Source organism: Bacillus nitroreducens (assembly GCF_964021195.1).
This window is the reverse complement of the sequence record NZ_CAXHYI020000003.1, coordinates 2,442,034-2,557,376: the sequence shown is the minus strand read 5'-3', so window position 1 is coordinate 2,557,376 and position 115,343 is coordinate 2,442,034. Positions and strand designations below refer to the sequence as shown.

At 37.6% G+C, this 115,343-nt stretch carries 121 protein-coding genes, 3 rRNA genes and 2 riboswitches (2 of these 126 only partly in view); of the genes, 22 read left to right on the top strand and 102 right to left on the bottom strand.

Annotated elements, in window-relative coordinates; translation table 11 throughout:
• The 25 genes from recN to ACWPVE_RS16165 all read right to left on the bottom strand — a co-directional run.
• Positions 1-16: the 5' portion of a DNA repair protein RecN gene (gene recN, locus ACWPVE_RS16285; RefSeq protein ID WP_453995119.1), read on the bottom strand. The gene continues 1,694 nt to the left of window position 1, outside the view; only the first 16 of its 1,710 coding nucleotides appear in the window; its start codon is at positions 14-16; its stop codon lies beyond the left edge, outside the window.
• 98 nt (positions 17-114) lie between these two features.
• Positions 115-564, bottom strand: coding sequence for a transcriptional regulator AhrC/ArgR (ahrC, locus tag ACWPVE_RS16280; protein ID WP_453995117.1), 450 nt, complete (start codon positions 562-564; stop codon positions 115-117).
• Positions 565-927: 363 nt separating this feature from the next.
• Positions 928-1,752, bottom strand: a complete 825-nt coding sequence (locus ACWPVE_RS16275) for a TlyA family RNA methyltransferase (RefSeq protein ID WP_453995115.1) — start codon at positions 1,750-1,752, stop codon at positions 928-930.
• Between the two features lie 2 nt (positions 1,753-1,754).
• Positions 1,755-3,647: a 1-deoxy-D-xylulose-5-phosphate synthase gene (dxs, locus tag ACWPVE_RS16270; protein ID WP_453995113.1), complete on the bottom strand. Its 1,893-nt coding sequence runs from the start codon at positions 3,645-3,647 to the stop codon at positions 1,755-1,757.
• A 54-nt stretch (positions 3,648-3,701) separates the two neighbouring features.
• Complete coding sequence (locus ACWPVE_RS16265) at positions 3,702-4,595, bottom strand: polyprenyl synthetase family protein (RefSeq protein ID WP_453995111.1); 894 nt, start codon at positions 4,593-4,595, stop codon at positions 3,702-3,704.
• Between the two features lie 3 nt (positions 4,596-4,598).
• Complete coding sequence (locus tag ACWPVE_RS16260) at positions 4,599-4,832, bottom strand: exodeoxyribonuclease VII small subunit (RefSeq protein ID WP_453995109.1); 234 nt, start codon at positions 4,830-4,832, stop codon at positions 4,599-4,601.
• Positions 4,833-6,179 carry an exodeoxyribonuclease VII large subunit gene (xseA, locus tag ACWPVE_RS16255; RefSeq protein WP_453995107.1) on the bottom strand — a complete coding sequence of 449 codons (1,347 nt, stop codon included), beginning with the start codon at positions 6,177-6,179 and terminating at the stop codon, positions 4,833-4,835. It abuts the gene before it with no gap.
• A 12-nt stretch (positions 6,180-6,191) separates the two neighbouring features.
• Positions 6,192-7,058, bottom strand: a complete 867-nt coding sequence (folD, locus tag ACWPVE_RS16250) for a bifunctional methylenetetrahydrofolate dehydrogenase/methenyltetrahydrofolate cyclohydrolase FolD (protein ID WP_453995105.1) — start codon at positions 7,056-7,058, stop codon at positions 6,192-6,194.
• A gap of 53 nt (positions 7,059-7,111) precedes the next feature.
• Positions 7,112-7,504, bottom strand: coding sequence for a transcription antitermination factor NusB (nusB, locus tag ACWPVE_RS16245; RefSeq protein ID WP_453995103.1), 393 nt, complete (start codon positions 7,502-7,504; stop codon positions 7,112-7,114).
• Positions 7,505-7,653: 149 nt separating this feature from the next.
• Entirely contained in the window at positions 7,654-8,064 is a 411-nt protein-coding gene (locus ACWPVE_RS16240) for an Asp23/Gls24 family envelope stress response protein (protein WP_453995101.1), read from the bottom strand.
• Positions 8,065-8,192: 128 nt separating this feature from the next.
• The gene (gene accC, locus ACWPVE_RS16235) at positions 8,193-9,542 is read right to left on the bottom strand and encodes an acetyl-CoA carboxylase biotin carboxylase subunit (RefSeq protein WP_453995099.1); all 1,350 of its coding nucleotides are present in this window, start codon (positions 9,540-9,542) and stop codon (positions 8,193-8,195) included.
• A 297-nt stretch (positions 9,543-9,839) separates the two neighbouring features.
• A complete protein-coding gene (gene accB / locus ACWPVE_RS16230; RefSeq protein WP_453995097.1) occupies positions 9,840-10,349 on the bottom strand; it encodes an acetyl-CoA carboxylase biotin carboxyl carrier protein in 510 nt (169 codons plus the stop codon).
• Positions 10,350-10,553: 204 nt separating this feature from the next.
• Positions 10,554-11,168, bottom strand: a complete 615-nt coding sequence (locus tag ACWPVE_RS16225; RefSeq protein WP_453995095.1) for a SpoIIIAH-like family protein — start codon at positions 11,166-11,168, stop codon at positions 10,554-10,556.
• 1 nt (position 11,169) lies between these two features.
• Positions 11,170-11,820, bottom strand: a complete 651-nt coding sequence (gene spoIIIAG / locus ACWPVE_RS16220; RefSeq protein WP_453995093.1) for a stage III sporulation protein AG — start codon at positions 11,818-11,820, stop codon at positions 11,170-11,172.
• A 21-nt stretch (positions 11,821-11,841) separates the two neighbouring features.
• On the bottom strand, positions 11,842-12,483 hold the full coding sequence (spoIIIAF, locus tag ACWPVE_RS16215) for a stage III sporulation protein AF (protein ID WP_453995091.1): 642 nt from the start codon (positions 12,481-12,483) through the stop codon (positions 11,842-11,844).
• A 134-nt stretch (positions 12,484-12,617) separates the two neighbouring features.
• Positions 12,618-13,847: a stage III sporulation protein AE gene (spoIIIAE, locus tag ACWPVE_RS16210; protein ID WP_453995089.1), complete on the bottom strand. Its 1,230-nt coding sequence runs from the start codon at positions 13,845-13,847 to the stop codon at positions 12,618-12,620.
• 4 nt (positions 13,848-13,851) lie between these two features.
• Positions 13,852-14,241 carry a stage III sporulation protein AD gene (gene spoIIIAD / locus ACWPVE_RS16205; RefSeq protein ID WP_453997596.1) on the bottom strand — a complete coding sequence of 130 codons (390 nt, stop codon included), beginning with the start codon at positions 14,239-14,241 and terminating at the stop codon, positions 13,852-13,854.
• Positions 14,242-14,254: 13 nt separating this feature from the next.
• On the bottom strand, positions 14,255-14,461 hold the full coding sequence (spoIIIAC, locus tag ACWPVE_RS16200; RefSeq protein ID WP_010284588.1) for a stage III sporulation protein AC: 207 nt from the start codon (positions 14,459-14,461) through the stop codon (positions 14,255-14,257).
• Positions 14,462-14,476: 15 nt separating this feature from the next.
• Positions 14,477-14,992, bottom strand: a complete 516-nt coding sequence (gene spoIIIAB, locus ACWPVE_RS16195; protein ID WP_453995086.1) for a stage III sporulation protein SpoIIIAB — start codon at positions 14,990-14,992, stop codon at positions 14,477-14,479.
• Positions 14,993-15,916, bottom strand: coding sequence for a stage III sporulation protein AA (gene spoIIIAA / locus ACWPVE_RS16190; RefSeq protein WP_453997594.1), 924 nt, complete (start codon positions 15,914-15,916; stop codon positions 14,993-14,995).
• 80 nt (positions 15,917-15,996) lie between these two features.
• Positions 15,997-16,278: a YqhV family protein gene (locus tag ACWPVE_RS16185; RefSeq protein WP_453995084.1), complete on the bottom strand. Its 282-nt coding sequence runs from the start codon at positions 16,276-16,278 to the stop codon at positions 15,997-15,999.
• 332 nt (positions 16,279-16,610) lie between these two features.
• Complete coding sequence (gene efp, locus ACWPVE_RS16180; RefSeq protein WP_453995082.1) at positions 16,611-17,168, bottom strand: elongation factor P; 558 nt, start codon at positions 17,166-17,168, stop codon at positions 16,611-16,613.
• A 41-nt stretch (positions 17,169-17,209) separates the two neighbouring features.
• Positions 17,210-18,271, bottom strand: a complete 1,062-nt coding sequence (locus tag ACWPVE_RS16175; protein WP_453995080.1) for a M24 family metallopeptidase — start codon at positions 18,269-18,271, stop codon at positions 17,210-17,212.
• Entirely contained in the window at positions 18,272-18,712 is a 441-nt protein-coding gene (gene aroQ / locus ACWPVE_RS16170) for a type II 3-dehydroquinate dehydratase (protein WP_453995077.1), read from the bottom strand.
• Between the two features lie 325 nt (positions 18,713-19,037).
• On the bottom strand, positions 19,038-19,574 hold the full coding sequence (locus ACWPVE_RS16165; protein ID WP_453995075.1) for a YqhR family membrane protein: 537 nt from the start codon (positions 19,572-19,574) through the stop codon (positions 19,038-19,040).
• Between the two features lie 281 nt (positions 19,575-19,855).
• Here ACWPVE_RS16165 and ACWPVE_RS16160 point away from each other — a divergent pair, with 281 nt between their 5' ends.
• Entirely contained in the window at positions 19,856-20,260 is a 405-nt protein-coding gene (locus ACWPVE_RS16160; RefSeq protein WP_453995073.1) for an SA1362 family protein, read from the top strand.
• A gap of 55 nt (positions 20,261-20,315) precedes the next feature.
• Here the strand turns inward: ACWPVE_RS16160 and ACWPVE_RS16155 are convergent, their stop codons facing one another.
• From ACWPVE_RS16155 to ACWPVE_RS16145, 3 genes are all read right to left on the bottom strand, one after another.
• The gene (locus ACWPVE_RS16155; RefSeq protein WP_453995071.1) at positions 20,316-21,200 is read right to left on the bottom strand and encodes a patatin-like phospholipase family protein; all 885 of its coding nucleotides are present in this window, start codon (positions 21,198-21,200) and stop codon (positions 20,316-20,318) included.
• Between the two features lie 130 nt (positions 21,201-21,330).
• Complete coding sequence (locus ACWPVE_RS16150; protein WP_453995069.1) at positions 21,331-23,889, bottom strand: vitamin B12-dependent ribonucleotide reductase; 2,559 nt, start codon at positions 23,887-23,889, stop codon at positions 21,331-21,333.
• A 487-nt stretch (positions 23,890-24,376) separates the two neighbouring features.
• Positions 24,377-25,213, bottom strand: coding sequence for a lipoate--protein ligase family protein (locus ACWPVE_RS16145; protein ID WP_453995067.1), 837 nt, complete (start codon positions 25,211-25,213; stop codon positions 24,377-24,379).
• Between the two features lie 125 nt (positions 25,214-25,338).
• On the opposite strand from ACWPVE_RS16145, the gene ACWPVE_RS16140 reads away from it, so the two are divergent.
• Both ACWPVE_RS16140 and ACWPVE_RS16135 read left to right on the top strand, forming a co-directional pair.
• Positions 25,339-25,740 carry a rhodanese-like domain-containing protein gene (locus tag ACWPVE_RS16140; protein WP_453995065.1) on the top strand — a complete coding sequence of 134 codons (402 nt, stop codon included), beginning with the start codon at positions 25,339-25,341 and terminating at the stop codon, positions 25,738-25,740.
• 54 nt (positions 25,741-25,794) lie between these two features.
• Positions 25,795-26,631, top strand: a complete 837-nt coding sequence (locus ACWPVE_RS16135) for a hypothetical protein (protein ID WP_453995063.1) — start codon at positions 25,795-25,797, stop codon at positions 26,629-26,631.
• A 240-nt stretch (positions 26,632-26,871) separates the two neighbouring features.
• Here the strand turns inward: ACWPVE_RS16135 and rrf are convergent.
• From rrf to gcvT, 6 genes are all read right to left on the bottom strand, one after another.
• Positions 26,872-26,987 (bottom strand): 5S ribosomal RNA (gene rrf, locus ACWPVE_RS16130).
• 95 nt (positions 26,988-27,082) lie between these two features.
• Positions 27,083-30,014: ribosomal RNA gene (locus ACWPVE_RS16125) — 23S ribosomal RNA — on the bottom strand.
• Positions 30,015-30,543: 529 nt separating this feature from the next.
• A 16S ribosomal RNA gene (locus ACWPVE_RS16120) occupies positions 30,544-32,093 on the bottom strand.
• The 16S, 23S and 5S rRNA genes sit together here, the layout of an rRNA operon.
• 315 nt (positions 32,094-32,408) lie before the next feature.
• Entirely contained in the window at positions 32,409-33,869 is a 1,461-nt protein-coding gene (gene gcvPB, locus ACWPVE_RS16115; protein WP_453995061.1) for an aminomethyl-transferring glycine dehydrogenase subunit GcvPB, read from the bottom strand.
• A complete protein-coding gene (gcvPA, locus tag ACWPVE_RS16110) occupies positions 33,862-35,208 on the bottom strand; it encodes an aminomethyl-transferring glycine dehydrogenase subunit GcvPA (protein ID WP_453995059.1) in 1,347 nt (448 codons plus the stop codon). The genes gcvPB and gcvPA overlap by 8 nt, the downstream gene beginning before the upstream one ends.
• A gap of 28 nt (positions 35,209-35,236) precedes the next feature.
• Positions 35,237-36,340: a glycine cleavage system aminomethyltransferase GcvT gene (gene gcvT / locus ACWPVE_RS16105; protein WP_453995057.1), complete on the bottom strand. Its 1,104-nt coding sequence runs from the start codon at positions 36,338-36,340 to the stop codon at positions 35,237-35,239.
• A gap of 368 nt (positions 36,341-36,708) precedes the next feature.
• Positions 36,709-36,801: riboswitch (glycine riboswitch) on the bottom strand.
• 291 nt (positions 36,802-37,092) lie between these two features.
• Here gcvT and ACWPVE_RS16100 point away from each other — a divergent pair.
• The 4 genes from ACWPVE_RS16100 to ACWPVE_RS16085 all read left to right on the top strand — a co-directional run bounded on the left by ACWPVE_RS16100 (position 37,093) and on the right by ACWPVE_RS16085 (position 40,672).
• Positions 37,093-38,784, top strand: coding sequence for a DEAD/DEAH box helicase (locus ACWPVE_RS16100; protein ID WP_453995055.1), 1,692 nt, complete (start codon positions 37,093-37,095; stop codon positions 38,782-38,784).
• Positions 38,762-39,556, top strand: a complete 795-nt coding sequence (locus tag ACWPVE_RS16095) for a YqhG family protein (RefSeq protein WP_453997592.1) — start codon at positions 38,762-38,764, stop codon at positions 39,554-39,556. Before ACWPVE_RS16100 ends, ACWPVE_RS16095 begins: the two co-directional genes overlap by 23 nt.
• Positions 39,557-39,932: 376 nt before the next feature.
• Positions 39,933-40,022: riboswitch (cyclic di-GMP riboswitch) on the top strand.
• Between the two features lie 30 nt (positions 40,023-40,052).
• Entirely contained in the window at positions 40,053-40,181 is a 129-nt protein-coding gene (locus ACWPVE_RS16090) for an anti-repressor SinI family protein (RefSeq protein WP_453995053.1), read from the top strand.
• Positions 40,182-40,345: 164 nt separating this feature from the next.
• Positions 40,346-40,672, top strand: a complete 327-nt coding sequence (locus ACWPVE_RS16085) for a helix-turn-helix domain-containing protein (protein WP_453995051.1) — start codon at positions 40,346-40,348, stop codon at positions 40,670-40,672.
• Between the two features lie 34 nt (positions 40,673-40,706).
• Here ACWPVE_RS16085 and ACWPVE_RS16080 read toward each other — a convergent pair whose 3' ends face one another.
• The 7 genes from ACWPVE_RS16080 to tapA form a co-directional block, all read right to left on the bottom strand.
• Positions 40,707-41,351 (bottom strand): TVP38/TMEM64 family protein, encoded by a 645-nt coding sequence (locus tag ACWPVE_RS16080; protein WP_453995049.1) that lies wholly within the window; start codon positions 41,349-41,351, stop codon positions 40,707-40,709.
• Positions 41,352-41,596: 245 nt separating this feature from the next.
• Positions 41,597-41,890 (bottom strand): DUF5658 family protein, encoded by a 294-nt coding sequence (locus ACWPVE_RS16075; protein WP_453995047.1) that lies wholly within the window; start codon positions 41,888-41,890, stop codon positions 41,597-41,599.
• 100 nt (positions 41,891-41,990) lie between these two features.
• A complete protein-coding gene (locus tag ACWPVE_RS16070; protein ID WP_453995045.1) occupies positions 41,991-42,599 on the bottom strand; it encodes an LPXTG cell wall anchor domain-containing protein in 609 nt (202 codons plus the stop codon).
• An 81-nt stretch (positions 42,600-42,680) separates the two neighbouring features.
• The gene (locus ACWPVE_RS16065; RefSeq protein ID WP_453995043.1) at positions 42,681-43,484 is read right to left on the bottom strand and encodes a TasA family protein; all 804 of its coding nucleotides are present in this window, start codon (positions 43,482-43,484) and stop codon (positions 42,681-42,683) included.
• A gap of 63 nt (positions 43,485-43,547) precedes the next feature.
• Positions 43,548-44,045: a TasA family protein gene (locus ACWPVE_RS16060; RefSeq protein WP_453995041.1), complete on the bottom strand. Its 498-nt coding sequence runs from the start codon at positions 44,043-44,045 to the stop codon at positions 43,548-43,550.
• A gap of 76 nt (positions 44,046-44,121) precedes the next feature.
• Positions 44,122-44,703, bottom strand: a complete 582-nt coding sequence (gene sipW, locus ACWPVE_RS16055; protein WP_453995039.1) for a signal peptidase I SipW — start codon at positions 44,701-44,703, stop codon at positions 44,122-44,124.
• A 19-nt stretch (positions 44,704-44,722) separates the two neighbouring features.
• Entirely contained in the window at positions 44,723-45,502 is a 780-nt protein-coding gene (gene tapA, locus ACWPVE_RS16050) for an amyloid fiber anchoring/assembly protein TapA (RefSeq protein WP_453997590.1), read from the bottom strand.
• A 336-nt stretch (positions 45,503-45,838) separates the two neighbouring features.
• Here tapA and ACWPVE_RS16045 point away from each other — a divergent pair, with 336 nt between their 5' ends.
• Entirely contained in the window at positions 45,839-46,216 is a 378-nt protein-coding gene (locus ACWPVE_RS16045; RefSeq protein WP_453995037.1) for a helix-turn-helix domain-containing protein, read from the top strand.
• A complete protein-coding gene (locus tag ACWPVE_RS16040; RefSeq protein ID WP_453995035.1) occupies positions 46,213-46,356 on the top strand; it encodes an anti-repressor SinI family protein in 144 nt (47 codons plus the stop codon). The genes ACWPVE_RS16045 and ACWPVE_RS16040 overlap by 4 nt, the downstream gene beginning before the upstream one ends.
• A gap of 20 nt (positions 46,357-46,376) precedes the next feature.
• Here ACWPVE_RS16040 and ACWPVE_RS16035 read toward each other — a convergent pair whose 3' ends face one another.
• Positions 46,377-46,985 carry a hypothetical protein gene (locus ACWPVE_RS16035; protein WP_453995033.1) on the bottom strand — a complete coding sequence of 203 codons (609 nt, stop codon included), beginning with the start codon at positions 46,983-46,985 and terminating at the stop codon, positions 46,377-46,379.
• A 96-nt stretch (positions 46,986-47,081) separates the two neighbouring features.
• On the bottom strand, positions 47,082-47,711 hold the full coding sequence (locus ACWPVE_RS16030) for a hypothetical protein (protein ID WP_453995031.1): 630 nt from the start codon (positions 47,709-47,711) through the stop codon (positions 47,082-47,084).
• Between the two features lie 102 nt (positions 47,712-47,813).
• Here ACWPVE_RS16030 and ACWPVE_RS16025 point away from each other — a divergent pair, with 102 nt between their 5' ends.
• Both ACWPVE_RS16025 and ACWPVE_RS16020 read left to right on the top strand, forming a co-directional pair.
• A complete protein-coding gene (locus tag ACWPVE_RS16025) occupies positions 47,814-48,158 on the top strand; it encodes a DUF3889 domain-containing protein (RefSeq protein WP_453995029.1) in 345 nt (114 codons plus the stop codon).
• 60 nt (positions 48,159-48,218) lie between these two features.
• Positions 48,219-48,575 carry a DUF2512 family protein gene (locus ACWPVE_RS16020; RefSeq protein WP_453995027.1) on the top strand — a complete coding sequence of 119 codons (357 nt, stop codon included), beginning with the start codon at positions 48,219-48,221 and terminating at the stop codon, positions 48,573-48,575.
• A gap of 110 nt (positions 48,576-48,685) precedes the next feature.
• Here the strand turns inward: ACWPVE_RS16020 and moaA are convergent, their stop codons facing one another.
• Complete coding sequence (gene moaA, locus ACWPVE_RS16015) at positions 48,686-49,711, bottom strand: GTP 3',8-cyclase MoaA (protein ID WP_453995025.1); 1,026 nt, start codon at positions 49,709-49,711, stop codon at positions 48,686-48,688.
• Between the two features lie 519 nt (positions 49,712-50,230).
• Here moaA and ACWPVE_RS16010 point away from each other — a divergent pair.
• Positions 50,231-50,431, top strand: a complete 201-nt coding sequence (locus ACWPVE_RS16010) for a hypothetical protein (protein ID WP_453995023.1) — start codon at positions 50,231-50,233, stop codon at positions 50,429-50,431.
• A gap of 340 nt (positions 50,432-50,771) precedes the next feature.
• On the opposite strand, the gene ACWPVE_RS16005 is transcribed toward ACWPVE_RS16010, so the two are convergent.
• The 9 genes from ACWPVE_RS16005 to comGA all read right to left on the bottom strand — a co-directional run bounded on the left by ACWPVE_RS16005 (position 50,772) and on the right by comGA (position 55,571).
• Complete coding sequence (locus ACWPVE_RS16005; protein WP_453995021.1) at positions 50,772-50,963, bottom strand: YqzE family protein; 192 nt, start codon at positions 50,961-50,963, stop codon at positions 50,772-50,774.
• Between the two features lie 16 nt (positions 50,964-50,979).
• On the bottom strand, positions 50,980-51,507 hold the full coding sequence (locus tag ACWPVE_RS16000; RefSeq protein WP_453995019.1) for a shikimate kinase: 528 nt from the start codon (positions 51,505-51,507) through the stop codon (positions 50,980-50,982).
• Between the two features lie 69 nt (positions 51,508-51,576).
• On the bottom strand, positions 51,577-51,963 hold the full coding sequence (gene comGG / locus ACWPVE_RS15995) for a competence type IV pilus minor pilin ComGG (protein WP_453995017.1): 387 nt from the start codon (positions 51,961-51,963) through the stop codon (positions 51,577-51,579).
• A complete protein-coding gene (comGF, locus tag ACWPVE_RS15990) occupies positions 51,960-52,433 on the bottom strand; it encodes a competence type IV pilus minor pilin ComGF (protein WP_453995015.1) in 474 nt (157 codons plus the stop codon). Before comGF ends, comGG begins: the two co-directional genes overlap by 4 nt.
• A complete protein-coding gene (locus ACWPVE_RS15985; protein WP_453995013.1) occupies positions 52,387-52,701 on the bottom strand; it encodes a hypothetical protein in 315 nt (104 codons plus the stop codon). The genes comGF and ACWPVE_RS15985 overlap by 47 nt, the downstream gene beginning before the upstream one ends.
• Positions 52,702-52,714: 13 nt before the next feature.
• Positions 52,715-53,164 (bottom strand): competence type IV pilus minor pilin ComGD, encoded by a 450-nt coding sequence (comGD, locus tag ACWPVE_RS15980; RefSeq protein ID WP_453995011.1) that lies wholly within the window; start codon positions 53,162-53,164, stop codon positions 52,715-52,717.
• The gene (comGC, locus tag ACWPVE_RS15975) at positions 53,145-53,459 is read right to left on the bottom strand and encodes a competence type IV pilus major pilin ComGC (protein WP_453995009.1); all 315 of its coding nucleotides are present in this window, start codon (positions 53,457-53,459) and stop codon (positions 53,145-53,147) included. The genes comGD and comGC overlap by 20 nt, the downstream gene beginning before the upstream one ends.
• A 14-nt stretch (positions 53,460-53,473) precedes the next feature.
• Entirely contained in the window at positions 53,474-54,517 is a 1,044-nt protein-coding gene (comGB, locus tag ACWPVE_RS15970; RefSeq protein ID WP_453995007.1) for a competence type IV pilus assembly protein ComGB, read from the bottom strand.
• Positions 54,495-55,571 carry a competence type IV pilus ATPase ComGA gene (gene comGA / locus ACWPVE_RS15965; protein WP_453995005.1) on the bottom strand — a complete coding sequence of 359 codons (1,077 nt, stop codon included), beginning with the start codon at positions 55,569-55,571 and terminating at the stop codon, positions 54,495-54,497. Before comGA ends, comGB begins: the two co-directional genes overlap by 23 nt.
• A gap of 593 nt (positions 55,572-56,164) precedes the next feature.
• Between comGA and ACWPVE_RS15960 the strand changes: the two genes are divergently transcribed.
• Complete coding sequence (locus ACWPVE_RS15960; RefSeq protein ID WP_453995003.1) at positions 56,165-56,857, top strand: helix-turn-helix transcriptional regulator; 693 nt, start codon at positions 56,165-56,167, stop codon at positions 56,855-56,857.
• A 78-nt stretch (positions 56,858-56,935) separates the two neighbouring features.
• A complete protein-coding gene (locus tag ACWPVE_RS15955; protein ID WP_453995001.1) occupies positions 56,936-57,178 on the top strand; it encodes a DUF2626 domain-containing protein in 243 nt (80 codons plus the stop codon).
• A 248-nt stretch (positions 57,179-57,426) separates the two neighbouring features.
• On the opposite strand, the gene ACWPVE_RS15950 is transcribed toward ACWPVE_RS15955, so the two are convergent.
• The gene (locus ACWPVE_RS15950; protein WP_453994999.1) at positions 57,427-58,545 is read right to left on the bottom strand and encodes a class I SAM-dependent methyltransferase; all 1,119 of its coding nucleotides are present in this window, start codon (positions 58,543-58,545) and stop codon (positions 57,427-57,429) included.
• 215 nt (positions 58,546-58,760) lie between these two features.
• The gene (locus ACWPVE_RS15945; RefSeq protein WP_453994997.1) at positions 58,761-59,396 is read right to left on the bottom strand and encodes an MBL fold metallo-hydrolase; all 636 of its coding nucleotides are present in this window, start codon (positions 59,394-59,396) and stop codon (positions 58,761-58,763) included.
• 504 nt (positions 59,397-59,900) lie between these two features.
• Between ACWPVE_RS15945 and ACWPVE_RS15940 the strand changes: the two genes are divergently transcribed.
• Positions 59,901-60,074, top strand: coding sequence for a DUF2759 domain-containing protein (locus ACWPVE_RS15940; RefSeq protein WP_453994995.1), 174 nt, complete (start codon positions 59,901-59,903; stop codon positions 60,072-60,074).
• 47 nt (positions 60,075-60,121) lie between these two features.
• On the opposite strand, the gene ACWPVE_RS15935 is transcribed toward ACWPVE_RS15940, so the two are convergent.
• The 11 genes from ACWPVE_RS15935 to rpmG form a co-directional block, all read right to left on the bottom strand.
• Positions 60,122-61,144, bottom strand: a complete 1,023-nt coding sequence (locus ACWPVE_RS15935; RefSeq protein WP_453994993.1) for a YqgU-like beta propeller domain-containing protein — start codon at positions 61,142-61,144, stop codon at positions 60,122-60,124.
• Between the two features lie 251 nt (positions 61,145-61,395).
• Positions 61,396-62,589 carry a M14 family metallopeptidase gene (locus tag ACWPVE_RS15930; protein WP_453994991.1) on the bottom strand — a complete coding sequence of 398 codons (1,194 nt, stop codon included), beginning with the start codon at positions 62,587-62,589 and terminating at the stop codon, positions 61,396-61,398.
• A 100-nt stretch (positions 62,590-62,689) separates the two neighbouring features.
• Positions 62,690-64,585, bottom strand: coding sequence for an LTA synthase family protein (locus tag ACWPVE_RS15925; RefSeq protein ID WP_453997588.1), 1,896 nt, complete (start codon positions 64,583-64,585; stop codon positions 62,690-62,692).
• A gap of 333 nt (positions 64,586-64,918) precedes the next feature.
• Positions 64,919-65,869: an ROK family glucokinase gene (locus tag ACWPVE_RS15920; protein ID WP_453994989.1), complete on the bottom strand. Its 951-nt coding sequence runs from the start codon at positions 65,867-65,869 to the stop codon at positions 64,919-64,921.
• A gap of 22 nt (positions 65,870-65,891) precedes the next feature.
• Positions 65,892-66,104: a YqgQ family protein gene (locus ACWPVE_RS15915; RefSeq protein WP_453994987.1), complete on the bottom strand. Its 213-nt coding sequence runs from the start codon at positions 66,102-66,104 to the stop codon at positions 65,892-65,894.
• 120 nt (positions 66,105-66,224) lie between these two features.
• Positions 66,225-67,694 (bottom strand): spore germination protein, encoded by a 1,470-nt coding sequence (locus tag ACWPVE_RS15910; protein ID WP_453994985.1) that lies wholly within the window; start codon positions 67,692-67,694, stop codon positions 66,225-66,227.
• 130 nt (positions 67,695-67,824) lie between these two features.
• Complete coding sequence (locus tag ACWPVE_RS15905) at positions 67,825-69,375, bottom strand: rhomboid family intramembrane serine protease (RefSeq protein WP_453994983.1); 1,551 nt, start codon at positions 69,373-69,375, stop codon at positions 67,825-67,827.
• Between the two features lie 122 nt (positions 69,376-69,497).
• Entirely contained in the window at positions 69,498-69,677 is a 180-nt protein-coding gene (locus ACWPVE_RS15900; RefSeq protein WP_453994981.1) for a hypothetical protein, read from the bottom strand.
• 42 nt (positions 69,678-69,719) lie between these two features.
• Positions 69,720-70,514, bottom strand: coding sequence for a DUF92 domain-containing protein (locus ACWPVE_RS15895; protein WP_453994979.1), 795 nt, complete (start codon positions 70,512-70,514; stop codon positions 69,720-69,722).
• Positions 70,507-71,076 (bottom strand): 5-formyltetrahydrofolate cyclo-ligase, encoded by a 570-nt coding sequence (locus tag ACWPVE_RS15890; RefSeq protein ID WP_453994977.1) that lies wholly within the window; start codon positions 71,074-71,076, stop codon positions 70,507-70,509. The genes ACWPVE_RS15895 and ACWPVE_RS15890 overlap by 8 nt, the downstream gene beginning before the upstream one ends.
• Positions 71,077-71,284: 208 nt before the next feature.
• Entirely contained in the window at positions 71,285-71,434 is a 150-nt protein-coding gene (gene rpmG, locus ACWPVE_RS15885) for a 50S ribosomal protein L33 (protein ID WP_116354497.1), read from the bottom strand.
• Positions 71,435-71,628: 194 nt separating this feature from the next.
• Here rpmG and ACWPVE_RS15880 point away from each other — a divergent pair, with 194 nt between their 5' ends.
• Complete coding sequence (locus ACWPVE_RS15880; protein WP_453994974.1) at positions 71,629-71,988, top strand: hypothetical protein; 360 nt, start codon at positions 71,629-71,631, stop codon at positions 71,986-71,988.
• Positions 71,989-72,340: 352 nt separating this feature from the next.
• Here the strand turns inward: ACWPVE_RS15880 and phoU are convergent, their stop codons facing one another.
• From phoU to ACWPVE_RS15835, 9 genes are all read right to left on the bottom strand, one after another.
• Positions 72,341-73,000, bottom strand: coding sequence for a phosphate signaling complex protein PhoU (gene phoU / locus ACWPVE_RS15875; protein WP_453994972.1), 660 nt, complete (start codon positions 72,998-73,000; stop codon positions 72,341-72,343).
• 52 nt (positions 73,001-73,052) lie between these two features.
• Positions 73,053-73,856, bottom strand: a complete 804-nt coding sequence (gene pstB / locus ACWPVE_RS15870; protein WP_453994970.1) for a phosphate ABC transporter ATP-binding protein PstB — start codon at positions 73,854-73,856, stop codon at positions 73,053-73,055.
• 22 nt (positions 73,857-73,878) lie between these two features.
• Positions 73,879-74,763, bottom strand: coding sequence for a phosphate ABC transporter permease PstA (pstA, locus tag ACWPVE_RS15865; RefSeq protein WP_453994968.1), 885 nt, complete (start codon positions 74,761-74,763; stop codon positions 73,879-73,881).
• A gap of 2 nt (positions 74,764-74,765) precedes the next feature.
• Positions 74,766-75,707, bottom strand: a complete 942-nt coding sequence (pstC, locus tag ACWPVE_RS15860; RefSeq protein WP_453994966.1) for a phosphate ABC transporter permease subunit PstC — start codon at positions 75,705-75,707, stop codon at positions 74,766-74,768.
• A 120-nt stretch (positions 75,708-75,827) separates the two neighbouring features.
• The gene (locus ACWPVE_RS15855; protein WP_453994964.1) at positions 75,828-76,814 is read right to left on the bottom strand and encodes a PstS family phosphate ABC transporter substrate-binding protein; all 987 of its coding nucleotides are present in this window, start codon (positions 76,812-76,814) and stop codon (positions 75,828-75,830) included.
• Between the two features lie 201 nt (positions 76,815-77,015).
• Positions 77,016-79,124, bottom strand: coding sequence for a peptidoglycan D,D-transpeptidase FtsI family protein (locus ACWPVE_RS15850; RefSeq protein ID WP_453994962.1), 2,109 nt, complete (start codon positions 79,122-79,124; stop codon positions 77,016-77,018).
• A 150-nt stretch (positions 79,125-79,274) separates the two neighbouring features.
• Positions 79,275-80,561 carry an MFS transporter gene (locus tag ACWPVE_RS15845; RefSeq protein WP_453994960.1) on the bottom strand — a complete coding sequence of 429 codons (1,287 nt, stop codon included), beginning with the start codon at positions 80,559-80,561 and terminating at the stop codon, positions 79,275-79,277.
• A 527-nt stretch (positions 80,562-81,088) separates the two neighbouring features.
• On the bottom strand, positions 81,089-81,697 hold the full coding sequence (locus ACWPVE_RS15840; protein WP_453994958.1) for a superoxide dismutase: 609 nt from the start codon (positions 81,695-81,697) through the stop codon (positions 81,089-81,091).
• Positions 81,698-81,887: 190 nt separating this feature from the next.
• The gene (locus ACWPVE_RS15835) at positions 81,888-82,370 is read right to left on the bottom strand and encodes a DUF456 domain-containing protein (protein WP_453994956.1); all 483 of its coding nucleotides are present in this window, start codon (positions 82,368-82,370) and stop codon (positions 81,888-81,890) included.
• A gap of 148 nt (positions 82,371-82,518) precedes the next feature.
• On the opposite strand from ACWPVE_RS15835, the gene ACWPVE_RS15830 reads away from it, so the two are divergent.
• Positions 82,519-83,871, top strand: a complete 1,353-nt coding sequence (locus ACWPVE_RS15830; protein ID WP_453990053.1) for an IS1182 family transposase — start codon at positions 82,519-82,521, stop codon at positions 83,869-83,871.
• A gap of 145 nt (positions 83,872-84,016) precedes the next feature.
• On the opposite strand, the gene ACWPVE_RS15825 is transcribed toward ACWPVE_RS15830, so the two are convergent.
• Positions 84,017-85,651 carry a Na/Pi cotransporter family protein gene (locus tag ACWPVE_RS15825; protein ID WP_453994954.1) on the bottom strand — a complete coding sequence of 545 codons (1,635 nt, stop codon included), beginning with the start codon at positions 85,649-85,651 and terminating at the stop codon, positions 84,017-84,019.
• 271 nt (positions 85,652-85,922) lie between these two features.
• On the opposite strand from ACWPVE_RS15825, the gene ACWPVE_RS15820 reads away from it, so the two are divergent.
• Both ACWPVE_RS15820 and ispG read left to right on the top strand, forming a co-directional pair.
• Positions 85,923-86,249: a hypothetical protein gene (locus ACWPVE_RS15820; RefSeq protein WP_453994952.1), complete on the top strand. Its 327-nt coding sequence runs from the start codon at positions 85,923-85,925 to the stop codon at positions 86,247-86,249.
• A 139-nt stretch (positions 86,250-86,388) separates the two neighbouring features.
• On the top strand, positions 86,389-87,495 hold the full coding sequence (gene ispG / locus ACWPVE_RS15815) for a flavodoxin-dependent (E)-4-hydroxy-3-methylbut-2-enyl-diphosphate synthase (RefSeq protein WP_453997586.1): 1,107 nt from the start codon (positions 86,389-86,391) through the stop codon (positions 87,493-87,495).
• A gap of 147 nt (positions 87,496-87,642) precedes the next feature.
• Here ispG and ACWPVE_RS15810 read toward each other — a convergent pair whose 3' ends face one another.
• The 4 genes from ACWPVE_RS15810 to ACWPVE_RS15795 form a co-directional block, all read right to left on the bottom strand.
• A complete protein-coding gene (locus ACWPVE_RS15810) occupies positions 87,643-88,023 on the bottom strand; it encodes a DUF4190 domain-containing protein (protein WP_453994950.1) in 381 nt (126 codons plus the stop codon).
• A gap of 126 nt (positions 88,024-88,149) precedes the next feature.
• Complete coding sequence (locus tag ACWPVE_RS15805) at positions 88,150-88,563, bottom strand: Fur family transcriptional regulator (protein ID WP_453994948.1); 414 nt, start codon at positions 88,561-88,563, stop codon at positions 88,150-88,152.
• A complete protein-coding gene (locus ACWPVE_RS15800; protein WP_453994946.1) occupies positions 88,560-89,402 on the bottom strand; it encodes a metal ABC transporter permease in 843 nt (280 codons plus the stop codon). Before ACWPVE_RS15800 ends, ACWPVE_RS15805 begins: the two co-directional genes overlap by 4 nt.
• Before the next feature lie 19 nt (positions 89,403-89,421).
• A complete protein-coding gene (locus tag ACWPVE_RS15795; RefSeq protein WP_453997584.1) occupies positions 89,422-90,171 on the bottom strand; it encodes a metal ABC transporter ATP-binding protein in 750 nt (249 codons plus the stop codon).
• Positions 90,172-90,362: 191 nt separating this feature from the next.
• Here ACWPVE_RS15795 and ACWPVE_RS15790 point away from each other — a divergent pair, with 191 nt between their 5' ends.
• Positions 90,363-90,620 (top strand): DUF2624 domain-containing protein, encoded by a 258-nt coding sequence (locus tag ACWPVE_RS15790; RefSeq protein ID WP_453994943.1) that lies wholly within the window; start codon positions 90,363-90,365, stop codon positions 90,618-90,620.
• Between the two features lie 135 nt (positions 90,621-90,755).
• Here ACWPVE_RS15790 and ACWPVE_RS15785 read toward each other — a convergent pair whose 3' ends face one another.
• Together ACWPVE_RS15785 and ACWPVE_RS15780 are read right to left on the bottom strand one after the other, a co-directional pair.
• Positions 90,756-91,649, bottom strand: a complete 894-nt coding sequence (locus tag ACWPVE_RS15785) for a deoxyribonuclease IV (RefSeq protein WP_453994941.1) — start codon at positions 91,647-91,649, stop codon at positions 90,756-90,758.
• A 335-nt stretch (positions 91,650-91,984) separates the two neighbouring features.
• Positions 91,985-93,292: a DEAD/DEAH box helicase gene (locus ACWPVE_RS15780; RefSeq protein WP_453994939.1), complete on the bottom strand. Its 1,308-nt coding sequence runs from the start codon at positions 93,290-93,292 to the stop codon at positions 91,985-91,987.
• Positions 93,293-93,520: 228 nt separating this feature from the next.
• Between ACWPVE_RS15780 and vrrA the strand changes: the two genes are divergently transcribed.
• Both vrrA and ACWPVE_RS15770 read left to right on the top strand, forming a co-directional pair.
• A complete protein-coding gene (vrrA, locus tag ACWPVE_RS15775; RefSeq protein ID WP_453994937.1) occupies positions 93,521-94,126 on the top strand; it encodes a VrrA/YqfQ family protein in 606 nt (201 codons plus the stop codon).
• Between the two features lie 105 nt (positions 94,127-94,231).
• Positions 94,232-95,179, top strand: coding sequence for a 4-hydroxy-3-methylbut-2-enyl diphosphate reductase (locus ACWPVE_RS15770; RefSeq protein WP_453994935.1), 948 nt, complete (start codon positions 94,232-94,234; stop codon positions 95,177-95,179).
• Positions 95,180-95,221: 42 nt separating this feature from the next.
• Here the strand turns inward: ACWPVE_RS15770 and ACWPVE_RS15765 are convergent, their stop codons facing one another.
• From ACWPVE_RS15765 to ACWPVE_RS15670, 20 genes are all read right to left on the bottom strand, one after another.
• On the bottom strand, positions 95,222-96,349 hold the full coding sequence (locus tag ACWPVE_RS15765; RefSeq protein ID WP_453994933.1) for a Nif3-like dinuclear metal center hexameric protein: 1,128 nt from the start codon (positions 96,347-96,349) through the stop codon (positions 95,222-95,224).
• A complete protein-coding gene (locus tag ACWPVE_RS15760; protein ID WP_453994931.1) occupies positions 96,346-97,050 on the bottom strand; it encodes a tRNA (adenine(22)-N(1))-methyltransferase in 705 nt (234 codons plus the stop codon). The genes ACWPVE_RS15765 and ACWPVE_RS15760 overlap by 4 nt, the downstream gene beginning before the upstream one ends.
• 131 nt (positions 97,051-97,181) lie before the next feature.
• A complete protein-coding gene (gene cccA, locus ACWPVE_RS15755; RefSeq protein WP_453994929.1) occupies positions 97,182-97,532 on the bottom strand; it encodes a cytochrome c550 in 351 nt (116 codons plus the stop codon).
• A gap of 227 nt (positions 97,533-97,759) precedes the next feature.
• On the bottom strand, positions 97,760-98,899 hold the full coding sequence (locus tag ACWPVE_RS15750; protein WP_453994926.1) for an acyl-CoA dehydrogenase family protein: 1,140 nt from the start codon (positions 98,897-98,899) through the stop codon (positions 97,760-97,762).
• A gap of 69 nt (positions 98,900-98,968) precedes the next feature.
• A complete protein-coding gene (locus ACWPVE_RS15745; RefSeq protein ID WP_453994924.1) occupies positions 98,969-99,499 on the bottom strand; it encodes a hypothetical protein in 531 nt (176 codons plus the stop codon).
• Positions 99,500-99,648: 149 nt separating this feature from the next.
• Entirely contained in the window at positions 99,649-100,776 is a 1,128-nt protein-coding gene (gene rpoD / locus ACWPVE_RS15740; protein ID WP_453994922.1) for an RNA polymerase sigma factor RpoD, read from the bottom strand.
• 52 nt (positions 100,777-100,828) lie between these two features.
• Complete coding sequence (gene dnaG / locus ACWPVE_RS15735; RefSeq protein ID WP_453994920.1) at positions 100,829-102,637, bottom strand: DNA primase; 1,809 nt, start codon at positions 102,635-102,637, stop codon at positions 100,829-100,831.
• A 40-nt stretch (positions 102,638-102,677) separates the two neighbouring features.
• Positions 102,678-103,148: a YaiI/YqxD family protein gene (locus ACWPVE_RS15730; protein WP_453997582.1), complete on the bottom strand. Its 471-nt coding sequence runs from the start codon at positions 103,146-103,148 to the stop codon at positions 102,678-102,680.
• Between the two features lie 365 nt (positions 103,149-103,513).
• A complete protein-coding gene (locus tag ACWPVE_RS15725) occupies positions 103,514-104,326 on the bottom strand; it encodes a pyruvate, water dikinase regulatory protein (protein WP_453994918.1) in 813 nt (270 codons plus the stop codon).
• 33 nt (positions 104,327-104,359) lie between these two features.
• The gene (locus tag ACWPVE_RS15720) at positions 104,360-104,998 is read right to left on the bottom strand and encodes a helix-turn-helix transcriptional regulator (protein ID WP_453994916.1); all 639 of its coding nucleotides are present in this window, start codon (positions 104,996-104,998) and stop codon (positions 104,360-104,362) included.
• A gap of 205 nt (positions 104,999-105,203) precedes the next feature.
• Complete coding sequence (gene glyS, locus ACWPVE_RS15715) at positions 105,204-107,282, bottom strand: glycine--tRNA ligase subunit beta (RefSeq protein WP_453994914.1); 2,079 nt, start codon at positions 107,280-107,282, stop codon at positions 105,204-105,206.
• Positions 107,279-108,166 (bottom strand): glycine--tRNA ligase subunit alpha, encoded by an 888-nt coding sequence (gene glyQ / locus ACWPVE_RS15710; protein WP_453994912.1) that lies wholly within the window; start codon positions 108,164-108,166, stop codon positions 107,279-107,281. The genes glyS and glyQ overlap by 4 nt, the downstream gene beginning before the upstream one ends.
• 541 nt (positions 108,167-108,707) lie before the next feature.
• Entirely contained in the window at positions 108,708-109,457 is a 750-nt protein-coding gene (gene recO / locus ACWPVE_RS15705; protein ID WP_453994910.1) for a DNA repair protein RecO, read from the bottom strand.
• Positions 109,458-109,551: 94 nt separating this feature from the next.
• A complete protein-coding gene (locus ACWPVE_RS15700) occupies positions 109,552-109,695 on the bottom strand; it encodes a YqzL family protein (protein WP_453994908.1) in 144 nt (47 codons plus the stop codon).
• Between the two features lie 169 nt (positions 109,696-109,864).
• The gene (gene era / locus ACWPVE_RS15695) at positions 109,865-110,773 is read right to left on the bottom strand and encodes a GTPase Era (RefSeq protein ID WP_453994906.1); all 909 of its coding nucleotides are present in this window, start codon (positions 110,771-110,773) and stop codon (positions 109,865-109,867) included.
• Positions 110,763-111,164, bottom strand: coding sequence for a cytidine deaminase (locus ACWPVE_RS15690; RefSeq protein ID WP_453994904.1), 402 nt, complete (start codon positions 111,162-111,164; stop codon positions 110,763-110,765). Before ACWPVE_RS15690 ends, era begins: the two co-directional genes overlap by 11 nt.
• A 112-nt stretch (positions 111,165-111,276) precedes the next feature.
• Positions 111,277-111,663: a diacylglycerol kinase family protein gene (locus tag ACWPVE_RS15685; protein ID WP_453994902.1), complete on the bottom strand. Its 387-nt coding sequence runs from the start codon at positions 111,661-111,663 to the stop codon at positions 111,277-111,279.
• The gene (gene ybeY, locus ACWPVE_RS15680) at positions 111,647-112,117 is read right to left on the bottom strand and encodes an rRNA maturation RNase YbeY (protein WP_453994900.1); all 471 of its coding nucleotides are present in this window, start codon (positions 112,115-112,117) and stop codon (positions 111,647-111,649) included. The genes ACWPVE_RS15685 and ybeY overlap by 17 nt, the downstream gene beginning before the upstream one ends.
• On the bottom strand, positions 112,114-114,312 hold the full coding sequence (locus ACWPVE_RS15675; RefSeq protein WP_453994898.1) for an HD family phosphohydrolase: 2,199 nt from the start codon (positions 114,310-114,312) through the stop codon (positions 112,114-112,116). The genes ybeY and ACWPVE_RS15675 overlap by 4 nt, the downstream gene beginning before the upstream one ends.
• A 79-nt stretch (positions 114,313-114,391) precedes the next feature.
• Positions 114,392-115,343 carry the 3' portion of a PhoH family protein gene (locus ACWPVE_RS15670; protein WP_453994896.1) on the bottom strand. Its footprint extends 20 nt past the window's final position, so only the last 952 of its 972 coding nucleotides appear in the window; its start codon lies off the right edge, out of view; it ends in the stop codon at positions 114,392-114,394.

Below are 115,343 nucleotides of genomic sequence, written 5' to 3'. Positions count from 1 at the left end.
ATAATTCTGCTAACACCTTTTACACCTCCTAATTCCTCTCTCTCCTCTATTTGTTTAATTAAGACGCGATGACAAGCAACACCATGCTGGCTTTTGTCAAAACGTCTGATTTTTTTAAAGCATTTCTAGGAATCGATTTGAGACAATCTCTGTTTGTTCTGGAGTTTTACAGATAATTAAGATGGTGTCATCCCCACAAATAGTCCCCAAGATTTCTTCCCAGTCTAAATGGTCGATTAAGGCACCGATAGCATTCGCATTCCCTGGCAAGGTTTTCATGACAAGCATGTGTCCTGCTGAATCAATTTTGACAAAAGCATCCATCAATGACCGTTTTAATTTTTGTAGAGGATTAAAACGTTGGTCAGCAGGTAAACTATATTTATAACGGCCATCAACCATGGGTACTTTTACTAAATGCAATTCTTTTATATCTCGAGATACAGTTGCTTGCGTAATGTTGTACCCCTCACTTTTTAAAATATCAACAATTTCATCTTGTGTTTCGATATCATTACTTGTGATAATTTCACGAATTTTAATATGTCTCTGTCCCTTGTTCATCCTGACTTCCTCTCTCTCATAAACGTATTTTTCCCCCAACTCAACGAGCCTACTTATTTTAAAAGTTTAAAAAACTAGGGATGTATATTAGATTCAATTGCCTAAAGAAGACCTACCAAAATAAAAGTTTTAAGAATGCAACATTCTATGGGCTATAGGTACGTCTTTATGACCCACTTCTTATGGACCATTGGCAACAATTAACTGGAGATGCCCTACTGATGGAAGATTCACTTAATTACTTCCTATGTTAGCCGATTCTGACATAATTGTACATTTTTTTCGGGGTTTTTTGGTTTTTTACGCCGGTAGGAGTAATAATGTTTTTCCATGAAGAAAGAGGACAGCACGATGGCTCTCCCCTTATTGCTTCAAGTCTGCATGTGCCCTATTCACAACTTCTTGTTCAGACACTGATGATTTGTTCTCTCCCATTTCGGCAGGTCCATTCCACCGTAAATGGAGTAAAAATTCAATATTTCCTTCTCCGCCAGTGATAGGTGAGTATGATAAATTGATGCAATCATAGCCTTCCTTTAGGGAAAACTCTATGATTTGTGTAAGTACGTTTTCATGTATCTTCGGATCACGCACAATTCCCTTTTTACCCACTTGCTCTTTTCCTGCTTCAAATTGTGGCTTGACGAGTGCCACAACGTCACTATTCGGTACGAGAAGTGTTTTCAAAACAGGTAAAATTAACCTTAAAGAGATGAATGATACATCAATTGTCGCAAACTCTGGCAAACCATTTTGTAGATCTGCTGGCGTCACATAACGAAAATTAGTCCGTTCCATGACCACCACACGTTCGTCTTGTCGTAGTTTCCATGCAAGCTGGTTATACCCGACATCAAGGGCATATGAACGCTTGACTCCATTTTGAAGCGCACAGTCAGTAAAACCACCAGTTGAGGAGCCAACATCAATCATAATTCTATCCTTGATGTTTAAATCAAACTCTTTGATTGCTTTTTCTAGCTTTAAGCCACCTCTACTCACATAGGGGATGACATTTCCCTTTACCGTAAGTGGGATATCAATTTGAACTTTTTCTCCTGGTTTATCTAGTCGTTCCTCGTTTGAATAAACAAGGCCAGCCATAATTGATCGTTTTGCCTTTTCTCTCGTTTCAATTAAGCCTCGTTCAACTAATAATACATCCAGTCTTTCTTTTTTTGTACCCATGACTACACTCTCTTCTGTTTGTTAGGTACGAGCTTATGAATCCGCTCGACCACATTCTCAGCTGTCATGCCTATTTCACGTAGAAGGTCACTCACACTTCCATGTTCAATGAATTGATCTGGAATCCCCATTCGATCAATTCGTGCATCGTGATATTGGTGGTCCCCAGCAAATTCAAGTACTGCACTACCAAATCCACCCATTAAGACGGATTCTTCGATTGTAAGAACAGGAAGGTTTGAACCTAAGATTTGATGCATCATATCATTATCAAGTGGTTTTATAAAACGTGCATTTACCACTCTTACCGAAATATCTTCTTTTTCAAGCATCTCTGCTGCTTCAAGCGCCATTTGGATCGTTGTCCCAAATGTTAGAATGACAGCATCTGAACCTGGCCTTAAGACCTCCCATGTGCCAATCGGAATTACTTTAAGGTCTTCATCCATTTTGACACCTAAACCATTACCTCTTGCATATCTCAAGGCAATCGGTCCATCATCATACTGAATGGCTGTATTAACCATATGCTGACCTTCATTTTCATCCTTAGGCATCATGAGGACCATATTCGGAATATGCCTTAAGAAGGCAATATCATATACACCTTGATGTGTTTCACCGTCTGCTCCTACTAAGCCTGAGCGATCAATTCCAATGAACACATTGAGATTTTGACGGGCAATATCATGCACAACTTGATCATAAGCTCTTTGTAAAAAGGTTGAATAAATAGCAAGAAATGGTTTCATATTTTGTGTAGCAAGTCCAGCTGCCATTGTAGCTGCATGTTGTTCGGCAATTCCAACATCGTACATACGTTCAGGGAATTCCTTGGCAAATTTCTCGAGTTTCGAACCAACAGGCATTGCTGGAGTAATTGCAACAATTCGATTATCCTTTTTTGCTAACTTCCGAACAGTCTCACTCACGACAGCACTCCATGCTGGCGGTGCATTTACAGGTTTGACAAAATCACCCGTTTCAATTTTGTATGGACCTGTCCCATGCCATGTCCCAACCGTGTCTTTTTCAGCAGGCGTATAGCCTTTGCCTTTTTTCGTTATAACATGTACTAATACAGGTCCTTTTGTTTTCTTTGCATATTGAAGAGTTTCAAATAGGTCCTCAAAATTGTGTCCATCAATTGGTCCTAGATACGTAAATCCTAGCTCCTCAAAGAAAACACCAGAAACAAGTAAATATTTAAGACTATCTTTAACACGTTCTGCAGTCGCAGCTAATTTGCCTCCTACAGCTGGGATTTTCTTAAGCAAGTACTCAAGCTCATCTTTTACCCAATTATACTTGCCAGCAGTACGTAATCGTGCAAGCACATGATGAAGAGCTCCTACGTTCGGAGCGATTGACATTTCATTATCATTTAATATGACAATCATATCTTTCTTTTCATGTCCAATATGATTTAGTGCCTCTAAAGCCATACCACCTGTTAAGGCACCATCCCCAATAACGGGAATCACAAAATCCTTAGCTCCTTTAATGTCACGCGCAACCGCCATCCCCATTGCCGCAGAAAGACTCGTTGAGCTATGTCCAGTTTCCCAAACGTCATGCTCACTCTCAACACGTTTCGGAAACCCACATAACCCTTTGTATTGACGCAATGTATCAAATTCACAGGCTCTTCCCGTCAATATTTTATGCACATAAGATTGGTGACCAACGTCCCAAATAATTTTATCTGTAGGGCTGTTAAATTCCTTATGCAAAGCAATAGTTAATTCCACTACTCCAAGGTTAGGGCCAATATGCCCCCCCGTTTTGGATAGCTTTTCTATTAAAAATTGACGGATATCCTGGCTAAGCTTATTTAGTTCATTTATTGACATATTTTTAAGGAACGTCGGGTCTTTAATACTTTGAAGATCCAAAGGGTTCACTCACTTTCTTTACTATTGGTGCATGTATAATATACGTAACGTATACTAATGATCTCTAGATGCGATTAAATTGCACATATAGTCTAGTATATCATGTTTCATATCAACACTATATAAAAACCGTTTTGCTTCGTCTATATGAAAAGTTAATTTTTCCTTTGCACCTTCAAGTGTTAGTAAAGCAGGATATGTATTTTTATGGTTACCTGCGTCACTACCAACTGGCTTCCCAATTACAACCTCTGTGCCTTCGATATCCAAAATATCATCCCTGATTTGAAAGGCCAAACCTAAATGATGTGCAAATTGCGTTAGCTTATCTAGCTGTTCATTTGTAGCATCTGCCAGAATAGCTCCAGCAATTACACTATATGCTAATAATTTTCCAGTTTTATGGCGATGAATATATTCTAATTCATCTAAAGTTAAGGCAGCACCTTCACCTTCCATATCTGCAACTTGTCCACCGACCATCCCTTCAGCTCCAGCAGCCTTTGCTAATTCAGTTACAAGCTTTAGCTTTTTTTCAGGTGTTATCGTATCGCCCATGAATTCAGTGATCACCTGAAAACTATATGTCAGAAGGCCATCGCCCGCCAAAATTGCAATCGCTTCCCCAAATACCTTATGATTGGTAGGCTTCCCCCTACGAAGATCATCATCATCCATACTTGGGAGGTCATCATGAATCAGCGAGTACGTGTGAATCATTTCGATCGCGCATGCCGCCCCCAACCCGATTGATTCATCCTTCCCAAAGGAACGGAGGGTACCTAACAACAATAACGGCCGAATTCGCTTCCCACCTGCTTCAAGGGAATAATTCATGGCATCCTTTATTACTTTCGGTGCAGATAGCTTTGAGATATACATGGGGAGTTGCTCTTCAACCGTATTCTTTTGTATGTTTAAAAATTGCTCTATCTCTGTTGGAACCACTGTCTATTCTTCCTCCTGAATCGTAAACGGTGCAAGTTCTCCGTCTTCCCTTAAAATTTGTTCCATTTGTTTTTCTACATGTTGTAACTTATCATGGCAAAGCTTGGAGAGTTGCATCCCTTCTTGGAAATAAGTGATTGCTTTTTCAAGAGGGACATCCCCTTCTTCAAGTCGCCCAACAATTTGTTCAAGCTTATCCATCGCTTCCTCGAAAGTTAACACCTTTTCTTCACCCATTTACTGACTCTCCTCTATTCCAATTACTTCACAGTCCAGTTGACCGTCCTTAAGTTTTACCTTGATTTGCTTCCCCTGTTCGACCTGCTGTATGCTTTTTACTAAATGTTCTTCCTCATCGTAGACGAGGCTATATCCACGATCCATAATTTTCAACGGACTAAGCGCTTCTAATTTTGATACTGTTGTTGAAAAAACAAATTCTTTTTGTTTTAGAACTTGTGTAAATTCTTTTATAAGCATTTTTGTATGAAGTTCGTACTTTTGTTTCGCTTGGATTAGCTTTTCATGCGGATGATTATGCTCGAGTCCACGCTTGAGTTTTTGATACTCCTCCTGTTTACGAGCGATAGCCATTGTTCCTTCTCGTTCTAATCGGTCTACCAAGCGGTCAAGTTGTTGCTGTTTTTGGTCATATAAGTTCCGTGGAAAACGAAAAGCATAGGATTTTTTCAATGTTTCTAACCGTTTCGAGTCATTGACTAGCTTTTCCTTCATCGAACGTAATAAACGTGTATGCCTCACCAGTAAACGTTCTGATAACTCGGCAATATGAGGAACAGCCATTTCGGCTGCTCCAGTTGGTGTAGGTGCACGAAGGTCTGCAACAAAATCAGCTATCGTCGTATCCGTCTCATGTCCTACCGCAGAAATAATCGGTACCTTTGATTGATGAATAGCCCTAGCAACCATTTCTTCGTTAAATGCCCATAACTCCTCAATGGAACCCCCACCACGACCGACAATTAGCACATCAATTTCTCCGAATTCATTTGCTTGTTCAATCGCTTTTACCACCGATGGTCCCGCATTGGCACCCTGAACTAACGCAGGAAAGACAATGACTCTAGCTATTGGGTATCTACGGCGAATCGTGGTAATAATATCTCGAATGGCAGCACCTGTTGGTGAAGTGACAATCCCAATGGTTTTAGGTATGCTTGGGATTGGTTTTTTATATGCTTGGGAGAACAACCCTTCAGCCTCGAGACGTTTTTTCATCTCTTCATAAGCCAAGTATAAATTCCCAATGCCATCTGGTTGCATTTCTTTTACATAGAGTTGATAGTTTCCATTCGCCTCAAAAACCGTTACTTCACCACGAATCAGTACCTTCATCCCATTTTCGGGTGTGAATTTTAATTCTCGGTTATAGCCAGCAAACATGACAGACTGAATTCGTGCTTGTCCGTCTTTAATTGTAAAATACATATGCCCACGACTGTGAGCTTTAAAATTCGATATTTCTCCCTTCACCCAGATATCTTGAAGATGAGGATCAGCATCGAATTTTCGCTTTATATATTTCGTTAAAGCAGTTACGGTTAAATAACGATTTTGATCCATTCTGACCAATCCTTATTTACCTGAAAGAAGGGCAGCATTTTTTGCAGATTGAACCGTATTATGAAGAAGCATTGTGATTGTCATTGGTCCAACTCCACCTGGTACTGGTGTAATATAGCTTGCTTTTTCTTTCGCCTCATCGAAAATAACGTCACCGACTAGTTTTCCTGTTTCTTCAAGACGATTCACACCAACATCGATTACAACTGCTCCTTCTTTAATATAATCTGCAGGGATAAAATTCGCCTTTCCAACAGCAGCAACTAAAATATCTGCCTGAAGAGTCATCTCTTTTAAATTTTTAGTTCTAGAATGACAATATGTAACTGTCGCATTCTCTTTAAGGAAAAGTTGACCAACTGGCTTACCAACGATGTTGCTTCTTCCCACAACAACCACATGCTTACCTTCAATTGGAATTTGCTTCGATTTAACCATTTCAATCACACCAAATGGTGTACATGGTAAGAAAGCATCTTGCCCTGTCATCATACGTCCAATATTAATTGGGTGGAACCCGTCCACATCTTTTTCTGGTGATATTCTTTCAATCACGGCTGTTTCATTAATAGACTTAGGTAATGGCAATTGAACAAGAATTCCATGAATAGATGGATCCTGATTTAAGCGATCAATTTCACTTAGTAGAAATTCTTCTGTAATTGTGTCAGGATACTCCAGCATTAAGGAATGGATTCCTGTTTCCTTACAAGCTTTATCTTTCCCTTTAACGTATGATCTTGAAGCAGGATCATTCCCTACTAATAACACAGCAAGTCCTGGAACAATCCCTTCTTGTGATAATTGCTTTACTTCTTCTGCAATTTCATTTCGTTTTGTTTGTGCTAATTCTTTTCCACTAATAATTTCAGCTGTCATTTTTCTACTCTCCCTACATTTTACTTATAGATTCAAAACATAAAGGTATAGGTTTACTTTATAATCGTATCTTTTACTTTCGATAGGATCGCATTAACGAAGCGACTAGAACTATCATCACCAAATTCCTTAGCAAGTTCGATGGCCTCATCAATACTAACCTTGACTGGAATTTCCTCTACATATTTCATTTCATAAACAGCTATTCGCAAAATAGAGCGGTCTACATTTGCAAGTCTTTCTAGATTCCATTTTTCAAGGTGTTCTCGGAGGATGGCATCAATGTCCGTTTTGTGTTCAACAACTCCATGTACAAGTTGCTCTAAGAAAGGATCTGATGTTTCTTCTTCAAGCACACTTTCAATCGCTTCTTTTGGGTCACTCTCGCTTACATCAACCTGAAATAACGATTGCAAAGCTTTTTGTCTTGCTGTGCGTCTTTTCATACTTACTAAATCTCCTTTATGTATAGTCCATAACATTTGCATTCCAATAACATGATAATATCATAAATTAATTTTAAAATAAAAACGAACTCTATCAGAAACCAAAAAAAGAAAAAAGTCTGATAGCGTTTGCCATCAGACTCTTTTCCTTACATCTCTTCTTCAACCTCAACTTCTGGCTTTTGAGATTCAAATAAAACACCAACTACATGGATGTTTACTTCGTTTGCATCTAATGCTGTCATATTCAATAAAGCTTGGCGTACGTTGTCTTGAATTTGACGTGCAACATTTGGAATTGAAACACCAAAATTCATTACACAGAACACATCAACAATAATTCCTGTTTCTGTTAATTCAACTTTAACACCTTTTCCGTGATTTTTCTTACCAAGTCTTTCCACGACTCCAGAAGCGAAGTTACCTCTCATTTGAGCTACTCCTTCAACTTCTGAGGCAGCAATACCTGCAATAACTTCGATTACCTCTGGTGCAATTTCAACCTTACCTAAACTATTGTTGCCTTGATTCATTTCTAAAATATTTGTTTCAGCTGACATTACAAGCACCTCCTATAGTTAACATTATTCAGTCTATCACTTCTTTATGTGGTTGCACAAAGCTGCAATTGAATTCGATTCAGATGAGATTTCAACCTCATCTGAATCCATTTTGTCATTTTGATGTATTACTTCATAACCTCATATAATTCAAGAAATTTTGTATTGAAGTCCCCGTCCACGAATTTTTCGTGATTCATTAACTTGTAGTGGAAAGGAATCGTTGTGTGTACACCTTCAATAACAAACTCGCTTAGAGCTCGCTTCATCCTTTCAATAGCTTCCTCCCTAGTCGACCCATACGTAATAAGCTTCGCAATCATTGAATCGTAGTATGGAGGAATTGAATAGCCAGGATAAGCAGCTGAATCCACCCTTACACCAAAGCCACCAGGTGGTAAATACATTTCAATCTTACCTGGGGATGGCATGAAATTCTTCTCAGGATTTTCTGCATTAATTCGGCATTCGATTGACCAACCATTAAAGGTAACATCGCTTTGAGTTAATGATAGTTCAAGACCTGATGCAACACGAATCTGTTCTTTTATTAAATCTACACCTGTCACCATCTCTGTAACTGGATGTTCTACTTGAATTCTTGTATTCATCTCCATGAAATAGAATTCATCATTGATATGGTCATAAATAAACTCGATTGTTCCCGCTCCAGAGTAATTTACAGCCTTTGCAGCTTTCACCGCTGCCTCACCCATTTTTTGTCTTGTTACCTCGTTTAGAGCAGGGGAAGGAGTTTCCTCAACTAGTTTTTGCAAACGACGTTGAATCGAGCAATCCCTCTCTCCTAAATGTATCACATTTCCATGATTATCGGCCATTACTTGAATCTCAACATGACGAAAATCTTGAATATATTTTTCAATATATACTCCAGGGTTTCCAAAAGCAGTTGCTGCTTCTTGCTGTGTAATGTTGATTCCCTTCACAAGATCCTCTTCATTTTTCGCAACACGAATACCTTTCCCGCCTCCACCAGCAGTTGCTTTGATGATAACAGGGTAACCCATATCATTTGCAAGTGCAATGGCTTCGCCTATGTCTTTGATGATTCCTTGAGAACCTGGAACAACGGGTACACCCGCTTGTCTCATCGTCTCACGAGCAACGTCCTTTGTCCCCATTTTATTAATGGCTTCAGGACTTGGGCCAATGAAGGTTAGATTTACTTCACGACATAGCTCTGCAAAATCAGCATTCTCAGCTAAAAATCCGTAACCAGGGTGAATTCCTTCACTCTCTGTTAGTTTTGCAACACTGATGATATTCGTAAAATTTAAATAGCTATCTTTTGAAGAGGTGGGGCCAATACAGTAGGCCTCATCTGCTAATTGAACGTGAAGCGAATCACGGTCTGCCTCAGAGAAAACAGCTACAGTTTCAATTCCAAGCTCTTTACAAGCTCGAATAATCCGAACTGCTATTTCTCCACGGTTTGCTATTAAGATCTTTTTTAACATACGTTCGCTCCTCTTTTAATGTGATGTTCAAAAAGTTTGCCGAATCTGATACATCGAATTTCCACAAAATTTCAATGAGTATACGATGAAGAACTTGGATATGCACGTAGGGCTGCTAATTAAGTAGTGGAATCAATCCTTAGCACAAGATTTACCTGGTAAACTTAAGTAGTTGCCTTGCTCTATTACCCCAAGCTGTTCTTTCTTGAAATCAGAAACACAGGATGTATCAACAAAACCTGAGGACATGCATACTTAATGACGCTGTCCTCTTCAACTTCCTTTTTGAACAAGGCTTTATGCTTTAACTAGGAATAATGGTTGGCCATACTCCACAAGCTGACCATTCTCAACTAATATTTCAACAATTTCACCATTTACTTCAGCTTCAATTTCGTTAAAGAGCTTCATTGCTTCAACGATACAAACCACAGTGTCTGCAGTTACTTTATCACCTTTTTTTACATATGTGTCAGCATCTGGTGATGGAGATGAGTAGAAAGTTCCTACCATTGGTGAAACAATCTTATGTAAGTTTTCATCTACTGCTGGTTCTGTTGCCACAGGCTCTACTGGTTTTGACTGTGGTTGTGCAACTTGTGCAGGTTGCGCAGCTGGCTGAACGACTTCAGTGACAACTGGAGCCGCTTGTGCTGCTTGCACCTTATTCTCAACAACAGTTTGAACTGTGGTTTCTTTATGCTTCTTCATTTTAATTTTTGAACCTTCATTTTCAAATGAAAACTCATCAATATTTGATTCATTAATTAACTTAATAAGCTCACGTAGCTCTTGAATTTTTAACATTCGTTACACTCCTTGGTTTAACTCAAATATATTACAAATGATAATGTCGGTATTTTATTGCTAGTATTAGTACCACATACTAACATGATACGATACTTAAAACTATCTTTTCAATATGTTGTGGATATTTTTTAATAAAAACACATTTTTCTTCAAGGAACAAAAAATAAAAGTACGGCACCAATGCCGTACTTTTACCCCTACTTATTTATCTTTTTCACCAGTTACATCAAATTCTACTGCAACATTTTGAAGGTCACCTAACTCGCTGCGTACAAGACGTAAAATATCATTTGCTGCTTGCTTAGAGCTTTCCTTTGATTTAACTGTAATTTTGATTTTGTCACCTTCTACGCGAACTAAAGCATCCTCGTAGTTATTACCCTTAATTAACATTTCAATAATCTTTTCTTTAGATGCAATATCTTCCAGTTTCTTAATTTCATCATATGCTTTTAACTTTTGGTCAGCTGTAAGATCTGTTGAAGCAGCTTGTTCTTCTAGAGTGCTTCTTAATTTACTACGCTGCTCATCAATTTCAAGTCGTAACGCAGCAAACATTTCGTCACTTGATACAGAAGAAATAACATTGCCATTTTCATCTTCTTCGACAGTTACGCTAGCCCCTTCTTTGTCTTCAGAGGAGTCCTTACTTTCAGTGGATGTCTCCACATTTTCTTGTGTTTTGTCCTTGTCTTCCTCCTGCTCCATTGCAACATTATTATTGTTGTTTTCAGGTGTTGTAATATAATAGACCGATAACACAACAACTAAACTTAACATTGTTAATAACCATACCGTTTGCTTTTTCAATAACATTTTATGAATCCCCCTTCGTTTTCCTTGGTACAACAGCAACTTTATGATTTGGAACATCAAATCCCTTTGTAACAGCTTCAATTACCATTTGTTTTATTTTTGCATTCTCAACACCCTTTGCAACGATTAGAACACTTCGTATCTCTGGCTTTTCAATTTTCAATACGATTGGTGTTTCAGAATCGCCACTACGAATGATGACAACTTGTTCGTCAGTGGTTACATCTTCTACCTGGCGTTTGCCACCGTCCCTATCCTCTTCATTCGTGATTTGGCTTTGGGTTACGGTGTTTTTTTCAAGTATTTTTGTTTCAGTAGCATCTACACTAACCGAAACGATGACATCCTCTATTCCAGCTATTGCTTCCAATGCTTCTTTGAGTTCGTTCTCGTAACGATCCTCGTATTGAGAGATAGCCATTGTTAAGTCATCTTTTTGACTTCCAAATGTCGGCTCATCTTTGCTTGTAGCTTCTAATGATGAAGCCCCTGTCATGACTGTAGGTGATTCATCCCTAGAGAACATGTCACTGATAAACATGAAGGCTATTCCAACTGCTAATAAAAGTAAGAAATAGTGGCTTTTTTTTGTTCCTTTTTTATCTGGTGGGTCATCCTTTGACCCCGAGAACATTCCTTTGATTGTGTTCAAAATCCCTTTCTCCTTATCCATCTACGAATCCTTCCCCCCTTCCACAGTGACTACGATTTGTTCTGGGTCAATTTCCCATCTAGTAGATAATGATTTTGTAAGAGCTTTGACATTGGTTTGATCCACTCTATTAGATACTGGCTCAATCTGTTTGGAGGTATCAATCTCTACTGGTTTTACAACTGGAACACCATCAGGCTCGGCTGTCTCCTTTACTAACACCACCTCGATTGACTGAATATCATCCAAAGAAACAGTCTCCTTTTGGTCAACTGCACTTGAAAGGAATACATTTACTTCCTGAACAGTTAAATCATAATCGTTTTGCACCAACTCCTCTTCCACTTCAGATTCCAATTGGACAGCCATTGTTTCTAAAATATATGCACGTTGTGAGGCTTGTATTTCTTTTTTCTTCAAATCTATTAAATTTTCTAGATTTTCTTCACTTTGAACGGGTTTAAGATTCATATTTAACAAGACTTGGTCCAAATCAGATTTAAAAAGTGAGAACAGTGGAGTAATGATAATCATGATTAACAAAAGCCCCGTTACCATTTTTACGTATTTCCGCATACTTGAGTTTGGCAGTAGCATGTCCACAATGGTTGCTAGTAAAATGAATAAAATAATATTCGTAACCCATTCAGTAATTAAACTCATTGTTCTCACCTCCAAACCGTTTGTCTTGCTGGGATCTTACTCATTTCTCTAAGTCACGCTGGATTTTATAGTAAATTCCTTATTCAACATCCGCATGATGTTTATTGTCCCAGCTGTACCTGCTTAATGTGTTTCTATCTAACCATCAGGGTTAAATTCCCTGCAGCAATGATGACGGTGATGCTTAGGAAAAACATTAAGGACACAATCGCTAATGCAGCAAAAATATAAATCACACTTTTACTGATAATATCGAGACACGCGATAACTGGTCCTCCACCTAGTGGCTGTAATAATGCAGCTGCCAGCTTATAGATAATTGCCAGCGACAGTACTTTGATCGCAGGAAATACAGCAATTAATAGAAGAATGACTACCCCAAAAAGTCCTACCGTATTTTTTAATATGACGGAGGCGCTTATTACGGTATCGGTTGCATCTGTAAACATACGACCAATCACAGGAATAAAATTCCCAGTGATGAATTTTGCAGTCCGGATAGTGACTCCGTCTGCAACTGCAGTTGTCGTCCCCTGCACTGATATAACTCCTAAAAAGATAGTTAAGAAGACTCCGATGATTCCAATACTCGCATTTCGAAGCAGCTGAGCTAGCTGCGTCACCTTGTGCTGTTCACTCAAGGTGCTCACAATACTTAGTAATGCAGACATGAACAACAATGGTAGGACGATATATTGAATGAGTAACCCGCTTGTATTCATCAAGAATAAGATTAATGGATGAAAAAATGCAGCTGATGCTATTCCACCTGATGATGCTACTAAGGCAAGCAATAAAGGTACGAGTGCTAAGATAAAATTGATCATTGACTGGATGGCTTCCTCCGTATACATAATCGCAACACGGAAACTGTTAAGCGCAATAATGATTAACACCATATACACAATTGAGTAGGCCACTTTACTCACTGCACTCTTCTCAAATGAGTTTTGTAATGTTTGCAAAAACATACTAAAAACTGTAAGTAAGATGAGTGTACTGAGTAGCTTTCCATTTGTAAGCAATTCATGGAACACGAATTTAACAAGTCCGAGCATCCATTCCTTCAATGATAGTTCCTTTTCACCACGGATAAACTCGAGTAGACTACCCTTTTGACTATCAGGTAGATATCCACCATATTCCGTTACAATTTCATCCCAAAATTGCTTTATTTCATCGATGCCGAGGGTTTCTAATTGTTCCTCAACCTGTTCGTGAATCTGATCGTCAATTACTTCTTGAGGTGAGGGTGAGGCTTGTACAATTTGTGGTAAAGAAAAAAAGAAAAATAAAACAACAAGGAAAGAAAAAGCTTTGCTTCTGGTCACGCCAACCACCCCCTTGAAACCTTGTGTATCCATCGGTTTAACTTGGTATTAGTCCGATAATGGTTTCTATTAAAACTGTTAATATTGGTATCGCCAGAGCTAATATTAAAATTTTTCCACCGAGTTCGATCTTTGAGGCTATTGACCCTTGACCTGCATCTTTTGTAATTTGAGCACCAAATTCTGCAATGTATGCAATCCCAATGATTTTAAGAATCGTTTCTACATAGACTGTGTTAACATTTGCGTTAATCGCAACCCTCTCAAGCATTCGAATAATATCTGCAATTTCACCAACTAAAAAGAGGAAAATCACACAGCCGATAAACACTATCAGCAAAAAGGCATAGGTTGGTTTTTGTTCTTTTACTATGAGTGCTAGAAAGGTTCCAATTAAACCTAATCCAACGATTTGTATTATCTCAATCGCTCATCCCTCCTTAGCCCTGAAAGAGGAACACGGCTTTAATCTTTTTAAACAAATCCTCAACAATTGTTGCAACCATAAACAGGATATATATGAAGCCCAATAAGGTCACCCATTGGGCATATTCCTTCTTACCCATCTGATCTAGGATTGTATGGAGAAAGGCAACCACAATTCCTACACCGGCGATTTGAAAAATAATATTTACATCCACTCCCATTCGCTTCTTCTCCCCCTAAATCAATAAAATGACTACTAATAATCCAGACAAAAAGCCCAGGCTTTTCACCATTTTTTCATAACGCATTTGTCTCTCTTTTGCATCACTTTCTTCTCGTTCTAGATGGGTAATTGCAAGTAGAATGTGCTTTTGCTGTGAGGTTCTGTCATGCTGTCCAAGCGTTTCACCGAACTGCTGTAGAATTTCTATTTCTCCTTGATGAAATGCAGTAAGCTTGGACACTTCTTTCAAGCTCTCCTCCCAGGCTACCTTTACACTGACATCTCCCGTTTGAAGCTTCTTAGCAAACCCTTCAAAAAAATAGGAAACTGGTTTAGGTATCTGCCTAGAAAGATGATTAGCGACATCAATTAACGGAACATGTCCATACATAATTTCTGCCTCTAGTGATTGTAAGGCGGTTTTAAGCATCCTTAGCTGGCGTGGGCGCTCACTTAAACGACGTGCTGCCTCAAATCCCGCCCATGTTGTTGCAAGTATGATTAAAATTGCTCCTACCATTTTGATCATTCACGTCACGCTCACTTTTGGTAATAAATGCTTTCCATTTGGACCAAGAATATTTCTTATTGTTCCAGGTCCTTTTGTGCGCGAAAGCTCTACGTATCGCTCAATGACTCCTGCTTTAATGACTTTTTCAAGAGATGGTCGCTTCATGAGATCTGAAACCTGATGCCCATGCGCAGTTACAATTAGACTTACCCCAGCATTGACCGCCTCCATAATTGCTTGACTATCTTCTTCTCTACCGATTTCATCTACGATTAACACATCAGGACTCATCGAACGAATCATCATCATCATTCCTTCTGCTTTCGGACACGCATCTAGTACGTCCACTCTCGGACCTAATGTGGCTTGTGGAACTCCTTTCACACATCCAGCAATCTCAGATCGTTCATCGACAATTCCAACCTTCATTGCTGGGATCTGTCTTGTTTCAATACCTGAGCTAATCATCCTCGCAAGATCTCTTAGTAATGTTGTTTTTCCTGTCTGGGGAGGTCCGATGATGATCGTATTTTTCCAGTATGAGTCAAAGAGATATGGCGCTAATGGTGTAGCGACTCCAATTTTTTGTTTGGCAATCCGGATATTGAAGGAAGTCACATCTCTAATCGCTTTTACCCTTCCATTTTCAGTGATGACCTTGCCAGCTAGTCCCACTCGATGACCGCCTTGAATGGTGACATAGCCTCGCTTAAGTTCTTCTTCAAGCGTATAAATCGAGTATTGCCCAAGCTTGTTTAAAAGCTGGATAGCATCTTCACCTGTGACATGATAGTTATGATAGATGGGTCTTCCATTTTCAATAGTTTCGAGTGGCCTTGACACCCTGATTCTGATTTCTTCCATATTTTCTGTACGCTCTGGAGTGTACTTAACTAGTAGACTAGCAATTGATTTTGGTAAAACCTCAATAATTTCTTTCATCATAAGAAACTCCTCGTCTTATCTCTCATAATTCAATGTATGCTGGCTTGGACACTTTATGCCTACTCAATGGCAGATTTCTACTTGAAGATTCCATACAATATGAACGCCACACCAAGTCCTATGAAAAGCAGCTTCGAATACGAGAGTTGATCCGCTAACCCAATTAACCCGATTGACATCGTCGCAATTAATATGAGCGGCCCGACAATCGCAAGCATGGCATTGACTGCGATCGCTTTCTTCACATCATTGAAAGCAAGCATTAAAATGGCTGCAGTAATTTCCAAGCAACCAGATACAATACGTAACCCTGCCATTGTTAAAACCGTTGAATCAAACATCGAAAACATTCTTTTCATCGTTGTCCCCACCTAAATCTTTGTTTTGTACAACCTATGCTTATTTACTCAAATTCAGAAGGGAAACTTTTTATGTTTTGGAAAGTCGTAGGTGGATAGATCGGGGCATTTGAAACGCGTGATTTGACAGATGTGTGTTATTCTTAATCGGTTGTGGGTATTAATGATCACAAATTTATAAATTGAGGCCATTTTGAGGTGTGGTGCCTTATTACAATTCAGATGTAAAACTCTACCTGTGGGATGACGTACTATAAGCCAAAGCACTACTGCAAAAAATGCACAAAAAAAGAACCCACCGAATTGGTGAGTCCCTTACGTTTTTGTATGGGTTATGCACGTGATACATAAGATCCTTCATCTGTGTTGATGATTAATACATCCCCTTCATTGATGAAGAATGGAACTTGAACAACAAGACCAGTTTCAAGTGTAGCAGGCTTTGAACCACCAGAAGCGGTGTCACCTTTGATACCTGGTTCTGTTGCTGTCACTTTTAGCTCAACTGTGTTTGGCAGTTCTACTCCAAGTGTTTCACTTTGGAACATCATAATATGAACTTCCATATTTTCTTTCAAAAATTTTAGTTCATACTCAATCGAAGAAGCTGGTAATTCAATTTGCTCATAAGATTCATTATCCATGAATACATGTGAGTCACCGTTCGCATATAAATATTGCATTTTACGGTTTTCAATTTGCGCTTTCGCTACTTTCTCACCTGCACGGAATGTTTTTTCTTGTACAGCACCTGTACGAAGGTTACGTAATTTAGAACGAACAAATGCTGCTCCTTTTCCTGGCTTAACGTGTTGGAAATCCATGACTCTCCAGATTCCACCGTCTACTTCAATTGTTTGACCTGTACGAAAATCGTTTACTGAAATCATACTTTGTTTCCTCCTAATTCAATTGGCGACAATCCTTATGTCTATAGAATGATTAAATCTTTCTTCGAGAATGTAAGGGATTCGTTGCCATCTTTTCGAACAACAACGTCGTCTTCAATTCTCACGCCACCTAGTCCTGCTATGTAAATTCCTGGCTCACAGGTGACAATCATACCTGGTTCAAGAACAGTGTCAGATCGGAAGGACAATGCAGGTTGTTCATGTACCTCCATCCCAAGACCGTGTCCAGTTGAATGACCAAAGTTTTCACCGTATCCTTTTTCCGTAATATAATCACGAGTTAAGGCATCCGCTTCTTTACCTGTGATACCAGCCTTAATACCAGCCATACCACGAAGTTGAGCTTCTAAAACTACATCATAAATGTGTTTGAGTTCATCACTAGGATTCCCAACTGCGACGGTACGTGTAATATCTGAACAATATCCTTTATAATATGCACCGAAATCTAGTGTAACAAAATCACCTTTTTCAATCACTTTATCACTTGCAACCCCGTGTGGTAATGCAGAGCGATAGCCAGATGCAACGATGATATCGAATGATGATGATGTTGCTCCTTGTTTTCGCATAAAGAATTCTAGCTCTGTTGAAACTTCAATTTCCGTGATTCCAGGGCGAATCACATTTAAGATATGTGTAAAGGCGGCGTCAGCAATCTCCGCTGCTTCCTTTAATATCTTAATCTCTGACTCTGTCTTAATCAAGCGTAACTTTTCAATTGCGCCTGAAACAGGGACAAGTTCTGCTTGTACTTCCTTATCATAAGCAGTGTATGTCGCAAAGGATAGATCCTCTTGCTCGAATCCTAGCTTCTTAATACCCATTTTTTCAGCTTGTTTTGCGACCTCTTCAATGATTAGTCCTGAATGCTGAACAATCTCAAAGTCCTTCACTTGTTCATTTGCTTGTTCAACATATCGAAAATCTGTAATGAACACTGAAGCATTCTTAGAAATAAGGGCAACTCCAGCAGTTCCAGTAAAATTAGTTATGTATCGTCTGTTATAGCTATTCGTTACCAATAATCCATCGATTCCAAAGCCCGAAAAACTTTCACGTAATTTTTCCAATTTACTCATCTAGTTTCCCCCCAAGTGCTCTAACATTGCCAATAGAGCAAGTTTGTAGCCGTAAACACCTAATCCCACAATTTGTCCAATCGTTACAGGAGCAATCACTGAGGTATGTCGAAATTCTTCGCGCGTATGGATATTTGAGATATGTATTTCTACCACAGGTACAGAAACTCCAGCAATTGCATCACGAATGGCGTAACTATAATGTGTGAAGGCAGCTGGGTTCATGACAATACCATCATATTTTCCTTCCGCTTCATGAATGGCATCAATTATCGCTCCTTCATGATTGGATTGGAAACATTCAAGCGTGGCATTATTATTTTGCGCAAACTCAGTCAATTCTTGTTCCACATCAGAAAGTGTAACACTACCATAAATGTGGGGCTCCCTCATCCCAAGTCGATTCAAATTTGGCCCGTTGATCAGGAGTATTTTTTTCATCTGTACAACTCCCTTAAGTAGATTCTCAAAAAGTCGTCTGAAAATGACAGCTCGAAATTCTAGGGACATCACCTTTGTGCATGGTGAACTACTAAGTTTAGAAGCTTATGACTCCAAGCACCATAATCGTAGTAAATTCCCAAGTAAATCAAGTAGTTGGCTTGCTGCAGAAATGGTTTCACCTTGAATTTTCGACGCAATGCATATGCTCACTACGACAAAGTCATATGGACATGCCTTTCGTCCTTTCATACTCCTTTTTGAACTCTCATATAAAATAGAATGTTCAAACAAGAACATTCTATCATATCTCTTCGGTCTTTAACTACTCATTTGTAGTGACAACTTGGCGTTCGCTCCTCATTTCATTTTCTTCAAACGAAATGGAATAGCCAATAAAGACACCATAAAGGATATAAAAGCATATAGTAGTAATAACTGTATTACGTTCTAATTCTGCCACTGTTTTAATATCTGGAAAGATGGGATTAAACACATAAAAGACAATGAGCCACAAGACTAAACCGAATGCAGCACCCACCCAAATGGATTGAAATTTCTTTAATAATGCATAGTATAAAAGTGCAACACCAATTGAAATGATACCAATCACAAAAATTCCAATAAACTGGCCTAACACGCGATTTTTCCAATCACCAAGAATCCATGGCTTAAGAACTAGATTAGGGCTAAGCTCTGTAAAATGAAAAATATACGTGAAGTAGGAAAGCAAACTCCAAAAAATCCCCCCGAACAATCCAATGACAACAACTTTACCCATCAAAGACATCTCACTATCTTTTTTGTTCTGTTCAAGTTCTGGATCTTTCTTCTGTGCATCTACCACATCTAACACCTCCATTTGCTAGTATGTCCCGATTTTTTTCAATCTATTTTGAAAAGATTTATCGAAAAATGTGTAGCATTGGAATTATCTGGGTAGAATAGTAAATGTTGATAAGAATAAAAAACAATTTTCTTATAAATGTCATCGTTATCATAGAGGTTTATTCACATATCTTGTAGAATATAGATAATAAGAAGTATTTTATTTTGAAATTCTTTAACAAATCGATGAAATATGGGAAACAACATAATAAGTTTTTAATACAATATAAGTATAGCTTTCAGGAGGTGCATCTCATGGGTCGTCGTAAATCAAATATAGTCGTAATGATTTTACTAGGATTAGGAGCACTTGGTTTTGTTTATACCCTTTTCACCAACCCCAGTTCCTTACTGGTTCAAGCCGGTATGATTTTCCTATTCGCTGGTATCATCTTTCTACTATATAAATTTGTGATTAGTCGACGAATGGGAGGAAAGGAAAATTCCGCTTATTTACGCGCAGTAAAGCAATCTAAGAAACGCTTTAAAGCAGGAAGTCAGAGAAAATCACAGAGTTTGGGAGTGGGTAGGAAATCTACTCCAAGCGCATCAAAACGATCAACTGTAGCGTCTATTCATAAAAAGCGAAAAACGAATACGACACACCTGACAGTCATTGAAGGAAAAAAGGGAAAAAAGAAGAATCGAGCATTATTTTAACTTTATTCGGCAAAAGGCTGAATGAAGTTTTTTTTGTTGATTCTTCTCATCAAGTTTAATAACCCCAGGTTCTTAAAAAGGCCTCAGTGCGCATTTTTCCAAGTTGAATAAGCTCTAGTTTCTTTTCTTCCGTAACGCCAAATTCAGTTGTCAGATTGCTTTCCACTGGAATAAAAATAATATTCTTTTCATGTCGGCGCGAAATATAACGTGCATCATGTGCATTTTTCATTGTTTCGAAGAGGGCTCCAAACATATCGATAGCATTTCGTACATTATTTTGATGTTGCTGCTGATTGTTACCACTAAGTCTAATTCCAAGTACGGGGCGTTTTTTCATCTTTTTTTCTTCATCAAATAGCCAAATTGGAAAATTTGATAATACCCCACCATCCACGACAATCGTGCTTCCACGAGAATCTTTCAAGCGGACAGGCTCAAAGAAATATGGAAGACTACAACTCATCCGAACAGCTTTTGCAACTGAAAAGGAACCAGGGTGAATCCCATATCTCTCTAAATCATCTGGTAAAACCATAATTCTTCCATTCGTTAAGTCTGATGCAATAATCCTTAATTTCCCTTTAGGCATGTTCTGAAAGGTCACAACACCTTTTTCCCGTAGTTTTTGATAAATCCATTTTTCTAACATATCACCTTTATAAAGACCTAGTCGCCAATAGAGGAGAAGCCACTTTGTTAACGGAGTGTTCAACGGAGTTTTACGTTCATCTAAAAAATCACCGAGGTTTAATTCCTCCATGAGCTTGATAATCTCATTACTTGTGTATCCAACTGAAATTAAAGCTGCGATTAAAGATCCCGCACTAGTACCAGCTAACCTCTTAAAAACGAACCCCTTCGCTTCAATTGCTTGGTATGCACCTATTAGTGCAAACCCTTTGATACCTCCACCTGAAAAAACGCCATCGATTAACATTCGTACCCCTCCCATTAAAACAGAGCCTTATTACATTTTTAAGCGCTATGCTTGGGTTTTAGTACGTATGAATTTTTATCGGATAAAAAAAGAAGGAATCTAGTTTTAAGATTCCTTCTTGAACGGTATATTAAAGACCACATTTAAGTTGTGCGTTACAGTTTGTACATGTGTTACATCCACCAAGGTCTTCAACAGTACCTTGACGACAAACTGGACAAGTGTCGCCTACTTCAGAGCCAATTGTCACATCCGTTTGACGTAAGTCCATTATCGTGTCCATTAGAACCACTCGGTTCTGTGTTTTTTCCTCAGTTGTTTCCTCTGTGTCCTCAAACGTATTTTCTTCAGCTTTTAATGTAAGAACTTGAGAGTCACGGCTTCCATCAACATAAACCGTCCCACCCTTTGCTCCACCTTTATAGAGGCGCTCATATACCGCTTCTACTTGTGATACAGTATACCCTCTCGGTGCATTAACTGTCTTACTAATAGAGCTGTCAATCCAACGCTGAATCACACACTGAACATCCGCATGAGCTTCAGGTGAAAGCTCCATCGCTGAAACAAACCAGTTTGGTAGGTTGTTTGGATCTGTTTCTGGATGTTGGTCTAAATATTCTTGAACGATATCAGCTTTTACTTCGATAAACTTACCTAGGCGTCCACTTCTGAAATAAGAGAATGAGAAGTATGGTTCTAAACCTGTTGAAACACCAACCATCGTTCCTGTGCTACCCGTAGGTGCAACAGTAAGTAAGTGTGAGTTACGAATTCCGTGTTGTTTGATACCTTCTTTTATATCTTCTGGCATTTTTTGCATATATCCAGTATGAATAAATGCTTCTCTAATACGATTTCCATCCTCTGGAGAATTTCCTTCTAAGAATGGGAAGCTTCCTTTTTCTTTTGCAAGCTCAATAGAAGCACGGTAAGCAGTCGTCGCGATTGTTTCAAATACTTTGTCAACTAGCTTATTTCCTTCTTCTGAACCATACTCGGTTTCACAGTAGATTAGCATGTCGTGTAATCCCATTACACCAAGACCGACACGGCGCTCACCTAATGCTTGTTTTTTGTTTTCTTCTAGGAAGTATGGAGTTGCATCAATTACGTTGTCTTGCATTCTTACGCCAACTTCAACTGTTTGCTTAAGCTTTTCAAAGTTCACAGTTTTCGTATCTTTATTCACCATTTCAGCTAAGTTCACAGCTGCAAGGTTACAAACACTGTAAGGTGCGAGAGGCTGCTCACCACACGGATTTGTTGCAACTACTTTTTGACCATAGCTTTGCGCGTTAGTCATGTCGTTAGCATTATCAATGAAGAAAATGCCTGGTTCTGCAGCATAAGTTGCACAAATATTGATTAGGTTCCAAAGTTCCTTAGCTCTAATCTTACGGTACACACGTACTTTATGTCCGAGCTTTTCCCACTCACGTACGTCTCCCACTTTGTGCCACTCTTCATTGTAGATTTTCATTTCTTCTTCATTGTAACTTTCCACATCTGGGAATTTCAGTTCGTACATTTTATCTTCTTCAACAGCTTGCATAAAATCTTTTGTGATACAAACTGAGATATTTGCTCCAGTTAAAAACTCTGGATTATGAACACTATATGTTCCACCCGTTTTTAACTTTTGTTCAGCATCTTTAATAATCTTTTCGCTAAATCCACCATAACCAGGGATGTGTCTGTAATTCACAATACCTTGGTACATTTGAATTTCTTGCTCAGTAAATGGTGTAAATTTTAACTTTTCTTCTGCATATTTTTTAATGGTTGCATCTTCTGTATTTTCAATTAAATAACGAAGAATTCTTGGATTTTGCATCTTCGAAATAATAAATTCAATAATATCTGGGTGATCCGACTGGAGCATAATCATTTGAGCACCACGTCTTGATCCGCCCTGTTCAACAAGATGTGTTAATTTTGCAATGTCATCAAGCCATGAAACGGAACCAGATGACTTACCATTTACACCGCGTGCTAGTGTGTTACGTGGACGTAATGTAGAACCATTTGTTCCTACACCGCCACCACGGCTCATAATTTCCATAACTTGTTTACGGTGCTCAGAAATGCCTTCACGAGAGTCCTGTACATATGGCATTACGTAACAGTTAAAATACGTTACCTCTGTATCCGCACCTGCTCCATAGAGAACACGTCCTGCTGGTATAAAGTTAAGAGACACAAGTTCTTGATAGAACTTCTCAAACCATTCCTGACGTTTTTCCTCCGTTTCCTCAACGGAAGCTAAACCAGTGGCATTTCTCTTTGCAATTTGCTCATAGAAGATCTCCAGTGGTTTCTCGATGACATCAAGCGAACGATTTACAATACCTGTCTCTATCTCTTCAGGTTTGTCCAACACGCCACGGTACTCTTCTTCTACTAGCACCTGTGCAGTTTTCTGTTCCCAATCAATATCAACGATGTAGCCTAAACCACGCGCAGGGAATTTTGGATCTTCCTTGATCGTAAGGACAACAAAGTCACCTTCTGCTAGAGTAATCTTTTCGGTATCTTTGAATGTATACCGATCGAGCATAACTAGCCTTGACACGCCCTTATGAGTAATCTTCATATCCTCCGTTACCGGATGGACTTGAGGAAAAAGGCGTATGTCCTGGTTTAACCTTTCTACATTAATATTCATTTTTTCTAGCACAACAGTCATTCCCACATCTCCCTTTAAAATCTATTAAAACAAAGTTGTTGTATTTTATGTGATAAAAATAAAGTATCATATATCTATATGAAAGACAACACAAATATCAATATATAGTATTAATTTATTTTTCAACACCACTACATATTGATTTTTAGATAAATGAAATCTATTTTGTCAAACGGATAATAGTATAAAATATATAGCAAAACAGAGGAAAAACTAGGTAAACTTCATTTTTTCATCTTTTTTGAAGAATTTTGTCACTTGATTTTCCTTAAAAAAGGCCAAAGCTAATAATATCAAACGCTAGGCAATTTGGCCAAGAAAAAAACGACTAAAAAAAGTCGTTATTTTTACATTAACGGCAGTAACACCACCCAAGCTTATGTAAAATCATAAGGATTTAGGTAGTGAATAACTGCCCGTAAATGCCCGATTGGTTTAACTAAAAATCATTATGGAATGAAAGAAACCCTAATGTTAAAGTTTCACTTTATCTTTTAAAATTCCAAGCATCGTTTTTATATCTTTTTTCTGCGATTTCATGAACATAGTTCAATTCTTCATCTGTTAATTGATAAGGTTCAAGTACAATATCTAGTCCTTCCTCAAACCCCTCTTTAAAAGCTTGTTTAGCTTCATCTATCGTTACTGGCGTCTTCCTTAGAGCATTTATTGCAACTGCCTTATTTTTAAAATTTCGCTGCATTCTTTCTCTTACGCGGTCACTAGAATATTTAAATAGATCAAATAATTTATCTTCATCTATATCTAGTAGTATGGAACCGTGTTGGAGAATAACACCCTTTTGTCTTGTTTGTGCACTTCCTGCTACCTTTCGACCTTCAACAACAAGCTCGTACCATGAAGGTGCATCGAAACAAACAGCTGAACGTGGATTTTTTAAACCTTCTCGTTCCTCAGCCGTTCTTGGAATCGCAAAGTATGCATCCAGTCCCAATTTTCGAAATCCCTGCAGGACCCCTTCTGAAATCACACGATAAGCTTCTGTTACTGTTTGAGGCATCTCAGGATGATCCTCTGAAACAATTACACTATAAGTAAGTTCCTTATCATGTAAAACACCTCTACCACCAGTAGGGCGTCTAACAAAACCTAGTCCGTATTTTTTCACAGCATCTAAATCGATTTCTCTTTCTACTTTTTGAAAATAACCAATTGATAGAGTCGGTGGGTTCCATCCATAAAATCGAACTGTTGGAGGGATTTTACCCTCACTGTTCCAATCCAGCAAAGCTTCATCTAAAGCCATATTAAACTCAGGCGAGCAATGTCCTGAATCGATAAATCTCCATACCTCTTTACCCATAATAAAACCTTCTTTGTTCTATAATAGTCTGCCTTATTTAGTCTATCAAAAGGAGATTGAAATGCAAAATTAAATACTCCAGAGAATTCCTTTGATTCTTTTATGTCACACGAATATAATAGAAAATGAGAGATAGAAAAAGGAGTAGATTGATTTTGGAAATACTTTTAATTGTTTTAGGTGCAATCATCGCATACGGAATATTTACATTCTTCTACCAACGTAAAATTGTAACTGTTTTAACGGAAGAACAGTTCCGTGAAGGATATCGTAAAGCACAATTAATAGACGTCCGTGAACCGAACGAATTTGACGGGGGTCACATTCTAGGAGCACGTAACATACCTTTATCCCAAATGAAACAGCGTTTAACTGAAATCAGACCTGACAAACCAGTCTACCTTTACTGCCAAAATACAGTTCGTAGTGGTCGTGCAGCCCAACTACTTCGTAAAAATGGTTACAAAGACCTCTACCAACTACAAGGTGGATTTAAGAAATGGTCAGGTAAAATAAAGAAAAAATAACCTATTCCGCCATTGGAATAGGTTTTTTCATCAATTAGACCGAGGTGTTTCTATTTGAATTTATTGATCGGATTACATCATACCATCTACCATCCCAGACTCATCATCATTCCACTAATGATACATCTGACTCTAACGATTACCCAAGTTGTGGGAGTTTTTCTAGGCTTCTCTTTGTTTTCCTTTCATCGCTTTGATTTTTATATACCATATTGGATGTTACCATTAGATAATCTATCACTTTTATCAAATATGCCAACTACAAGTAACTGGCCACTCACTTTCGTTGCTACAGTTCTAATTATCTTAATAAAAAGCTATGCACTAAGCATGTACCTTGGTTCGATAAAGTGTTTTCTGGAGGGACCTGATAATACATATTCAATACTTAAAATTGCCCCATACTATTTCAAAAGAATGGTCGTGTTTTCGATCATGCAATTTATTTATAGTAGCATTCTTATTTTTTTGGCTAATCTATACTGGCCACTGGCAGTACTAACAATTCTAATTGTAATCTTTTTCTCACTGACACCATTCTTAATTGTCTTGGAAGATACCACCGTTTTGGATGCTTTAGCAAATTCACCAAAACAGATTATAAAAAACTTCAGGATCATATTTATAATTATTCTAATAGCAGTGTTATTAACATTCTTAATCATCCAAGTACCATTCAACGATAAATTTACAGCTTACTATTTTACATCACTTATATCGAGTTTTATTGGAACAACTTTGATATTTGCTATTATGAATAGTTTACATTTGAGTATTTATCAATTTAGCCTTCCACCTAAGAGAGTAAGAAAGTCACGAATGTTCTTCCCACCACTTTGGATCGTTGCACTATTATTACCATTCTTAGGGGCTTTGTTAGCTAATGTTTAAATAGAACGAAATGAACTACAAACGCAGAAAAAATTTTGAAGGGTTAAAATATGGGCTAGGATATTTGCGGTATACCATTTATCGTGTTGTAGCTTGTTCATATACCGATTAGGCTAAACCATTTTGATTTTACAGATTAGTGACAAAGGGTCCAAATCTAACTCTAACCACAAACTACTTTTCCAAAGATCTTGTTTTTAAATACAAAAAAGATCAACCACATCGGTTGATCTTTTAGGTGCTTAGCGACGTCCTACTCTCACAGGGGCAATGCCCCAACTACCATCGGCGCTGAAGAGCTTAACTTCCGTGTTCGGTATGGGAACGGGTGTGACCTCTTCGCTATCGTCACTAAACTATAAGAAGGATTCATTCCTTCAAAACTAGATAACGCACGCACATTCATTTATGTCTTGCTACGGCTCCTATACAGTCGCCTTCGCAATTCTATTTGGTTAAGTCCTCGATCGATTAGTATCAGTCAGCTGCACATGTCACCATGCTTCCACCTCTGACCTATCAACCTCGTCATCTTCGAGGGATCTTACTAGTTTAACACTATGGGAAATCTCATCTTGAGGGGGGCTTCATGCTTAGATGCTTTCAGCACTTATCCCTTCCACACATAGCTACCCAGCTATGCCCTTGGCAGGACAACTGGTACACCAGCGGTGTGTCCATCCCGGTCCTCTCGTACTAAGGACAGCTCCTCTCAAATTTCCTACGCCCACGACGGATAGGGACCGAACTGTCTCACGACGTTCTGAACCCAGCTCGCGTACCGCTTTAATGGGCGAACAGCCCAACCCTTGGGACCGACTACAGCCCCAGGATGCGATGAGCCGACATCGAGGTGCCAAACCTCCCCGTCGATGTGGACTCTTGGGGGAGATAAGCCTGTTATCCCCGGGGTAGCTTTTATCCGTTGAGCGATGGCCCTTCCATGCGGAACCACCGGATCACTAAGCCCGACTTTCGTCCCTGCTCGACTTGTAGGTCTCGCAGTCAAGCTCCCTTGTGCCTTTACACTCTACGAATGATTTCCAACCATTCTGAGGGAACCTTTGGGCGCCTCCGTTACTCTTTAGGAGGCGACCGCCCCAGTCAAACTGCCCACCTGACACTGTCTCCAAGGCCGATAAGGCCTTCGGGTTAGAATTTCAATACAGCCAGGGTAGTATCCCACCGACGCCTCCACCGAAGCTAGCGCTCCGGCTTCCAAGGCTCCTACCTATCCTGTACAAGCTGTACCAAAATTCAATATCAGGTTGCAGTAAAGCTCCACGGGGTCTTTCCGTCCTGTCGCGGGTAACCTGCATCTTCACAGGTACTATAATTTCACCGAGTCTCTCGTTGAGACAGTGCCCAGATCGTTACACCTTTCGTGCGGGTCAGAACTTACCTGACAAGGAATTTCGCTACCTTAGGACCGTTATAGTTACGGCCGCCGTTTACTGGGGCTTCGATTCAGAGCTTCGCTTGCGCTAACCCCTCCTCTTAACCTTCCAGCACCGGGCAGGTGTCAGCCCCTATACTTCGCCTTGCGGCTTCGCAGAGACCTGTGTTTTTGCTAAACAGTCGCCTGGGCCTATTCACTGCGGCTTTTCAGGGCTATGCACCCTAAAAAGCACCCCTTCTCCCGAAGTTACGGGGTCATTTTGCCGAGTTCCTTAACGAGAGTTCTCTCGATCACCTTAGGATTCTCTCCTCGCCTACCTGTGTCGGTTTGCGGTACGGGCACCATTTACCTCGCTAGAAGCTTTTCTTGGCAGTGTGGAATCAGGAACTTCGGTACTTTATTTCCCTCGCCATCACAGCTCAACCTGACGGTAAGCGGATTTGCCTACTTACCAGTCTAACTGCTTGGACGCACATATCCAACAGTGCGCTTACCCTATCCTCCTGCGTCCCTCCATTGCTCAAACGGTAAAGAGGTGGTACAGGAATATCAACCTGTTGTCCATCGCCTACGCTTTTCAGCCTCGGCTTAGGTCCCGACTAACCCTGAGCGGACGAGCCTTCCTCAGGAAACCTTAGGCATTCGGTGGAGGGGATTCTCACCCCTCTTTCGCTACTCATACCAGCATTCTCACTTCTAAGCGCTCCACCAGTCCTCACGGTCTGACTTCGCTGCGCTTAGAACGCTCTCCTACCATTGTTCGTAAGAACAATCCACAGCTTCGGTGATACGTTTAGCCCCGGTACATTTTCGGCGCAGAGTCACTCGACCAGTGAGCTATTACGCACTCTTTAAATGGTGGCTGCTTCTAAGCCAACATCCTGGTTGTCTAAGCAACTCCACATCCTTTTCCACTTAACGTATACTTTGGGACCTTAGCTGGTGGTCTGGGCTGTTTCCCTCTTGACTACGGATCTTATCACTCGCAGTCTGACTCCCGAGAATCAAGTCTTTGGCATTCGGAGTTTGACTGAATTCGGTAACCCGATGAGGGCCCCTAGTCCAATCAGTGCTCTACCTCCAAGACTCTATACTCGAGGCTAGCCCTAAAGCTATTTCGGAGAGAACCAGCTATCTCCAAGTTCGATTGGAATTTCTCCGCTACCCACACCTCATCCCCGCACTTTTCAACGTACGTGGGTTCGGGCCTCCATTCAGTGTTACCTGAACTTCACCCTGGACATGGGTAGATCACCTGGTTTCGGGTCTACGACCACGTACTCATTCGCCCTATTCAGACTCGCTTTCGCTGCGGCTCCGTCTCTTCGACTTAACCTTGCACGTAATCGTAACTCGCCGGTTCATTCTACAAAAGGCACGCCATCACACATGAATGTGCTTTGACTACTTGTAGGCACACGGTTTCAGGTTCTATTTCACTCCCCTCCCGGGGTGCTTTTCACCTTTCCCTCACGGTACTGGTTCACTATCGGTCACTAGGGAGTATTTAGCCTTGGGAGATGGTCCTCCCAGCTTCCGACGGGATTTCACGTGTCCCGCCGTACTCAGGATCCACTCAAGAGAGAACGAAGTTTCGACTACAGGGTTGTTACCTTCTCTGACGGACCTTTCCAGGTCGCTTCGTCTACTTCGCTCTTTTGTAACTCCGTATAGAGTGTCCTACAACCCCAAGAGGCAAGCCTCTTGGTTTGGGCTATCTTCCGTTTCGCTCGCCGCTACTCAGGAAATCGCGTTTGCTTTCTCTTCCTCTGGGTACTTAGATGTTTCAGTTCCCCAGGTCTACCTTCGCTTACCCTATGAATTCAGGTAAGGATACTGCCCCATTACGAGCAGTGGGTTTCCCCATTCGGAAATCTTCGGATCAATGCTTACTTACAGCTCCCCGAAGCATATCGGTGTTAGTACCGTCCTTCATCGGCTCCTAGTGCCTAGGCATCCACCGTGCGCCCTTTATAACTTAACCTGTCGGCTTCGATAAGCTTCAAATTTCTTCGTCACTGCTCTCGTCAGCATCCTCACGTACCGTTAAATACGCTCTGGTGCTTCCTCCATCAGTTCGTCGAACTTTTCGCTTCTCATGCGCCTATAAGTTTTAAAGAACTTACTTCAATGAATGTTTTGTTACGTTATCTAGTTTTCAAAGAACGAAGTTACTGACATCAATCACATCGTGATTTACATCAGTGAATAGTCTTCATGTAGCTTTGCGCTGAGGAATTAATCATCATTGACTAATCTTGCAGACGCAAGCACAATTGATTTTTGCGAAAGGCAAAAATCGACCTTTGAAAGTACAAAAAGCACTCTCAAAACTGACCACAATACAAAACGTCTTTTTTATGAAGTTCGTAGAACTTCTATTGTCTAGCTACGGTTCCTAGCCTCTCGAGATTGCTTCACTTCTTCTGTCAAAGTCTACTGACTTTTCCTTCAGAAATTCCAGCACTTTTCGAAGCTGAACAGTCACCTTCGCTTTTCGACTTTTTCCTTAGAAAGGAGGTGATCCAGCCGCACCTTCCGATACGGCTACCTTGTTACGACTTCACCCCAATCATCTGTCCCACCTTAGGCGGCTGGCTCCTTACGGTTACCCCACCGACTTCGGGTGTTACAAACTCTCGTGGTGTGACGGGCGGTGTGTACAAGGCCCGGGAACGTATTCACCGCGGCATGCTGATCCGCGATTACTAGCGATTCCGGCTTCATGCAGGCGAGTTGCAGCCTGCAATCCGAACTGAGAATGGTTTTATGGGATTGGCTTAACCTCACGGTTTCGCTGCCCTTTGTACCATCCATTGTAGCACGTGTGTAGCCCAGGTCATAAGGGGCATGATGATTTGACGTCATCCCCACCTTCCTCCGGTTTGTCACCGGCAGTCACCTTAGAGTGCCCAACTGAATGCTGGCAACTAAGATCAAGGGTTGCGCTCGTTGCGGGACTTAACCCAACATCTCACGACACGAGCTGACGACAACCATGCACCACCTGTCACTCTGTCCCCGAAGGGAACGTCCTATCTCTAGGAGTGTCAGAGGATGTCAAGACCTGGTAAGGTTCTTCGCGTTGCTTCGAATTAAACCACATGCTCCACCGCTTGTGCGGGCCCCCGTCAATTCCTTTGAGTTTCAGTCTTGCGACCGTACTCCCCAGGCGGAGTGCTTAATGCGTTGACTTCAGCACTAAAGGGCGGAAACCCTCTAACACTTAGCACTCATCGTTTACGGCGTGGACTACCAGGGTATCTAATCCTGTTCGCTCCCCACGCTTTCGCGCCTCAGCGTCAGTTACAGACCAGAGAGCCGCCTTCGCCACTGGTGTTCCTCCACATCTCTACGCATTTCACCGCTACACGTGGAATTCCGCTCTCCTCTTCTGCACTCAAGTCCCCCAGTTTCCAATGACCCTCCACGGTTGAGCCGTGGGCTTTCACATCAGACTTAAAGGACCGCCTGCGCGCGCTTTACGCCCAATAATTCCGGATAACGCTTGCCACCTACGTATTACCGCGGCTGCTGGCACGTAGTTAGCCGTGGCTTTCTGGTTAGGTACCGTCAAGGTACCGCCCTATTCGAACGATACTTGTTCTTCCCTAACAACAGAGCTTTACGATCCGAAGACCTTCTTCGCTCACGCGGCGTTGCTCCGTCAGACTTTCGTCCATTGCGGAAGATTCCCTACTGCTGCCTCCCGTAGGAGTCTGGGCCGTGTCTCAGTCCCAGTGTGGCCGATCACCCTCTCAGGTCGGCTACGCATCGTTGCCTTGGTGAGCCGTTACCTCACCAACTAGCTAATGCGCCGCGGGCCCATCCGTAAGTGATAGCAAGAAGCCATCTTTTAATATAAGACCATGTGGTCTCATATGTTATCCGGTATTAGCTCCGGTTTCCCGAAGTTATCCCAGTCTTACAGGTAGGTTGCCCACGTGTTACTCACCCGTCCGCCGCTAATCTTCGGGAGCAAGCTCCCTTAGATTCGCTCGACTTGCATGTATTAGGCACGCCGCCAGCGTTCATCCTGAGCCAGGATCAAACTCTCCAATAGAGTATTGATTGCTCAATAATTTAAAAATTGAATTAACATTGACGCTTGTATTGTGTTCAGTTTTCAAAGAACTTTTTTGGCTATCGCTCAAAATCGACTTTAACAATATAACATTTTTGATTCGTTTAAGTCAACAACTATTTTCTAAGTTTTTTTCTCTTTAAAATGTTGTGACTTAATCAATCACGTTATCGTGTTGACTTAACTTATAATATCAGCTCGCCACTTATTTTACAATACTTTTAATCGCGGTAAATTATGGTAACAAAAGAGATTCCTCCTAGTTCGGAAGAATCTCTTCTATAAGAATATCTATTATTGTTTTTGATAACGTAAAACTGGTTTTCTTGCTGCTAGAGTTTCATCCAAACGGCTAACAACTGTTGTATGTGGTGCTTCTTGAACGATTTCTGGATTCTCTTCCGCTTCTTTTGCAATTTGAATCATTGCTTCAATGAATGAATCTAGTGTTTCTTTCGATTCTGTTTCTGTTGGTTCGATCATCATACATTCCTCAACATTTAACGGGAAGTAGATGGTTGGTGGATGGTAACCAAAATCGAGTAATCGTTTTGCAATATCTAATGTACGAACGCCGAGCTTCTTTTGACGTCTACCTGAAATGACAAACTCGTGTTTACAATGTCTATCATATGGCAGGTCAAAATATGGCTCTAGTCGACGCATCATATAGTTTGCATTGATAACTGCGTTTTCAGTTACAGCTTTTAGTCCGTCTGGACCCATTGAACGAATATACGTATATGCACGAACATTGATACCGAAGTTACCATAGAATGGTTTTACGCGTCCGATTGATTGTGGACGATTATAGTCAAAGTGATAACCTTCTTCTGTTTTTATAAGTACTGGTTTAGGTAAGTATGGAATAAGATCAGCCTTCACACCCACTGGTCCTGATCCAGGTCCACCTCCACCATGTGGTCCAGTAAATGTCTTATGAAGGTTTAAGTGAACAACGTCAAATCCCATGTCTCCAGGGCGTGCTTTACTTAAAACCGCGTTCAAGTTTGCTCCGTCATAATAGACTTTACCACCAGCAGAGTGAATGATTTCAGTCATTTCTATAATATCTTCTTCAAACAGTCCAAGTGTATTAGGGTTTGTTAACATCAATGCAGCTGTATCTGGTCCAACTACGCGACGTAAATCCTCTAAATCAACTAAACCATCTTCATTTGATTTTACTGTAATAGTTTCAAAACCTGCGACAGTTGCAGATGCCGGGTTTGTTCCATGAGCAGAGTCAGGAACAATCACTTTTGTACGAGCCGTATCATTATTTGCTTCATGGAATGCACGAATCATCATTAATCCAGTCCATTCACCATGTGCACCTGCTGCTGGTTGAAGGGTTACTTCATCCATTCCTGTAATTTCCTTGAGATGCTCTTGAAGATCATACATAAGCTCCATCGCACCTTGGACAGTAGTTTCATCTTGTAATGGATGGATGTGAGCAAATCCGTTAAAGCGAGCTACATTTTCATTAATCTTCGGATTGTATTTCATCGTACATGAACCTAAAGGATAAAAACCTGAATCTACACCGTGGTTACGATTTGATAATGCTGTATAGTGACGCATAATATCTAATTCAGACACTTCAGGTAACTCTGGCTCCTCTACACGAAGATAGTCACTTGGGATAACTTCATCAAGGTTCACCTCTGGTACATCTAACTCTGGCAAACTATAACCAATTCGACCTGGTTTCGATAATTCAAAAATTAATGGTTGATCTTGCTTATTCATGGCTATCCCCCAATTCTTTTACAAGTGTGTCAATCTCTTCTTTCGAGCGAAGTTCAGTAACTGCCACTAACATATGTCCTTCTAGTTCTGGGTAGTCACGCCCTAAATCATATCCACCAATAATTCCATTTTCTAGTAAACGAGCATTTGCTTCACTTACAGATTTTCCGACTTTTACAACAAATTCATTGAAAAATGGTCCTTCATACGCAATTTCGAAACCATTTGCTTTAAATTGTTGTTTCGCATAATACGCTTTTTGAATGTTTTGTGTCGCAATTTCTTTCACACCTTTTTTACCTAAGGCAGTCATTGCAACAGAGGCTGCCAATGCATTCAAGGCTTGGTTTGAACAAATATTTGATGTCGCTTTGTCGCGGCGAATATGCTGTTCACGAGCTTGAAGTGTCAGAACAAATCCACGTTTTCCTTCTTCATCTACAGTTTGACCCACGAGGCGACCAGGGACTTTACGCATTAATTTTGATGTTACTGCGAAATATCCACAGTGTGGACCACCAAATGCTGCAGGAATCCCAAATGGCTGTGCATCCCCAACTACAATATCTGCACCTAATTTCCCAGGAGGTGTTAGTGCTCCCAACGCTAAAGGATTACTTGATACGACGAACATGCTTTTCCCTGTATGAGCAACTGCCTCAATTTCTTTTAACGGTTCAATTTGACCAAAGAAGTTTGGATATTGAACAATCACACACGACACATCACTATCCATTAAAGATTGGAGTGCTTCCACATCTGTTACACCATTCTTTGTTGGAACTTCTACCACTTCAATATATTGACCCCTTGCATATGTTTCAAGAACATGTCTTGATTCAGGATGAACGGCCTGTGAAACAAGAACTTTTTTATTTTTTGTGTGACCTGAAGCTAACATTGCTGCTTCTGCAAGTGAAGTTCCCCCATCATACATTGAAGAATTCGCTACATCCATTCCTGTTAGTTCACAAATCATCGTTTGGAATTCAAAGATTGCTTGAAGTTCCCCTTGTGAAATCTCTGGTTGGTATGGTGTATATGCTGTATAAAACTCTGAACGAGAAAGAACATGATCCACAATCACTGGCATGTAGTGATCGTACACACCTGCACCTAGGAATGACGCATTATGGCGTAAATCTGCGTTTTTAGCTGCTAATGCAGAAAGTTCTTTCATTAAAGCAGATTCAGATTTTGCTTTCTTAATATTGTATTCACCTTTAAATCGAACACTTTCTGGAATATCACTAAAAAGCTCTTCGACAGTGGAGACGCCGATTGCTTGAAGCATTTCGTTTTTATCTTGTTCCGTCATAGGTAAGTAACGATGTTTCATGAATGTACCCCTTTCCCTTTCAATCCGTTTATTTTTTTGGACGTTTATAGAATGGTGTTGCCACCACTTTTGCTTTTAAACGTTTTTTGCGAACTTGAACTTCAACTTCTGTTCCTAGTTCGGCATGCTCTGATTTGATTAACACTAGACCAATATTCTTTTGAAGTGTAGGAGATTGTGTACCTGTTGTAACTTCACCAACTTGCTCTTCCCCAATATATACTTCATAACCATGGCGGGGAATTCCTTTGTCAATCATTTCGATTCCAACAAGCTTTCGGGAAGCCCCTTCTTCTTTTTGCTGTTTTAATACGGATTTACCAATAAAATCAACTTCTTTATTTGGTTTTACTGCAAATCCGATGCCAGCTTCAATTGGTGTAATATCTGGTGATAGCTCTTGTCCATAAAGTACAAGATTTGCTTCAAAGCGTAATGTGTCACGTGCACCTAATCCACACGGTAAGATTCCCTCAGGTTCACCAGCCTCCAAAATAGCGTTCCAGATGGCAGCTGTGTCTTCAGCCTGGCAGTATACCTCGAAACCATCTTCACCTGTGTAGCCCGTTCTAGATACGAGAGTTTTCTTACCTGCGATTTCAACATCGTCTTGGAATTTAAAATTCTTAATATCACTTAAGTTTGTGTTTGTTAGTTTTTGTAAAACAGCTTCAGCAAGTGGTCCTTGAATCGCAACTTGTCCTATATCATCTGAGATATTCACGACTTCAACCTCACCAAAGATGTGTTCGTTTAGCCAATTAAAATCTTTTTCTGTATTTGATGCATTAACAACAAGTAAATAATGTTCATCGGATTTCTTATAGATAAGTAAGTCATCAACTGTTCCACCATTTTCATAGCACATTGCTGTATATTGCGTAGCACCATTCTTTAAAAGTGAAACATCATTTGTCATCATTTTCTGGAGATAAGCTAAGCTGTCCTTTCCCTTCACTTCAATTTCACCCATGTGCGAAACATCAAAAAGGCCTACTTTTGTGCGAACTGCTTCATGTTCTTCCTTAATACTTGAGAATTGGACAGGGAGATCCCACCCACCAAAATCAATCGTTTTGGCGCCATGCTTTTGATACTCTTCAAATAATGGTGTTTGTTTTAATTCAGACAACCCGATTCCTCCTTCACATTACATCCTTTTATATGTTTTTTGGACTTTATTAAAACCGAAAGATTCTGACAACATAAAAAAGGACAGATAGACTCCACGGTAACGTGAAGTCTCTGTCCTTGCACCTGAAAGTTTACCTAAGATGACGTTTTAAAAAGTCCAGGAAAAAAGCTGTTGGCTTGCTTCTGTAGTGCTCGTGTATTAATTGCATACACTTCGCTCCTTGAAACTTCGCTGCCTCGAACTTCTCGGCTCTTTTTGTCCTTCTTTTTAAACACTATCTTTTTAGGTTTGCCCCGTTGGTGGCCATCAGAAAGATAGCAACATATCGCAGTTACTTTCTAATTAATTGGCTCTCTCCAGAGTTGCGTCCAACAAGAGTCTTTTTGCCTGAGAGATTCACAATTTTCTTGCTTGCTCCTTCGGCGCTACAAAAATGTAGTCTCTCCCCTTGTTATCATTCGCTGTCTTCATATTATTCATTTTTTTGGTAATACTAACGAAACGACTATGGAAAAATTAACAAGTCCAGTCCAAAAAACTTATTTTATATCAAAATAATGTTTCAAGAAACCCTTCTCCCAAGCAGGAAGAAGCGTTTTCTTACTAACTTCATCCTACCATCATATTGCATTTTGGGCAACATTTTATTTTCTTAACATTAATATATTTTTCTGAAAAAATGTTCGGTTTTTGTCAAAACTGAGTTTCTTCTATATATTTATCACTCATAACGAAAGGACTGTATGTATATGAATGTCGATTTTGAATTTGATCGGTCGTGGCAAGGTGACTTTTTGCAAAGAATTGACGAAGACGGTCCTTGGGCAAACTGGGAGTTATATAAACTTGCCTATGAAGTTGAAAAACACCAGTCAATACCTGAGTTCGAAGGCCTTCAGGCTCCAAAACATTTACCACAGTTAACACCACTTCCACATCAACTTGAGGTTGCAAAGCAAGTTGTTGAAAAGATGAACGGAAAAGCCATCTTAGCTGATGAGGTTGGGTTAGGTAAAACAATTGAAGCTGGTCTCATTTTAAAAGAATATATGATTCGTGGACTCGTAAAAAAGGTTTTAATCCTTGTACCTGCCTCCCTTGTTTCACAATGGGCAGCGGAATTAAATCAAAAATTTTATATTCCAGCAGTTCAGCAGAAAAAGAGTTATATGTGGGAGCAATATGATGTGATTGTTTCCTCAATTGATACAGCCAAAAGAAGCCCTCATCGCGAGATTGTGTATGAGCAGGACTATGATCTGGTCATAATTGATGAGGCACACAAGCTTAAAAACAACAAAACAAAAAACTATGAATTTGTTCAAAACTTAAAAAAGAAATTTTGTTTACTCTTAACCGCAACTCCAATTCAAAACCGAATTGAAGAGATTTTTAATCTTGTGTCTCTCTTAAAGCCTGGTCATTTAGGAAATCAAGAAGAGTTTGAGGAATCTTTTGGAAAGAAGAGTCGGTCTATTGAAGATCATGAGCATTTGAAAGAATTAGTTAATAAGGTGATGATTCGAAACCGACGCGACGATACGGGCATCGAGTGGACGAAACGGAAAGTGGAAACAGTACCCATTGAGTTTTCAGAAACGGAGCAAGAATTATATGATTCCATCTCTGCCTATCGGTCAAACCTTTCAGGTTTTGCCTCTAGTATGTTCTCGATTTTAACCTTGCAAAGAGAAGCATGTAGTAGTCGCGAGGCTGTCTATTTTACGTTAAAAAAGATGCTTGAGAAAAAGAATGAAGATGGCTGTGCCGCAGTACCTGAGGATATGGTAATGGAACTGATGAAAAAGGTGGAACAAGTCACTCAAAATTCGAAAGCGGAAAAAGCCGTTGAACTCATCAAACAAATTGATGATAAAGTGATTATTTTTACCGAATATCGAGCGACTCAAATGTACTTACAATGGTTCCTCCAGCAAAATGGAATTTCGTCTGTTCCATTTAGAGGTGGATTCAAACGCGGGAAAAAGGATTGGATGAGGGAATTGTTTAAAGGGAAATTCCAAGTACTTATTGCTACTGAAGCCGGCGGCGAAGGAATTAACCTCCAATTCTGTAATCATATTATCAATTATGACCTCCCTTGGAATCCAATGAGGCTAGAGCAACGAATCGGGCGCATACATCGTCTTGGTCAAGAAAAAGATGTTCACATTTATAACTTTGCGACGAAGAATACAGTGGAAGAACATATCCTGAAATTGTTATATGAAAAAATCAACCTGTTCGAACGTGTCATTGGCCAACTTGATGATATCTTAACAAGACTTGACCTTGGAAATATCGAGGATCACATCCAGGACATTATGCTTCGTTCACGGAGCGAAGGTGAAATGAAAATTAAGATGGAGAATTTAACTTCTATTTTAAGTTTTGAAGAAGGAAACGGCGGTGAACAACATGCAGCAACAGGAAATCGTTAATTTTCTTGAAAAATATTTTGTATCTAACCATTGTGAAATTCTCGAACGACAACCAGGATACATGACAGTTCAATTAACGGTTGATTTAGATAAACTACTGATGAATCGTCCCTTCTATTGGACGTTTGTGGAAAAAACAGGTGGAACACCGAATCCAATGAAACTTACATTAATTACGGATCGGGATGAAACACCTGACAATGTAAAAGGTGACTTCATTCATTTTGGGGCACCCCGCTTGCATCAAATTTTTGAATCGACCAAAAAACTTGCAAGCTATATACGGTTATATCAACAAAGACCAACTGGTGCACTGGGCAACACCCCTCTTTATCCATGGCTTGGGTTAAATGTAAAAATATCGTACAAATGTGACCGTAAACGAGATGTGTTAATGTCACTTGGTTTGCAACTCATCAATGGAATGATTGTCGAGGACTTTCAAGAAAAGCTTGAGAAGTTGCCTCTCACTCCGAAAATTCCTGATCTTACGTATACAATTGCACCACTTGTAAAACCACAAAGTGGAATCAATCGCCTCCAGCAATATGTAAGAGGCTTTGTGGAAACACAAGATCACACCTGGGCTGAGGAAGCGAGACAACGTTGGAACGAAGATTTAAACCTGTTAGATTCTTTTTATGAAGGAATCGATGAAAAACCCGAGAGTTATGAAATTGAAAAAGAAGCGTTAAAAGAGCAATACGAACCGAAAGTAATTGTCGAGATTATCAATGGTGGATTGTTTTATCTTTGTCAAAATACGATGTAATTTAGACCTATCCTCATATTTGGGGGTAGGTTGCATTTTTTTGAGGGTGTTTTATAAGAAATCGTTCGACAATTCCCTTACATTTTTATGGTAATTTTACAAAATGGAACAACCAATTATCATATAAGTTAACTGTATTTATTTTTCAATTAACAAATAATAGGTCTTTTTTCCTGTTATCCGAGTTTATTCTACATAAACATTGTAAAACGGTCATTAATCACCAAATCGAACTGGTTATTTTGTATCTTTTTTAAATATTTTGACGTCGACAGTTTTTTACAAATAACAGATATTTTATGCTTTATACTTCTAAATGTACTACTAAGGTTCTATACATAGATGGATTACATACTAGGATATTCAGCACTGTATGAACAGTCAAAGGCAAACCTACTGAAAAGTAGGGACGCAAAGTCACAGGTCTAAGGTTGGTTATTTGAACTATGACGGCTGGGTTGCCTGGAATACTAATTGTATTTTGGGAGGAAATGAAATGGTAAATGATGTACAAAACAGGAATGAGCAATTAGATCAAGAATGGATCGACCTTATTTTAGAAGCAGTGGAGTTAGGAATAAGCGTCCAAGATATTCAAAATTTCCTCCAAACGAAAACAGCATAACAGACTTAATCGAAACAAATCAAACATCCTTTAGATACTGTGGGTTGAAACCATGGGGAGGACAGTGAACTCGGATGACACCGAGTTCTTTTTATTTTTTGTTCTTATTATAAACCATTTCTTCATTATATGTTATAATGGTAAGAGAAGGAAGGTGAGAAACAATGATTGGTCAACGTATAAAAACATATCGCTTACAAAAACAACTTTCACTATCTGAACTTGCAGATCGTGCTGGAGTTGCCAAATCATACTTAAGCTCAATCGAACGGAATCTCCAATCAAACCCTTCTATCCAGTTTCTTGAAAAAATATCTGCCGTACTAGGCGTAACTGTTAACGAATTACTCCACGAACAATCAGAACCTGACAATGTAGAACTAGATTCTGAATGGACCAAACTCGTGCGCGAGGCCATGAAATCAGGAGTTTCCAAAGAAGAATTTCGATCATTCTTGGAATTTAATAAATGGAAAATGAATAATAAATAAAAAATGCTTCGGCCAATGGCGCCTGAAGCATTTTTTATATTTCAATTTTGGGTTCTATTTCAGATTTAGACATTCTTTTGTATACAATTATTGTATTAATCATTAAAATTACTAAAAAATATGTACCATAGATTGCAACGGACATCCATTTATTATTACTTAGATTCGCGCCAGCAATTGAGAGAATAATAATATTTGGTAATTCCCCTAAAGTGGAGGCTGTTACAAAGATCAAAATGTTAACCATACTTAGTCCACAAACAATATTAACCACTGGAGACGGGATAATCGGAATCAGCCTCGAAAGTAAAATTGCAATAAAGGAGTTTTTTTCAAAAAAAACCTCATACTCTTTTACTTTAGGATATTTTTTAAGTTTATTTTGAGCAGATTCCCTAAATCCATATCTAATCAATAAAAACATAATTATTGTCCCCAACATAGCGCCTATTATAGATATTAATATTCCATATAAAACCCCAAATGCAGCAGCAACTAGGCTTGCTAATACTGGAAATGGAATAACCGGAAAGAATACACAAATAAAAACTAATAGAATACTTACTACTATTGAAGTAATTCCACTCTTTTCAACAAATGGTAGCAATATATCCTTCTGTGTTATACCAACAAGTATAATCAAACATGCCACAACAATTGCAACTATCTTTATTACCATATTTTTCCTTCCTAATAGGACTCTATTTATACATATTTTGAAAACGAAGAATTTTCTTTAACATTATTATATTTTGCTATATTTGTATAGTTACAAATGGGTTGGAGTTTTTCCGCTTCGGTTGTTCTAATACTAGTGATATCCTTATTGCATATAGGGCAAAGCCAAACACCTAACTTGCTGCTACTAATAGATGGCTGAAAGCATTTTGGACAGTTTTTTTTTACATTGGAATTCCTCCAATATTAGATAATTTGGGAAATCCAATAGCCATGGAGGAAAAAGACATATGTATATAACGCAGTGGCTCTATAGGATATTGAGCGTATTAGTTTGTTTACTGGAAATCGAATAATTATGAGTGCAATTAATAATAATGAGAGTATCAGTTTAATTGATAAAAATAAAAATGGGTGTATTTCATAAATGTTATGCATCAACGGGTTAGCTTCCGATATATGGCCGCCAAGAATACCAAAATGAGTGGCAATGGCGTCCAATATATTTAAGATTGCAAGTGATATGAAAAGCTGTTTCATAGTTGATTCCACTCCAAATAAAAAATAAAGCTCAATGCTTTTCATATATAGAAGGTTTATATCTAAGAAAAACCTTGATTTTTTGAACCAAGGTTTGAATTTAATATTTCTTGTTCATTCTTCTTTTGAAGAGAATGAATATAATACCTAAAGTAATGATACTCAATCCAGTAAGGAAATAGTTAAAGTAACTAGTTGCAGTTTTAGGAAGTTCGTTGCTAGTACTTTCTTTTGATTCACTTAATCCATTTGCAACAAAAATAAAAGCAACAGAAGTAGATTTTCTTTTTACCTCATTACTTACCTCACTAGGTATCTCAACAGTAAATAGCAGTTCATCCTTCCTATGACTTAAGAGCTCACCTAAATCAAGTTTACCTAGATTTTTTAATCTACCCTCATAGATATCTATATTCTTTTCAGAAACCTTAATTGATAGTTTATCAAATAAAATCTGATCTCCAACTTCTTTAATTGCACTAAGTGAATAATTAAAGTCAACATTGCCATCATTCAAAACTTGTATGCTTTTTGAAACTTTATCTCCTGGTGCCATATTGTTGAAAGTAATAAAGCTTTTGGCTGGATTTGTAGACAGTGCTATTACATCTGAGGTTGGCATAGCACTTGTTTGATAGATTGGTAAATAAATTGCTGATAATAATCCAATACAGAGAATTCCAAAAACATAAAGTTTAATATATTTCATTAATGCACCTTCTTTTGTTATGAGGTGTAATTTAAGAATAGACCGCTGTGATTGCGGTCTACCCTTAAAGTATAAAATTAGTTATTGTTCTTGTGAGAATACAGTTTTAAATTCATATACTGGTGAAATATCTTTAATGTCATTATTATCAAATGTTTGATTTTTATCGTCTAAGAGCGTTACTGTGAAGCCTAATTCTAATGCTTGACCAGCCGGTAAAACGATTTTAGTTGGTCCAACTCCAGCACTTGAATACATATCTTTTAAACTACCAACATAAACATCGGTAACCGATACATTCACAGGAGTTCCGTCTACATTGACACTATATTTAAAATCAAGTGCAACTTGTCTTATAAAGGCTTCCGCATATTGTATTCCCCTTGCAAGTTCCTTTCGAAAATCGGATCCAAAACCAGTTGCATTTATTTCCCTATTAAAATAGTCACTGGCTGCCTTATTTAAAGCCATATGTGCATTTTCATCTAATGCTACTCCACCCGTTTCATATACCATAACAGAAACTAATGCTTGTTCTGCAAACATTGCAGCTTCATCACCTGAAGCTGATGAAGCAAATATTCTTGTTAACTCACCATCTAAAGAGCCTGTATTTTTTATAAACATAGATCTCGAATGTGAATCAAGAGGTGCCCATAGCCCTGTACCCATTCGACCTGCATCATCGCTATTTACATAAAACATTGGACCAGTAATTGGGACATCATGCCTATGTGAATCCAGTGTTAATGTACCTGCCTTAAAATTATTACCACTATTCGCTTCTGTATCTGTGAATAATGCAAATGATGCTCCACCTACTAATAAACCAACTGTAACCATCCCTGTAGCTGCAATAGTAGCCATTTTTTTCTTACTTAGCATTTATTCCTACCTCCAGATATTTTTTTAAAAAGAACTATTGAAAATTAAGACCAGGATGTACTATTAATTCCAGCTGATTGGTTCAGTTCCGGCATCATTATTTTTTACTTGAACTGCTTGGAAGTTAATTGTTAAATCACCGATTTTACCTTGATATTCATTACCTGCAGCTTCTGGGAATTCAAAAGAAAAATTAAACGTCTTCTCTTGACCAGGTTCGATTTTTAATATTTGGTTATTTTCTTCAACTTTAACAGGATTATCTCCATCAAATAAATCTCCATTTGTATCATAACCTGATACTTGTACCCAAGCTGCTAATGAATCTGTATTTTTAATGGTAACTTCCCAAGTACCTTTATCTCCTGGAGCTAGATTTGAAATATGTTGAATAGCTGAAAATGTTGAATTAACGTCATCAATTGTAACCCCACCTGTAGCAAATGTGTTTCCTTCGTTAACTGCTTCTGCCGTGAACAATGCATAGGATCCACCACCAATAAGTGCTGCCCCTAGTGCTGTTGCAATTACTGCTCCACCAATTTTCTTTTTGATACTCATTCTTCTTCCTCCTTTAATTTGCCTCGTTATGTAGAGGTGGTAAAAATATATATTTGAATTCTCGTTATGAGAATGTTCAAATCTTAGTTTGTTCCGCTGATTTGGTTTCAGAATCTTCCATACCTGCTATCGCTCTCCAAACAGAGACCACTGCATATCCAATTAATAGAACTCCTGGAACGATAATGACTAATACTGTACCGATTTTTGATTTTACAAAGTCTAAAATGTATCCTACAAAAGGCATGGTAAAGTCTGCATATTCGCCTACAACATTATTTGCAGGGATTGGAGATGTATCTTTTGCATCATTGTTATCCCCTTTTGTAATATAGTAAATGGATGAATCTATTTCTTGAACTTCCAATACTCTGTGAGTTATAAAAACATTTGGATCATCAAGGGATCTATAGGTTAAAATATCGCCTTCTTTATATTTCGTTGGATCCTCTGTCGGTGTAATTGCGATTATTGAACCAGTTTTAATTGATGGCTCCATTGAACCCGATAAGACTGTTAACAATTCCTTACCAAAAACCTTTGGTGTCCCTCCTGAAAACTTGGATGATACTAGAAAAAATACCATCAACAGAATTACTGCAATTAATAAAATTGAAACAATATTATTTATCCACTTTTTTAAAGTTCCTGCTTTCATTTTTACTCACCATCTTCTATTAATTTTGACCATCATTCGCACTTGAATTATTATCTTTCTGATTTGAATTAACTTTTACTGCATTTGCCTCATTACTTTCTGTATTCGTCGAACCTTCATCACTTTCAGTAGTCTCTTTATCTTCTGTTTTCTCTACCTCTGTTTGGTTTCCAGGTAAAGATGTGGTTTCTTCCTGCACTTCGTTTTCATTATTAGGTGCTGTGGTTTCTTGATTCTTTTCAGTTTGAGTTGAAGGCGTCTTTTCATTCGGTTCAGATGTTATTTCACAATTTACTTGTATTTCTTTACTCCAAAATTCCCCATTACCAGGATGATCTACATGTTGATACCCCTTAAACATGTAAACACCAGCATTCTCAGGTATGAAAGTTATTTTGACCTCCTCACCAGCAGTTAATGGAGCTGAGTTTCCTTCAAATACAATTTTTCCTTTCTTAGGACTACCCTTTTCTGTATAAAATACTTCATACATTATTTTTTCCTTCATAGTATTCTTTCCATTTTTTATCGTAGCGAATATCTCACTACATGAACCTCCTTGGCCAACAAACCTGAGGGAACTTTTATCCCAATCCCCATGTTTAGAAGGTTCTTGTTTTTCCTCCCACTGTGCCTTAAATTGCGCTTGTGAATTTGTATTATCATTCAAAAATGCATTTGTATCATTAGTCGTAAATGTTGAAATAAGTAAACACAAATATGCGATTGAAAAAGATTTCAAGGCAAAACTTATTTTGAAATTTTTTTTCCTATACTTTCTAGCTCTAGTCCGTCTAATAGAGACCCCCTCCGATCGTTCGTTTTAAATGAATATAATAATTTGTTTTTTATTAAGAACGAAGTAGGAATATTTATTTTTCATATTCCTAATCTTCCTTTTAGATTCCCTATTCCGTTCGTTCTCGTTCTCAGTAACGAACTTGATAGTCTGAGTATAATCCATAAGAACTAATTTTGAAAAATCCCAAAAATAGCCGTTTTTTCTTAATAAAGAACAATTATCGTTCGTTTTCTCGGTATACCTCTTTTTTTCTTACTATTTTGTAATTTTATAAAGAACACTATGTTCCTTATAATGAACATGTTGCTAGTACTTTTTATAAGGAGAAAGAAGATGATTGGATCTAGGATTAAGGAGTTGCGTAAGCAGCGAAATCTTTCTATTACTGAGTTGTCAAGGCGTGCTGGTGTTTCAAAGTCGTATTTAAGTTATATCGAGCGAGATGTACAGAAGAATCCTTCTCTTAAGTTCCTATCAAAGATTGCGGCTACACTTGATACAAGTATTGAATACTTGTTAGGGGAAGATCCGAATCACAATCATGATGTATTGGACGGAGAATGGACTTCTCTTTTACAAAAGGCAATTGATAATGGGTTAAGTAAGGAGGATTTTCGAGAGTTTCAACAGTTTATTCAGTTTCGTAACTGGAAGAACGAACAAGAGGATTCAGAAGATATTTCAACTTTTCATAATGGAGGCAAGAAATGATACTCACTTCGTTTCAAAAACCGTTAGACCAGGAATGGGTTCAACTACTGATAGAGGCAAAAACTATTGGAATTACCCTTCAAGAAATAGAAGCTTTTTTACAAGGCAAGCAATGTACATGGTTGAAAAGCGACCCATAAAAATTGGGTCGCTTTTCTCGTTAATCCCTCTTCTCCACCGCCGACAATACTAACCCCCGCTCATTTTCCTGTGCTTTATAGGTGATATTGTTAAGCGTTGCCGTTCCATTAATTGTTTTATCTTTATCTCGAAGGAGACCAAGTTTATATGTGGTTACACCGATGTCTTCTTCCTTGACCGCTTCCTCTGTGTTTGTTACGGCTACCAATAAGAAGAAGGCAGCGATTGTGTCTTCATATTTGTCTAAGGTTGAGTAGAGATTGTCTGATTCCACGTCTTTTTTCACAATGGATAATCGTACGACCTCATTGGTTGTTTCATTGACGATACCTTCGAGGATCATTCCATCATTGATATCATGTTTAAATTCACCGTTTCTTACATTTAGCTGTTCAATAGGATCTGAGTCCTTCATTTCTGCTTGGGCTTCATTCCAGTTTTTTACGAGGTCTTCTGTTGTAAAGCCTAATGAGCCTAGATTGAAGATTTGTTCGTCTGCTTCTTGAATTTTGGTTGCTTTTGGATCTTCTTTTTTCTCGTTTTCTTTTGCCTTATCGTCTCCCTTACAGCTAACGAGGAAGGCAGTGCTTAATAGAATAATGGCTATAAAAAAAAGGCGTTTCTGCATGATTTTCCTCCTACAAACATCATTTCTCATAATGATAATATGTGCGCTAGGAAGACAATTCATACAACAAACAATAAGCAACCCATAATGGATTGCTTACTCAGCAAATTCTTCATTTTTACTTACTTTCACCTTTACCACATACACTTCGTCACTTGATTGTATGGCTCTCTGGATAATTTCTTCATCAAGACCAATTCCTACACTATTTCCATCATATCTTGCGATTACAGCTAAATTGATTGGCTTCTCCGCTTTAATCTTAAACTCATCGTCCATCCAGGTTGAAGCCATTCCCAATTTTTCAGGATCTACTACCTCCATTGGTAGGGATTCCATTGACGAAAGTGCAACACCGTCAGCAACTGAATAAGTCCATCGTGTATATGTTGTTTCATCCTCTAATTTGAAATTAAGTTTCGAAACAGCCAAAGACATTTCTTCATTCGTAGCAGTAGCACCATTAATGAGATCTTCTTGTTTTTCACCATTTTTGTAGTGCTCAATCCAAAAGTAAATCATTTTCATGTCTTTGTTTTTTATATCAAGATCATACATGAAAAGCTGATCGAAACCGAGTGAGCCAATCAGTTGTGCATTTCTTTCATTTTGCTTGACTGGTTTTAGAACTCCATCAACTTTTTGACCTGTTGTACTTTCAGAACTACATCCAATCAAAGTTAACAAAACGAGTATCCCTAACCATTTTTTTATCATACGTTTCATCAGTATTTCCCCTTTTCCTCTCATGTTACCATAGAAACCTACCATTACTGCATAATTTTTCCGATCGTTGGGAATTTCTAACGTAAAAGAGAGGTGCTGTATGTGTTACGAAAACTATTGATTGGATGTTGCTTAGGTTTATTACTTTCTCCGACCGTCACCTTTGTGAATGACTCATCAGTTGCTGCATCAGAGCAAAAGAAACCTGTTCCCGAATACGCCAAATGGGGAAAACTTGCGATGGAGGAAACAAAAAAGAGATATCCTGCCGCGGATATTATTGATTATTTACATGTTGGGAAACAACAGAAAAACGGCATGTCTGTTGAACGTTTTAAGTTGTGGTTGAAACAGGATAATCGAGAGTTCGGTGTTTTTGTAAATATCACCTTTGAACCAGATACAGAAAGGGTAAAAAATATTACTGTTGTAGAAACAGACCAATAGGATCGTTACATAATCTTATCTTTTTATGTGAAAAATAGACTTAAAGGAGGTGTGTAAGAAATGACGAATTTGATTTTAAAAATTATTGTATTACCTATAGTTGTTGCACTTTGTTCTGGTCTCTTTGATAGTTTTGATCTTGTTGCATGGTATCAACCAATAGGGATTGGGGTAGCCTTAGCCATTATTGGTCACTTAATAGAGAAAATGATGCTTAGAAGAAATACAACGGTGATGACAGATATTGCTGATTTTATTACAGCAGCCATCGTTGTATATGTTCTTACCTTATTTTATGACGGAGCAAGAATTAACCTTTGGGGTGCTATCTTAACTGCTCTTGTCATTACATTAGTGGAGATACCTATTCACCGCTGGTTAGTACGATCTGGAAGAACAGAAAGTTCAACTGCATAATTCTACGCAGAAAGAGGTGCAAAATGCACCTCTTTTTCTATCTACCCCAAGCAAATCGTCTCAAGGTCACATACCAATCATTTCTTAAGTAATAGGTTGCGCTTTTCTACCTATCCACCAATATAAGACATTTCAATTTTCTTACGTTTTTTGGCGGTTTCTTCAGTTCGTTCATCTGAGTATCGATCTCTTCTTGCTCGCCAAATTGCCGAAAGTGATTCATCGATCTCACTTTCTGTTGCACCTGAACGAATTAATCTTCTTAGGTCATGACCTTCTGAGGCAAATAAGCATGTATAAAGCTGACCATTTGCTGAAATTCTTGCCCTCGTACAGCTTGAACAGAAGGATTCCGTTACCGATGAAATGAAGCCGATTTCCACGTCAGTTCCAACGTAACGATATCGTTTTGCCACTTCACCGAAATAATCGGCATCAACAGGCTCCAATGGCATCTCATTGTTAATAAGATCGTGTATTTCTTTTTTAGAAACAACCTCGTCAAAGTTCCAGCCATTTGTCGTACCGACATCCATGAACTCGATAAAACGAAGGGGTATCCCTTTTTCTTTAAAGAATCTTGACATTGGAAGAATCTGTGAATCATTGACTCCTTTTCGAACGACCATGTTCATTTTCACATGAAGACCTGCTTCTTGTGCGGCTTCTATTCCCGCTAATACTGGTTTTATGCCCACAGAGCGACCATTCATTCCTTTAAAAATATCATTGTCTATTGCATCAAGACTTACATTGACACGTTGTAGTCCCGCTTCTTTTAATTGTTTTGCATACTTCGGTAAAAAGATCCCGTTTGTCGTAAGGGCTATATCTTCAATACCTTCTATATGAGTTAAACGCTCCACAAGCTCATGTACATTTTTTCTGACTAACGGCTCACCGCCTGTTATCCGTATCTTTTTCACACCTAGTTTGACAAAACTTCTCGTTAAAGTTTCGATTTCAGAATAGGATAATAATTCATCTTGTTTCAAGAATTGGTAATCATCCCCGAAAATTTCTTTAGGCATACAATATGAGCATCGGAAATTACATTGATCTGTGACAGAAATGCGCAAATCACGTAGAGGTCGATTTAATTGATCAACAATTTTTTTCTTTTCTGTTGTAGTCATTTTATACCTGTCACTCCTACATTTAAATGAACGTTCAAAAGAAGGATAAAGAGGACCCGTAGATAAAAACGCCAAAGCTTCATGTCGTTTCAACGTTAGCACTCCCTGTGCGTCGGGATTAAAAGGTGGTACAGCTATCGTATCAGTACATGAGTTAATAACTCCGAGACCTTGCGCTGTTGAGTAGATAAAACAAGCGTAATGCCCGAATATTTCTTAAGCTACCGAACATCAATTAAAGAAAAACACTATGTTAATTCAGCGCACTTTTTGAACTTCATTTTATTTAAGTACCTATTACTCTATCATACTAACATATCTCTGTGAATAGAAACGAGATACGTTGAAGGCGTGAATAAATTAATTTTCATAAAGTAGACAAATGCCCACTACTTCTTGCTTATGGTTACATATCCATGTTAATGAGGCACGAATAAGGAGCACATTCAAGCCCACACACGGTAAAAACAAATAATCCGTGAAATATAAAAGAGAAATCATAAAATAGGAGGTTTTAAAATGGGACCATATAGAAGACCACCATATGGGTATGGAAGACCGAGACGACCATTTTGGGGTGGGCCGTTTGTAGGCGGCTTAGTAGGCGGACTTGTTGGTAGCACACTCTTAAATCCTTACTTTTACGGTGGAGGATATGGGTATGGAAATCCATATTATCGTCCACCATATTATCCGTATGGCGGCGGTTATTGGTATTAAAACAAAAGCGCAAGCGCCTTGATAGAGGAACATCGACTAACTACTGCCACGTCCTGTGGCAAACGTCGATGTCAGCACTTCCTCGAAAATGCTTTGCATTTTCTTCGTGCGATTCTAATGCTCTCGAAGCCCTCCTTTTCCTGTGTAAGTCCGACAAGCACAAAACGAGCTGGCTAGAAGGTTGTTATTTAACCTTCTTGACGGATTGGTTTGTGACCTCGAGCTTCTCAAAGCAAGCTTTTCGCAAGATACTCACTGAAGCATAATCAATGATGAAAACTGACTAGGGGCTAGGAGCTGGAGCTGTAAGAAATCAAAAGAGAGCCGACAACAAACGTTGTCAGCTCTCTCCTTTTTTGTTCTTTTTGAACATAAGCGTTACAGCGACTGGCAAGATGCCAAACCACCGATTCGATAGTGGCGGCAATTCTTCTTTACGCTGCTTCCTAGTCGCCTTACGAACTTCCTTAGGCTGGTCTATAAACTTCACAAACTGCTGGGTTACAAATTTCACATAATCGTTTGTAGACATATAACACCTACCTTCTTCAAGCTTCAGTGTTATTATTTCCACCTTTATGCAGATGTAACCATGAAAGGATGTCATCAACGACTTCATCTAAATTTTTTTCGGTGGTATCAATCTTATAATGTGCTTCATTGTAGAACGGCATGCGCTCTTGATACAACTTGATTGTATTTTCCTTTTTCTCCACATCAAATAATGGGCGAGTCGGATCATTTTGAACTCGGTCAAAAATCTTCCCGATATCACAATACAAGAAAATCACATATCCATTATCCTTCATCCAGTTACGATTTTCCTCTTGGATCACAATTCCACCACCAGTTGTGATCACCAAATCATTTGCTGGTATTTCCTTTAAATACAGACGTTCATAATTTCGGAATGTTTGCTCCCCATCCTCCGAAAAAATGGTTGCAATCTTTTTACCTACTTTATCCTCAATATAGTGATCGGTATCAATTACTGGTAGGTTCAAAGCTTGTCCTAGTTTTTGTCCAATTGTTGTTTTTCCTGCTCCCATAAACCCTGTTAAATATATAGCTCTCATCTCTTTTGCACTCCTAATCAACGTCCACTAAGCTTTTTAAAAATTATAACAAAAACATTCTAGTTTGTCTTAACGTAATTCAAACCAAGAACCAATTTCTTTTGTTTCATGGTTGTAGATAAATTGTGCCTTGTATTTTCGTTGACTGGTCGTCGTACAAGAAAGTGTAATTTGAGATGTTGTCAGTGTCTGGGCTGTAATTGTATATTCAATGGTGCCAGTTGGATAATTGAAAGTTCTAGTTGAGTCAACACTCTCAACCTCATATTGTAATATCTCCTGAACATCCTCAACCCCAAGTTGCATCAAATTCTCTAAAATAAATAATTCTTCTGTTTCCTTTGAAAAAGCTCTTTCGGTCAAATATGCGTTTACTTGAAACGAAAAAATAAGAAAGAATAAAAAGGAAACGGCAATTGTAACAGGGAGGATAAATCCTTGTTCATTTTTCCTCATACTTCACGAACCTCCACTGTTGTATATGCTGAAATAATCGCTTGATACGTTTTCCCATCCACAGTTAGAACCGAGATCAAAAAGCCATTTGGCCTTGGTTCAAAACGCACACCTGAAATTTGCTGAAGCAGTACCTCATGCCCTTTGAGATTTACCCTTCTTCTTATTTTATCGTTGTATTTTTCAAAGCTTATAGAATCACCTGTCTCATTCGTATAGAAAACAGAACCATTATTCGATATTGTAATGTCCTTTGCCTCGCGGATTTCCATCTTCATTTGTTGAATTAAAATTTGCCATTCCAATTTATTAAACTGGTCACTATTATCCCGAAACACGACACCGAGAAATGGTGTTATAAATGAAAGTATCACAATGAGAATTGAAAAAGTCACCAACATCTCTACAAAGGTAAACCCCTTCTCATTCCTTACCATTTGTATATCCACATCTTTCATACGACTTTCCAAGCTTGTCCTCCCACGTCACACAAAGTTGCCATTTTTGTAACTCCTCATTTAATGATCTTGTAAATTGGTATGTTACCCCTCCCTTTGCAATCGGTTTTAATGATGAGGTTTCCCCATTAAACTCCTCCTGTAATTCTTCAGCTAATAGTTGATTTCCCATATTCAAAAGATCATTATTTTTTCGTTCCGCAATGATGACCATTAAGTGGGGAAGCAAGGTCACACATAGCATAAGCCAAATTGTTACAGATAGAAGCATCTCAACCATCGTAAATCCCCTCTTATCTCTTACTAACATAAAACCTTCCCTTTCCTAGTAAAAACGTAACAATATAGGTGGAATCCTTGTATTTAAACCGAATTTCTCCAGCTCGCTGGATATTTCCACTACTGTTAAAAGCTAAACCCGAACCCAATGTCGTATATTGAATTTGAATTGCAGGGTCAATGCTGCGCATGAAAACAACTGTGTTTCTCGTTCCTCTATTAAGTCGATAAGAAGATTTACCCGCATCGAAGTACATCCTCATCGGTTCACTATGACTGATCGCAAACTGCTGGCTAAAAAATATGTCATTTTGTAATTGCTCAAGAAAATGGTCCATTTTCTTTGATTCATGTAGAGGTCTAAGTTGGAGGAGACTGATCGAAGAAATAATGATAACAATTGATAGAACAAGTAAAGCTTCTATTAAGGTGAAGCCTTTATCATCAACTTTCCTTAGGTGCAACAACTACAACCCCATTTGTAATTGAAATCTGATCTCCATTCGGACACACAGGTGCTTTTTCCAAGTAACCATCACTAACTATGCTTCCTATATCTGAAACTTTTTCTCCCTTTTCCAACTCATAAGCCTGAACCTGAGCTTCAACCATTTTCACAAGCGCATCACAGCCCTTGTCCTTTATAACACTATTATGCTTAGTCACATTTGGGATCGTAATCAACAACAAAATCGAAACAACTAATAACACAATTAACATTTCCACAAGGGTAAATCCCTTTTGATTTTTGACTTTCATCTACCTCTTCCTTTCTATATTCCGTTTAATAGTTGAAACATCGGGACCATGATGGCACCGTACATCAGCATGATAATGATGCCAATGAACGCAAACAATATTGGTTGAACAACGGCTAGTATTCTAGTCATTTTCTCCTCGACTTTTTCCATGACATATTGGCTATAATGTTGGAGCTCGCTTGCTACATTTCCGTTTGATTGGCCATGTGCAATGACCATCGCTAAATCATCCTCGTAAAATTCTCGCACTCGTAGAATGTCTTCAAATCGATTTCCCGCTCGTAAAAGCTGTTTCATTTCCTTTGCTTCCTCTCGGAAAAAAGGCGAGTGATGTTGCTGCTCAAACATAGTTAATGCTTGAAAAATAGACAGACCACCTTTCAACAAGTTACTGAGTTGCACAGAAAAGAAATGTGAATTAAACATAATTGTTATTTTTTTAAAAATAGGAATCTTTAAGAGTAGTTTCATTTTTTCAACTGGAGTACGTTTTTGAAAATGTAGAAAATAATACGCGAGGCAAATGAATAAAAGGGCACCGACAATGAGGAGCACATATCGGTTTAGCTCAGGGAGTCTTAATAAGATTGTAGAGATTAACGTTTGTTTATAACTCATCGAGGTAAATAAGCTTTCAAATTGTGGCAAAAGGATTTTTTCAATCATCGTAAACATGAAACCGACAAACAACAACAGTGCTAGTGGATAACGGATTAGTTTCTTTCCTTTTTCCAGATGTTTAAGCTTTCTCTGTAGCATTGCACTTCCTTCACGTAGAGCAAATGAAACATCTCCATGTTGCTCAGCAAAATAAATATAACCGAGAATATCCTTGTGAAAACCAACCTGACTAAAAGCTGTATATAATGTTTCTCCTTGCTTACAACTTTCGATAATGGCACTAATATCTTTACTATGTTTTTCAGGTAATTGAAATTGTAAAAATTGAGATGCCTGTTCAAAGGAATATCCTTGATCAAGTAAATTACCAATTCTACTAAGGTATAATGCTTGTTCCCTAATGGTCCAATTTTTATTTCTTTTCCTTGTCATCATGGACGACCCATCTTTCCATTGCATCTGGATACAAATAACCGAGGGCAATCCCCTTTTTGATGACATCCTTTAATTTTTCATAGCGATATTCGCACTTTTCGCCTCTTGCTTCTTTCATTACCTCTGTTAAGGCATGTCCATTTAAAAGTTCGTACACCCCTACCCTTCTTACCTTTCGATACTTTTTGCAATGTGGTGTACATTTCCCTTCGCAATAAGGACATTTGAGATCAACCAGCCTTTGAGAGGCGATTGCGATTAAGGTTTGCTCAATTTCCTGCAAAGACACATCAAATTCTAAAAGACGGTAGATTGCTCCCTTGGTATCTCTTGTATGCATAGTAGTGAGAACTAAGTGACCTGTGAGAGCGGCACGTACAGCAATTTTTGCCGTTTCTGAATCCCTTATTTCCCCCACCATGATAATATCGGGATCATGACGCAAAATTGCCTTTAAGCCATGTGCATAGGTAATTCCAGCTTTTTCATTCACCTGAACCTGTAACACATCATCACTTCTTTTTTCAATTGGATCTTCTAATGTAATGATGTTTCGGTTGAATAGCTTCTTAGTGGCGTGCAGCAAGGAATAAAGGGTGGTCGTTTTACCAGATCCTGTTGGCCCTGTAAATATAATTAACCCATGTGAGTGCTTTAATAGCGAGAGTAATTTCGTTGTCATAGTTGGAAATAACGATAAATTGGCAAGAGAATAAGTCGGTGTTTCGGGTAGGATACGTATGACTAGACTTTCGTTGTAAGGTGTAGGTAGTGTAGACAATCGAAGGTTAATGGTTATGCCTTTGAGATTTAAGGTAATCGAACCATTCTGCGGTCTTCTCCTTTCTCCAATATCCATTCCTGCTAGGAATTTATAATGGGAAATCAGGCGTTCACAAACATTCTTTGGAATGGTTTGCTTATTAAATAAATCACTGTCGAGCCGGTATTGAACGATGGCATCATTAATTTTCGGCACAAAATGAATATCAGATGCATTCATTGACCACGCATCTTCAACCAATTGATCACCGAGTTGTTCAATTTCACTCAAATAATTCACTCCTCCTTAGTTGTTGCTCAAAAAATTCGGTGAATATCATGCATCTCTACAAGAACTTCTACGAATAGAAAACACATACTGCGTCCAACATCGTCGTAACCATTCTGTGGAATCTCGTCAGCATACTTTTTGCGTACTTCACGTGTAAACTTATACATTTTATAAATACTAAAAGCTATGCCGCTTTAAAATTTCGATGTACAGGACTTTTTGTTCTTGTCGATGCGATCCTCTTCATCCTCTTTTTTGAACACAGTTTATTTTTTTCTCTTGCAGGTAACATAATTCAACAAAAATCTACAATACCCTTCTTTTTTCCTACATTTATTTGTGAACTTTTTTTGAACTAAAAAAAAATACAACCCTACATACCAGGGTTGCATTTTTAAAGCTCTTATCGATTTATCTATCATTAGGAGGAATCAATACATTATATGTTGATATTGCGATAAGTATGTCAGTATATTTTTATAAATTTTTTGTTTATTTATGAACAATTATCCACAAGTGATATAAATCACATAATGATGATGTTTACGTGTACTATAATTGAGGTATCATTAGGGTCGCAAGGAGTGAATACAGTGGAACAAACACTGAAAATAACAAACGTTTTAGCAGATCCAACACGTTTTTATATTTATCAATATATTATTAAAAAAAATGAAGATGTTACTGTACAAGAAATCGCTGAAGAATTTGAAATTCATCCGAATGTTGCTAGACTGCACTTAACAAAATTAGAAGATGTAAACATGCTCGTTTCTGAAGCAAAGAAAACAGGAAAAGGCGGTCGACCTAGTCGTCTATATCGTTTATCAAACGACCACATCCAAATTAATTTTCCATTTCGCGATTATCAGTTACTTTCTAAAATTGCAATTGAAACCATGGCTACTCTTGGTGATGTAGGAAGAAAAGCGCTTGAGCTCACAGGTAGACGATTTGGTGAAGAATTGGTAAACCACCAAATTCCAGTTTCCATCCATGAACTCACTTTTGAACAAAAACTCGATATTTTAAAAAAGGCCTCAACGGTTGCGGGTTTTTATCCAGATTTAGACCATAATAAAGATAAGACGAAAATCTTCTTAAAGATTAACAATTGCCCTTTTAAAGAAATTGCACAAGAAAATTTTGAAGCCGTTTGTGGCATGCACCATGCGTTTCTAAGAGGAATGTTTGATTTACTATTTGATGATGTCGTGCTGGAGGAATCAGAAAATATCATTTTAGGATGTAATTCTTGCAGTTATCACGCAATTGTCGCAAAGTAAGGTTTACTTTTATGTAATCGTTACATTATAATAATTAAAGTGAGTGTCTATCATTTACAAGGGGGGGAAATTATACATATGGAACGTATGTACCGAGTTTTAGGTTTTTGGACAGGTATCTTTGCAGTAATGTTCTACGTTGGTGGTATGGATGTTCTAGCACTAATTTTCTTTGCACAAACCGGATTTTTCGTCCTTTTAAGCTATTTAAAATTGTCTGAAAGAATGTATATTTACGTGTTTGGCGCATATTTAACCATTTTCTTCTGTGCCTTCTCTTATTGGACAACTTTTATGATGCCACTTGGTGGAGGTCACTAAAAACAAGCGATAAGTAACTTCGCTTTCAGAGTGTAGACAAAGTCAAACTTGACTTTGTCTACACTCATTTTTATAGGAAAAACTAGTAAGATTCACTTTCCTAGACTGTCTTGAAAACGCTTGTCAGACAAGGCGCGCAGCCGATCGAAGGCGCGAATAGAAATTGTCTTCATGAGCGGACGAGTGAAGTTAGCAACGAAATATGCAAGCGTTTGTCAACAGTCTGAAGCGATGGTAACATCGCTTTTTTATATGTTTTTTAAAATTTGCTCCCACTTGATTTTTATGTTTTTTTGCTGAATCACGACATGAAACGCAGAACTCATACCATCACCCATGATGATTGAACGAATTGCACGATTTCGTTTACTATTTTCCGAAAATGGATTGGCATCATAATTCTCCTGCAGGAAAGCAAGGATGCCTGCTGCTAACAAAAATTCATCCTGTCTCATCTTCTTTACAAATTCAAGTCCTTGTTCTAAGCCATATGAAATGAGTGTGTCGAAATGAATATGGGTAGTGAGATCCATTTCACCAGGATGTTCTAGCGGATTTTCAATTAATTGATGCTTATAATATCCTCGCAGACTTCCCTTTCTTTTTGATGGCTCTTTCCATTCTTCCTTGGAATATCCATAATCAACCGTAAATACAGCGACATTCCCAAGAAAGCTACTTAAATCTGTAAGGTAATCAAGCATTTGAAGGGGCACTTCAAATCTCTGGCCATTAACAAGTTTTATTTTGTAAGTAGTTAAATATTGAAAAATCCGTCCATCTGTAAGTGGAGTAAGAATTTCTGTGATTTGATCGTCTTCTTGTAACGTTATTTTTACTTCATGGAGAATATTTTCCTTCATTTCAATCACTCTTACTGGAAACGCATCAAATAATTCATTTGAGAAAAGTATGCCATGAAAGATTGGGAAATCCTTTTTTGCTTCATCAAGACTTTGATACTGGACCACTTGTTTACCGACTGGAAGATGCTCTTTCTGTAGCTGCATATGATACGGACTAGATTCGATGATCAGATAGGTAAGGTTTTGATAGGTATCACTATAGTTATTCTCTAGTTCATCAAGTACTGCTCTTGCAAATCGACCATTCCCCCCACCTATTTCACAGATGAAAGGAGGTATTTTTTCAATTGCAATCAATTTATGAAAAAGGGATGCAAACAGTTTGCCAAAGATCGTAGATATGTTACTGCTCGTGATGAAATCTCCATGTCTACCAATCTTTTCTCCATTCTTCATGTAGTATCCCTTTTTTTCATGGTATAAGACTGTATTCATATATTTTTCATATGTGATTTGTTCGTTTGGAGATGATTGTATCACCTTTTTTAGTATGTTTAGCATATGCTCACCTTCTGCTAATTTTCACCATTGACACAGTGTTTATATTATAATATTGTAAAATTAATAGCTTACAATATCCCTCCCATTATACGGATATATAAGTTTTGGCGAATGCCAAGAAATACGCATTAGGATCGAGATTTCTAGTGCAAAACATCCCCCAGAAAAGGCCTGACTCTCCTGAGTTAGGCCTTTTCTGTTTTAATGAATACATGTTAGAAACCATTTAAAAATGGATTGTAATCCATTTCTGCTTCAATCGTCGTTTCAGGTCCATGCCCAGATAAAACAATTGTATCTTCTGGTAATGTAAGTAATTTTTCATGAATGCTAGTTAGTAATTGGTTGTGACTTCCACCAGGCAAGTCTGTTCTCCCAATACTTCCTTGGAATAGGGCATCACCTGAAAAAACAACTCCCACTTCTTTACTATAATATGAAGCACTTCCTGGTGAATGGCCTGGTGTGTAAAAAAGGTCAAAAGTGAATTCACCTATTGAAAACACTCCTTCTTTCGGGAGGATCGTCGGTTCTACTTTTGATAAAATTTCGTGTCCAGGAATAAAAGATGCTGATCCATTTAAAGCAGGGTCCTTCAACCACTCTTTCTCTTTCTCGTGTATATACACTGGAATATTCCATTGAGCCAGTACATCGTCAATCGCACCAATATGATCGAAATGAGCATGTGTTAACAGTATCGCAACAGGTGTAAGTCCTTGTTGTCTTATGACTGTATTTAATTTTTGACCATCACCACCTGGATCAAAGATAACACAATCTTTTTGAGTATTTGATAGTATGTATGCATTTGTTTGTAGGGGTCCTAACGGAATCCTTTGCCACTTCATAACATTTCCCTCCGTCTTTTTCAATCTAACATCATTGTACACCATCGGTTACATTGAAAAAAGCACTAAGCAGATAGCCCCCTTCTTATTCGCAAAAATAAGCCTGTTTTTTGTAAATGTCTTGAAAGTGTCATTTTTTCCTCCTCGACAAAAACAGATAAAACGATTAGAATATAGAATGAATCTATCTATTTCTTTACATACGGTGCAACTTTCTACAGTAAGGGTTTTCTTTAAACCTATACTAGTAGTTAGTCGAGCCAATCAAGCATTTACATGCTAATGGATGTAAAGCTTCTTCTTCAACTGTCTGAAGTAATGGAAGAGTATCCTACTGCCTGTAAATGCGGGACAAGAATTCTCTGCCTTTCGAACAACATTTCTTGCGACATACACATGAAGATGTTGTAATATTTCATACTTTGGGGAAAATAGTAAGTATGAATGTGTAAAAGTAGAGGCGCACTTTTTATGATCATTGATTATAGCAAGGGGGTAAGTCACATGGGTCTAATGATTATCTTTGCATTAATAGTAATTTTATCTGCGTTTGGAATTATTCGTTCTTTACGCGAAAAGAACCTTCTAGCCTTAGCTTTCTCAACAGGAACCTTTTTAGTAATTGGCTGGTTTACAATCATGACAATCTTAAAAGATGGGTTCCCATCTGCTCACTAATATGTATAAAAGCCATCGGACAATTCTCCGATGGCTTTTCATTTAGGTTAATAAACAATAAAATCATTTATACTTTTGGTCTTCATATCAATTATCTTCTCAAACTGAAATCCGTATAGACACAAGAACCCATTTGGGGAAAAATTAAGCGGCTGGTCATCTACTTTTTCAAGAATAACCTCTTCTGTACCCGTACTCATGTCATAGGAAACAAGTTCGAACTTTTCACCGTACGTATCAAAGGCACCTGTTGAATATGGCTTAAACGAATAAAACTTTTTTTGCCCAACATTATAGTCTGCAAATGGAATATACCATTTGGAGTAGTCACTTAATAGCGGCATCTTAAACTCATGTAGTTTTTGATTTTTTTCAGGATTATAAAATCCAACATTCGCAGATGCTTCCTCACCCTGAATTAATTCATACGTCACTAATAAGTTTTTATATGCTACAAATGAAATAATGTCTTCAAATAAGAGGCCTTCTGTTTTTGTATCCAGATGGTGAGAATATAGCGGTGCAAAAAAATCAAGCTCGTTTTGATCCCATTTTAAATACGATATGGTCTTTGGTCCAAGCCATTGCACAAATGGCTGGAATACTTCATATTTGGTTATTTTTTCGGAGGATATATCAAGTAAATGTGTTTGAAACGACCAATCCTCTAAAAACGATGTAACAAAGACCTGGTCTACCTGATACGGATTCCAACTATAGAACAAATCAAAGGATTGTACTTCCCATTCGAATTGAACCATTCCTTCTTTATCCACAATCGTTACCTTCGCTTTATTTTGAGTATCTGAAGTATGTATTAGAAATAGAGAATGGTCTTCATTTGCTTTCATTGTCAAAACTGGAGCTTCGGTTTCAATAAAGGGCGCTTTTTCACCTGTATATAGATGATATCTATAAATCGTAGAACCATTATTTTCATCAAGTATAAAAAGAATACTTTCATCATCAAACCATTCACCGACCCGATTAAACTGTTCTCCTCGGAGATCAAGTCGTTGTATCTGCTGGTTTCCCTCAATGAATTCCGATGGTATAGGACCTTTTGTCACATTCTTATTCCTACTTTTCGGTGCATCACTTATATCATACAGTTGATGAGAGTTACAAGCAGTTAGAAGAAAAAGAAACATGATAAAGAATATACATTTTCTCACCAACTTGGTAATCACCTCTTTTTTCTCTATAAACACATTACATTTTTCAAATTTATCCCTTAATAGATAATACGATTATGCCTCTTAATAAGTTTCAAAGCAAGCAAAAAAGCTAGCACTTTGACCAGCTTTTTCACACTGAGTTTTCACATATATAATGATGCTAAAAACGCTCCCAGTGTTTCCTGATAGATTTCATCAAATTGAGATAAAGGTAATGGATTTACCCCTTTACCTAATTCAAATGTAAAACCAGGTCGCCTCCATTCTTGTATAAACCAATCCTTGTAACCAGCGTGGCTATCAACAAAACGTACAGCTCGATATCCCGTTACCTTTGAAAACTCGTTTGCTATCGCTTTAGCCTCTGGCGGTTCTAACCCCTCATACCCCCAAAAAATGACTTCACCTTGGGTATGAAAGGCTATTACACAGGCAAAATTAGAGCTCCTTGTAAGTTTTTCGATGGCAATGACTTCGGGCTCCGTTAGTGGTGCATCACCTGGATAATCTCTAGGCGCTGGCGTCTTAGGTTCCTTCCTTTCTTTTTCTATTTCCCAATTCGCAGGGAATTGATTATTTAGATCAACACCCCTAATATTTGCTTTCCAGTCTTTGAAGTCGAATTTTCCGTTATTTATTTTGATAACTTCCTGTCTATAGGGTTCCTGCTGAGGAGGCCCATTTAAAACCAAATCAACACCATCTGGATTTACCATCGGTACAATTGAAAGGATTGTTTGAAAATAGAATGGCTCGATATAAAATCCTCTAATTGGTGTTGAATTTGTGTACGCAAGTAAGAAGTCATTTAAGAGCGTCATAATCACATTCGTTGTGATCCATTCATTCGCATGGAAAGAACCATTCCAATGAACTCTTTTTGCTCCTCTTCCTATTCCTAGTTCCAGTAGGTCTTTTCCAAGCACGCTTTGTCCAATCGATGTTGTTCGTAAAAATGGGTAAATCGATTTTAATTTCTCAATATCCTTCATCATATCCTCAGATTTGTATACCCGCTTTCCATTTACGATTGGTTTAATTACTCTTTCTGGTAATCGTATTGTTTGACCAACCTGAAGAGATTCAGCAATCATACCTGGATTCACTAGTAACAAAGCATCGACTACAAGGGTACGTGATTTTGCTAACTTCCATAATGTATCGCCAGGAACAATTTTATGTTCCGATAAAATAAAACCAGGTATGTCTACAGTTGTTCCAATCTGCAAATTTTGGCTATTTACGTGTGAATTGGAGTCAATTAACAAATGTATGGGGATTGCAAATAATTGACTGTAATACCAGAACGTATCTCCCGGGCGGACCGTAACCTTCACTAAACACCCTCCTCATTCCATCTACTCCTAGTTTATGAATAGAGGTATGTCCTTCATGTCAGTAGAAAAGCCTTGACCAATTTGGCCAAGGCTTCGATTTTTATTCAGCAAATTTCTTAGGGACATGTTCACTATAAGAAGTTCCTTCATAAAAACGGAGAAGGTCCCCATAGATAATTTCATCCGAATAGTCTAATTCTAATCCTGCTTTTTCCATATATGGCTCACATAATTCGAGTTCTGTCTCCTCACCAGTAGCTTTGTCGTAACAAGCATTTTTTGTAAAGACATACTTATCGGTAATAAAGCTACCATCTCGTAGTACCGTGAATGGGAATCGATCCTTCGCAAATAAATCATTTCCAAAATGGACATCATTTTTTATATCTATTCCAAGAAGACTTAAAATCGTTGGTTTTAAATCGATTTGACCAGATACTTCGGAAATCACCTGTGGGTCCTTATCTGTTACTCCTGGAATGTGAATAATTAAAGGAACTCTTTGCAATTGAACCGAATCAAATGGTGTGATTTCATCTTTTTCTAAAAATTGAGCCATTGCTTTATTATGGTTCTCAGAAATTCCATAGTGGTCCCCGTAAAGAATGAAAATTGTATTCTCATACATTCCCTCTTCTTTAAGTCGGTCAAAAAAGACCTTAAGTGACTCATCCATATACCGAACAGTTGGGAAGTAACGATTTAGGGTTCTAGAATTAGAATGATATTCATTAACCATTTTGTCTTGTTCTTCAAGCTCAAACGGGAAGTGATTTGTTAACGTAATAAATTTCGAATAGTATGGTTGTGGCTGCGACTTTAGTAAATCAATCGATTGTTCAAAGAAATCGATGTCCTTTAATCCCCATCCAATTGAATTTTCTTCTGTTACTTCATAGCTTTCTATATCAAAGAATTTGTCATACCCTAATGAATCATACATAATATCACGATTCCAGAAGGTTTTATTATTTGCATGTAAAACAGAAGAAAAGTATCCATACTCCTTAACGATTTCGGGCGTTGCTTTATATTCATTGTTAGCATGGGTAAAGAAAACAGCTCCACGCCCTAGTGGATACAAGGAATTCTCTAATAAAAATTCTGAATCAGACGTTTTCCCCTGACCTGTTTGGTGATAAAAATTTTCAAAGTAATAACTTTCATTAATAAAATCATTTAAGAACGGAGTGATTTCTTCTCCATCTATAGTTTCATTAATGACAAAGTTTTGAAGGGACTCCATCGAGATAATGACAACATTTTTACCATGAGCAATACCAAATGTATCACCTGTGTCCTTTTGATTTGCCTTCAAGTAGTTTTCTATTTCGATAAATGAACTGCTATCAGCCAGAGCTCGCTGCGCTGACGACTTTGATTGAAGAACAATGTCATAAATTTGATAGTTGTATGTCCCAATATTTTTCACTAACATTTCACGGTCGAAAGTTCTTGTCAACAGTTGTGGACGCTGTATTTCAGCTAAACCAAGATTTAAAAAGAAAACAAATGCTACCATGATAAAATATGCTCTACGTTCCCGCTTCGTAATGGTTTTAATTTTCGTGAAACTCGGTCTGTATTTATGAATTAAAATAAGAATAACCACATCGATAAACAATAGTGGGTCAGTGAATCTCAGACTTTCTGTGATACTCGTGCCTAAATCCCCCATATTACTTGTTTGAAAGAGAACAGGAAGTGTCAAAAAGTCATTGAAGAATCTATAAAAGACAACATTTGCAAACAAAACAAATGATGATATGAAACTAGCAAATATGATAAATTTGTTTCGACTTTTTTCCTTCATAAAAAAAGAAACACCAAAGAACAACAATAAAAAACTTAATGGGTTTATGAGCAAAATAAACTCCTGCATCAAGTTTTCTATTTTAATATCAAAGCTAGTTTTATAGACAAGATATGTTTTAATCCAAAGCATAGATGCAGCTAAAAAAATAAATTTTGTCTTGGATATAGTTGATGATCTAATCATCAAAAAACCTCCTTGGATTCAGGGACGGCGGAGTAACAAGAAACTATTGTTTCAATACCATTTTTTAGTAATCCGAAAATCTAATCCTAATCTTAATACGTTTTTTCTTAAAAATCAATCATCTAGACATGCGAATTTATAGATCAAAATTGATGTACAATATGTATATACTTATAAGACGTTTAGTTGACTCGAAAGTTTCATAGTTAATAAAAGTAATAATCTTTTAAATTTTCTTACAAATGTGTAAAAAAAGAGATTTCATTATGAAATCTCTTTTATCTATTTGACATTGATCATGTATATTCTTACTTATATGCGACAATTATATTACAACTTTGTTTTCGCAAGATATGCAGCACCTATTACACCTGCATCATTTCCTAATGTTGCAATGGTGATTTCAGCCGCTTCCGCAACCCTCGGAAATGCAAATCGTTGAAATTGTTTACGTAATGGAAGTAGTAATTGGTCGCCAGCTTTTGAGACACCGCCACCAATAACGATTTTTTCAGGGTTTAATCCATTTGCAATATGGCTTAATGCGAGACCGAGATGATAAGTAATATTTTCGATAATTTCTTGAGCAAGTTGGTCACCTTTTCCAGCTGCCTCAAAGACGTCCTTAGAAGTGATGTCACCGTCTACATCACGAAGGATACTTTGTTCGTTTTTGCTATGTATGGCCTCTTTTGCCAAACGGGCAATACCTGTTGCTGATGCAATTGTTTCAATACAGCCAGTCTTGCCACAACCACATAATGCGCCACCTTCTGGAATGGAGGTAATATGACCAATTTCTCCACCAGACCCGCTAATTCCACGAATCACCTCACCGTTGGAAATAATTCCTCCACCTACGCCAGTTCCCAATGTAACACAAAGAAGATCCTTTGCACCTTCTCCTGCACCTTTCCACATTTCACCAATTGCAGCGACATTTGCATCATTATCCGCAACTGCTGGTAAACCTATTTTCTCCTCAAGTTCAGCTCTTAAAGGGAACATTTCCTTTATTCCTATATTAGTTGCTTTATAGAGGATACCTTCCTCGAAATTAATTGGACCTGGTGCTCCCATACCTACTCCACTAAATTGCGCTTTGGTAAGTTGTAGTTCGTTTAATTTTGCATCAATTGCTTCAGCTATGTCAGGGATAATTTTTTTACCTGACTTATCAGTTGGAATTTCCCATTTGGTAACAATCTCACCTTCCTGTGTAATAAATGCAAGTTTGATCGTTGTTCCACCTAAATCAATACCAATTAATAAGTTCTCCATCTGTATTCCATCCCTTTTGTTTTTATTTACTTTTTGTTCTTTTTTCGGTTTCCCATACAATTTCTTGACGCAGTAGTAAAATAGCTGTTTGATAATCCTTTGTTTCAATGAGTTGTGAGCGATGAAGCTCTTCTATCTCTGCTTCCATTAATTCTAGATCGGCGACTCGGTCCCCAACATAAATAATGGTGCCAAATTTTTTTAGGAATTGCTGAATATCATAGATTGTTTTCACATTTTCACCTTCTGAATAGGACAATATATCATTAGCTTATTGAAAAATAATGAAACACGCAAGTCTTTCTAACAAAAGTCCTTAAAATGTAAAAGAGTGCTCACAAAAAGTGAACACTCCTTATTTGTCTGGATCCTTAGGATGCAAGATTTTCGGGCGATTTCTTTTTAACGGAATCGGTGCACGAAATAAGACGTCCTTAAATCCTTTGAGGGAAAATGGAATAAACGGCCATAGATATGGGACATTAAATGATTTCATTCTGGCTAAATAGATAATCCAGAGGGTTATTCCTCCAACAAAGCCTAATACTCCAAATAAACTGGTTGTCAGTAAGAAAAATAGGCGCGCTAGGCGGTTTGCAAGGCTCATCTCATAACTTGGTGTCGAGAAGGTCCCAATTGCAGCGATGGCAAGATACAAGATTACTTCATTTGTAAATAAACCGACTTCAACGGCGACCTGCCCAATTAACATGGCAGCGACAAGTCCCAGTGCAGTAGCAAGAGAGGTCGGGGTATGAATGGCCGCCATTCGCAACAGATCAATTCCAATTTCAATTAGAAAGAACTGCAGAATCAATGGTATACTCCCGTCATCATTTGGGCCAATAAATTTAAGATTGTCTGGTAACAACTCTGGATGAACAGCAAATAGATACCAGAGTGGCAACAAAAACAGCGATGCCCATACACCAATATAACGAACCAATCGCAAATATAGTCCAGCCACTGGATTATTCCGATATTCCTCAGCATGTTGCATATGATGCCAAAAAGATGTAGGTGTAATCAGAACACTTGGCGAACCGTCAACCATGATAATGATATGACCCTCGAAAAGATGTGAAGCAGCTGTATCAGGTCTTTCCGTATATCTTACGACAGGATATGGATTATAATGGCGACCTGAAATAAATTCTTCAATGGTTTTTTCACCCATCGGTAAACCATCCGTATCAATTTTGGCTAAGGCATCTTTCACTTGTTTCACATGTTCAGGGTCCGCAATGTCTTCAATATAACTAACGACAATATCCGTTTTGGAACGTCTTCCCACTTGCATGTATTCCATTCGAAGTGATCGATCCCTGACTCTTCTTCTCGTTAATGCAGTATTAAAGACAATGGTTTCGACAAAACCATCCCTTGCACCTCTAACAACACGTTCTGTGTCAGGTTCTTGTGGTCCTCTAACTGGATAGGTTCTAGCATCAATTAAGATAACCCTATCAATGCCATCAATTACTAATGCCGTTGGACCCGCAAGGACCATGTCGACAGCCTTATCAAGGTCATCTGTGCTTTCAACTTCGACATATGGGATATACGTTTTAATAAGCTTTTCTAATCCATCTATATTTAAAATTTTTTCATCTTGCTTTGCGAGAAATTTTTGTAATAAGTGTAAAATATCATCTTTAATAAGTCCGTCAATTAAAAACATGGACATATCTTTTCCAGCATAACGAACATCTACTTGGATCACATCAAAGCTTTTGTCTACACCAAGAGCTTCTTTTAAATAGTCTTGATTTTCTTTTAGGCTGGTTGAAACGGGATGCTTTGGTTTTTCTTTTTCAATTCCCATGTGAATCACTCCAATCACGTACAAAGACAACTCGTTTTTCGCTAAGGCTACTAATCCATCTTTGACCTAAAATTGGAAAAACATACTTATTCAGGGAAAATAAAGAAAAGCGCCTCGTTGTGAGACACTTTTATAATGGGTTTGTTTCAATTGTATTTAATTCCTTAATAAGTTCTTGATAGTTTTCATTATCCGGATCAACTTTAATTGCTTGTTCTGCTGCATTTCTGGCATTATCAAATTCTTGTAATTGAACATAGACAAGTGCGAGATTATAATGTCCTTCTGAAATATCTGGCGCTCTTTTCGTAACAATTTTTAAATGATCTCGAGCATCCTCCAATTTTCCAAGCTTTATTTCAGCATAAGATAAATAAAAATACACTTCTGGTGCAACTACACCCTTCTCTTCTGCATTTTTTAACATTTCATATGCTTTATTGATTTCATTAGATTCTATGTATTCTTGGGCGGTTTGTACAATAAACCGTGGGTTATCAGCATGAGGTTGACTTACATAACCGATATAGATTAATACCCCAACTGCCCCCACTGTTACCACAAGGCCACCTAATCGTTTTGCGAATTCCTTACGTCTCGGCAAATGAACAATACTCGCTGCCAAAAAGCCGCCAACTAAGCCACCAATATGACCTGAATTATCAATACCTGGAATCACGAAACCAAGGAATAAGTTGATGATAATAATTCCTATGATATTTGGACCCATTGTTCTAAAAAATAATGATGGGTTAGCTGCACCGAAAAACAATAAAGCTCCAAAACATCCAAATATAGCTCCAGAAGCACCAGCGGAGATATTTGCATTAAACACAAAACTTGCAAGGCTGCCCATAAATCCTGCAAATACATATATCCATATAAATCTCCACTTTCCGTACAGACGCTCTACTTCCGTTCCTAAATAATACAACGCAAAGGTGTTCATAAGGAGGTGGATAAACCCAATATGTAAAATCATCGGGCTGAAGAAACGCCACCATTCACCATTTAAGATTCGGAAGTTTTCCTTTGCTCCATATTTTAACAGGGTTGCAGTATTCGTGCTGCCTCCATTAAGTTCTAAAATGGCAAACATAATCAATTGTATCGCGATTAAAATATATGTAAAAAACGGTTTCCCATTTTGAAATACTTGTTTTTCATTCGAAATTCGTTTGTTTGCTTCCGTAATCACATCAAGCTTTAGCTTTTCAATACTTTCAGGCCCCATATGAATTAATTGATCCTCTATTTCAAACTCAGTATGAACAAATTTCGAAACTTCTTCTAATCCAGCCCTTTTATTTTCTGAATCAATTAATATCGTATGTAGTGTAGTCAGACCTTTCGTACCTGCATGCAGTGGGTGTTCTAATCGAAATTTCCAATCATCAACAGGCGGATAGGTCGTGATATAAATTGTAAGTGCATCCAGTTTACGAGCATATAGACGCTTTCTAAGTTGTTCCAATCGGCCTGCAGTTATTTCCATGTCCCTCTGCATCCAATTGCTCCAATCTAAGTCATGGCGTAAGATACGAAGAATTCGTGGCTTGTTTTTCTGTGTTGTTTCAAGCCAGACCTCATTGGTTGATTTTGATAATTGGAGAATTCGGTAACCACCTTTCGATTGTAGTTCCTGAATGACTTTCCAATATAAATAGTCTTGACTGAACACCTAATCCCCCCTCACTGATGTGGTTCATTCTCTTATTATAAACGTATTTTCATCCCTGTTTCCAAATTTCTGTCTTAAATATAGAAAAAACCTGTTGAAAGGACTTCAACAGGTCACAAATACTATCGGAAGGCTTGTTGGATCATTCTGCTACGTAAATATGGGATTTTCATTGACGAACTAATCGCAAAACGACGAATCGCAGGATTACCGAATACGCGATTAAAAATACGATAACGGTACCTGTAGATTGCATAAATCCCACCAACAACTATAGCTATTCGGGTTAATATGCTTAACATGTATATCCCTCCTAGATATACTTTTTGTCTAACCCTTTCATTTTATCCGAGTAAAATTGTTAGGAAATATGTTCCAACTACAGATGCTAACAGGATGGATAGAAAATTTACCACATCATTATTACAAGATCGAAATCCTTTAAAATAGATCGTTTTCTGTCCACAATGGTTATGTTTCTCCGTCTCCATTCCGCAGACGGAGCATTTATAAACCACTTGAACTGTAGCTCCAATGATCGTATCAATTAGATTACCACCAAAACCTATCAAAGTTAGCCCTATGAACATAATGAAAGAAACCTCTGGCCAAACGAAAAATGCTAGCAGGCTGATCAAGAGAGAGCCGGCTGCCGCTGCAAACGTACCTAGTGGGGACACAGCTCCTGATGTCCCTGCATCCACCCGCTTCATTTTTAGTAACAAAATCGGCTTCTTCTTACTCAACGTTCCAATTTCGGATGCCCAAGTATCGGCTGTCGCTGCAGCAATTGAGCCTACAAAAAGAATGAGCCACGTTACGGTATCAGTCCATGCAAACATGAGACTTGCCATTGCTCCAATACCACCATTGGCAAACACTTGAATGATATCTCGCTGCTCTCCTTTTTCCACTTTATTTTTTAAACTGTCTTTATCTTCAACCTTGTATTTACTCCAAAAATTTGAGCTTGCAAAAAACAAACCTAATAGAAGTAAGCCACGATAACCAAAGCCAATCGATACTGCACTTCCAACGATTATCGTCCCAACTGCTCCACTTATTGTTAAAGATTTGCGCTTATTACCCGCTATTGCAACCATAACCGAAGCAAGTATCTGGATAAAAAGATTAATCATGGACTTTAATAACCCTCGTGTTTGTCACGATTTTTTGAACTGGTATATCAAATGGTTCAACTGGTATTTTTTCAACTATCTGCTTTGGAAATGCTAGTGATAGCGTATCTCCTTGATACTCTGCCAAGTATCTATCGTAGTAACCTCCACCATGACCAAGGCGAAATCCATTTGGTTCAAAACTAAGACCTGGAACAAATAATAAGTCTATTTCGGTATGTAAAACTTCTGCTGTTAGTTCTTCAATCGGTTCCTTAAGACCATAATAGACAACCTCTAATTGAGTAAAAGACGTAATTTCACGGAATGTCATTGTTTTCGTTTTTGGATGGCATTTCGGTACCGCCACTCGTTTCTTGAGTTCCCAAGCTTTTTTAATTATATCAGTGGTGTTGACTTCATATTCACCCGAAATAGTAATTCCGATCGTGTTAGCTTGTTTCCACTCGTGTAGTGTAAAGACCCGTTCAGCAACTTCTTGAGACCACTGTTCTAACTGATTTTTATTAATAGACTGTAGCGTGTCCTTCATTTCTTTTCGCAATTCTTGTTTTGTTTTCAAATCGAATCCGCTCCTCTCATTTAATATTTTATTACAAAGTGTAACTTCAATCAGTAGGAACTTCTTCATATTCATTAGATCGCACAATGTTTCTGTCTTAGCTGGCGACGATCCTCAATCATAACCTTTTCATTTCCCCTACCAGTTTCAAGGTGAATAAACCTTATAATATGGTATAAAAAAAACAGCAGGAAGTTGCTTCCTACTGTTACTTTGTTTCACGGTGTAGAGTAACCTTTTTTAGTCTTGGGCTATATTTTTTAAGTTCAAGACGGTCAGGGTTGTTACGCTTATTTTTAGTTGTAATATAATTACGATCACCAGTTTCAGTGCAAGCTAAAGTGATTTTTACACGCATGTTCATTTCCCTCCAAACATATAAAGCTTTAATCAGACCTACATATCATACCATTTAATTTATTAAAATTCCAGTCCTATTTTTTTTGTGCAAAAATTTCTAATTACTATACCAGAATACGGTTCAAAAGCGGTCATTATGTTGTCCCTGATATCAACTTACGATAAGATTAGAAATGGAATGGAGTGAAGAATATGGAGTATGCAATAATTATCTTATTAGCTCTCGCAATCCTTCTTCTTGTCATCTCCTATTATGGAAAAGATCCAGTTAAAATGTTACAAGAAGAAATGGAACAACTTTCGTTATCGGTTATACAAGAAACATATTTGTTAAAGAAAAAAATAAAAGTCCTAGAAGAAGAGCTTCTAACAAATGATATCGACAATGATATGAGACTGCCACAAACAAGTGTGATGGACTTATCAAATTCCACCATCCTGTCATTATATGATAAAGGATTAAGTTACGAGGAAATTGGTAAGAGAGCGAACTTACCAGTTGAAGAAGTACGACTCATCTTAGAACAAGCAAGGAAAATGGGGCTAATTTAATGAATAAATCTTTATTACGAGGTATTGCTATTGGCATTATCTTATCTACGATTGTGTACGGACTTGTTTATTATTTGACTGTAAAGTAAAAAAACAAGCTAATTAAGCTTGAGCTTCAGAATGTAGACAAAGTCAAACTTGACTTTGTCTATACTCATTTTTATAAAAAACACTAGTAAGATTCTCTTTCCCAGACTGTTCTCGTAAATGCTTGTCAGACAAGGCGCGCTCACCGTTCGAAGACGCGAATATTATAGTTGCCTTCATGAGCGGACAAGTGAGGCTAGCAACGAAGTATGCAAGCGTTTATCAACAGTCTGAAACTCAAGCTAATTAAGCTTGAGTTTGTTTTTTATGCATTTAGATCGACATTTTTTCCTTTGACCATATAGATAATGTGTTCAGACATATTTGTAGTATGGTCAGCTACTCGTTCGAGATTTCTGCAAATAAAGGCTAATTGAGTGATTTGATTGAGCGATTCAGGTTTTGTTGGCATTAATTCAAACAATTCATTGATGATTTTTCCATATAGTTCATCCACATTATCGTCATACTTCGCAGTTTGTATCGCTAAGTCAATATCACTATCAATATAGGCTTGAATGACTTTTGTTAACATATCAATGGACATATCCGCCATTTTTGGTAAATCTACGATTGGTTTAATGAGCGGGCTTTCTCCGATATGAAGAACAGATTTAGCAATATTAACGGCTAGGTCTCCAATCCGCTCCACATCATTTGATATTTTAAGTCCAGCGATAATCGCACGAAGATCAGACGCCACTGGTTGTTGTTGCGCGATTAATTGTATAATTAAATTGTTAATCTTTTCTTCTAGCTCGTTAATTTTTTGATCTTCTTCAATGATTTCTTGTGCCATCATGATATTTTGATGTGCAAGTGACTGAACTGATTTTTCAACGGCTGTTTTTGATAAATTCACCATTTCAATGAGTAATTCTTTAAGGCGTTCCAAATCTTTATCTAGTGTCGTGCGAATGGCCATATTTTCCTCTCCTTATTCGTAGTTTAGGGTTGAACTGACGCTCCTTAATCTATTATCCAAAACGACCTGTAATATAGTCTTCAGTACGCTTATCAGATGGATTTGAAAACATTTTATCCGTTTTTGCATATTCAATGATTTCCCCACTAAGGAAAAATGCAGTTCGGTCAGAGATTCTTGCCGCTTGTTGCATATTATGTGTGACGATAATAATACTGAAGTTTTGTTTTAATTCTTGTACTAACTCTTCAATTTTCAAAGTTGAGATTGGGTCAAGTGCAGAAGTTGGCTCATCCATAAGAATCACATCAGGTTCGATGGCAAGACATCTTGCAATACAGATTCTTTGTTGTTGACCACCTGATAGTCCGTATGCATTTTCATGGAGTCTGTCTTTTACCTCATCCCAAATCGCAGCTCCACGTAAACTCTTCTCTACAATTTCATCTAAAATCTTTTTGTTACGTATCCCATGAATTCGAGGTCCATAGGCAATGTTATCGTAGATTGATTTTGGAAAAGGATTAGGCTTTTGGAAAACCATCCCAACCTTAGTTCGAAGCTCTTCTTCTTTATATGCTTTATCAAATATGTTTTTCCCTCGATATAATATTTCTCCTGAAATACGAACGATTGGAACAAGTTCAACCATTCTATTTAATGTTTTAATATAAGTTGATTTTCCACATCCAGATGGTCCAATGATTGCTGTTACTTCATTTTCATAGATTGGAAAATTAATATTTTTTAATGCTTGTTCTTCTCCGTACCATAGGTTTAAATCTTTTGTATCATATACAATTTTTTGATTTGTCGGTTCAATATCTATATTATCTTGAATGATTTGTAAAGACATATTTTATTCCTCCCTAAATCAATTAGAATCTTCTTTGGAACTTATTCCGAATAATAATCGCAATTGAATTCATTAAAAATAAGATCAGTAATAAGACAACAATTGTTGCAGCTGCTAGATTTGCATATTCGGCCACAAGTGCAGAGTCAAGTGTCCAATAATAAATTTGCATTGGTAATACAGTGAACTTATCAAAAATACTATCAGGAAGTGGAATTAACAGAGCTGGAATTCCTAGAACTACTAGTGGAGCTGTTTCTCCGATTGCTCTTGAAAGTGCCAAAATAGCCCCTGTTAGAATCCCTGGTAAAGATGCTGGCAGAACAACATTTTTAATTGTTTGCCATTTTGTTGCCCCCATTCCATATGAAGCTTCTCGTAAATATCCAGGAACGGCACGAATCGCTTCTTGGCTTGCAACTACTACGATTGGAAGAACAAGTAATGACATTGTAAGTCCACCAGCTAAGACAATATTGCCTAATTCAAATCCACGGACAAATACTGTTAACCCTAAGATTCCAAATACAATTGAAGGAACACCTGCAAGATTAGAAATATTTGTTTGAATAAAACGCTGAAGACGCCCTTTTTTTGCATATTCTTCAAGATAAATAGCTGTTCCAACCCCAAGTATAAGTGTGATTGGAGCCACTACGACCATTAACCAAAGGGTTCCAAGAATGGCACCCATGATCCCAGCATTTTCAGCAACTGTTGATAATTTGCTTGTAATAAATTGAAGATCAATCCAACCGAGACTTTGTGAAATGACTCGATAAAATAGGATAACTAAAACGACTAAACTAAATAAAATTGAGATTAGAAAGAGGGACTTTGCTAATTTATTTATCGATAAACGAGTATTAAGCTTCTTTTGTACCTGTGCTGCATTTACATATTTCATTCTTAATATTCCTCCTTAAACTTGCGAGAAATATATTGTGCAAGTAAGTTCATGACTAAGGTAAATACGAATAGTGTAATTGCCACAGCATATAAACTATAGTATAAAGTTGAGCCAGCTGGAGCATCCCCACTATTCACTTCTACAATATAAGAAGTCATTGTTTGCATAGATTGGGTAATATCAAAAGTAAAGTTCTTTGAACTACCACTAGCAAGAGTAACAATCATGGTTTCACCAATTGCTCTGGAAATACCAAGTACAAAAGAAGCGATGATTCCAGACATTGCAGCAGGAATAACAACCTTCCATGTAACTTCAAGTTTAGTCGAGCCTAAACCTAGTGCACCTTCTCTTATCGAGTTTGGCACTGAGCTCATTGCATCTTCTGATAGTGATGCAACCATAGGAATAATCATTATTCCCATTACGATACCTGGACTGAGGATATTGGTCGGTTCAAGACCAGGAATGATAGATTGTAAAAGAGGTGTTACGAACGTTAATGCAAAGAAACCATATACGATCGTCGGTATTCCTGCAAGAATTTCAAGTATTGGTTTTAAAATCTTTCTTACTCGATCTGAGGCATATTCACTTAAATAGATAGCTGACATCAAACCGATAGGAATTGCGACAAACATGGCTATGGTCGATGAAATAATCGTTCCTGTTAGAAGAGGTAATACCCCAAACTCGGCCGATTCGCCAAGGGGCTTTAATACTGTACCAGTAAAGAAGTCTAAAAATGGTACACGTTTGAAAAACTCGAATGTTTCAAACATCAAAGTGAGAACAATACCAATTGTTGTTAAAATAGAGATAATCGCAATTAAAAGTAATCCTTTTGGAATAACTTTTTCAATTACTGAGTTTACACTTTTATTCGTTTTGTTATGAGCAATCATCTCGCGGACGTTATACGCTTTAGAACCTTCCTTCATGATAAACTCCCTTCAATCCTTTTCATTTAATTGAGACCAGAAATTATTGGATTTTCTATCTATCTAAAATCAAGATGAAGATGAGAAGCAAGAATTGCTCTCATCTTCACGTTACGACTCTTATTTTAAAGCTTCTAATTCTTCTACAACTGTTTTTAATTCATCTTCTGGAAGTGGAGCAAATCCAGTTTCAGCCGCTACATCAGCTGCATTTTTCATTGTGTAGATCGCATAGTCTAATACTTGTGGTTTTTCTTTTGCCATATTCACATTTAGGTACGTAAATACCGGTCTAGTGAATGGACCATAGTCTCCATCTTCAGCAATTGTATCTGTATTTGGTTCTACAGGACCGTTACCAAAATCAATTTTTACGATTTTAACTTTGTCAGTATTATTAACTGCATAACCATAACCGAAGAATCCAATCGCATTTTCGTCTTTAGAAACTAAATCTACTAAAGTAGAGTATTCTTGTTGAAGATTTACATCTTCTCTTAAATCTTGCTCATCTAAAATGTTTTCCCAGAAGAATTCATACGTACCATGGTTTTCGTTTGGTCCATAAGCTTTGATTGGCTCAGCTGGGAAACCTTCACGAACATCTGACCAATTTGTTTTACCAGCACTTGCTAAGAAAATATCAATAACTTCTTGTTGTGTTAATTCCTCTGCCCAGTCATTGCTAGGATGTACTACGAATGTTAGTCCATCTAGAGCTACTTTTAATTCTTTTACATCGATACCAAGTTCTTCAGCAGTTGCTGCTTCTTCATCTTTGATTTGACGTGAAGCATCATTGAAATCTGTTCCGCCTTCTTCAACTAAGAACTTTTTGAATCCAGCACTAGTACCAGCGCGGCTAACTTCTACTGATACATTTTCTTGTTCATTTAACATATAGTTTTCAGCCATTTTTGACATGAAAGGATATACAGTACCAGATCCATCAATTACAACACTGCCTTCTAATTCAGCAGTTGCATTTTCGTTTTCGTTTTTTGTCTCTTCATCGCTACCACCAGTACTGCTTTCATTTCCACACGCAGCTAGTACAAGCATGGCGATTGTGATCATTGCTAAACTTAAGAACTTAAAGCGTTTCATTCCTTTATTCCCCCTAAGAGTGAGTTTGTGTTGCTTTGTCTTACATGTTTAAGAATAATCTCATTCTATTAATCTGGTATGAACTGAATGTAAAGGTTTTGTAAATTTATAAAAATGATGAATATACCCGTTTCTTGTCGAAAGCACTCTTCTATTGCACAGAAAAAGCCTAGCGAAGTATCGCTAGGCTTTTCAAGAAATTTATTCAGTTTCTTCTCCTTCTTCTGTTTCCGTTTGTTGCTCAGTGGTTCCATCCTGCTGGTTTTTAGCTTGTGAGATTCTAGATTCTTTTAGTTCAAAATATTTGTCTAAAATTGCAGCTCCAACCTTCTGGTTCATGGAATTTGATGAGTTATTATCATACGCATATGGTATGACGACAGCAAACGCTACCTCTGGATTGTTAAATGGCGCATACCCAACAAGTGTACTATTTACAGCTTTTTTACCATTAATATAGGATTCGGCAGATCCGGTCTTTCCTGCTGGATCATATGGTTTACTAGAAAAAGTTCCACGAGCCGTACCACTTGATCCTTGAAAAACTAATTTAAACCCTTGTTGAACGCGGTCAAAATATTTTTGGTCAATATCAACTTTGTTCATCACTGTTGGTTCAAACGGTTTTTGTACAGGACCTAATTCATTGTCATCCATTGTTGGTTGATGAATTTGTCTGACAATCCTTGGCTGCATTCTGTATCCATCATTTGCAATCGTCGAAACATATTGTGCTAATTGTAAGGTTGTGTACGTATCATATTGGCCAATCGCTAAGTCCATAAGTAAACCTGGTGAAAATTCAGAGCCTGCATAACCTGTAGCTTCTCCTGGTAAATCAATCCCTGTCTTCACACCTAAACCAAATTGACCAAAATAATTTCTTGCTACACGGAATGCATCATAATCAATCGAAATTGGTTGATTATATACATAACGTCCTCCAGCTAAGTCAAGGAACGTCCTAAACATGTATACGTTTGATGACAATTCAAGTGCTCTCAGGTCATTCGTATGACCTAAATTTTTCCAAGAACCCTTTGGTTTGGTTCCTTTAATTTTCACTGGTGTATCGTAATAAGCTGTCCCAATATTAAGGACACCTGTATCATAACCAGTAAGCATGGTAGCACCTTTAATAGAAGAGCCCATTTCATATGCAGCGTTAATGGTACCTAACGCATAATCTTGGAAGCCCATCTTGCCATCCGAGCCTCTTGTATAGACTTTTCCAGCCATGCTTAAAATTTCTCCTGTTTTAGGATTCATCATAACAACAAACGCACGATCTAGATATTGGGTACCTTTCATTTGTTTATGGGCTACTATTTGTTCTTCCAAGATTTGTTCAACCGCTTGTTGAAGTTCCATATCAATTGTCAACACAAGGTCACTACCTCTTTGACCTTCTGAAATGACTTTTGTTTCTTGCACAGCATGTCCCTTGATCACATTTTCCACTTTTGCTTTTTGGCCATGTAATACAGATTCATATTGCTCCTCTAAATAACTTAATCCAACTCGATCATTACGGTTATAGCCACGTGCTAAATAATAATCAAGTTTATCGCTTGGGAGCCCTTCGTCAGTATCAGAGATTCTGCCTAGGATTGACTTTAATGTGTTGTCAAATTTGTAATCTCGAACCCAGTCTGTTGTGGTGTTTACACCAGGTAAATTTTCAAGGTTTTCACTGACAACAGCATATTCCTCTGGCGTTACATTCTCATTCTTAATAATCTGTGGGACAAGTGCGTAACCTTTTGTCATTTCACGGAAGATCGCAGCAACTTCTAGTTCTGCTTCCGTAATTTGGTTAAGTTCTTCTTCGGTTATCCGCTCGATTTGAAGCCTATAAATTTCTTTGTCAGAAATTTCTAATTCCCCGGTTTCCCTTTTCTCTAATTCTTTCTTAACCTTTTCTTCTGCTTCGTCTGGATGCTTTAGCATCCAAAAATCTTTCAAGTCACGCTCTGTCACTTTTTCTGTATCCATCTCTATTAGTTTTGCAAGATCTTCCGCGACTTTCAACACTTCTTCTTGCTTCGTCCCTCTTGCCCTCGTATATGTGATTGCATTTAGAGCTTTGTTGTCAACGATGACATTTCCGTTTTTGTCATAAATCTTACCACGAGGTACAGGAAGGTTTACAATTTCATTTTCTGTCTTTTCAACTTCCTTTTGGTATTTCTCACCATGCACAATTTGAACGACACCTAGACGTAAAATCAATGCAGAGAAAAGTAAAAAGACAATAAAAAATAACATATTTAACCGAAATGGAACATGTGATTTTTTCTTTTTTATCATCGACATCAACTACCTTTATTTTTTAGACCTTTACTAAGTTTATCATAAGACTACATTTTTATGAATGAAAAAGGCACCTTGCGAGGCCAGGTGCCTTTACTAATCATTGTAGTTGATTCTAGCGTTTTTTTCCACGAATAAATATTGGGATTACGCAGTCGAACCACCTTCACCTTCTATAAGCTTACGGTTCGCAGCTGACTTTGATTGTACAGGTTCTCCTGTCTTTGGTATTTCAATCTGCTTAATCGGAAGATAAAGAAGCAAGTGACCCGCTCCAATAATTGCTAAGAGGATTGGGATGCTTTGTTTTTCATCAAAAAACGTGACAGCTATTAAGAACATTATAATAGAAATAATTCTTCCAATATTTAAAAAGATTTCTCTTACTACCACGTATTCAATTCTCATCTCTTTTGCATTCCACCCTTTACCAATCACATCATAGGTCAAGGAGTTATATGGAACCAGCAAAATGGGATAAGCGGCACCAATAATAACACCATAAATAATTAACCTTGTATAGGTTACATCAAAAAGAATCGCAAAGATAGCCAGGTAAACCAATAAACCACCTATAAGTATTGCCTTTTTGCGCATTTTCTTTTTGATTAACCTAGTTGCTAGAAAATAAAACAAAAAGGATACGGCCGAATTGATTAAACCAAATTTCCCTAGAGCTAACTCGCTGCCCGTTGCCACGAAAACAAAGACTGAGATAACAAAGACAAACGTCCCCTCACGAATTCCTTGGAAAAAATGAGCATTTAAAATGTTCTTCCAATTTGAGTTGTTTTTTCGCTCTGCAATGATTCGTCTAAAAACAAAGTCTCCTTCTGCACTTCGTCTTTTCAAAAAGAAGCTAAGCACAACTGCACCTGTAAACAATCCTAGCGATATCCCGAAGATTACTGTATAACCTGTGAAGCTTTCCATTGAAGAAATAATGAGTCCTGCTGCAATTGGACCGATCATACCAGCAAATGAACCCAGTAAACCTAGAAAGCCATTAAAAAAATCACGCGTCTCAGGTTCTGTAATTTCAAACGTTAAGACATTAAAGGCTAACCAATAAAACCCATAGCCTATACCAAGAAGCGCCCCCAACAAAAGTAAAAATTGTGAGGCATTTTCACCTATCAATAGAACTGTGATATAAAAAATAGCTAAGAAGGATACTCCAAGCCTTAGCACAATCACTCTATCGATTTTTTTTGCCCATCTTCCAGCCAGTATAAAGGTTAATGGTTGCAGTACAACAACTGCTAAATTATATAAACCCAAATCCTTAAAATCACCAGACTGTTTCCATAAATAGACGTTTACAAATGTGTTGGATAAAGCAATACTTAACGCATACAAACCACCAATTACGAGTAACAAAATTAAATCTTTGTGTATGGGTACATCACCTAGTACTTTTTTAAAACGAAACATTTGCTGACTCCCCTTTTCTATCTACACTCTTTATTGTGCGATAAAAAAAAGGAGATATACAAAGAAAAGCATAAGGTGCCCGCTTATCGGCGACAAGCACAAGAAAAGCACTGATCGAAGGCGGTTTTTGCCTTCAGAAGTGATTGGCTTGTGACCTCGAGCCGATGGCACCTTATGCTAGACATAATAGAAGAAAAGTGCAAGCGCCTTGAAATCGTACATCTACTAACTACTGCCACGTCCTGTGGCAAACGTAGACGTCAGCACTTCCTGTGCAAGTCCGAAAAGCATAAGAAAAGCTGGCGAGATGGATGTATTTTATCCTTCTTGACAGCTTAGCTAGACCAGAGAGGGGCTAGGCGCTGGAACTAGACAAAAGAAGAAAAGCATAAGGTGCCCGTTCATTGGCGACAAGCACAAGAAAAGCACTGATCGAAGGCGGAGTTTATGGGATATCATTTATTGTTTTCCAGGAGATCTTTCTATACAAAAAGCCAGTGGAGAAATCCACTGGCCTTACTTTCACATTATTTTGCAGAATTGTAACGGTTCGCTACTTCTTCCCAGTTTACTACATTAAAGAATGCAGCAATATAATCAGGACGACGGTTTTGGTAGTTTAGGTAGTAAGCATGCTCCCAAACATCAAGACCAAGGATTGGAGTTTTACCTTCCATTAATGGAGAATCTTGGTTAGGAGTGCTTGTTACTTCTAACTCACCATTGTTTACAACTAACCAAGCCCAACCAGAACCAAAACGAGTTGTAGCTGCTTTTGTAAATTCATCTTTGAATGCTTCGAAGCTTCCAAATTTGCTGTTGATAGCATCTGCTAATTCACCAGCTGGTGCTCCACCACCGTTTGGAGAAAGGATTGTCCAGAATAGGCTGTGGTTTGCATGTCCACCACCATTGTTTCTAACTGCTGTACGAATATCTTCTGGAACAGCATCTAGATTAGAAATTAGTTCTTCTACTGATTTGCTTTCTAGATCAGCTTTCCCTGCAATTGCATTATTTACGTTCGTGATGTATGTGTTATGGTGCTTAGTGTGGTGAATATTCATTGTTTCCTTGTCAATGTGTGGTTCTAATGCATCATAAGCATAAGGTAATTGTGGTAATTCGTATGCCATTTTTATTCCTCCTTGAGTATGTATTAATATAGAAGATTTGAAAACGATTTCGTTTCCAATAATCCTCAATTGTAAGATTACCAAAATTAGTATAACCTTTCAATTGAAAAGCACTACTCATACACAAAATCTTTTAAATATGTAGTACGTACCAGATTTAAAGTTCCCACTTCCCCTAAATTCTATGCAATTAAAAAACAACTATAAAAAAATATATGATCATGATTGCCTGAATCAAACCTATTGCAAGTACACCACTTAAAAATCCTAACAGTGAGCCTAAACCACTTCTTAGAGCATCTTTAAAACTTTTTTTATGGACAAGCAGTTCAGCAACGACTGCCCCCAGGAATGGACCAATAATGATTCCTACAATCGGAATCAAAAACGGACCAACAAGTAGACCTATCGTACTTCCCCAAACCGCAGCCTTGCTCCCTCCATATTTTTTTACTCCAAGTAAGTTGGTTGCATAATCAGCACCTAATAATAATAGTAGAAACAACCCTTCAACCAACCAAAACCAGAAGGATAATGATTCAAAGCCCTGAAAGAAACCATATACTAAAAAGCCTCCAGCAATAAAAAGTACACTTGGTATAATTGGATAAACAAGGCCAACAAATGCGATTACAAACAATACGATTATTATCGACCACATAACAAATCCCACTATCTTTCCTCCTTATTAAAAAAACAAGGCAATTAGCCTTGTCAGGCTGTCGAGAAAGTCTCGACAGCCTTTATTCTTTTGATACACTTTACTAATTCACCGCATTAATATGTTATAATATAGTTAATAAATTAGGGTTGGTGATATTGTGTTAAATACTAGGGAAAATACACAAAATGAAATTGAATTTGTATCAATTGACGAGCTTGTTCCAGATAACCATCTGTTACGAAAAATAGATAAATACATAGATTTTTCTTTTATAATTGAGAGAGTAAAACCTTACTACTCTGAAGATAATGGTCGACCTTCGATCGACCCTCTTGTTCTTTTTAAAATGATGTTTATTGGATATTTTTATGGTATCCGTTCCGAAAGACAACTTGAACAAGAGATAAAACTTAATGTCGCATATCGTTGGTTTTTAGGTCTCAGATTTAAAGATCCTGTACCACATCATTCCACAATAAGCTGGAATCGCCATAAGCGTTTTAAAGATACAGACATCTTCCAAGAAATCTTTGATGAAATTGTTCTTCTTGCAATGAATCACAAAATGGTTGGCGGAAGAGTCTTATTTACGGACTCCACTCATCTCAAAGCTAATGCGAATAAACATAAATTTACAAGGGAAGAAGTTGAAGTAGAAACTCGTGAATATTTAAATGAGTTAAATAAGGCAATTGAAGAAGATCGTGCTGAACATGGAAAAAAGCCTTTAAAGGAAAAGGAGGAGGTGAAAGAAACAAAAGAGATTAGAGTAAGTACCACAGATCCAGAAAGTGGGTTTATGTCGCGAGACAATAAGCAAGAGATGTTCTGTTATTTAGACCATCGGACAACAGATTTGAAGTTTAACATTATAACTGATGCATTCGTAACTCCAGGTAATGTCCATGATTCAATACCATATCTTAGCCGTTTAGATCGTCAAATCTTACGATTTAACTTTAATGTGGAAGCTGTTGCTCTTGACTCTGGATACTTAACTAATCCGATTTGCAAAGGATTATCAGATCGTAAGATCTTTGGAGTTATTGCCCATAGAAGGTATCAACCAACAAAAGGACTCTTTCCAAAATGGAAGTTTAAATATAATAAAGAAAATGACATTTATGTTTGTCCAAATAGCGAGGAACTAACATATCGTTCAACTACAAGAGAAGGTTACCGAGAGTACAAGTCAGATCCCAAGAAATGTTCAACCTGCCCTCTTCTTGAACAATGCACTAGATCCCAGAATAAGCAAAAAGTTGTTACTCGTCATGTTTGGGAAGATCATAAAGATAAGGTGAGGCTAAATCGCCTCTCTCCAGAAGGGAAAATTCTTTATAAGTTTAGAAAAGAAACCGTAGAGCGAAGCTTCGCAGACTCAAAAGAGCTGCATGGGCTTCGCTACTGTAGGTTACGGGGAATTAAAAATGCTAGTGAGCAGGTATTACTTACAGCAGCCTGCCAGAACATGAAAAAGATTGCCAACCACCTAGCCAAGCAAGGCTAGATGGTTGGGAGTGATATTTTCAAGATTTTTGATAAAGAATAATGTCAACTTACAACTACAAAAACCACCGAAAACAAAAAGTGTAGAGAAAAAATACCCCTTTCTCTACACTCTGACAAGGCAATTAGCCTTGTTTTTTAAAATATTATAAATGTCGTTCGCCTAGAACTGCTTCTGCAATATTAACTGCATGGTCTCCAATTCGCTCCAGGTTACTAATTATATCAACAAAGACGATACCTGCTTGACCTGAACACTTTCCTTCATTTAAACGGAGAATATGTTTTTTACGTAAAGAGCGTTCCATTGAGTCAATTTTTTCTTCCTGCTTCACAACGTCTATCGCCATTGTACGATCATTATTTTGTAAAGATTGGACTGCTTCATTAACCGTATACACCGTTAATTTAAACATTTCATTTAAATCTTCCATTGCATCATCTGTCAATTTCACTTTATTTGAAATTTGATAATCGACCAATTCCACAATATTTTCAAAATGGTCTCCAATTCTTTCAATATCTCGAACGGTGTTCACAAGCGTCGAGTGTAAAGTGGATTCTTGTGCTGACAGAGACCTTGATGAAAGCTTAACTAGGTAATCTGTTATTTTTTTATCAAGATTATTGATTGCATCTTCAATTTGCATTGATGAATCTGCAAGTTTTTGTGACTTTTCGTTTAAATAGCTATTCGTTTCCTCTAATCCTTTAACTGCAAATCCGCCCATTCGAACAACTTCTTCTCTTGCTTGTCCCAAAGCAATTGCTGGAGATTGTTCAATAAATACTGGATCAAGATGTTTTGCCTTGTATTCAATTAATGAATCCTCCCCTGGTATTAGCTTTGTTACAATATAGGCTAACACAGCGATGAAAGGAAATTGGATAATCGTGTTTGTCACATTAAATGTTCCGTGCGCAAATGCGATTGTCATTTCTGGGTTTAAATTTAAGGCATTTTGTAAAAAAGCAATAAATTTTGTAAAAGGTACAAGGAAAAGCATAAAAATAATCGTTCCAATAATATTAAACATAACATGTGTTAATGCTGCACGTTTGGCTGCCACAGACGCACCAATGGATGCCAAAATAGCAGTAATCGTTGTTCCAATATTATCACCGAATAATACAGGTATTGCAGCTCTAAGCTCTAACAATCCCTCACCAAATAGTCCTTGTAAGATTCCAATCGTAGCACTTGAACTTTGAACAATTACTGTAAAGACTGTACCGATAACTACCCCTAAAATTGGATTGGTGCTCATACTTACCGTTAAATCATGAAAAGTTTCGAGTGTTCTTAGAGGTTTCATACCGTCCCCCATTAACTCTAAACCTAAGAAGAGAGAACCAAAGCCAAATACAATTTGTCCAAAACTATGTATTCTTTTATTTTTAAAGAAGAACAGTAATATTGCACCTACGGCAATTATTGGAAGTGCATAATCAGAAATATTAATACCTATGATAAATGCAGTAACGGTTGTTCCGATATTTGCCCCCATAATAACACCGATTGCTTGCCTTAGCGTCATAAAACCAGCACTAACTAGTCCAACAACAATAACTGTCGTTCCTGAACTACTTTGGATTAAACCTGTTACAATAATACCTGCGAGAACACCCATAAATGGATTGGTTGTAAACTTATCTAATATATCTCTTAGTTTATCCCCAGCGGATTTCTGCAATCCATCTCCCATGTACTTGATACCAAATAAGAAGATACCAAGTCCACCTATAAACTGAAATATCATACTTTGAACATCTAGTTCCACAATGACAACTCCTATTTTTTGATTTTGTAAGCCAAACCCATATGAAATAGTACCGTAGTCCTTTTTTTATGTAAAGATTTATTAAGCAAATTTACAATTCTGTAACATAAGGATGCTAATTACTCTCTTATAATTCTATTTTTTGCTAGTTATCCAAATTTATGTATTCTAGCTTCTCTACTAAATCCTTCGTTCTTTCTATTAATTTTTGGAATATATAGGTCATCCTAGCATATTCTGTATTAACTAGACGTAACTGGAGGTAACTATTATGAAGCGATTTTTTGCATTCCTAGCAATTGCATTTATTTTATATATTATTTATTACGATGTCAGGATTGGAACTCTACCAACTACAAAAGGAGAGAAGATAGAGGCTGTAGAAGTTATAACTACTACTCAAAACAACCCTTTTTTGGAAGTTGAAGTGAAACCAGGCGACACCTTATTATCTATTGTTGAGGAATTAAACGAAGGGAAGAAAATGTCCTCAATCGAATCTGTGATCAATGATTTTGAAATGTTAAATCCTCAAAGTGAAGCTGCTTTATTACAAATTGGGAAAACCTATAAATTCCCATTATATACAAACGATTAAGGATATATCCTTGTTATTTCTTTGATACAACTGTAAAATAAGCAAAGTAATCAATCTTTAGACTAGATATTTTTCAAATAAAGGATTACTCTAATATAAGAATTATATAAATAATCATAGCTTTAATTTTAAAGGAGCGATATTCGTGAGTGAAATCATCCATCGTACTAAAACACGCCCTGTAAAGGTAGGTAATTTAACGATTGGTGGTAATAATGAAGTCATTATTCAAAGTATGACCACAACCAAAACACATGATGTGGAAGCTACCGTTGCAGAAATAAATCGACTAGAAGAAGCAGGATGTCAAATTGTTCGTGTAGCATGTCCAGATGAGCGTGCAGCAAATGCGATTTCTGAAATCAAAAAAAGAATTTCTATTCCACTTGTTGTAGATATACATTTTGATTATAAATTAGCCCTCAAAGCAATTGAGGGAGGCGCCGATAAAATTCGAATTAACCCTGGTAACATCGGTCGAAAAGAAAAGGTTGAGGCTGTTGTAAAAGCTGCAAAAGAAAAAGGAATTCCAATTCGTATCGGTGTTAATGCAGGATCATTGGAGAAGCGTATTCTTGATAAATATGGATATCCAACAGCAGATGGTATGGTTGAAAGTGCATTACATCACATAAAAATTTTAGAGGACCTAGATTTCCATGATATTATTGTTTCCATGAAGGCCTCTACTGTTACACTAGCAATTGAAGCATATGAAAAAGCAGCAAAAGCTTTCGATTATCCACTGCATTTAGGAATTACGGAGTCTGGTACACTTTTCTCAGGAACCGTTAAAAGTGCAGCTGGTTTAGGTGCCATTCTAAACTTAGGAATCGGAAATACGTTACGTGTTTCACTAAGTGCTGACCCTGTTGAAGAAGTTAAGGTTGCCCGCGAATTGTTAAAATCATTCGGTTTAGTGTCGAATGCTGCAACTTTAGTTTCATGTCCAACATGTGGAAGAATTGAAATTGACCTTATCAAGATTGCAAATGAGGTTGAAGAGTACATCTCCACCATTAAAGCACCGATTAAAGTATCGGTATTAGGCTGTGCAGTTAATGGCCCAGGAGAAGCTAAAGAGGCTGATATAGGTATTGCAGGTGCACGCGGAGAAGGTTTATTGTTCCGTCACGGAAAAACCGTTCGAAAAGTTCCTGAAGAAACCATGGTCGAAGAATTAAAAAAAGAAATTGATAAGTTAGCAGAAGAATATTACGCGAAACAAGCTGCGGAAAAAGCGTAAAACGTACGCCTATCGGCTTTAAAACGAGGAGGGTGCTACCTTCCGATGTGTTTTGCCAGACCAGAGAGCCGATGCGAATGGAGCTAATTAAAAACAAACCCGACACATGACAGTGTCGGGCTTATTTAATTTAGATGAGATTACTTGTTAAAAAAATGGGAGGATAAAGATGCCTACAATGATTGATACAGCACCTATACCGATTGCCCATGCTCCTATACCTGTTGCACCACGTCGGCGTGCGATAAATCCAATGATAATACCTGCCGCTCCCATCAAGACAGGCATTACAAATAAGGAGATAATCGATAACGCAAGAGCTAGCCAGCCAAGACCAGTACCACTCGCTACATTATCATCCGTAGTCTTTCTTACCTCACGGTTTGTGGTTCCATAATTAATTGGAGCTGCAACCTCGGCTGCGGTCTCCTCATTATAGCTAGAGTCAGCATTTGCACCTAAATTGGGATCAACGTATTCAAAATCATCGTCTCGAATCTTTCTCACGTTTGTTTCTTCGTTTGCCATGCTTATCCCTCGCTTTCCTTATGGTAAGGAGCATTTATAGTATAAGTTAAGGAGAGGAGAAATATAATTGTTAATCATTGTCTATAATGCCATTTGAATCACAACGCGACAGTAGGCTCGTAATCCCTATACTCTGCACTCAGGGCAAGAGCCATAAATTTCAAACTTGTGCCCCGTTATATCGTATCCTGCTAAATTTTCATTCATTTTATCCATTGGACATGATTCGATTTCTTTTGTTTTTCCACATTCCATGCAAATAAAGTGATGGTGGTGATGACTTCCGCCACATGTGAAACGAAAATGTTTTTCACCTGATAGCTCCGTCATTTCCAAAATACCTAATTCAACAAATAACGAAAGGTTTCTATAGATTGTGTCAAAGCTCATTCCAGGATAGTTTTCCTTTAATCCATCCAATACTTCTTTTGCGGTTAAATATTTATCAGAAATAGAAAATAGCTCAAGCATTTCCTGTCTTTTATCTGTATGCTTAAATCCCTTATCCTTCATTAACTGCATCGCTTCAGATACATTCATGTCGTTCTTCCTTTCCACCATTTTTTCCACCCTATTGCCCCTAAAAGAATGATGATTGAGAGTAGGACAATCGTTCCTCCTGGAGCTAAATCAAGATAATATGAAAGCACCAATCCAAAAATTACGGCTAATTCACCAAATATAACAGAGAGGATAATCGTTTGTTTAAACCCTTTCGCTATTCGAATACTAGCTGCCACAGGCAGTGTCATGAGTGAAGATACTAATAAAATCCCAACAATTCTCATCGAAGCAGCAATCACTAATGCAACCGTCACAATAAATATGAAATGAATGATTTTCGCATTTATTCCTGAAACAGCAGCATGTTCTTCATCAAATGATAATAGAAATAATTCTTTATACAGAAAAATGACGATTAAAATAACAAAAACTGCTATGCCAAGAATGGTCCATAAATCAGAACGGCTTATTGCACTTACACTGCCGAATAAGTAATTAAATAAATCTGTATTAAAACCATCCGCAAGCGAAATAAAAATAACACCTAACCCAATTCCCCCAGATAGAATGATTGGAATTGCAAGTTCTTGATAGTGTTTATATACCGTTCGTAAGCGTTCAATAAAAAGAGAGCCCACAACTGAAAATGTCATTCCCATATAAATGGGATTAATTGGCTGGGTAAGACCCAATTTTCTTTCAAGTAAGAGACTTGCTGCTATTCCTGCTAATGTTACATGACTCAGAGCATCTGCAATGAGAGAGAGTCTTCTTACAACAATAAAAACACCGAGCAAGGGTGCGATAAATCCTATTAGCAAACCACTTAAGAATGCATTTTGTAAAAATTCATATTGAAATATGTCTGAAAGCATTGTTTCACCTTCCTTTGACCTAATCATGGGTAATTAATTGAAGTGAATGCCCATAAAATTGGGATAAGTCATGGTCTTGAAGGTGTTCAAATTCATCAGCACTTCCATGGAAATGCAAATTTTTATTTAAACATGCCACATGTGATACTTTTTCAGAAACCGTCCCAACATCATGTGTAACTAATATCAATGTAATTCCCTTTTCCTTATTTATGTTTTCAAGCATATCGTAAAAAGCTTGAACTGTTCCTGAATCAACACCAACTGTTGGTTCATCCAATATTAAAAGCTCGGGTTCACTAACTAGTGCACGAGCAATAAAGACACGCTGCTGCTGCCCTCCAGATAATTCACCAATGTTCCGATTTAAAAATTCTTCCATCCCAACAGATCGAAGTGCTTCCTTTACCCTTTTCCTATGCTCAGCCTTAAAAAAGGTAAACAAACCAAGCTTTGCAGTAAGTCCGCTAGAAACAACCTCTTGAACGGTTGCAGGAAAACCTGAATTAAAACTATTTGCCTTTTGAGAAACAAATCCAATTTTGGTCCAGTCTTTAAATTTTGATATTGGTGTGCCAAACAATTCAATGGAGCCTTTTTGCAGTTTAACGAGTCCAAGTATGCTTTTAAGAAGAGTCGTTTTTCCAGAACCATTTGGGCCGACAATGGCTAGAAATGATCCTTTTGGGACGACCATATGAATGTTTTCTAAAACAGTTTGCTCCTCGTACCGAAAGGAAAGATCCTTTATCGTTAAAATTGAATTCACTTGTCTCAAGCTATCACCTTATTTTATTCATTATTTAGATATTATTAAGAATCATTACGATTTATACTTTATGAAGTATACAGGATGAGGTTTGCAAAGTAAAGAATAACTCTCACTCAAAAAATGATTATTTTATGCACAACCCATTTCATAATGAAATAAACTAACGTGAGGAGGGTGACGATTAACAAATGAATATATATCAACAAATCGTAAATCAAAAATTAAAAACCCTAACACCAACCGACCTAATAAAATATGGGAAACAATACGATATACACGTAACAAGAGAACAAGCAACAAGTGTGTTAAAACTAATCCGAAAAAGAACCCATATTAATATCTTCAATCCAGATGAAAAAAATCAATTATTAAGAGAAATTGCTCAATTAACGAGTCCTGAAGTCGCAAGAAAGTTAAATCAATTATTCATCAAATTTACCAGTTAAAAAAAGCTGTCCCAATAGACAGCTTTTTTACTGGTAAAATCAGATCAACCATTCGTAATTGGCCGATTAAGGGGCGACACTGAGTTCATAATCTAACATCTAGGAGGCGAAGCCCCTACTGAAATTTGTTTTATGTTATTGATTCATGATTTTCTCTAGTAAGTCCTCATCAAATGACTGTGAACGAATCATATCAATTTCAAATTTGTATGGGGCCTTTTTATTTTTTTTGTCTTCCCCTACATAAGGTGTTTCTAGAATTTTTGGGATTTCTACAAGGGACGGGTGATGGACAATATAGTTAAGTGCTTTAAAGCCTATTTTTCCGAAACCAATGTTTTCGTGTCGGTCTTTACCTGCCCCTTTTTCATTTTTGCTATCATTAATGTGAAGGACTTTGATTCGGTCAATCCCAATGATCTTATCAAACTGTTCTAGTACCCCATCAAAATCGTTTACTATATCATAACCTGCATCGTGAGTGTGACATGTATCAAAGCAGACAGAAAGCTTCTCATTATGGGTAACTCCATCAATGATCTGGGCAATTTCTTCAAATGATCGTCCACATTCTGATCCCTTTCCTGCCATTGTTTCTAACGCGATCTGGACTTTATGATCTTTTGTCAGAACTTCATTTAAGCCTTCAATAATCTTTTTGATTCCCGCTTCAGCCCCAGCTCCTACATGAGCTCCAGGATGAAGCACAATTTGTTTTGCTCCGAGAGCTTCTGTTCTTTCCATCTCAGAGCGTAAGAAGTTTACACCTAGCTCGAACGTAGCTGGGTTTGAGGTATTACCAATATTAATAATATATGGAGCATGTACTACAATATCATCAATCCCATTTTCCTTCATATGAGCTAGGCCTGCTTCTATATTTAAATCTTCAATTTTTTTTCGTCTTGTATTTTGTGGTGCTCCTGTATAAATCATAAATGTATTAGCACCATATGACACTGCTTCCTCACTAGCAGCAAGAAGCATTTTTTTACCACTCATTGAAACATGTGAACCTATTTTCAGCATGCATTAACACTCCTATCCCTTTAAGAGGGGTAATCAAAAAGCCTGGTGAATCCGAAACATCCATTTTCTGCTAGTCACTCTCCCGAGAACATCCGTAAATAATTGTTTTCGACCACTTGTTTCTATACGTAGTTTATCACTCAACCCAAGGTAAAGAGATACTACTCAAACCGTTCACTTCGGTACTCAAAGCTCCATACCTTGAAATTTCGCCGCTTTAGAAAGTGCTAGTGTCAACAAAACAAGAGCCGTCCGTCTTGCAGAAACGGTTCACTTCATCTTACTTTTTGAACACCCATTTAATCATTCATAGGACATTCTATCATAACTACAGCTTATTTTCTTTTTAGACGCCTTTGTCGTTTTTTGAAATCTTCTAATTCCTTATTCATTTTCTTCTTGTAGCCTGGCTTGACTTTTTTCGGCTTTTTGACTTTACTTTGTGCCATTTTATCAATTTCATCGACTTGTTTCTTTCGAGCTTTACGCTTGTTTCGTTCTCCTATTTCGATAAATTCTCCTTTTTCAAGGTCCATATTCACAAACGTAACACCCATTTTTTCTAATCGTGCTAATGCATCTTCATCTGAAGTTTCATAAATGGTTGCTGCTATTCCTGAATAGCCCGCTCTCGCAGTTCTACCAACACGATGGATATAAAAATCAAGATCACTTGGTAGTTCATAATTAATGACATGACTAACTCCTTCAATGTCAATTCCTCTTGCGGCTAAATCGGTTGCTACTACATATTGAAACTCGAGCGCATTTATCTGCTTCATAACCTTTTTACGCTCTCGTGGAGGAAGGTCCCCGTGAATCCTCCCAACCTTCATTCCTTTTTCAATGAGACTATCCGCCACTTCGTCGGCCATTTTCTTTGTATTTGTAAAAATGATCGCTAAGTATGGATTATAGACTTCTAGCATTGATTTCAAAAGATTGATCTTATTTCGATGGCGTAATGGAACAAGGACGTGCTCAACCTTAGCAGCCGTTGCTTGTTCTGGTGCAACATGGGTATACCTAGGGTTTTCCATATATTTTTTCAGAAATGGTTTTAGCTTTTCAGGAATTGTTGCTGAAAACACTAAGATTTGCAGGTTTTCTGGCATTCTTGCTGCGATCTGGTCAACATCCTCTATAAACCCCATATCAAGCATTAGGTCTGCTTCATCAACAACAATTTGATCAGCAGTATATACTTGTAAAGCTTGTTCTTTAACTAAGTCATTAATTCTTCCTGGAGTCCCAACAACGATATGTGGTTGTGATTTAAGCTTTTCAATCATACGTACTTTATCTGTTCCACCAACGAATAATTTTGCTGTTATCGGATTTTCATCGCTGAATTTAATGATTTTACCGATTTCTTGATGGATCTGCGTTGCGAGTTCACGTGTTGGAGCTGTTATGACAGCTTGTACCTCTTGTTTGCTCGGGTCAATTCTATTAATGATTGGTAATAAATAAGCATATGTTTTTCCTGTACCCGTTTGAGATTGACCAATCGCACTCTCACCTCGCTGAATACTAGGAATTAATCGTTCCTGTATTTCAGTCGGTTTTGTAAATTTAATTTCTCGTAAAGCCTCTAGGATAAACGGTTGAAACTGAAAACGTTCAAAATTTTGTATTGTCATTACGATCCCTCATTTATTTAAATGGTTTTATTATGTAAGGTTAGATTCAACTTGGTTTTTTATTCGAATTACCCAACAACTTATTATAATAGAAAGCTTGTAAAAACACCAATCAGCCCATTCTCCCGATTTGGTAAACATTTATTTACCATATCGCATATTCTATAAACAAGGTTTTATCACTAATTTCTACTTATCTTATGCACGAATGAAAGGAGGATAAGTAAAATGCTTTATCCAAGACATCCAATGAATCAAATGAGACCAATGAGGCCACCTGTTAACTTTGGCAACCATTATGGCTTTCAACCTCCTAGAATGCAAGGTGGGATGCCTAGAATGCAAGGAGGTATACCTAGGATGCAAGGCGTTATGCCTGGAATGCAAGGAAGGCCTGGTGGTTTAGGTGGACTTCTTAAGAGATTAATCCCTGGAATGGGAAATACGAATCCTATGCAAGGAATGGGAGGTATGCCTGGTTTCTTAAATTCCACAGGAATGCAGGGAATGAACTCAGGGACCCTAAAAAACTTAGCCAATCCTTCCAACCTTAGTGCAATTATGGGAAATGTACAAAAGACATTAAAAATGGCAGAATCAGTCGTTCCTATGGTTCAACAATATGGGCCATTAATGAAGAACATCCCCTCAATGATAAAAATGTATAATGCGATTAAAAACGCAGACTTTGATGAGAGTGAAGAAAACGAAAAAGAAGAAGATGAAACAATTTCCCTTTCTGAAGTAACTCCAGATGGTGAAGATGTTGAAAAGATCGACGAGAAAGCAAAAACAAGTGGTACGGGAAAATCAGTACCAAAGCTTTACATTTAAAAGACTTTGTAATATCATCCATACTCAGATATAATAAATACGAGATTACGAGAGTACCTGATATGGTATGAGCTATCCGATTTATTACCTGAGGAGGAGAACTGAATGGAAGTAATCAAAATTGCACCACGTGGATATTGCTACGGCGTTGTAGATGCAATGGTGATTGCGAAAAACGCCGCTTTAGATAAAACATTACCAAGACCAATCTACATTCTAGGAATGATTGTTCACAATAAACATGTAACAGATGCCTTTGAGGAAGAAGGAATTATTACACTTGATGGACCTAATCGTTTGGAAATCCTTAATCAGGTAAAAGAAGGTACAGTTATTTTTACAGCACATGGTGTATCACCCGAAGTGAAACGCTTAGCGAAGGAAAGAGGTCTTGTTACATTAGATGCAACTTGCCCTGACGTAACTAGAACACATGATTTAATCAAGGAAAAAACAGCAGAAGGATATCACATCATTTATATTGGTAAAAAAGGCCATCCAGAGCCTGAGGGTGCAATCGGTGTGGCACCTGGTTTCGTTCATCTTGTTCAAACAGTTGAAGATGTTGAAAATCTTGAGCTAGATAGCGAAAAATTAGTTGTAACAAACCAAACAACAATGAGTCAATGGGATGTCCTTCACGTTATGGAAAAGGTAAAAGAAAAATTCCCACATACTGAGGTTCATAAAGAAATTTGCTTAGCTACCCAAGTTCGTCAAGAAGCAGTTGCCGAACAAGCCAAAGCCGCAGATCTAACAATTGTAGTTGGAGATCCAAAAAGCAATAACTCAAACCGTCTTGCACAGGTTTCTGAGGAAATTGCTGGTACTACAGCCTATCGTGTAGCGGATGTAAGTGACATTAAACTTGAATGGCTTCAAGGAGTAGAAAAAGTAGCCGTAACAGCTGGCGCTTCCACTCCAACACCGATAACAAAAGAAGTCATTAACTTCTTAGAGCAATACGACCCAGAAAATAAGGAAACATGGAAACGAGTTCGTAAAGTTCCACTACAGAAAGTATTACCTAAGGTAAAAGTCCCTAAACAATAATAGAAAGGTACTCCAGCAAAAAATGGGAGTACCTTTTTTATATTATAGAAATGTAAATGGATCTGTATTTAATTTTGAAGGAATAACTTTAACGTCGAACTTCTTTTCCTGGTAAAGCTCTGTAAGAGTCTCAGCTACTCCTTTTTTCATTATTTGCTCGATGTGGTGGCCTGGGTCAACAATATTAAGTCCCATCATCATTGCATCATGTGCAACATGGTAGTACATATCACCCGTAACATATACATCAGCTCCAGCTCTTTTAGCATGTGAGATAAATTTATTGCCATCGCCACCAAGTACGGCAACTTTTTTTACTTTGTCTGTAAGTGAACCTACGACACGAAGTCCATCTATGCCCAGTTTTTCTTTCACATGCTGTGAAAACTGCTCTAATGTCATTTCATGTTCAAGATACCCAACACGACCAAGCCCAAGTTGCTGCCCTTCATTTTCTAAAGGATAAATATCATATGCAACTTCTTCATAAGGATGAGCCTTAAGCATTGCAGTGACAATCTTTTTTTGGAGACTACTTGGAAAAACCGTTTCAATTTTGATTTCATCGACTTCTTCCAACTTGCCAACTTCCCCAATATGCGGATTCGTCCCCTCTTGGGGTAAAAACGTGCCTATTCCAGGTGTATTATATGTACAATGGCTATAATTCCCAATAAATCCTGCTCCAGCATTACCTAAAGCAGTACGAACGTTATCAGCAGACTCTCTAGGAACAAATACGGCCAATTTTTTCAGTTTTTCTTCGTATGTCGGGACAAGTAATTCACAATTGGTTAATTCTAGCGCATTCGCTAATAAATCATTTACTCCACCCACTGCCACATCTAAATTTGTATGTGCTGCATAAACCGCAATATGATGTGAGATACATTTTTCAATGATTCTTCCAGTAGGTGTATCTGTTTGGATTGTTCTTAATGGACGGAAAATGAATGGGTGATGAGCAATAATTAAATCCACTTCATTTGAAATTGCTTCATCTACAACATTTTCTACTACATCAAGAGCCACCATAATCTTTTTTATTGGTTTGTTTAAAGTCCCAATTTGAAGACCAATTCTTTCGCGGTCTCCTTCAACAGCTAAATGCTTTGGTGAAAATTGTTCAAAAACTTGGATAACTTCATATCCGTTAGGTATTTTGCTCAATTCAATACCTCCTTTACTATATTAATCTTCCTTAGTAATTCTTCTTTACGCGAACGATTTTCATCCGTATCTCCTGCTGATTCAAGTTGTGCTAAAATATGTTCCCAATGTTTTAATTCATTAGCCCATTTTTTCTTGAATACTGAATTTTTTTCTTTTACTAGAAATGGACCGAGTAATAATTCTTTTTCCTTATGTACGTAGGGCTTTAATGGTTCTCCCTTCTCAGCAACTAAGACTTCATATATTTTTTTATCTTCTTCTAAAATTTCTTCTGCGATAAGTTCCCAACCATTTTCAATAAGCCATTCCCTTACAGTTGAAGCCCCAATATTCGGCTGGAGGATTAGTCGTTGAACACCAGCTAGTTTATCCGTCCCATTGCTAAGGATAGAACGGATAAGAGTTCCTCCCATTCCTGCAATTGTGATACAAGTTACCTCATTTGGTTCAATAACTTCTAATCCGTCCCCTTTACGAGCTTCTAATTTGGAGTCTAGTTTGTTTTTAGAAATTTGATTCTTAGCTGATTGTAAAGGTCCTTCTGCTACCTCTCCTGCAATACCTCCTTCTATCATTCCATTTAGGTATGCATAACAAGGTAAATAAGCATGATCAGAGCCAATATCTGCTAAAATAGAGCCTCTTGGAATGTAGGATGCAACTGTTTCAAGTCGCTTTGATAACTTTTCTTCATTCATATTAACACCACATTTATATTAAATTCGATTGATTTCATTCATTATACTAAAAGAGCTACAAAACTTCCATCGAGGTCAAGAATAGACAGAAAAAAACCCTTTACATTTTTCGCAAAGGGTTTCATTTTAATTTATTTTTGTTCAACCAACCAGTTAGCAAGCTCTTCAAGCTGAGCTGGATCTTGTACTAATCCTGGTGGCATTGAACCTTTACCATTTGTTACGATATCTTGAATTTCTTCAACAGAAAGTGCAGTGCCTTTCAATTGCGGGCCAGCACCACCACTTAAATCTGCACCATGACATGCTGAACATTTACCTTGGTAAATCTCTTCAGGGGTAGCTGATGCTGTTTCTGGAGCCTCTTCACCTGCATTTGCCATTTCTTCCATGTTACCTAGTCCCACAAAGCCAAGTAGGAACATAAGACCAATACCGAAAACTGCAATCAACGCAAATGGTATCAATGGATTCTTTTTCATTTTCTGACCTCCCTTACCCTATGTACATCAAAAGTGTTGATATAATTATTATTCTATACAAACACTCTCTATTTTACTTGAAAAGTGTTAGAAGTTAAAGCCCCAATTGTACAAGAACTCAATTAACGCAATTTTGTAAAAAGTTTTACCTTAAATTTGTCATAAAATTGTCATAAAAACAACTAAAAACTCCTTGCCATTAACAAGGAGTTTATTAATAAGGGGGACTAGCACCCTATTGACCTAGCTATGACCATCCGTTGAATTTCAGATGTTCCTTCTCCAATTTCAAGAAGTTTTGCATCACGCATCATTCTTTCAACATGATATTCTTTCATATAGCCATATCCTCCATGAATCTGGACAGCCTGGTTGGTAACCTCCATACAAATCTCGGATGCATATAGTTTAGCCATTGAAGCCTCTTTAGAAAATTGGCGGCCCTGATCCTTCAACCATGCAGCTTTGTACACCATTGTTCGTGCTAGTTCAATTTTCATTGCCATATCAGCTAATTTAAATTGAATTGCTTGGAAGTTTGAAATCGATCTACCAAATTGCTTACGCTCTTTAGCGTAAGCTAGAGCCTTTTCATATGCAGCTTGAGCAATACCTACTGCCATTGCCCCAATTCCGATTCTACCGCCATCTAAGGTGATCAGAAACTGTCTAAATCCTTCTCCTCGTTTGCCAAGAATATTTTCTTCTGGGACTCGAACATCTTCTAAAACTAATTCTGTGGTATTTGAAGCATTAAGACCCATTTTTTCATAATTATCGATTATGGTAAATCCTTCTGCATCTGTCGGTACGATAATCGCACTGATTTCTTTTTTGCCACCACTACGACCTGTTATGGCAGTTAAGGCTAAATGCTTTGCATAGCTTGCATTTGTAATAAAACATTTATTTCCATTTATAACAAACTCATCATTTTCAAGAACAGCCTCCGTTTGTGTTCCTCCTGCATCCGAACCAGCATTCGGCTCCGTTAAACCAAACGCACCAAGAGACTCACCTGTACATATAGGGGTTAAATATTTTTGTTTTTGTTCCTTTGTACCAAATAAATGAAGGGGTGCACCACCAAGTGAAATATGTGCTGAATATGTAATTCCAGTTGATCCACATGCACGACTTAATTCTTCAACCACTATAGCAAAGCTGATTGTATCTGCACCTGCTCCACCGTACTCTTCTGGAAACGGTAAACCCATCATTCCTAAATCACTTAGCTTTTGAAAAATTTCCTTAGGAAAACGTTTATCTTTATCTCGTTGTTCAGCACCTGGAGCAACTTCTTCCTCGGAAAATTCCTTAATGGTCTTTTGAATTAATTTTTGCTCGGTTGATAAATCAAAATTCATTTTTTACCCCTCCCGTTGTATACGCTTTCAAACTCTATTATAAAGGGAGTTACTAAATTTTTAAACAGTTTAAAAATTTAGTAAAATAATGCATGTAGTGATAATCCCGAGAATCCCAGTGATTAAAAAAGTTTTCTTCTTAGAAAAAACTCCAAAAATAATCCAACCAACACAATTCAAAAAAATAATGGCTGACACATAAATTGCTTGCCCCTTAAATAAAATCTCACATACCTTCACTGATAAAAGTAAAATAAAAAGAGCTAACACGATGGAGCCAATATGTAGGATTAGTGGATTTTTTCTATTCAAAACAAGCCCTAAAATGCAGACAATTATAAAAATAATGTGGATTACCATTTGCAATATAGTCGATATTTCAGTAAAATAAGTGACAAGTAATAAAAATGGTAAAATGAAACCAATTGCGAGTAACAATAAAAACGATTTCTTCGTCGATGAAGCAAGTTTATTTGGTTTAACTCCCTCCCCTTCTGTATATAAGGAGATGAGGAAATTACAATAGGCTTCTGGCAATAATTTATTTTCACGCCAATATAGGATTTCGTTCACAATGATTGTTTTTCTATCTTGATTCATGAAAGCGTTCACCTTTTTTAAACATTTATAAAAAGCTTAAAATACACGTTAAATGGAAACGTCTTTGAGACGCCTCAACGTGTGAGCTAAAAAAAATAGTTTACTCCAATTTTATGAAGTAAACTACGAAAAGTAAATAAAAATATTATTTATTCTAAGAAATCCTTTAGCCTCTTACTGCGGCTAGGATGACGGAGTTTACGTAGTGCTTTCGCCTCAATTTGACGAATACGTTCACGGGTAACGCCAAATACCTTACCAACTTCTTCAAGAGTGCGAGTACGTCCATCATCTAAACCAAAACGAAGACGTAATACATTTTCTTCTCGATCAGTTAACGTATCTAGAACATCTTCGAGCTGTTCTTTAAGTAACTCATATGCAGCGTGTTCGGATGGTGAAGTTGCATCCTGGTCTTCGATAAAATCACCAAGATGTGAGTCATCCTCTTCACCAATAGGTGTTTCCAATGATACCGGTTCTTGTGCAATTTTTAAGATTTCTCTTACCTTTTCAGGTGTTAAATCCATGTCTTCAGCGATTTCTTCAGGTGTTGGTTCACGCCCAAGATCCTGTAATAACTGACGTTGTACACGAATTAATTTATTTATTGTTTCCACCATATGAACTGGGATACGAATGGTTCTTGCTTGGTCTGCGATTGCACGTGTAATAGCCTGACGAATCCACCATGTTGCATACGTACTAAATTTGAAACCTTTACGATAATCAAATTTCTCAACAGCCTTAATAAGTCCCATATTTCCTTCTTGTATTAAATCTAGGAAAAGCATACCACGACCAACGTAACGTTTTGCAATACTTACGACGAGTCGTAAATTGGCTTCAGCAAGTCGGCGTTTGGCCTCTTCATCACCTTGTTCAATTCTTTCAGCCAATTGAATTTCATCATCTGCAGAAAGTAAGTCAACACGGCCAATTTCCTTTAAATACATACGAACTGGGTCATTAATCTTTACACCTGGAGGAACACTTAAGTCGTTCAGATCAAATTCTTCTTCCTTGGATAATTCTTGGATATTTGGATCACCCTCATTATCAGGGACGTCATCTTCTTCACCTTCACCGATTAATTCAATCCCCTGCTCACCAAGGAACTCATAGTATTCATCAAGATGATCTGATTCTACTTCAAAACCAGACATACGCTCAGCGATTTCTTCATAGGTTAAAACTCCGCGTTTTTTACCTAACTCTGTTAATTTTTCTTTAACCTGTTCTAATGTTAATTCAACTTCTTTAGACTTTTCAGCCATTTGTTCCCCTCCTTCCAAACTAATACGACATAGAGGTTAGTAAACCTATTAATTAATGTAGTGCTTTTTTCATTTGAATAATTTCTTTCGCAATCGTAGCCGCCTTCAAATAATCCTTACTTCGTTCTGCATCAAGCTGCTCAGATTCTTTTTCTTTTATCATTGACATTTTTTTGTGATTCAACACCTGTTTCATGTAATCAGATAGAACAGAATCTGTTACTTCATCTTCAATAGACATCATTGCGATATCAGTCACAATACGTTTTAAATTTTCATCATGAATTCTTGTTAGAAACGTACTGATATCTGGTTCATACCCTTCTTCATAAAACGCATATAAGTAAGTTAAGATTGCTCGATGTTCTTCAATATTAAAATCAGCCTGAAGCTCATCCTGTACCTTTTCAGCAATTTCCCGATCTCTAAGCATATAAGCAATTAAATATCGTTCTGCATTATGATAGGCTTTTAGTAAATGTTTTTTTACAGTAGGTTTTGCTTTCGTATTATTTCTATTCCCAGAGAAATTATCCCTTTTTTTCCGTTCTGTTTTATAATACTGAAGCTGCTGTTGTTTTAAAGCATCAAGTGAAATTGAAAATTCACTTGAAAGCTGGCGCAAATAATGGTCTCTTTCTACAGCCTTTTCTAAAGAGGAAATTTCCTTTATAACTTCTTCGATATAACGGATGCGATCTCCTTCATCCTGAAGATTTTTTCCCCTTCGTAAGTATTGCATTTTAAATGCCATTAATGTAAGACTTGCCCCTATTACATCATTTTTAAACTTCTCAGCGCCATATTTTTTAATGTAGTCATCAGGGTCCATGCCATTTGGCATTGTAGCAACTCTCACATAACAGCCTGCATTGGCAAGCATGGAGGAGGCTCGTAAAGCAGCATCCAATCCCGCATTATCAGAGTCGTAACAGATAATAACAGACTCCACATTTCTTCTAATCATTTTCACATGTTCATCCGTTAAGGATGTACCCATTGTACCAATTGAATTAGGAAGATCTGCAGTATCAGCAGCAATCACATCTGCAAAACCTTCAAATAGAACGACTTGTTGATTTTTTCGAATGGAAAGTCTTGCTTGATGAAAATTATATAGAGTTTTACTCTTATTAAAAATAATTGATTCAGGACTGTTTAAATATTTCGGCTCCTGCCCTTTCTCAAGTACCCTGCCAGAAAATGCAATTGTTTTGCCTTGATGATCCCAAATTGGAAACATAATGCGGTTTCGAAATCTATCAAAGAAAGTTCCGGTATCCTCCTTTTTTACGAGTAATCCGGCCCGTTCCATCAACTCTAACCCAAAACCTCTTTTTTGAAGGAATTTTGTAGCAAAATCCCAAGAATCTAATGCATAGCCAATCTCAAACTTTTCGATTACTTCTTTTGTGAAGCCTCGATTAGTTAAATAGTCTAGTGCGTGCTCGCCTTCTTTTGTATTAAGTAATAGGTGATGGTAGAATTTCTTTAATAATTCGTGTGCTTCCTGCATTTTTTCCGCATCAGTGTTTTTATCAGTTCTTACTACTGTTTGTTTAAAATCTGATAAATCTATGTTCACCTTATTTGCTAGGTTAGCCGCTGCCTCTGAGAATGAATATCCTTCCAAGTCCATTAAAAAAGAAAATACATTTCCACCTGCTCCACACCCAAAACAATGAAAAATTTGCTTATCAGGTGATACAGAGAATGAAGGGGTATTTTCACCATGAAATGGACATAAGCCAAAATAATTTCTACCTTGCTTCTTCAATTGAACATATTCACTAATAACATCAACAATGTCAACAGATGAACGAATTTTTTCGATTGTTTCTTCGGGAATTCGATATCCCATTTTTAACATCCCCAAGTACTAATATATTCGATGCTCGGAGTTAAAATCCTGCAAGATTCGACAAACTTTCTTTAAAAATTTTAATAAAATGCTGTCTGTCATCATCAGTAAAAGGTTTTGGTCCTTTTGCATAGTTCCCGCTTCGCCTTTCCTTGGCAGATAAAAAGCGCATATGGAGGATTTGCTCCATGTCCTCTTCTTTAAACACTTTGCAACGGGGTGATATAGAAATTACGCCTCGATTTACTAAAATACTTGCTAGGCCAGTATCCTGGGTAATGACGATGTCATTTTTTTTTGCGTGATTCATTATATAAAGATCTGCCGCCTCTTTTTCTTCATCTACATACACCCATTTACCACCCATTGGATTTGACATAACATGGGCATATGATGCTACAAACACAACATTGATATTATATGTACCTGCTATGGAAAGTATTTCTTCCTTGACTGGACATGCATCAGCATCAACAAATATTTTATTCTTTTTTTCGTCATATTTCTCTATTCTACATCACTCCAAAGAATCCTTCTTTTTGAGCTAAAAGTTTTGATTATTAATCAAGAATCTGTGTGAAGACCTTATCTTTAGGTGAGGGATAAGAACTGTCATGTTCCCGCCTTTTTACAAGATAAATATTGAATCAAGAATTATATGTCGAAAAATAATTCACCCATTTACACAACTTACCCTTGACAACCTTCAATACTTAGTTTATTCTATCCAATCGAACTCTAAACCTAAAAATATGTATTTTTATCACAATTTTTAATTATAATATAAAACTCTCTAAAGTTCCATTAAAAAAACATATCTTTATTAGATATGTTTTCATATGTTTACTCAGTATTTATGAGTATGTATGATGAAGACTAGTTTGTTGTTCGTTTATTGATTCGATTAAGGATGATATTTGCGGTTTCTTCAACAGCTTTATTGGAAACATCTATAACTTCACAACCAATTTTTGTCACGATAGACTCAAAGTGATCAAGTTCTTCTTTAATTCGGTTGATATTTGCATAAATTGCTTGGTCATCTAGACCTAATGATTTTAATCTTTCTCTTCTAATATGATTTAATTTCTCTGGACTAATTTCCAATCCAAAGCATTTATTCGGTGATACTTTAAAAAGTTCTTCTGGTGGGTCTACTTCAGGAACGATCGGTACGTTTGCAACTTTGTATCGTTTGTGTGCAAGATATTGAGATAAAGGTGTTTTTGAAGTTCTTGAAACACCTATTAGGATGATGTCTGCACGTAGAATACCTCTTGGATCTCGACCATCATCGTATTTAACAGCAAATTCAATTGCCTCGATTTTTTTAAAATAATCTTCATCCAGTTTTCTTACTAGACCTGCTTCATATCTAGGGCTACTTTCATATATACCAGACATCTTTTCAATGAGTGGGCCGAGAATATCATTTACAATAACCCCTTCACGAGTTGCTTCTTGCACGAGAAAATCTCTTAATTCAGGTACAACCAAGGTAAAAGCAATAATGGCATTATTAAGTTTCGCAAGTGCAACGACTTCTGATAGTGTAGCTGTGTCTTCAACATATGGAATGCGTTTAATCTCAGTGTGCGAACCATTAAATTGACTTACAGCTGCTTTTACAACTAATTCTGCTGTTTCCCCAACCGAGTCTGATACTACGTATACGATACGATTAACCATCTGTTTTCCCATCTCCTTACGATTCAGTCTGCCTTAGAGGATTTCATCGCCACCAAGAGCGACTAAGGCTTTTGTCATATTTGTCTTAGTGATTCTCCCAATAACTTCAATACCCTTTTCCGTTTGCTTAACAACAGGCAATGCGTCAATTTGCTTTTCAATCAATTTATGAGCTACATCTAGTAAAAGCTCATCTTTTTCACACGTTGTAATATTAGGCATGCGTGTCATAATGATTGTAACGGGAATAGATTTTAAGTCTTGATTTCCAAGGCTTGCACGCAGTAAATCTTTTCTTGATAAGACACCGACTAATAGAGAAGATTTATCCACTACAAAAAGTGTACCAACATCTTCTAAAAACATCGTTACGATTGCATCATAAACGGAAATACTCTCATTTATTACAACCGGAATGGATTGATAATCCCTTACTTTGATTTTTTTTATCTTATCCGCAAGTAATTGCTGGCCAGTCTTTCCCGTGTAGAAATAACCGACACGTGGCCTAGCTTCAAGATATCCAGCCATTGTTAGAATTGCAAGATCGGGTCTAAGGGTTGCTCTTGTTAATTTTAAACGATCTGCAATCGCTTCCCCAGTAATCGGACCATTGTCCTTTACAATTTGCACAATTTGTTCTTGGCGCTTGTTTAGTTCTATTGTACTCACCACCATTCCTAAAATCTATAATTTTCATAAACCCATATATCGCAAAATGTTTTAATAAGGTTATACTAATTAAAATTATTATATACTATTTAATTCATTTCCGCACAGATTATAAAAAGACTAGGAGCAAAAATACTCCTAGTTTTTTCATGTTAAGATATAAGCGCTACTCTGGTCCATGCTTGTCTCCCAGTGAAATTAATTTTTACTTTACAAGTATCGCATTCATATCTCCGATTTGAGAAATCATAGTTGCTAATTGTACCATTTGTGCAAGTCGGTTTCTTTTTATAGCTTCATCATCCGCCATAACCATTGTATTATCGAAATAATTATCAATATATTCTCTCAATGAAGCAAGCAATCGAAATGCTTCTGCTACGTCATGCTGCTTCATACTTTCGTTGAGCTTAGGCTCAAGTTCTGTAACCTTTTCAAATAGGTATTTTTCCTCATCAGACTCGAATAGGCTCGGATCAACTTCAGCTTTGTTCCCTTTTTTCGCGATATTTAATACCCTACTTAATGACTCGATCGTTGGTTTAAAATCTTCCTTATCTTTATTATCTTCAAGTACTTCTGCCTTCTTGATAATAAGACCAACATTTCCAATGTTCGAACCGAGAACCGCATCAATAATATCATAACGGATGTTTCTACTGTTTAGTTCATGCTTAATTCGTAATTTAAAGAATTGAACAAGTTCTTTTTCAATTTCTTGTTTTCCTAGCTTCGCAATATTTGGTTCAACAAATAATTGTAAGACGAAATCAAATACCTCTTCCAGGCTAATGTCCCAGCCTTTATCAAGCAAGATTTGAACAACACCTGATGCCATGCGGCGTAGCGCATATGGATCCTGTGATCCTGTAGGTATAATCCCAATTGAGAAACATCCGACAATCGTATCAAGCTTGTCTGCAAGACTAATAATAGCCCCAATTGTTGATGCTGGACTTTCGTCATCAGCATGTCTAGGCATATAATGCTCATTGATCGCAACAGCAACTTGTTTGTCTTCACCACTTAAACGTGCATAACGTTCACCCATTACTCCTTGGAGTTCAGGGAATTCATAAACCATGTTTGTCACTAGGTCAAATTTGCAAATTTCAGCAGCTCTACTTGCTTTTTCTTTGGTTTCGCTATCGATACCAAGTAGGTCAGAAAGGTGATTCGTGATTTGTTGAATCCTTCTAATCTTGTCACCAATGGAGCCGATTTCTTCATGATAAATCACTTTATCAAGCTTTTGTACAAGGTGGTCAATGTTTAATTTTTGGTCTTCCTTATAGAAGAAATCTGCATCTGATAAACGCGCACGAAGTACCTTTTCGTTACCTCTTGCAACTGTATCAAGATGATTATGGTCACCATTACGTATCGCTACAAAATAAGGCAGGAGAGCTCCATTTTTATCTTTGACTGGGAAATAACGTTGATGCTCTCTCATACTAGTGATCAACACTTCTTCTGGTAACGTTAGAAATTCTTTTTCGTATTTTCCAAAGAATGCTGTTGGATATTCAACTAGATTCGTTACCTCTTCAAGTAAACTAGCATCAATTGGCACTTCCCAGTTGTTATCATCCTCAAGAATTTTAATTTGGTTGACAATTGCTTCTTTACGCTCAAGATAATCAGCAATGACATGCTCAGACATAAGAACTTTTTCATAATCCTTTGGAGAAGAAATCTCGACCTGATTCCCTAAGAAACGATGTCCCCATGTTTTGTTACTTGAAGCTACATTTGTGATTGTTAGGGGGATAATCTCTTCCCCAAATAGTGCTACTATCCATTGAATTGGTCGAACATAGCGAAGCTCTTTATTACCCCAACGCATGTTTTTAGGGAAGGATAAATGCGTTATAACATCTTCAAGTTCACCTAAAATTTCTTTTGTTTCTTGACCTTTAATAAATTTATTAATATGAGCATATTCTACACCATTTATTTCTTTAAAAAAGATATCTTCTACAGAGGCACCTTGTCCTCTTGTAAAGCCAATTGCAGCTTTTGTCCAATTACCGTCTTCATCTAAGGCGATTTTTTTTGCTGGACCTTTTGCTTCTAGCTCTACATCCTTTTGTTTTTCATCAACTTCATGAACAAGAACCGCTAATCTTCGTGGTGAGGAAAAACGTTCTACCTGCTCAAATGAGATATTATGTTCCAACAACCAGTTTGAAACCTTATCAGATAGCTGATTCATTGCATCTGTTACAAACCTTGCTGGCATCTCCTCTAATCCTATTTCAATCAATAAATCTCGTTTACTCATGATAGATCGTCTCCTTTTGCCTTCAGCATTGGGAAGCCTAGTTTTTCCCGCTCCTCATAAAACGTTTTGGCTACTTTACGAGCCAGATTACGCACCCTGCCAATATAACCTGTTCGTTCTGTAACGGAGATGGCTCCCCGAGCATCTAATTGATTGAAAGTATGTGAACATTTTAGAACATAGTCATAAGCTGGATGAACAAGGCCTTCGTCCATTTGACGATGTGCTTCCTTTTCATAAATACTAAATAAATTAAACAGCATTTCTGTATCAGATGTCTCAAATGTATATTTTGAATGTTCATATTCAGGCTGGTGGAAGATATCACGAACTGTAAAGCCCTTTGTCCACTCAAGATCAAATACATTTTCTTTATCCTGAATGTAGGAAGCTAATCGTTCAATTCCATATGTGATTTCAACAGAAACTGGTTTACACTCAATACCACCAACTTGTTGGAAATAGGTAAATTGAGTTACCTCCATTCCGTCAAGCCATACTTCCCAACCTAGACCTGCTGCTCCTAGTGTTGGGGCCTCCCAGTTATCCTCAACAAAGCGAATATCATGCTCTAACGGATTGATTCCTAATGCTTTTAACGAATCAAGATAAAGCTCCTGAATATTATCAGGTGATGGCTTCATGATAACTTGAAATTGATGGTGTTGATAAAGACGATTTGGGTTTTCACCGTAACGCCCATCTACTGGTCTTCTTGAAGGCTCTACATATGCCACATTCCATGGCTCAGGGCCCAGACTTCTTAAGAATGTGTAGGGGCTCATTGTACCTGCACCTTTTTCAACATCATATGCCTGCATTAGAATACATCCCTGATCTGACCAATGCTTTTGTAAGGTTAATATCATTTCTTGTATGTTCATTAAACTAGCACCTCCAAAAATTATAACGCGGAAGCGCCTTGTTTTAGCCCCGACAATCATAAGATGATACGGCTAAAGACGAGTTCTTTGACCTTCTTGACGGATTAGCTTATGACGTCGATGGGCTAGGCGCTGCAGCTGGAATTTAAAAAACGAGTAGAACAAAAACTAAAAAAACTCCCCTCCTCTATGCCTAATTGTAGACATAGGGACGAGAGTTTACCCGCGGTTCCACCCTATTTGCAAAGTGCCCAATTATAGGGTCTTTGCCTCTTTCATGTAATACACTCTGGAACGCCTTCCTTACCTATTCATACCCTAGCTCACACCGTCCTAGGTTCGCTTTTATGAATAAAGAGGATGTTTAAAAAAGGGAGAAAATATGACACATATAATTCCTTAGTCCTTTTTATCTCTTCTTAAACACACTCTATAATAAGTACTACTTTCCTTCACCGTGCGCTATATAAACTATGTTCTAATTGAACTTAATTTTAATTGCACTATAATCCAAAAATACAACGGTGTCAAGAGGCGACACTCATGATGGTCGGAAATTTTCAAGTTGATCTAAAAAACGCTTCGATTTTAGATACAATCCTGAATATTCCTCGTAATACATATTGATTACCATCTTTAATTCCTTTTTTGTATCATCTTTAACAGCAATTTTTCCTAACCGGTTTAAATCGAAATAATAAAACAAGCGCAATAGTCGTATTGTAGCTTGTGAGACTTTTAGATGATAGGGCTCTTTTTCATAACAGCGATGACAAAGAAGACCACCCTCTCTAATTGAAAAGGCAAATTCACCCTCTGTATTTTTACATATCGAACATTCATCAAGTCTTGGATACAGCCCGAGTAATGGAAGCATTTTAAGCTCGTAAATATTCAAGAGAATATCTGGATCATATCCTTCATTTAGGTAATTCAATGTTTGATAAAGCAGCTCGAAAAGAAATGGATTGGCTCTTTTTTCTTCTGTACACTTATCAGTTAACTCAATTACATAAGACGCGTAAGCGGTTAGGAATATATCCTCTTTAATAGATCGAAAAGTTGAAATGGTATCGCCCTGCTGTAACACACCTAAACCAGACGACTTTTGAACTAAAAATTGTCCATATGTAAAGACTTGGGTAATGGCAGCTAGGCGACTACTTGGTTTTTTAGCGCCTCTTGCCATTACCCCAATTTTTCCCGATTCACGGGTATACAAAGTAACGATTTTATTTGTTTCACCATAATCACTTGTTCTTATGATAATACCTTCGCATTTTTGTAGCACATTTTGTCACCATCCATTGGCAACAAGGCAACCAATTACCATTGTTACGAATATAATACGTTCTTAAAAAAGTCTAGAACACTTTTTAGGATGGTCAAGTAATCGGAAAATCTATTTCTGCTAGCTCCTCATTTTGTGAATCGGGTCTCTCGGTCTTCTCTTGTTCCATTTCCTTAAAAAGAAGATACGTATCAACATTACCTGTTTGACTAAACACTTTCCAGGTAAAATCTAACATAGTAACCCCACCTTTTTTGTAATTTTAACTAGCAAAGATGACTCCAATTATCATTCACTTGTAAGAATATCTTGACCGAAAATCCTAAAAAACATGTTACATAAATTTTGCTAATCCATGAATTTTTATGAATCAAATCCAAAAGCGAGGTTTTCCCGCTTTTAGATCATTAATATTCGTCTTCTCTAAACCCAAAATCGCGTAGCTGGGACATTTTATTGCGCCAGTCTTTTTGGACTTTTACCCAAAGTTCGAGAAAGACCTTTGATCCTAGCAAGGCTTCAATATCTGCCCTTGCCCGTTTTCCAACTTCCTTAAGCATGCTCCCTTGTTTTCCTATGATAATTCCCTTTTGAGAATTTCGTTCAACTATGATTGTGGCACCTACGTAGACCGTATTGCCACCTTCTCTTCTTTCCAAAGAGTCCATGACTACCGCAATGGAATGAGGAATTTCTTCCCTTGTTAAGTGTAGAACTTTTTCTCGTATTAACTCAGTAATAATAAATCGCTCAGGATGATCCGTCACTTGGTCTGCAGGGTAGTATTGTGGTCCCTCTGGTAAATATATTTTAATCTGGTCAACTAATCTGTTTGTATTCGTTCCTTGCAGTGCCGAAATTGGAACAATCTCCTTAAATGGATAAAGCTCCTTGTACTGTTCGATTAATTCTAGTAATCGATCAGGGTGTATTTGGTCTATCTTATTAACGACTAGAAAAACTGGTGTCTCTATATTTTTAAGTCGTTCGATAATAAACTCATCGCCACGTCCATATCCTTCTTCGGCATTGATCATAAATAATACTAAATCGACTTCCCTAAGTGTATTTTGAGCAACCTTCATCATAAAATCACCAAGCTTATGCTTTGGTTTATGAATCCCTGGTGTATCTATAAAAATAATTTGTGAATGCTCTTCTGTATAAACCCCTTGCACCTTATTGCGTGTAGTTTGTGGTTTATCACTCATAATTGCAATTTTTTGACCAACAACATGATTTAAAAATGTCGATTTTCCAACATTCGGTCTTCCAATAATTGAAACAAAGCCAGACTTATATCCTTTATTTTCCATGTAAATCCTCCGTTGTAAATGCCCCAGGTAATAACGCTTCGATTGTTAATTCTTGTACATCACCTTTAAGATTTGATAAATAGATAACTGTATCCGTTCCACAGAGCTCTGAAATGACTTGACGACACGATCCACATGGAGGCACAGGCCGATCAGAATCTGCCACGACTGCAATGGCTGCAAATTCCTTATCTCCTTCTGAAACAGCTTTAAAAAGCGCTGTTCTTTCAGCACAATTGGTAACACTGTATGCAGCATTTTCAATATTACATCCGTGATATACCTTACCATCTTTGGTTAATAGGGCAGCTCCAACTTTATAGTTCGAATACGGAACGTAAGCTCGTTCTCTTGCTTTTTTCGCTTCGTTGATTAGTTCCTCTTTTTTCAATTTCTTCTTCCTTTCTGCATATCCTAGTACGGAAGTGTATTTTTATTTTACCTAAAATCACTCGTAAATTCATGGGTTTGATTCATTTGTTACATAATTATAAGAATTTTCTTTATATCAATCCCTTTAAATAAGGTAGAAAAATAATCAAACCTACTATAACAGATAAAATTGCATATATTAATACAGCCCCAGCTGCAATGTCTTTTGCTTTTTTAGCCAATGGATGATACTCACTCGTGACTAAATCCACAACTTTCTCAATGGCAGTATTCACTAATTCAATTGAAAACATCCCGCCAACTACAAGGAGAATTATTAACCATTCTACCTTTGTGATTTGAAAAAAGAAACCAGAGCTCACGACCAAAACAGAAACGATAACATGAATACGAAAATTCCGTTCTGAAAAAAATGCACCTCGCAATCCCATAAATGCATACGAAAAACTTTTAATAAATCGTGACCATTCACCCATTTGTTTATCTTTCAAGTCCATAGGCCTCTAGAATTTTATTTTGTCTTGTAAACATTTTTTCCTCATCCTCTTTTGTCATATGGTCATACCCCAGTAAATGGAGAAAACCATGGACAGCAAGAAAGCCTAATTCCCTAGCGAAGGAATGACCATACTCCTCCGCTTGTTCCCTTGCTCTTGGAATTGAAATGATAATATCTCCAAGTAACTTGGGAATATCGTCACCAATGATGGCCATTTCCCCTTCGCCCATTTCTTCCATCGCAAAGGATATAACATCTGTTGGTTGATCTTTATCACGATACTCTCTATTTATTTCTTGTATCCGTTCATTGTCTACAAAGGTAACTGAAACCTCTGAACCTTCCTTCACATCTTCTGTTTCAGCAGCTAATAATAAAAGCTCCTTTACCATTGTCTGTTCTTCTTCTTTAATTTCTCCAATTTCATCATTAAAATCAATTTCTAGTTTCAAGCTTCTTTCACCTTCTGTTTAGTTGTCTCAGCAGGATATTCAATTCTTGAATGGAAGATCCCTTTTAGTGATTCACAAAGTGTTTTTGCAACAGTATCTAGCTCTTTTAGTGTGATATCACATTCATCAAATTGCCCATCCTGCAAGCGATCTACAATTATACTATTGACAAGTGACTCGATTTTTTGTGGGGTCGGGTTTGATAGGGACCTCACCGCAGCCTCAACACTATCTGCAATTCCTATCACTGCTGCTTCCTTTGTTTGTGCCTTAGGTCCCTCATATCTAAAATCAGATTCTAATATTTCACGGTCACTTTGTTGCTTCGCTTTATGGTAAAAATATTTTAATAATGTGGTTCCATGATGCTGCTCCGCTATGTCCACAATTTCTTTTGGCATCTTATATTTCCTCAAGTAGTCCGCACCATCTGTAGCATGTGCTGTAATGATTGTTTTGCTTAATTGTGGTGCAATTTTATCGTGAGGATTTTCAATATTCATCTGATTCTCAATAAAGAAATGCGGGCGTTTCGTCTTTCCAATGTCATGATAGTAAGAAGACACTCTTGCTAATAAACCATTAGCCCCAATCGACTCGCAAGCTGACTCAGACAAATTAGCAACCATAACACTATGATGGTATGTGCCTGGAGCCTCCGTTAATATTTTACGCAATAATGGGTGGTTCGGATTCGATAATTCGATTAATTTCATAGTGGATAAAATACTAAATCCTGCTTCAAAAAATGGTAATAGACCTATCGTTAAAACCGCTGCAATTATACCAGATATTACTGCCATAATAATCGATGAACCATAGTCTAAACTCGAATAACTACCATTTTGTAGTAGCATAATTGAAAAAATCACTAAAATATTGATTAATGCTACAAAAAGACCTGCTTGTAGAATTTTTCCTCTCCGGTTGTGTTTACTTAAAAAAAGTATTGAAGCTAAAGATCCAAACAAGAAGTATAAGCCAGCTGAGAAATTAAGCGTTCCCGTTATCCCTTCATTAAAGATAAGACTCCCACAAACGGCAAAAATCATGCCAGAGAGAATAGCAACCTTTTCATTAATCAATAATTTTATTAACATTGCACCCATAGCAACTGGAACAATATATCCTATATCAGAATAATCAATTTTTTGGAATAAACTGATACCCTTCATTAATAGAATAGTGATAGTAAAGGTAATTGCAAAGATCAATAAATAGATATTTCGATGACGATCAGTTGGAATCATGCCACTGTGGAAGTGATAAATAATTCCTGTAAGTAAAAGTAGAATAATCATGGTCAAGCCAATATACGGTTGAATTGGGTTATTGGTACTCGTCATCCCCAATAGTTCAAGTTGGCGATAAATATCCCTCGTAATTAAGTGGCCTTCCTCCACAATAATTTGTCCTTGCAGAATTTTAACTGGTTCTACTGCTTCAATAGCTTGTTGTCGCTTTTCTTCAGTTGCCTCCACATCAAAATATACATTTTGAACGACAGCAAAACGTGCCATTTCGCGCATTGGTTCATGAAGAGCGGCATCGACACTAGAGTATCCCAATTCCTCCACTACCTTATTTTTAGCATTTTCCACTTCAGAGGCTGGAATCCTTGTATTCATTATATTATTAACCGCTGTTATGACCATATCCTTTGCTCGAGATAATTGGTTTGGAGTAGCTGACAATAAAGCAGTAAAAACATCATCAGGGATCCGATCCGTCAAATCTTTTGGTAGCTTTTTCTTTAGTTCTTGTAATTTTTCTGTTGCTGTAGGCTGCTTAGGTTCTTCTCCTCGATCTTCTTCTGCTAGACTCTCCCATTCTTTAACGCTCGTATTATAAAGTTCTGATGCTTCATTATTTGTTTCTTCAATCGAATCAAATATCGAAATCACAAGGTCAACTTGATTGTCTGCGTACTCTGTTTTAAGACTGAAAACATCTTCAAGTTCTTTTACAGCGGCATCTTGTTTTGCTTTGGTGGCGACTTTGTCTTCAATTGTCAAGGGTGAGCGAATCGTCTGTTCAGACGGTTTTAGCGCTTCAATATGTAAAACATCTGGTTTGACATTACTATACATAACTAAAAACATAATTCCCGCAAGGAGGATGTAAATGACTATATGTAGGTATTGGTAACTTTTTATATCAGAAAATTTAGTTGCAAGTTTAAACTGTCTCCTCATATCTTTAGACCTCCTTTTCTAAGGTTTATTTTACCAGTTCCTATAATGATAAAAAAGACCCATTTTCATATGGGTCTTCTCATGATTGTCCAGCTTCGCTTTTTTCATACGCTTCAATTATGCGAGCTACAAGCGGGTGTCGGACTACATCAGATTGTTCTAAGTAGATAAATGCAGAACCATGAACATCCTTCAGAACATTTATGGCCTCATGCACTCCTGATTTTACCCCTTTAGGTAAATCAATTTGCGATATATCTCCAGTAATGACCATTTTCGACCCAAACCCAAGACGTGTCAAAAACATCTTCATTTGAGCAATTGTCGTGTTTTGTGCTTCATCTAAAATGACAAAGGCATCATCTAATGTACGTCCCCTCATATAAGCTAGTGGCGCAATTTCAATTGTTCCTCGTTCAATTAAACGTTCCGTATGTTCAACTCCAAGTACATCGTGTAAGCCGTCATACAAAGGTCTTAAATACGGATCAACCTTTTCTTTTAAATCACCAGGTAAAAATCCTAAACTCTCTCCGGCTTCAACTGCTGGACGAGTCAAGATAATTCGTTTGACCTGTCCATTTTTTAATGCGTTTACAGCCATAACAACTGCCAAATAGGTTTTCCCAGTACCTGCTGGCCCAATTCCAAAAACTAAATCATGTCGTTTAATGGCAGCAACATATTGGCGTTGCCCATGTGTTTTAACACGAATGGATTTTCCCTTTGCGGTTTTTGTTATTTCTTCATCATATAGTTCTTCAAACGAATCCAATTTACCAGTCTTCGCCATTTGAATACAGTAAATAACATCACGTTCGTTTACTTGTATCCCTTTTCGAATCACACCGAGTAGCTTATCAAGGATTTCCTCAACAAGTTGTACATTTGTTGATTCTCCTGACACATGAAGTGCTTCACCTCTAGTGATAATTGAAACATTTAATTCCTCTTCCATCCTTTTCAGATGAAGGTCATTGTTACCAAACAAAACAAGTGCTTCATTTGGATTTTCTAATTGGTGTTTACTC

What these genes read in the sequence shown, in the direction of transcription:
- ahrC (WP_453995117.1), bottom strand. Translation starts at nt 564, where the DNA reads ATGAACAAGGGACAGAGACATATTAAAATTCGTGAAATTATCACAAGT.
- ACWPVE_RS16275 (WP_453995115.1), bottom strand. Translation starts at nt 1,752, where the DNA reads ATGGGTACAAAAAAAGAAAGACTGGATGTATTATTAGTTGAACGAGGC.
- ACWPVE_RS16260 (WP_453995109.1), bottom strand. Translation starts at nt 4,832, where the DNA reads ATGGGTGAAGAAAAGGTGTTAACTTTCGAGGAAGCGATGGATAAGCTT.
- xseA (WP_453995107.1), bottom strand. Translation starts at nt 6,179, where the DNA reads ATGGATCAAAATCGTTATTTAACCGTAACTGCTTTAACGAAATATATA.
- folD (WP_453995105.1), bottom strand. Translation starts at nt 7,058, where the DNA reads ATGACAGCTGAAATTATTAGTGGAAAAGAATTAGCACAAACAAAACGA.
- nusB (WP_453995103.1), bottom strand. Translation starts at nt 7,504, where the DNA reads ATGAAAAGACGCACAGCAAGACAAAAAGCTTTGCAATCGTTATTTCAG.
- ACWPVE_RS16240 (WP_453995101.1), bottom strand. Translation starts at nt 8,064, where the DNA reads ATGTCAGCTGAAACAAATATTTTAGAAATGAATCAAGGCAACAATAGT.
- accC (WP_453995099.1), bottom strand. Translation starts at nt 9,542, where the DNA reads ATGTTAAAAAAGATCTTAATAGCAAACCGTGGAGAAATAGCAGTTCGG.
- accB (WP_453995097.1), bottom strand. Translation starts at nt 10,349, where the DNA reads ATGTTAAAAATTCAAGAGCTACGTGAGCTTATTAAGTTAATTAATGAA.
- ACWPVE_RS16225 (WP_453995095.1), bottom strand. Translation starts at nt 11,168, where the DNA reads ATGTTATTGAAAAAGCAAACGGTATGGTTATTAACAATGTTAAGTTTA.
- spoIIIAF (WP_453995091.1), bottom strand. Translation starts at nt 12,483, where the DNA reads ATGAGTTTAATTACTGAATGGGTTACGAATATTATTTTATTCATTTTA.
- spoIIIAE (WP_453995089.1), bottom strand. Translation starts at nt 13,847, where the DNA reads ATGGATACACAAGGTTTCAAGGGGGTGGTTGGCGTGACCAGAAGCAAA.
- spoIIIAC (WP_010284588.1), bottom strand. Translation starts at nt 14,461, where the DNA reads ATGGGAGTGGATGTAAATATTATTTTTCAAATCGCCGGTGTAGGAATT.
- spoIIIAB (WP_453995086.1), bottom strand. Translation starts at nt 14,992, where the DNA reads ATGATCAAAATGGTAGGAGCAATTTTAATCATACTTGCAACAACATGG.
- spoIIIAA (WP_453997594.1), bottom strand. Translation starts at nt 15,916, where the DNA reads ATGAAAGAAATTATTGAGGTTTTACCAAAATCAATTGCTAGTCTACTA.
- ACWPVE_RS16185 (WP_453995084.1), bottom strand. Translation starts at nt 16,278, where the DNA reads ATGAAAAGAATGTTTTCGATGTTTGATTCAACGGTTTTAACAATGGCA.
- efp (WP_453995082.1), bottom strand. Translation starts at nt 17,168, where the DNA reads ATGATTTCAGTAAACGATTTTCGTACAGGTCAAACAATTGAAGTAGAC.
- ACWPVE_RS16175 (WP_453995080.1), bottom strand. Translation starts at nt 18,271, where the DNA reads ATGAGTAAATTGGAAAAATTACGTGAAAGTTTTTCGGGCTTTGGAATC.
- aroQ (WP_453995077.1), bottom strand. Translation starts at nt 18,712, where the DNA reads ATGAAAAAAATACTCCTGATCAACGGGCCAAATTTGAATCGACTTGGG.
- ACWPVE_RS16165 (WP_453995075.1), bottom strand. Translation starts at nt 19,574, where the DNA reads ATGGAGGTGTTAGATGTGGTAGATGCACAGAAGAAAGATCCAGAACTT.
- ACWPVE_RS16160 (WP_453995073.1), top strand. Translation starts at nt 19,856, where the DNA reads ATGGGTCGTCGTAAATCAAATATAGTCGTAATGATTTTACTAGGATTA.
- ACWPVE_RS16155 (WP_453995071.1), bottom strand. Translation starts at nt 21,200, where the DNA reads ATGTTAATCGATGGCGTTTTTTCAGGTGGAGGTATCAAAGGGTTTGCA.
- ACWPVE_RS16150 (WP_453995069.1), bottom strand. Translation starts at nt 23,889, where the DNA reads ATGACTGTTGTGCTAGAAAAAATGAATATTAATGTAGAAAGGTTAAAC.
- ACWPVE_RS16145 (WP_453995067.1), bottom strand. Translation starts at nt 25,213, where the DNA reads ATGGGTAAAGAGGTATGGAGATTTATCGATTCAGGACATTGCTCGCCT.
- ACWPVE_RS16140 (WP_453995065.1), top strand. Translation starts at nt 25,339, where the DNA reads ATGAGAGATAGAAAAAGGAGTAGATTGATTTTGGAAATACTTTTAATT.
- gcvPB (WP_453995061.1), bottom strand. Translation starts at nt 33,869, where the DNA reads ATGAATAAGCAAGATCAACCATTAATTTTTGAATTATCGAAACCAGGT.
- gcvPA (WP_453995059.1), bottom strand. Translation starts at nt 35,208, where the DNA reads ATGAAACATCGTTACTTACCTATGACGGAACAAGATAAAAACGAAATG.
- ACWPVE_RS16100 (WP_453995055.1), top strand. Translation starts at nt 37,093, where the DNA reads ATGAATGTCGATTTTGAATTTGATCGGTCGTGGCAAGGTGACTTTTTG.
- ACWPVE_RS16095 (WP_453997592.1), top strand. Translation starts at nt 38,762, where the DNA reads ATGCAGCAACAGGAAATCGTTAATTTTCTTGAAAAATATTTTGTATCT.
- ACWPVE_RS16090 (WP_453995053.1), top strand. Translation starts at nt 40,053, where the DNA reads ATGGTAAATGATGTACAAAACAGGAATGAGCAATTAGATCAAGAATGG.
- ACWPVE_RS16085 (WP_453995051.1), top strand. Translation starts at nt 40,346, where the DNA reads ATGATTGGTCAACGTATAAAAACATATCGCTTACAAAAACAACTTTCA.
- ACWPVE_RS16080 (WP_453995049.1), bottom strand. Translation starts at nt 41,351, where the DNA reads ATGGTAATAAAGATAGTTGCAATTGTTGTGGCATGTTTGATTATACTT.
- ACWPVE_RS16075 (WP_453995047.1), bottom strand. Translation starts at nt 41,890, where the DNA reads ATGAAACAGCTTTTCATATCACTTGCAATCTTAAATATATTGGACGCC.
- ACWPVE_RS16070 (WP_453995045.1), bottom strand. Translation starts at nt 42,599, where the DNA reads ATGAAATATATTAAACTTTATGTTTTTGGAATTCTCTGTATTGGATTA.
- ACWPVE_RS16065 (WP_453995043.1), bottom strand. Translation starts at nt 43,484, where the DNA reads ATGCTAAGTAAGAAAAAAATGGCTACTATTGCAGCTACAGGGATGGTT.
- ACWPVE_RS16060 (WP_453995041.1), bottom strand. Translation starts at nt 44,045, where the DNA reads ATGAGTATCAAAAAGAAAATTGGTGGAGCAGTAATTGCAACAGCACTA.
- sipW (WP_453995039.1), bottom strand. Translation starts at nt 44,703, where the DNA reads ATGAAAGCAGGAACTTTAAAAAAGTGGATAAATAATATTGTTTCAATT.
- ACWPVE_RS16045 (WP_453995037.1), top strand. Translation starts at nt 45,839, where the DNA reads ATGATTGGATCTAGGATTAAGGAGTTGCGTAAGCAGCGAAATCTTTCT.
- ACWPVE_RS16040 (WP_453995035.1), top strand. Translation starts at nt 46,213, where the DNA reads ATGATACTCACTTCGTTTCAAAAACCGTTAGACCAGGAATGGGTTCAA.
- ACWPVE_RS16035 (WP_453995033.1), bottom strand. Translation starts at nt 46,985, where the DNA reads ATGCAGAAACGCCTTTTTTTTATAGCCATTATTCTATTAAGCACTGCC.
- ACWPVE_RS16030 (WP_453995031.1), bottom strand. Translation starts at nt 47,711, where the DNA reads ATGAAACGTATGATAAAAAAATGGTTAGGGATACTCGTTTTGTTAACT.
- ACWPVE_RS16020 (WP_453995027.1), top strand. Translation starts at nt 48,219, where the DNA reads ATGACGAATTTGATTTTAAAAATTATTGTATTACCTATAGTTGTTGCA.
- moaA (WP_453995025.1), bottom strand. Translation starts at nt 49,711, where the DNA reads ATGACTACAACAGAAAAGAAAAAAATTGTTGATCAATTAAATCGACCT.
- ACWPVE_RS16010 (WP_453995023.1), top strand. Translation starts at nt 50,231, where the DNA reads ATGGGACCATATAGAAGACCACCATATGGGTATGGAAGACCGAGACGA.
- ACWPVE_RS16005 (WP_453995021.1), bottom strand. Translation starts at nt 50,963, where the DNA reads ATGTCTACAAACGATTATGTGAAATTTGTAACCCAGCAGTTTGTGAAG.
- ACWPVE_RS16000 (WP_453995019.1), bottom strand. Translation starts at nt 51,507, where the DNA reads ATGAGAGCTATATATTTAACAGGGTTTATGGGAGCAGGAAAAACAACA.
- comGG (WP_453995017.1), bottom strand. Translation starts at nt 51,963, where the DNA reads ATGAGGAAAAATGAACAAGGATTTATCCTCCCTGTTACAATTGCCGTT.
- ACWPVE_RS15985 (WP_453995013.1), bottom strand. Translation starts at nt 52,701, where the DNA reads ATGGTTGAGATGCTTCTATCTGTAACAATTTGGCTTATGCTATGTGTG.
- comGC (WP_453995009.1), bottom strand. Translation starts at nt 53,459, where the DNA reads ATGAAAGTCAAAAATCAAAAGGGATTTACCCTTGTGGAAATGTTAATT.
- comGB (WP_453995007.1), bottom strand. Translation starts at nt 54,517, where the DNA reads ATGATGACAAGGAAAAGAAATAAAAATTGGACCATTAGGGAACAAGCA.
- ACWPVE_RS15955 (WP_453995001.1), top strand. Translation starts at nt 56,936, where the DNA reads ATGGAACGTATGTACCGAGTTTTAGGTTTTTGGACAGGTATCTTTGCA.
- ACWPVE_RS15950 (WP_453994999.1), bottom strand. Translation starts at nt 58,545, where the DNA reads ATGCTAAACATACTAAAAAAGGTGATACAATCATCTCCAAACGAACAA.
- ACWPVE_RS15945 (WP_453994997.1), bottom strand. Translation starts at nt 59,396, where the DNA reads ATGAAGTGGCAAAGGATTCCGTTAGGACCCCTACAAACAAATGCATAC.
- ACWPVE_RS15940 (WP_453994995.1), top strand. Translation starts at nt 59,901, where the DNA reads ATGGGTCTAATGATTATCTTTGCATTAATAGTAATTTTATCTGCGTTT.
- ACWPVE_RS15920 (WP_453994989.1), bottom strand. Translation starts at nt 65,869, where the DNA reads ATGGAGAACTTATTAATTGGTATTGATTTAGGTGGAACAACGATCAAA.
- ACWPVE_RS15910 (WP_453994985.1), bottom strand. Translation starts at nt 67,694, where the DNA reads ATGGGAATTGAAAAAGAAAAACCAAAGCATCCCGTTTCAACCAGCCTA.
- ACWPVE_RS15900 (WP_453994981.1), bottom strand. Translation starts at nt 69,677, where the DNA reads ATGTTAAGCATATTAACCCGAATAGCTATAGTTGTTGGTGGGATTTAT.
- ACWPVE_RS15895 (WP_453994979.1), bottom strand. Translation starts at nt 70,514, where the DNA reads ATGATTAATCTTTTTATCCAGATACTTGCTTCGGTTATGGTTGCAATA.
- rpmG (WP_116354497.1), bottom strand. Translation starts at nt 71,434, where the DNA reads ATGCGTGTAAAAATCACTTTAGCTTGCACTGAAACTGGTGATCGTAAT.
- ACWPVE_RS15880 (WP_453994974.1), top strand. Translation starts at nt 71,629, where the DNA reads ATGGAGTATGCAATAATTATCTTATTAGCTCTCGCAATCCTTCTTCTT.
- phoU (WP_453994972.1), bottom strand. Translation starts at nt 73,000, where the DNA reads ATGGCCATTCGCACGACACTAGATAAAGATTTGGAACGCCTTAAAGAA.
- pstB (WP_453994970.1), bottom strand. Translation starts at nt 73,856, where the DNA reads ATGTCTTTACAAATCATTCAAGATAATATAGATATTGAACCGACAAAT.
- pstA (WP_453994968.1), bottom strand. Translation starts at nt 74,763, where the DNA reads ATGAAATATGTAAATGCAGCACAGGTACAAAAGAAGCTTAATACTCGT.
- pstC (WP_453994966.1), bottom strand. Translation starts at nt 75,707, where the DNA reads ATGAAGGAAGGTTCTAAAGCGTATAACGTCCGCGAGATGATTGCTCAT.
- ACWPVE_RS15855 (WP_453994964.1), bottom strand. Translation starts at nt 76,814, where the DNA reads ATGAAACGCTTTAAGTTCTTAAGTTTAGCAATGATCACAATCGCCATG.
- ACWPVE_RS15850 (WP_453994962.1), bottom strand. Translation starts at nt 79,124, where the DNA reads ATGATAAAAAAGAAAAAATCACATGTTCCATTTCGGTTAAATATGTTA.
- ACWPVE_RS15845 (WP_453994960.1), bottom strand. Translation starts at nt 80,561, where the DNA reads ATGTTTCGTTTTAAAAAAGTACTAGGTGATGTACCCATACACAAAGAT.
- ACWPVE_RS15840 (WP_453994958.1), bottom strand. Translation starts at nt 81,697, where the DNA reads ATGGCATACGAATTACCACAATTACCTTATGCTTATGATGCATTAGAA.
- ACWPVE_RS15820 (WP_453994952.1), top strand. Translation starts at nt 85,923, where the DNA reads ATGAAGCGATTTTTTGCATTCCTAGCAATTGCATTTATTTTATATATT.
- ACWPVE_RS15810 (WP_453994950.1), bottom strand. Translation starts at nt 88,023, where the DNA reads ATGGCAAACGAAGAAACAAACGTGAGAAAGATTCGAGACGATGATTTT.
- ACWPVE_RS15805 (WP_453994948.1), bottom strand. Translation starts at nt 88,563, where the DNA reads ATGAATGTATCTGAAGCGATGCAGTTAATGAAGGATAAGGGATTTAAG.
- ACWPVE_RS15800 (WP_453994946.1), bottom strand. Translation starts at nt 89,402, where the DNA reads ATGCTTTCAGACATATTTCAATATGAATTTTTACAAAATGCATTCTTA.
- ACWPVE_RS15790 (WP_453994943.1), top strand. Translation starts at nt 90,363, where the DNA reads ATGAATATATATCAACAAATCGTAAATCAAAAATTAAAAACCCTAACA.
- ACWPVE_RS15785 (WP_453994941.1), bottom strand. Translation starts at nt 91,649, where the DNA reads ATGCTGAAAATAGGTTCACATGTTTCAATGAGTGGTAAAAAAATGCTT.
- ACWPVE_RS15780 (WP_453994939.1), bottom strand. Translation starts at nt 93,292, where the DNA reads ATGACAATACAAAATTTTGAACGTTTTCAGTTTCAACCGTTTATCCTA.
- vrrA (WP_453994937.1), top strand. Translation starts at nt 93,521, where the DNA reads ATGCTTTATCCAAGACATCCAATGAATCAAATGAGACCAATGAGGCCA.
- ACWPVE_RS15770 (WP_453994935.1), top strand. Translation starts at nt 94,232, where the DNA reads ATGGAAGTAATCAAAATTGCACCACGTGGATATTGCTACGGCGTTGTA.
- ACWPVE_RS15760 (WP_453994931.1), bottom strand. Translation starts at nt 97,050, where the DNA reads ATGAATGAAGAAAAGTTATCAAAGCGACTTGAAACAGTTGCATCCTAC.
- cccA (WP_453994929.1), bottom strand. Translation starts at nt 97,532, where the DNA reads ATGAAAAAGAATCCATTGATACCATTTGCGTTGATTGCAGTTTTCGGT.
- ACWPVE_RS15750 (WP_453994926.1), bottom strand. Translation starts at nt 98,899, where the DNA reads ATGAATTTTGATTTATCAACCGAGCAAAAATTAATTCAAAAGACCATT.
- ACWPVE_RS15745 (WP_453994924.1), bottom strand. Translation starts at nt 99,499, where the DNA reads ATGAATCAAGATAGAAAAACAATCATTGTGAACGAAATCCTATATTGG.
- rpoD (WP_453994922.1), bottom strand. Translation starts at nt 100,776, where the DNA reads ATGGCTGAAAAGTCTAAAGAAGTTGAATTAACATTAGAACAGGTTAAA.
- dnaG (WP_453994920.1), bottom strand. Translation starts at nt 102,637, where the DNA reads ATGGGATATCGAATTCCCGAAGAAACAATCGAAAAAATTCGTTCATCT.
- ACWPVE_RS15725 (WP_453994918.1), bottom strand. Translation starts at nt 104,326, where the DNA reads ATGGTTAATCGTATCGTATACGTAGTATCAGACTCGGTTGGGGAAACA.
- glyS (WP_453994914.1), bottom strand. Translation starts at nt 107,282, where the DNA reads ATGAGTAAACGAGATTTATTGATTGAAATAGGATTAGAGGAGATGCCA.
- glyQ (WP_453994912.1), bottom strand. Translation starts at nt 108,166, where the DNA reads ATGAACATACAAGAAATGATATTAACCTTACAAAAGCATTGGTCAGAT.
- ACWPVE_RS15700 (WP_453994908.1), bottom strand. Translation starts at nt 109,695, where the DNA reads ATGTTAGATTTTACCTGGAAAGTGTTTAGTCAAACAGGTAATGTTGAT.
- era (WP_453994906.1), bottom strand. Translation starts at nt 110,773, where the DNA reads ATGGAAAATAAAGGATATAAGTCTGGCTTTGTTTCAATTATTGGAAGA.
- ACWPVE_RS15685 (WP_453994902.1), bottom strand. Translation starts at nt 111,663, where the DNA reads ATGGACTTGAAAGATAAACAAATGGGTGAATGGTCACGATTTATTAAA.
- ACWPVE_RS15675 (WP_453994898.1), bottom strand. Translation starts at nt 114,312, where the DNA reads ATGAGGAGACAGTTTAAACTTGCAACTAAATTTTCTGATATAAAAAGT.